Below are 113,977 nucleotides of genomic sequence, written 5' to 3'. Positions count from 1 at the left end.
ACCACACTGGCCCCGAACAGCAAACGTTGTTGACCACGGCCGAACAGGCCATAGACATAGGCGCTAGCAACTGCCTGCCCGTTCCTACCGACTACAATCGCGTGATTGCTGGTACGCATCCATAAGAGGGCTGAGGCGTCGGCGGCCAGCAAACGGCGCCAATCGGCGATGCCCCTGCCTTCGCCATGCTGACTGCTTTTCAGCATGGCGGTCTTGGCCAGCACTGGGGTGAGCGTGTGCCACTCTCCGTCCGACCAAGCGGCGAAAAAATCATCCATCACAGAGGTCAACGCCGAACGTGCCTCTGCTTCAATGAGGGGAAAGGACATGACAGCTCCAAATCAGTAGAGCCATCACTTTAATGATGTTCGAATGAAAGATAATCTAGGATCAATTCCAAACATTTTAGCTTCGCAGGATGAAATATCACTGCCGCTCGTGTTTGAATGTGTCGATCGATGCCGTCGGTGTGAAGGATGTATCTGACACAGCGAAATGGTTGCTTAAACTTAGGACAACCCAATAAATGTATTTTTCATCCCTATTGAGACTCATGAGCACATCTCACTAACCTTTGCCGATTTACCCGTCTAGTCCATATTCGTAAGCTCGCTTACTGTTCCCCCCACGCTAAACGTCGGGAGATCGAAATGCACAAGCGCACGCTCGGAAACAGTTCACTTGAAGTGTCAGCTTTGGGTTTAGGCTGCATGGGCTTGAGCCATGGCTACGGCCCCGCCACGGATACCCAGCAAGCCATCTCGTTGATTCGCTCGGCAGTTGATCTAGGTGTCACGTTCTTCGATACCGCCGAGTTTTACGGCCCCTATCTCAATGAGCAAGTTGTCGGCGAGGCGCTGGCGCCAGTTCGCGATCAGATCGTGATCGCCACAAAATTCGGCTTCGCCGTCGGCGCCGACAATACAAAGCAGACTCTGGACAGTCGGCCTGAGCGTATTCGACTCGCCGTCGAGGGATCGTTGCGTCGATTGAAGACCGATTACATCGATTTGCTGTATCAGCACCGGGTTGATCCAAACGTGCCCATCGAGGACGTCGCCGGTGTGGTAAAGGATCTAATTGGTGAAGGCAAGGTCAAGCACTTCGGTCTGTCGGAGGCTAGTGCGCAAACCATCCGCCGCGCCCATGCGGTACGACAGGTCACAGCGCTGCAAAGCGAATACTCGCTGTGGTGGCGCGAGCCTGAGAAGGAGATCTTGCCGACGCTTTGGGAGCTGGGTATTGGCTTCGTGCCGTTCAGCCCGCTAGGTAAGGGTTTTCTCACCGGCACCGTTTCGGCAGAGGCCACTTACGGCAGTGACGATTTCCGCAGCATCGTCCCGCGTTTCAGCCAGTCGGCGCTGCAAGCCAATCAAGGTCTGGTGGTGTTGATCCGACAGATCGCCGCGCAGAAACAAGCCACCCCGGCGCAGATCGCGCTGGCCTGGCTACTGGCGCAGGCACCGTGGATTGTGCCGATTCCGGGAACGACCAAACTGCATCGTCTGGAAGAAAACCTCGGCGGCGCGGACATCACGCTCGATGCGGACGACCTCAAAGCGATTGATGTTGCGCTGGCGCAGATCCGCATCGAAGGCGAGCGTTATCCCGAGGCACTCAAGGCACGCGTCGGGCGATGAGCAACGATCACAACCCGCTGCGGCGTACGGTCATCGCCGCACTTGCGAGCGCGCCGCTACTATCGCTTGCTGACACGCAAACCACCAGTGAAACACCGCGTTCAGGCTCCCGAATTCTGGTGGCGTACTTTTCTCGCTCCGGCAATACACGCGTGGTCGCCGGGCTGATTCAACGTGGCCTCGGTGCCGACCTCTTCGAGATTCGCCCGGCCCACGCCTACCCCGAGGACTATCTGCAAACCGTGGAACAGGCGCGACAGGAGCGTGACAACGGGTTCGAGCCCGATCTGCAAAGCAAGGTTCACGCACTCAACGAGTACGACACGATTTATCTCGGCTTTCCGATCTGGGGTGAAACTGCTCCACCAATCATCCGTGCATTTTTGAGTGCTCACGACCTGACCGGCAAGACCCTCATCCCCTTCAACACCCACGGTGGTTATGGCTTGGGCAACAGCCGCAGCGTTCTCCTAAAACATGCGCCGAAAGCAAAAGTGCTGGAGGGCTTTGTGATGGAGGGGGAGCAGGAGCGCAAGACCATGGAGCGCGTGAACGGTTGGCTGAGCGATCACCCCATCACGCGTTAATCGAATTCTGTACGGAGTGACATCATGAAAATCCGCACGCTGGGCAACGGCCTTGAAGTTTCCGCACTGGGCCTGGGCTGCATGAGCATGACCTCGGCCTACGGGCCTGCCGCCGACAAAGCCACCATGATCAAGTTGATTCATTCGGCCCATGAGCAAGGCGTCACCCTATTCGACACCGCCGAGGCGTATGGCCCTTTCGCCAATGAAGAGCTGCTGGGTGAAGCCTTACAGCCGATCCGCGAAAAAGTGGTGATCGCCACAAAGTTCGGCTTCGATATTGACTTGATCACTGGCGCACGTGGCGGCGGCACCAATAGCCGCCCGGAACACATACGCGCTGTGGCAGAGGCATCGTTGAAGCGTTTACGTACTGACTGCATCGACCTGTTTTATCAGCATCGCGTTGATCCACAGGTGCCGATTGAAGACGTGGCCGGCGCCGTTAAGGATTTGATCGCCGAGGGAAAGGTCAAGCATTTCGGTCTGTCCGAGGTGGGCGTGCATACTATTCGCCGGGCACATGCGGTGCAGCCAGTGACGGCGGTGCAGAGCGAATATTCGCTGTTCTGGCGTGGCCCGGAACAGGAACTCCTTGGGGCACTGGAGGAACTGGGTATTGGCTTCGTTCCGTTCAGTCCACTTGGCGCAGGTTTCCTCACGGGGCAGATCGATCAGAACACCCAGTTTGACGCCAGCGACTTCCGCAATTTTGTCCCCCGTTTTTCTCCTGAGGTGCGTAAGGCCAACCTGGCGTTGGTCGAGGTGATCAAAGTCGTCGCGCAACGCAAAAACGCCACGCCAGCGCAAGTGGCACTAGCATGGTTGTTGGCACAGAAGCCCTGGATTGTGCCAATCCCTGGAACGACAAAACAGCATCGACTGGAAGAGAATCTGGGTGCGGCTGAACTGCAACTGACGGGTGACGATCTGCGCGTAATCAACGAGCAGATGGCGCAGATTCAAGTCCTCGGTGAACGCCTGCCTGAGTCGGCGCTGAAGATGACCGGACTCTGAGTCTGCCCAACGCGGCTCCGCGTGCGGAGCCGATTCATTGCCTGACCGGAGTTGATCCAATGAACCGATTGATCGCACCACTGGTTGCTTTTTCACTTATGACTGCCGAGTCGCAGGCCGGCAGCGAAATCCGCATAACCCCGAACGGCTCGCAGCCTTCGATTAAGGGCGCGGCGGAAACCTTTACGGGCACGGTGCGCATTGATGGCCTGTTCAAGGGAGAACTGCCAGCACGCATCGGCGGCGGCACGGTAACCTTCGAACCCGGCGCACGAACTGCGTGGCACACCCATCCACTCGGGCAAACGCTGATCGTCACAGCTGGTGTCGGCTACGTGCAGCAAGAGGGTGGCCCGCGTCAGGAAATTCGTCCAGGAGACATTGTCTGGATTCCGCCAAATACTCGCCACTGGCATGGCGCCACGGTCAGCAACGGCATGACGCACATAGCGATTGCTGAAGCCGAGCAAGGCAAGACTGTCACTTGGGCGGAAAAAGTCTCTGAGGCGCAATACGCTGGTAAATGAAGTTACGAAATGTGTCGGACGCTCTTGTCTGACACCTTCGCAGAGATCCATTACATCACCTTCAAGGCCCGCTTCTGCGGGGTGCGAAGGGTATTCAACTAGCATCTCTCAGCCGACTCATGAGTTCTGCTCAGGAGTCCTTGCGCAATATCGGGGTTAATCGCCCCAACCATCCTCCGTACGATCCAGCGACACCGCAACGACTCGCAATGGATAGAGCCTCATGATGACCAGTGACGCAAGCAAGACCACTGCCCTCTCCGCACTGTTGATGCTCTGTTTGAGCGCTGGTGCGATGTTCAGCATGACCACTCAAGCAGCCGAGGCATCGCAAACCGTGACGAACACGCCCGCCAGCTCAGAAACACTGTCGACCCGACAGCAAGCGATTCCCCTGATGGCCGCGTTTATGGCGACTAGCGACATGCCTAGCCTGAACGCAGCCCTCAACCAAGGATTCGATGCGGGCCTGAGCGTCAGCGAAGCTCGGGAAATTCTGGTGCAGCTCTACGCCTACGTCGGTTTCCCACGCAGCCTCAACGCCTTGAACGAGCTGATGACGGTGGTGCAGGCGCGCAAACAGCGCGGCATTGCAGATGCGCCGGGGCGTGAGCCGAGCCGGGCGATTCCGGTCGGGGCTGAGTTGTTGGTGGCGGGTACGGCGAATCAAACCAAGATCTCCGGCGCCCCGGTCAAAGGCCCGGTGTTCGAGTTCGCCCCAGTGATCAACCAGTTTCTGCAAACCCACCTGTTCGGCGACATCTTCGAGCGCGACAACCTCGACTGGCAAAGCCGCGAACTGGCCACCGTCGGGGCGCTGGCAGCGACGCCGGGCGTGGAATCGCAACTCCGCTCGCACATGCTGGCGAGCCTTCGTGTCGGACTCAGCGCGGCGCAGTTGCGTCAAGTGACCGATTTATTGAAAAAGCACGGTGATGCCCAGACCGCCGAGCGTGCGAGTACAGCGCTGGCTCAAGCCCTCGCAGCTTCGGGGAAATAAAATGACCGCTAAAAAATTGTTGGGTATCACCCTCCTTAGCCTTTTGGCAGCTTGCGCAAACCAACCCGATAGTTCCGGCCCACTGATAATTGAAAAGCAAGGCAGCTTCGCCGCTGGCGGAACGATGACGACTGCACCAGGTACGTTCAACCCGCGCAAACCAATGACGCCCGACGGCCAAACCTATCACGGTGACCACGCCTACGCTTTCTACCAAATCCCGGTCGATGCGCGAAAACTGCCCATCGTCATGTGGCATGGCGCGGGTCAGTTCTCCAAAACCTGGGAAACCACCGCCGATGGCCGCGAGGGTTTTCAGAACATTTTTCTGCGCCGTCACTACGGCGTTTATCTGATCGATCAGCCACGGCGTGGTGATGCCGGGCGCAGCATGGTCGAGACCACAATCAAGCCGACGCCGGACGAACAACTGTGGTTCAACCAGTTCCGCATTGGCCTGTGGCCCAACTACTTCAACGGCGTGCAAGTGGCACAGGATGCCCAGACCCGCGAGCAGTTTTTCCGGGCAATGACGCCGAACACCGGGCCGTTTGATATGGGCGTGGTCTCTGATGGCGTATCGGCGATTTTTGACAAGATTGGCCCCGGCATCCTTTTTACACACTCACAGGGTGGCGGGCCGGGCTGGTTGACGGCGATCAAGAACGACAAGGTCAAAGCCATCGTGGCGTTCGAACCGGGCAGCAGTTTCGTGTTTGCTCAAGGTGAAGTGCCGGCGCCGATCCCCAGCGCGTTCGACACGGTGCAAGGCGCAGCGGTGCCGATGGAGCAGTTCATGGCTCTTACGCGCATTCCGATTCTGATCCTCTACGGCGACAACATCCCGGAACAGGCCGTCGACCTGCCTGCTCAGGACAGTTGGCGCGCTCGCCTGAAGATGGCCCGGCTATGGCGTGACGCGGTCAATCGGCACGGTGGCGATGTACGACTGATCCACTTGCCCGAGACCGGCATCAACGGCAATACCCACTTCCCCATGTCGGATCTGAACAACGTGCAGATCGCTGATCTGGTGTCGCAATTCCTCAAAGAAAAACAGCTGGACTGATCCGCCCCTTCTTTCGACTGCCTCCCTTTTGATTGCTCAGGAGTTTCACGTGAAAAACACTCTCAAAGCCACGCTCATGTCGGCATTGGTCGGTCTATCTACCGGTGAAGCCTTGGCCGCCGACTACAAAAAAAACCCGTTCACGCTGGCCTTGACGACGCGATCACTAGGAACGAACCGGGCAAGGTCAACATCCACCCGGTCAGCTACAAGCTCAATGGTCTGGACATCGCCGCCAACGTTTACACCCCGGCCAATTACGATGCGAAGAAGACCTACCCGACAGTGGTCGTCGCGCACCCCAATGGTGGTGTGAAAGAACAAGTCGCCGGCCTGTACGCCCAACGTCTGGCCGAACAGGGCTACATCACCATAACCGCCGACGCGGCGTACCAGGGCGCCAGCGGTGGTCAACCGCGCAGCATCGATAAACCCTCGTATCGCATTGAAGACATCCACGGCATGGCTGATTTCATCAGCCAGTTTGCAGGCGTCGACGACAAACGCCTGGGCCTGCTCGGTATTTGTGGTGGTGGCGGTTACTCATTAGCTGCGGCGCAAACCGACAAACGCTTCAAATCGCTGGCGACAGTGAGCATGTTCAACTCGGGCCTGGTGCGTCGCAACGGCTATAACGACTCGCAAAAGGACAGCATTCAACAACGTTTGCAGCAGGCGTCGGCGGCACGTGCGCAAGAAGCAGCCGGTGGTGCGGTGCTGTATTCCGGTGATGCCAACCTCACCGATGAACAGATTGCCAAGCTGCCCTTCGAGCTGTATCGCCAAGGCTACGAATACTACTGGAAGACCCACGCACACCCGAACTCGACCTTCAAATACACCACCAGCAGCCTGCTGGATCTGATGCGTTTCGACGCCACCGACCATATCGAACTGATCAACCAACCGTTGCTGATGATCGCCGGCAGCAAGGCCGACAGCCTGTACATGACCCAGGATACGTTCCCCAAAGCCACCGGCACCAAGGACAAGGAAATGTTCATCCTCGACGGCGCCACGCATATTGAAACCTATTGGGTGCCACGCTATGTCGACGCCGCAATTGGTAAACTGACGACGTTTTACGCTCGCACCCTGTAATGAGGTCTCTGAGGGTCGCGCATCTGTGCGCAACCTGCTTTCATGGAATGATCACGCGTCCCTCATGAGAGGCTCTCATCAATGTCCCGCGCTAATCTCAATGATCTGCAAGCCTTCGTGGCCATCACCCGCGAGGGCAGCTTCACCCGTGCCGCTGCACAGTTGGGCGTCTCTCAGTCGGCGTTGAGTCATACCATGCGTGCGCTGGAAAGCCGGCTCGGGGTACGCCTTTTGACGCGCACCACCCGCAGCGTTTCGCCAACCGAAGCAGGTCAGCGGCTTTATCAATCGATGGCGCCGCGCTTTGACGAGATCGAATTGGAACTGGCCGCCGTCAGCGAGTTTCGCGTCACTCCCGCCGGCAATGTTCGCATCCAGGCGTCCGAGCATGCTGCGAACAATATTCTCTGGCCAAAGCTGTTGAGGGTGCTGCCTGACTACCCGGACATCAAGGTCGAAATCACCGTCGATTACGCCCTTTCCGACATCGTCGCGCAGCGGTATGACGCGGGGGTGCGCCTGGGCGAACAGGTAGCCAAGGACATGATTGCCGTACCGATTGGGCCATCGCTGCGAATCGCAGTGGTGGGCTCGCCCGAATATTTCAAAGGGCGACAAATCCCCAAGGAGCCAGCGGATCTGTCCGCGCACAACTGCATTAATCTACGTCTCCCGACTCATGGGAGCCTCTTGCAGTGGGATTTCGAAAAGGACGGGCACGAGCTCAAGGCACGCGTAGAGGGGCAGTGGACATTCAACAGCAGCGTGCCAATTTTGCGTGCGGCTGTGGCGGGATGTGGCTTGGCGTTTCTGCCAGAAGACATGGTAGCCAACGAACTAGCGGGGGGCAGTCTCGTGCGGGTTCTGGAAGATTGGTGCCAGCCTTTCGCGGGCTACCATCTTTACTATCCGAATCGACGTGAGCATTCATCCGCATTTGGCGTTGTGGTTGACGCATTAGTTTATAAACAATGAGCGATGGGCAGAGGTTGCCTAATTATGGCGTGCCCCTACAGCGCAAGCGGAGCGCGCCGGCCCACGATGGGCCAAAGGCTTGAGAATGAAAGCCCGTAGGGCCAAAACTTGACGTAGTCAGGGTTTGGTTTCACGCCAGCCGCACCCCGAAGGGGGCAAGCCCAAAGCAGAAGTAATGTGAAACGTCCACGAACTACGAGGCAGGAAGGTCACCGAAGGCCTCGAGAAACATTCTCTCCATGACGACCGAGGCAGCGCCTTCGAGAAAGTGCTCCTGATTGCTGATATCGAACCGCACAGGATTGATATGAATGACCGTCGCACCGTGACCCAAAGCACGTATCGGAAGCTCCGCAGCCGGGTAAACAATCCCGGACGTACCAATCGAAAGGAAAACATCGCAACCCTTTGCAGCTGCGAGACCTACGCTCCATGCGTCCTCAGGCAGCATCTCCCCGAACCAAACTACACCAGGTCGAACATACCCGTTGCAGGCACTACATCGCGGCGGCTCCATCCGACGTCCATCCTCCGGCAGCGCGTCAGGTGGGAGGGGTAACGTATGCGCCAGCCCGCACTCGATGCACCGAGGCGAATGCAGGCTGCCATGTGGATGAACCACATCCTAGCTGCCGGCTCGTGCATGGAGATCATCAACAATCATCGGGCCTGGCGGTAACTTCTCATCCTTACCCTCCTAACCGCCGGTAGCCGAGTTAAGATCGTCAGCAGGCAAACCTTTGCTCACTCTAAAAAACCCCCGCAACCGGGATGCGGTGCGAGGTAAAAATTGGCTGGTTGCGGCCAACCAATGGAGCTCTATAAAAAACGCCTACGGGCCAGGTTCAGATGCATTTCTGTATGGCGCGTTTAAAACTCGAAAGCAGGAGGTTCGAGGCCAGCAAATACAGCTCGTCGATGAACACCTTGCCGCTGTTCTCATAGACTTCCAGCACGTTGCCCGCCGAAACTTTGCCCGGCAATACGACCCCTGGCTTCGCTGGGTCTGCGAAACGGTCGGGTTCAACGCGCAGCCCTGCAATGTCGGTGCATTGAGCATAGGGTTTATTGCGCCATTCAGTGCCGATACTTGCCTGGTTTAAATTGCCCCACAAGGGCACTCAACGAAGTCAGAATTGGTAACAGACTCTCAGCAATTGAGTCTGCCTTCGTAGTGGGTCGCATGCCTCCATCACGACGAACAAACAGCTGATCGCAAAAACAGATCCGCATTTCAGCCAATGCATTGCTAATTGCTGGCTGCTTTACTCCCAAGATGCAAGCGGCAGTGCTGACGCTGGCCTCACGATAAACTGTCATAAATATAATGAGCTTGTTTACATCAATTGCCCGAAGCCCTGCCAAATCAAGCAGCATAAATACTCCAACCATACTTCGGCTTGCGATATTGACCGAATCGTTTGTAATGAAAAAAGTCACTATTTAGACCAACCACCCTCCCCCCTTTAGGGAGCAATAGCTGTCGGTTCTACTTTCGAACAATGCCTCCCAACCTTTGCCTTGCTAGAAGCGGCATCGACTGACTTTGCGCAATTGCTTAATCTTTCAATGTGTCGGGAAGAGTGGCAGGACATCGGCAGCTAACTCATCCATCACCTCGATATAGGGGCGTCGGCTGACCTTGGGGTTGAGGGCAACGTGATTGATACCCACCGACTTAACCGCTTCAAGAAATCCAATCAACGAACGCCGACCAGCACGGAAGCCTCCAGGCATGCGACGTAAAGGCGCATCGGCATCATCGGCCAAGTCCAGGAATGCCCCAACACCTAGCGGTTTGAAATAACCTTTCCCTAGGCTTCGCTCAACGGCGATTCGCCACTGCTCCGCGACCGTCGATAAGTAGTCTGGATCAGGCGCCGCACGAATGAGTCCGTCGAGGTTCTCTGCAATCCATTCAAGACTTTGTTGTGCTTGGCCGATGGCGATTGTGGGAGAGCGGTCGACAACAGGTTTGGGGATAAGCTCGAACTGCCCATTCAAGCGACCGAAGCGAGGCGAGTCGTATACCGGAAAGCGTTCTTCCGTAACTGTTCGGAATACTGTGTAGGCCTCACGAAATCGATCTCCGCGGGAATCATAATCCACACCGAATAAGGGATACTCAGCAGGTCGGTCACCCGATGAAATTCCCAGCATCATTCTTCCGGCCGAAAGATGGTCGAGCGAAGCAATTTGTTTGGCAAGTATCAGTGGCTCCCGTAACGGCAAAACAACGCCCGCTGTACCGAGAGTGATGTTATGCGTTACGGCCGCAAGGTAACCAATGTAAGCGATTGGATCGAAGACTTGAGCGACATCACCGTACGTGGGGTCGTAAAAAGGAACATCTCGTAACCAGAGCGCTGCAAAGCCGAGCTTGTCAGCTCTAATTGCCATTGACGTATGATCTTCCATGGTCGGCGCCGGCCTGCCTGGATGGGTTTCCAGAGGCATGATCAGGCCGATGGTCAACTCCTGGGGTGCGAACAACCGACGGTAACCGGGGTGTTGATTCAGACGGTAGATGGGCTTCTGAATCTCGTCAGGCAATAGTGCAGAACTCATTCGTCCACTCCTACTTTAGGGAACGAAGATATTCTATTCCTGTATGATTTGATGATTAAGCCGATTAAATTCCACACATTGAAGCCCTGGATTCTAAAATGACTGAAATCACCTTTGACGGCATTCGGGAATTCGTTGCCGCCGCACAGTCACTCAGCTTTACAGCCGCAGGGCTAGAGCTTGGGCTGACCAGCTCCGCCGTGGGGAAAAGCGTGACCCGTCTGGAAGCGCGATTAGGCGTCAAGCTTCTACATCGTACAACCCGCCGTTTGATCCTCACTCAAGAAGGGGAAGCTTACTTGGCGAGCTGCTTGCGGGTGTTAGACGAGTTGGCCGAAACGCAAGGACTCCTTACAACGGGACAGCAAGAACCAATCGGCCGACTCCGCGTTGATCTGCCAGCTACTTTCGGCCGACGTCACATCCTGCCTACCCTGATCGATATGTCTGTTCGATACCAAAAGCTCGATCTGTCAGTCAGCTTCAGCGAGCGTCTGGTAGATATAGTCAACGATGGTATCGATCTCGTCGTCAGGATCGGAACCTTGAAAGATGATGCTGACATAGTCGCCCGAAAGCTGGGCAGCCAGAGCTTGTTGATCTGTGCAACACCAGACTACTTGGCTAGGCACGCCCCACCCCAAACTCGAGACGACCTCTTACAACATGACTGCATCGTAGGCTGGCGCAATGGCACCCGGAAAACCTGGATGCTGATTGATGAGAACGGCCAAACCTTTGAACAAGAGGTGCGTGTCAAACACGAAATGGGTGATGGTGAGATGTTGCTGAAAATGACGCTCGCCGGGGGAGGACTCGCACAGCTGCCCACCTGGCTGGTTCAGGACTATATCGAACAGGGCGAGTTGGTTCCCGTACTTGAAAGCTACGCCGGAGCCGAGATGCCGATTCACGTCATCTGGCCCCGAACGCGATACATTCAACCCAAGATCAGAATGATCGTGGACGAGCTGTTAGCACTCGCCCAGCGCGATTCGAAAATTTTCAGGCCTGGGTAAAGGTACCCAATCAAGGCAGGCCAGATTCACATCTTGGCCCCTTCGATCAGGTTAGGCAGGAACTATTCGGCTGGCGCATAGACGGGATAATCGACATAGCCCTTTTGACCGCTGTTCCCGTAAAAGGTGGCTCGATCAGGAATCGCAAGAGGCCAACCGTTCTTCATTCGCTCAACCAGGTCGGGATTCGCAATGAAAGGTCGACCAAAAGCGATTAGATCCAGCTCCCCAGATAACAGCGCACCCTCTGCTGACTCTCGATCAAAGCCACCCGCTGCAATCAATGTGCCTCGGTAGGTTTCACGGAAACTCGTTGCAAATCCCTCGGGCATGCCCTCGGCCCCAATGGTCAACTGATCGCTCAAGTGAACGTAGGCAATATCCCGCTTTTGAATCTCGCGCGCTACTTCAACCCATGTTTGTGCCTCATCGTCGAAGGGAGCCATGTCGAAGAGACGACCAAATGGAGAAATGCGAACACCAACCTTGGCACGGCCGATCTCCTGGGCAACAGCATCGATTGTTTCCAGCAGTAAACGAATTCTGTTCTGAATCGAACCACCATATTGGTCTGTACGATCGTTAACCGTTGGATTTATGAACTGTTCGAACAAGTATCCATTTGCGCCATGAATTTCCACGCCATCGAAGCCGGCTTCCATAGCTCTGCGAGCAGCCTGAACAAAATCATTCTTTACGCCTGGAATTTCCTCTGTAGAGAGAGCTCGCGGGGGACTGGCCTGGATCGGAGTGGGCTCATTCTTCTCGTTGTAGGCATACGCCATGGAGTTGGCAGCGAGTTTATTACTCGATGAAACAGGCGCGCCGCCATCTGGCTGCAACGTCGTATGAGATACACGGCCCACGTGCCAGAGTTGGGCGAAAATTTTCCCGCCCTCTTCGTGGACGGCATTTGTTACGAGCTTCCATCCCTCGACCTGCTCCTGGTTGTAAAGCCCAGGATTGAAGAGATAGCCGCGGCCCTGAATAGAAACCGGAACGCCTTCACTGATGATAAGGCCGGCGCTAGCCCGTTGGCGGTAGTAAAGCACTGTCAAGTCGTCGGGAATGTCATTCAACGCGCGAGCGCGAGTCATTGGAGCCATAACGACACGATTTCTCAACATAAGGCCGGAAAGCGTATAGGGAGAAAAAAGAATACTCATAGAGGCCTCTGAAGTGGAGCGCTTCGAAGCGCCGAAAAGAGCCAATATACCTAGTCTTTCTTGTTAGATAATCGCCATTGAATTCCAAACATTCTGGAATTCCAAGCCAGAATAATACCTGAGTGCGCCTCACATGGAGGCGCATTGTTAAGGGTTACCGTCCAGGCCAAGAAGCCATGAGCGGCTCAGGTTTTGGCTTCTTTCCAGCCGCCCCCCAACGCTTTATACAATTGGATTTGAGACGTTAGCTTAGCAAGATGGCCACTAAGCAGTTGCTGACGGGCCGATAGCAACTGACGTTGCGCATCGAGCAATGTCATATAGTTGTCGACCCCTTCTTCATAGCGTTGCAAAGCCATCTGTGTGTATTCATCGGTAGCACGCACAAGGTCTTGCTGACTTCTGAGCTGCTCACTCCAGGTTCCCATTGCTGCCAGGCCGTCGGACACTTCACGGAACGAGGCCTGAATGGTCTGTTCGTAGTTAGCGACACCAATGTCCTTCTGGATTTTGGCGTAGTCCAAACTGGCCTTGAGTCTGCCTCCGGTGAAGATCGGTAGATGGATCTGCGGAATGAAGCTCCAGGTTTCTGACCCGCCACTAAACAGCCCACTGAGTTGGCTACTGGCCGTACCAGCACCGGCAGTCAGAGTAATGCTGGGGAAAAAAGCCGCGCGAGCAGCGCCTATGTTTGCGTTGGCAGCGAGTAGTTGATGCTCAGCAGCGCGGATGTCTGGACGCTGTTGCAACAGGTTTGCCGGAAGTCCAGCAGGAATCTCCGTCATTAACTGGCCTTCCAGGTTTGATTCCGGTAAATCACTCGGAATAGTAGTCCCCAGAAGCAAGCGTAAGGCATTGACGTCCTGAGCCTCCTGACGGGTGTAGGCCTGAACCTGCCCGCGAGCGCTATCAACCAAAGTGCGGGCTTGGCGAACGTCCAAATCTGAGGCAGTACCGGCCTCACTGCTGGCCTGGATCAGTTCCAGGTTGTGCCGGTAGTTCTCCAGCGTGGAACGGGTTACTGCCAACAGTTGCCTATTGGTTTGCCAAGTGAGGTAAGCGACGGCGACATCTGCCACCAAACCGATTTGCACACTACGTTGAGTCTCTTCACTAGCCAGGTAAGTCTCAAGCGCATTGCGATCAAGGCTGCGGATTCGCCCCCAAACATCCAGCTCATAACTGGTCAACCCAACCTGCAAGCTGTTGTCTCCGCTGGTTTCCTGCTGGCCCGTCGAAGACAGATCGGCGGGAGTACGTGAGCGTCCCCCGCTGGCATCAACTCCTAACTCTGGAACCAAAGCAGATCCCTGAATACGGTACTGAGCGCGGTACGCAGCGACATTCAATGCCGCCTTGCGTAGGTCACGGTTGTTCTCAAGTGCCAAATCAACCAGTCGATGAAGAGCCGGATCTTTGAAGAATGTTTGCCAATCAATTTGCGCAGAATTGCCGGTCATCGGTGCCCCATAAGCAGCACCTTGCGGGAAGGCCTGCGGTATAGGAGCTTCCGGTTGCTGATATTCCGGAATCAGGTTACAGCCGGACAAGGTCATGGCTAGCACTAGCAGCAAAGGCTTATGCTTCATGGGTGACTCCTTCGCGAGTGGCCTGCACAGTCACTTCGCGCTTCTTGGATTTGAAAAACTTCATTACTGCCACATAGAAGAGAGGCACGAAGAAGATCGCAAGGAACGTCGCAGCCAACGTGCCGCCAACAACCGCCGTGCCAATGGAGTGCTGACTACCACTACCCGGCCCATAAGCACGAGCCAGTGGAAGCGTCCCCATCACAAAGGCAATCGACGTCATGATTATCGGTCGCAGACGAAGGCGCGCCGCCTCAGTGGCAGCCTGCACCAGACTACGGCCATGGTTTTCATTCAGGTCTTTTGCGAACTCCACGATAAGGATTGCGTTCTTCGCCGCTAGCCCCATTGTGGTGAGCATGCCTACCTGGAAAAACACATCATTGGACAAGCCTCGGCCGAGGGTCGCCGCCACCGCACCGAGAACACCGAGCGGAACGACCAGCATGACGGAGACGGGTACTGACCAACTCTCGTAGAGGGCGGCCAAGCAAAGGAACACGATGACTAGCGACAGCACATAAAGCAGAGTTGCCTGCGACCCAGCGGCCCGTTCCTCATATGACAACCCCGTCCAGGACACCCCGAATCCGTCAGGCAACTGAGCAGCAATGCGCTCAATAGCAGCCATGGCATCACCGGTGCTATAACCCTCAGCCGGCTGGCCCAAGAGTTCAACGGATGGAATACCGCCGTAGCGCTCCAGCTTCGGAGAACCGTAGACCCATGTACCAGTAGCGAAGGCAGAGAATGGCACCATTTGCCCGGCATCGTTGCGCACGTACCACTTATCAAAGTCTTCAGGCGAAATACGGGCATCCATCTCGCCCTGCACGTAAACTTTTTTCACGCGTCCCTTATCGATGAAATCGTTGACATAGGTCGACCCCCAAGCTACCGACATCGTATCGTCGATAGCCTCAATGGATACTTGGAGTGCACGTGCTTTTTCATCATCGATAGTGACTTGGTATTGCGCTTCATCATCCAGACCGTTGGCCCTAGTAATGGCCAGCGCGGGTTCTTGAGCAGCGAGTTTCATCAACTGATCCCGAGCCTCCAATAGTGCTGTGTGCCCGCGAGCCCCGTTGTCCTGAAGAAAAAAGTCAAATCCGGTCGCGTTACCCATCTCCATAATTGCTGGGGGGACGATTGAAACGACGTTGGCGTCCTTGATTGTGGCGGCAAAACTGGTGATGCGTTTAGAAATGGCGAACGCACTATTCTCGCTAGATTTACGTTCTTCGAAGGGTTTCAGTCGCACCCACACCACAGCTGAGTTCTGGCCTCTACCGGCAAAGTTATAACCGCTGATTGAGAACCCCGAGACGACACCGTCCTTTTCATTGTCCAGCAAGTAGCCGCGAACTTGGTTAAGCACCGCCTCGGTGCGCTCTGCACTGCTGTTGGGAGGCGTCTGAATCTGCACAATCAGAAGTCCCTGATCTTCGTCTGGAAGAAACGCCGTCGGCAGATTACGGAACATCATTGCCACACCAACCAGCAGAAGGATGTATACGACAAAGGTTCGCTTCGGGTTACGAAGGATTTTGGAGACAGAGTTTTCGTAACGAACCGAGCTGTTATCAAACATTCGGTTAAACCAGGCAAAAAAGCCCTTCTGTTTTTTCTCACCATGGCCAGCATGGGCTTTGAGCATCGTGGCACACAGCGCTGGTGTGAACACCAAAGCAACAAGAACGGACAGCCCCATCGCGGTGATAATCGTGATAGAGAACTGTCGATAGATGATGCCGGCTGAGCCACCAAAGAAGGCCATAGGCATAAACACGGCGCATATCACCAAGCCAATACCAACCAGAGCGCCCGAGATCTGCTTCATCGACTTGTAGGTCGCTTCGCGCGGCGTTAGGTTCTCCTCTGCCATCAAACGTTCAACGTTTTCCACCACTACGATTGCATCGTCCACCAGCAAGCCAATCGCTAGCACCATGGCGAACATAGTCATGACGTTGATGGTAAAACCACAGGCATACAGCACACCGAAGGTACCCAACAGAACTACGGGTACCGCGAGCGTGGGAATCAGGGTGGCGCGAATGTTCTGTAGGAACAGAAGCATCACCAGAAAGACGAGAACAATGGCTTCGAACAGGGTGTGAACAACCGAGTCAATCGACGCTTTTACCGAGGGGCTGGTGTCATACGGATAAACGACCTCTACTCCTGGAGGCAGAAAAGGTTTAAGGCTATCGACGGTTTGTTTTACACGCTCGACGGCCTCGAGCATGTTCGCCCCCGTAGCTAATCGTAAAGCAATACCGGCAGCAGGCTTTCCGTTGTAATTCACGTCGTATGAGTAGGTTTCGTTACCCAAAACAACTTCGCCCACATCCTTCAAACGGATTTGAGAGCCATCGGGCTGAACCTTGACCAGAATTTCCTTGAACTCATCAGCCGAGGTCAAGCGCGTTTTGCCGATGACCGTTGCACTGAGCTCAACCCCTTTGCGCGTCGGCAACCCGCCGACGGAGCCGGAAGACACCTGAACGTTTTGTGCAGAGATTGCACCGACGACGTCCTTGGGCATCAGTTGATAGCTATTGAGCTTGGCCGGATCCAACCAAATGCGCATGGCATTCTGGAAGCCGAATACAAAGAAGTCCCCTACGCCTTGGGTACGAGACAACGGATCCTGAAAGTTTGAGACGACGATATTACCCAGATCGCCATAATTCAGCTTCCCATCAGTCGAAACTAAGCCGACCAAAAGCATGAAGTTGGCTTGGTATTTAACGACCCGAATACCCTGACGTTGTACTTCCTGCGGAAGGTTCGGAGTAGCTAACTGAAGTTTGTTCTGCACCTGAACCTGGGCAATATCCGGGTTTGTCCCCTGATCAAAGGTGACGATAATCTCAACGCTACCATCGCTGTTTGCAGCAGAGCTGATGTAACGCAATCCGTCCAAACCATTGAGCTGCTGCTCGATGACCTGAAGAACGGTATCTTGGACAGTCTGGGCCGATGCACCCGGGTAGGTAACGGTAATCATGACCGCAGGTGCTGCGATATTCGGATACTGATTAACCGGCAAACTACGAATGGCCAACGCTCCACCTAGCATAATTGCCAGTGCAATCACCCACGCGAAGATAGGCCTATCAATAAAAAAGCGTGACATAACCAACCTCTCAATTCGCAGTGAAAGCTGCTTTTAGCTCAACACGGGTTGCTGGCTGAGCGTCCACCAGGGAATCAGCCTGCACATGCTGCAGACCTTCCGTGATCACCCGCTCGCCCGGCCGAACCCCGCTATCAACTAGCCAGGCATTGCCAACAGTGCGCACCGTTTCTAGGTCGCGTTGTTCTACGTGATTGTCGTCAGTCACTACCCATGCTGTGGCGACCCCGCGGCTATCACGACGAATCGCCTGCTGGGGCACCAACAATGCCCTCTCCCTTACCCCTTCTTTCACTTGGGCGTGGACGAACATGCCTGGTAGCAGCGCGCGGTCGGGATTCGGGAAGACCGCCCTCAAGGTTACTGATCCGGTACCTTGGTCGACGCTGACCTCAGAGAACTTCAAGGTGCCAGACAGCGGATAGGCACTCCCATCGTCGAGAGTTAGGCTCACCTCTGCTTGGTCGGATCCGGTGTTTTTCAAATCGCCCGACTTCAATGCGCGCTTAAGTTCCAAAATGCGGGTGATAGACTGCGTAACATCGACATAGATCGGGTCGAGTTGGTTAACAGTCGCCATTGCCCCGATCTGACCATTGGTTACCAGTGCGCCCTCGGTCATCGCCGAGCGGCCAATGCGTCCCGAAATAGGCGAAAGAACCTTGGTGTACTGAACGTTGATGTCTGCTACTTGTTTGTCGGCTGCAGCCTGCTTCCACGTGGCAACCGCATCGTCGTATTGCTGCTGGCTAACAGCGCGGGATTTCAGCAGCCGCTCGTAGCGCTCGGCCAAGTTGCGGGCACTGCGAAGATTAGCCTCGGCGCGGGCCTGCTGTGCGATATAGGTACGTGGGTCAATCTGGTATAGCGCCTGACCCTGTTTGACTTCACTACCCTCGGTGAATAGGCGGCGTTCCAGAATACCGGCAACCTGTGGGCGCACCTCAGCAACGCGATATGCCGAAGTGCGTCCTGGCAGATCGGTAGTAAGTGCAAGAGGGGCCTCAATAACCGTGTAATAACCAACCTTAACTGCTGCTGTTTGGTCTGCTACCTGCTCGGTCGGTTTGCACGCTGCTAAAATTAGCGCCGACAGGGGTAACAACCCCACAATAAGACGTGATGATTTAAACATGGGAACTCCAAAAACACTCCGGCATTAAGCAACAACACCAGGCGCGAAGATCAGGACAAGGCTAAGGCTTACATCACTCTGACTTGAGCACGCGCACGCGCCTCTTTCAGCAGTTATAACGCCTTATCTCAAATTAAGGACGGGATGGTTTTGTCTAGATAGCGCACAACAAATCAATTATAAGCTCAGCAACATGATCGTCTTAGGAGAGACTCAGAACTTAAAACTTTCAACCGGCGCAATTTAAACTTGCCGATGTGTGATCTTTGCCTCGATCCGGAGCTGAACCCTATTCATTGCATTTCTTGAGTTAACTCAATCCATCGAATTCGCCGCTCCCCCCAAACTAACCTCTGCTCTGAGAGCACAAGAGTCAGAGTGGGATTAAGCTCGCTGAGGCACATTATATTAGGTGAAATTGAGATGATTAAGCGGCAAATATTCCAATCATTTCATCCCTGTATTCCACAATCATACAGGCGTAGCTATCCCGTCGGCTTCCTGACTTAGGGTTGAGGCCCTAATCATGAAATCGAGTTCATAGTGGCGCGCTCAGGGAGGCGCATCGATGTCTTGAGGATAGCCGTGCCGTCGGTATGCACGGTGTAGGCACTATCACCGCTGAGATGAATCGCTAGATCTACGAATTTCGATGAGGGCCGAAAATGCGGTCTGACCTAGAGTTTGGCTCGTAGCCGACCTACCGGACGATGTGCACGAGGGGGTGGGAGGACAATTGGAGAGGGCAACAGAACCATCAAAGGTGGAGAAGCAATCCCACCCATGCGGGTCAGATTTTACCATCAAGGGAGATGACTCGAGTTTTGGGCAACCCTAGCGCTGCTAGGGTTGCTTCAATTGCGAAGATCCTTCTATGACTCGCTAATTCTTTTGGGGTAACGCATAAGCAATCAGGTAGTCGCCACGCTCAGGCGAGCTTCGCGCTCCCCCCGCACTCACCACCACAAACTGACGCTTGGACGATGGTGAGATGAACGTCATCGGCGTTGCTTGAGCACCAACCGGGAGTCTGCCCTTCCAAATTTCCTCACCCGTGTTCTGATCGAATGCGCGCAGGTAGAAGTCCTGTGTACCAGCAAAAAACACCAGCCCTGATCGGGTGGCTAGTGGGCCACCAAGAGTCGGCATACCGATCGGGAATGGCGCTCGTACCTTGACCCCACCCACAGCTGTATCTCTTAGAGTGCCAGCTGGCACTTGCCACATTATTTGGCGAGACTTCAGATCAATTCCGGTAACGGTTCCGTAAGGCGGTGCTTGGCACGGTACGTCGATGGCCGAGATGAAGGACGAGTTCTTCACTGCAAACGGAGTACCTCGCTGAGGCGCAAACTCAGAGTGCGGTTTTCCATCGCCCTTGATCTGGAGGTGCTCACTAGGGATCAGCTGTATTTTTAGCGGAATTCGGATGTCATTAACGATCATCGTTCCTGTGTCTTCATTGATCGAAACGCTTCCCCAGTTCATGCCGCCGAAATTCCCTGGATGCTGCAGACTTGCCGTCAACCCTGGTGGAGTGAAAGGCCCGTCATAGCGCAACGATTTGAATTGGATGCGACAAAGCATCTGATCGTAAATAGTTGCTCCCCACATGTCGGCTTCTGTCAGCTTTTCCTGCCCGATGTAGGGCATGCCAACAGAGAATGGCTGGGTAGGGGCTGTCTTGTCACCAGCAAGCTCTTGCTGAGGTACCGGCCGCTCTACTACATCGGCGATCGGTTCACCGGTTTCCCGGTTGAGCATGAAGATGTTTCCAGTCTTCGTAACCTGGATCAATGCCGGCAACATCCCCCCTTTACCATCCGGAACGTCATACAGTGCCGGTTGGGCTGGGATGTCGTAGTCCCAAATATCGTGATGGACGGTTTGGTATGCCCAACGTTCACGGCCCGTTTTGTAGTCCAACGCAACTATTGACGACGCGTAGTGATTAGCCGCCTCCGTGCGATGGCCTCCCCAGTAATCAGGTGTCGAGTTACCCAAGGGGATATAAATCAGGCCGAGCTTGTTATCGTAAGAAGCGGTCGACCACATGTTGGGCGTCCCACGAGTGTATGTCTGGCCTTCTGGGGGGTGCCGAGTAATTTCTGGATTACCAAGATCCCAAGCCCACACGAGCTCTCCAGATGTCGCATCAAATGCTCGAATGACGCCAGAAGGCTCATTGGTCTCAAGGTTGTCATATACCCAGCCACCGACAACCAGCAGATTGCCTGCAACTGTGACGGGGGAAGTCCCCATGTAATAGGTGGGTTTGATCTCACCCATCCCCTGCTGCAGATTTACCTGACCATCATTGCCGAAGCTGCGGCATTCCTTGCCTGTTTTGGCGTCCAAGGCAATCAGTCGAGAGTCGAGCGTCGACAAAATCACTCGCTGAGGGCAATCCTTGATCACAGCCGAAGTGTTTCGTACCGAGTCAGATACTTCCGTCGCATCGTAGTAGCTAACACCTCGGCAACGGTTCCATACCTTATGGTTCTGCACCTTGGCATCAAACCGCCAAATTTCCTTACCTGTATTAGCATTCACCGCGAAAACTTTGTTGAGCGGCGTACAGACGTACAAAGTATCCCCGACCTGCACTGGCGTATTCTGGTTTTCAGAGCCTGCATCAGCAATTTCGCCTGTTCTGAAAGTCCATGCCACCTTCAATTCAGAAACATTAGTTGGGGTGATCTGCTCCAACGGCGCAAAGCGGGTACCTGTGGGTGTGCGCCCGTAGTGTTGCCAGTTCCCGTTCACAGCCTTATCCGGAGTTCCACTAGCAACAGGCGGGCGGGACACACCTTTGATGACACCGTGCGGAAAGAACATCGCTGCAAAGCCCGCTATAAGCGTTACTGCGCAAATGCTCAAAATTCCTTGCCATACCCTTCTGCCTCTTGAGAAACCAACCTTTTGAGCCAAAAGGCAAACAGGAATAAGTAGAGCAACAATGCCAGCCAACCTCGGAACCAACGACCAAAATTGGAAGCCAACTTCATAGATCGACCAGAGAACCGTTGCAGCAGTAAGAACCAGATAAGCCCAGACACCCAGTTTTTTTCGTTGAAAAAACCCGTAAGCTGATAAGATCAAAAGTACGCCGGTGATCAAATAAAAAATTGAACCGCCCAGCCAGGCTAAGTAGAAGCCGCCCACCAGAAGTGGGGCCGCTAACAATAGGAGCAGCCCCCCGAACCAGAGAGGAAGATTAGACAACGTTAGGGATTTTAATTCATCAGTGACATCTTGCTGAAATTGCATTTGCGCACCTATTATTTTTTTAACGCGCTATAAATTCATACCGTGCTACAGGCTCTGTAACGGAGCATTTATAACAATGCTTCTGAAACCTACAACTTAGTAATGGCAGTTAAAAACCCTCGACCGGAGGCAGCGGTCAAGGGTTTACCAAGTCAGTTTTTAAGCAGCACAGCGATAGACTTAGTTTCCGTATAGTGTTCTAAGCCACTGAGCCCCATCTCGCGCCCGATGCCAGACTGCTTGAATCCGCCAAACGGCAAAGATGGATCAATTTGGTTGTGACTGTTCACCCAAATGATGCCTGCACGGATACGCGCAGCAAGTGCGTGCGCACGGCTCACGTTCTGAGTCCAGATGCTCGCGGCTAGACCGTACTCGGTGTTGTTCGCCTCCCGCGCCAGATCATCCAAGCTTTGATTAGAGATTTTCATTGCCGAGATTACAGGCCCGAAAATTTCCTCACGGTAAATCGTCATACCGGGCTTAACGTCTGATAAAAGAGTCGGGCGGTAAAAGAATCCATTACCACCTGCCTCGGTTGCTCCACATACAACCTTGGCGCCTTCATTTACCCCTGCACGAACGAGATCACTCACTCGGGTGAGCTGCCGCTGCGAAATCAGTGGGCCTAAGTCGGTGGCGCTATTGAGCCCATGACCAAGTGTCATGGTTGATATGAATTCGGCAACCCCATGGATGACGTCCTCATAGACGTCTTCATGGATATAGAGCCGAGAACCAGCGGTGCACGCTTGGCCACTATTCAACATAACTGCCTGAGCAACGCCAGGGATCGCGGTCTTTAGGTCAGCGTCCGGAAATACTATTACCGGGCTTTTACCACCGAGCTCAAGCGTCACTCGCTTGAGGCTAGATGCTGCCGCAGCGGCAATCATCTTGCCTGTGGCGGTACTTCCAGTGAAAGCGATCTTATCTACCAACGGGCTTTGAACAAGAGCTGAACCGCAACGTCCGTCACCTGTGATGACATTCAGCGTTCCTGGTGGGAGACCTGCTTCTTCGCAGATGGCGGCAAGACGGAGCGCGGTGAGAGGGGTATCCTCTGCGGGCTTAAGAACGATGGAACACCCCGCGGCCAATGCTGGAGCCAGCTTCCAGGCGGCCATTAGTAGCGGCACATTCCATGGGATGATTTGTCCTACCACTCCGACTGGCTCATGGGTCGTATAAGCGTGCCATTCACCAGGTAATCCAACTGGCACTGAAAGCCCATTGAGCTTTGTGCACCATCCGGAGTAGTAACGAAAATGCTCTGCAGAATTCCGTACATACGCATTTTTGACGATGCTATAAGGTGAGCCCTCATCAAGCACTTCAAGCTCTGCAAGCTCTTGAGAATACTTGTCGATTAACTCTCCAATACGCCACAACACTTTACTTTTTTCGGATCCGGACAGGTTGCGCCAAGCACCTGAGTCGAACGACTTTCGAGCAGCGATAACTGCTTTCTCTACATCTGCTTGGCTTCCGTCAGCCACCTCGGAAATCACCAACCCGGTGGCCGGATCGAAAACCTTTCTTCTTTCGCCACTCTGCGACTCAATCCACTCACCACCGATGTAAAGTCGATGAGGCTTACTTAGAAACGCCTGGGCTTCGGCAGAGATGGATGGGTGTGAGAGATCGATCAAGTTTTGCGCAGGCATAGCATTCTTGCTCCAGCTAGAGGTATCGACGAGACCTCATTTGTTGTCTTTGGTGGGCCTCCCTTGACCGTAATCAATCCTGCGATGCATGACTAATGGAAAATTCGTGAAGATCGATTCGGAATTCGGATCGCAGCACATGCATTCTGTGCAGGAGCTGTTAAGTCCTGATTCGTGCAAAGCAAAAGGCCGCGACTTGATGTAAGCCGCGGCCCAGAGAGGTTGGTTTGGAAACGGCCAGCCTAATGGTCAAATTCGTTTTTGCATCTCAATCGTCAAAGTGTGGATAGTCTATATATCCACGATCATCGCCACCGTAGAAGGTGGCACGATCGAATGGAGCCAAGGGAACGCCCTTTGCGAATCGCTCGACCAGGTCGGGGTTTGAAATAAACGGTCGACCGAATGCTGCCAAATCAATAATGCCTTCGGACAGCATGGCTTCTGCAACCTCCTTCGTCAGCGAACCCGCGAAAATCAAAGTGCCTTGATACGCATCTCTGAACTCTCTCAAGAATTCGCGATTAAGCAGATTGCCGCACAATGAGTCTTGATCACTCAAATGAACGTAGGCCAGCTTTCGGGAGCTGAGTGCCCTCGCCGCGGCCAGCCATGTTTCTTTCTCATCCGCGAAGGGTGGCATGGCCGACAAACGCCCAAAGGGTGCAATCCGCAAACCAATACGGTGGTTTCCAATGGCTTCTGCCATCAGGTCGACTGTTTCCAGAAGGAATCTCAAGCGGTTCTCAATACTGCCACCGTACTGGTCGGTACGAGTGTTCAATTCACCGTTGATGAACTGCTCAAAAATGTAACCATTCGCACCATGGATTTCGACGCCGTCGAACCCCGCCGAGATAGCATTTTTTGCAGCTGAGACAAAGTCTTGGGTGAGTCGCGAAATTTCCGCCGTTGATACCGCACGTGGTCGAGTTACCTGGACTTGCCCTGGCTGACCATCAGGGGTAAATCCATAGCAGGTAGTGTTTTCCGCCAAGGTATCAACTGATGACACCGGAGCCCTGCCCTCTGGTTGAATTGAGACGTGTGAGATCCTACCAACGTGCCAAAGTTGAATAAAAATCTTACCATTGTCACTGTGGACTTCCTCGGTAACCTGCTTCCAGCCTTCAATTTGTTCCGACGAGAAGATACCTGGCGTGAAGAGGTAGCCTTGCGCCTCCTGTGAAATCTGCGATCCCTCGGTAATGATCAGCCCTGCACCAGCCCGCTGACGATAATATTGAGCAGTGCTACTGTCTGGGATAGTGTCTTTCGCTCGCGAACGGGTCATTGGCGCCATCACGACACGCGAAGTCAACGTGAGTCCTGCCAGGTTATAAGGGGTCAATAATTTCATTTTTACACCTCTAATTTTTCAAAAACTCCAGAAGAGGAGTTGCCTCACCAGGACTCTTTCTTGAACGGCGAATTGACCCACCCTTGCGTCCAAGGAGAAGACTGTTCAATGACCCCGGTCATAGCCTTGAAAAACCATTTACCCCCAACCTTGACCAACTGATCCTCGTAGTGACCGGCAAGAATATAAGCCTCGCCAGATGAGCCATTGGCATCGGAGTTCATTGTCAGTAGACACACCAAATTAAATCGCGCCACGGCTTTATCACCCTCAGCATTGAGCTCAATACGTGGAGCAAAAATGTTGTGCTGACTCCAAGAGATATTGCTTTTGAGATTCTCGCAATGAAGCTTGATCGCAGCGCGACCACGAACCTCACCTCCAACACCTTTAATGATCCATTCACCATCCTCGGTAAATAGACCTGCTATCGACTCTGCCTCAAAACCATCATCAAGGTGGCGGGCATAGAGATACTTTATTTCCTTAATCTTTTCGACATCTTCCAGTCTCTCTAACCGTTGATCTTGGCTTGGGTTGTTCAGCGACATAGACGGTTTTCCTTTTGTTTTTATTGAACGTCCAACTTTGTACGTGTCGTGACTTTCCATCAGAGCTGGGGCCAATCGCCCCCCGAGGCTTGAAGATTCACCAGACCAACCCTAGACACCTTAGCGATGTTTGACTAATGGTGTTTCTTCCGTTATTGATACGGAAAACGAATCACTATAAGAAATGTAAAAACGCCCATGATCGCTATCCCTGCCAGCTTCAGTCCAAAAACCCAGTCTATTTTCAAGCGCTTACGCTACCGGCACCTCCACATGTTGGTGATACTGGGCAGCTACCAAAACCTCCACAGAGCAGCTGAGGCGTTGAACATGTCTCAGCCCACACTGACAAGAATGCTGCAGGATGTAGAAAGCGCCTTTGGCTGCAGCCTCTTCGAGCGCCAACCGCGCGGGATGACACCAACACCGGTGGGAGAGGAGTTACTAAAGTTCGCTCATGCTGCATTGAATAGCCTTGATCGCTGCGTCGAGGATTTAACAGCTCGAGCGGAAGGGGGCTACGGGCATTTGGCAGTTGGGGTAGTCATGGGAGGTGCCCTTGACCAAGTTGTTTCAACAATCGCCACCATGAAAAACTCATCACCACATCTTGGTATTCGGATGATGAGCGAAACAAGTGATGTTCTTATCGATATGCTCGTGCAGGAACGCCTTGACGTTGCTATTGCTCGTTTGGGCACGCCTAGCGACCGATCGAGATTTGAATTCGAGCCACTCGGCAACGACCGTTTAGCTTTCGCAGTGCGCACAGGACATCCGCTAACAGCGCAGGAATCGATTACTTTGGAGGATATGGTTCATCAGTGGCCATGGTTACTGCAGCCGCTTGCAAGCCCTGGCCGAAAGGCTTTGGAACGATGGTGGGCCGATAGGGATCTGTTACCTCCGAGCAAAACAATTGAGTGCTCATCTATATGGGCGATGCTCCAGTTGGTTCAACGAACAGATGCCGTCATGGCTCTGAGCGAAGTGGTCATCAATGACCATGTAAAGACGGGCCTGATTACGGTGCTTGATGACCATATAATCGAAGGCCTTCCTTCATATGGCATTATCCTGCGCAAAGGAGAGCCGAGGAGCAAAGAGCTACAGCAGTTTCTAAACCATCTGAGGGGCGCCTTGGCTACGGATGATTAATTTTTATTTGCTATGCATATAAAAAGCGGCCGTTTTTACTGCGGCCGCAATCTAAAATCATATTGTTTTCCGAATTAGGCCTTCCTGCATTACCGATGCGATCAGCTTACCGCTGCGATCATGTATAGATCCCCGAGATAGACCTCTGCCTGCCCCACTCCAAGGACTGTCCATGGAGTACAACAGCCACTCGTCAACAAAACAATCAGCATGAAACCACAGGGAATGGTCTAGGCTCGCAACTCGCATATCTGGCTGCATGTCGGAAACACCATGCGGCAGTAACGAAGTGATCAGCAAGGCAATATCGCTCGCATAGGCAAGGATACTGCGATGCACCTCATTATCCCTCGTAGAAATATCCCCCACCCTGAACCAAAAACTCTTGATGGGCTTGCGCTTGAGCGGATTACTGGGATCAATGCGATCAACTGGGCGAATCTCAATAGCTTCTGCCACTTCGTAACGAGATCGGATTGCCGCGACCAAATCTTCATCACCTGCTAGAAGCTCTAGCTCAGTAGGCAATGTTTCAGGAAAAGGAACGACTGGGGACGGAAGTTGATGGTGAAACCCACTCTCCACGATTTGAAACGAAGCATCCCCAATAAATATTACTTTTGAGTCCTGCCAAGCGGTAAGACGGCGCCGGCTGAACCCTCGGCCATCCTGAACCTGATCTACCTCATACATCACAGGGGCATTCGCACGGCCTGGTCGAACGAAGTATCCGTGAAGGGAATGAAGCCTTTTCTCTGTCGAAACGGTGCGCATCATGGCCATCGCAGCCTGACCGAGAACCTGACCGCCAAAGAGTTGTGGAAGCCTCAAATCTTGGCTTTGACCTTTAAAAACATTGGCCTCGACTTCCTCCAACACAAAGATGGAAGCTAATTGTTCTGCTGGGGTGCTCATTGAACTTGCCTCGTAAGCGCTTGCAGAACATGCGTGAGGGTTATCTGAAACCGCACTCGACGGCAAACTTCGCCGCGTGGTGCGACCAGATATGAATACCCTCATGAGGCCAACTTTCTAGGTAGCCTCACGAAAGCAAGTTCTGAAACGCAGATATTGTCACGAGAGGTCTTACTGCCCTTTATAGGCGGGTTCTCTCTTTTCCGTGAAAGCAGCAATACCTTCCTTGAAATCTTCACTCATAAGAATTCGACGGAAAGCTGTGCGCTCGAGCTCCAGTGCGGCATCCAGCCCACAGTCGGCACCGCGGCGGATTACCTGTAATGAGGCCCGAACCGCCAAAGGCCCGTTTCTCGTGATGCAGTCTGCGATCTCCATTGCCCTGGACAAGAGATTTTCGGAGGTGGTTAATTCGCTTACCAAGCCCTCTGCAAGCGCTCTCTCGGCGGAGATAGGCTCGCCTGTCAGCACCATTTGGGTCGCCAGAGCCGTCGGGAGCACGCGTGACAACCTGGTAACCCCGCCCGCACCTGCAATAACCCCCCACCGGGGTTCTGGGAGAGCAAACTTCGCGTAGTCGACCGCGATCCGCAGGTCGCATGCGAGTGCAATTTCCAGCCCGCCGGCATAAGCCAGACCGTTGATTGCCGCAATGATAGGTTTGGTGGTTGGTGACCCGCGGTTAATACCGCAGAAGTCGCCATCATCAACCTCTTTCAGGGCTCGCTCACGAAGATAAGGAAGGAAAGTACCTATATCCGCGCCGGAGCAGAATGCCTTGTTGCCGGCGCCTGTGAGGACGACGACATGAATTTCATCATCCTGATTGATCCGCGGCCAGATTTCCTGAAAAGCGAGATGCGTATTCAGATCGATAGCGTTCATGGATTGCGGGCGGTTGATGGTGACAACTGCAACTCGGCCTTGCTTCTCAAATTCAACAGACATGATGATCCTCAGTTCTGGGGCTCGAAACGTTTTCGAAGCTCGCGCTTAAGAATCTTCCCGTTGTGGTTGAACGGCATTTCTTCATAAGCGATAAATTCCACCCGTTTAGGGAGTTGGTAGCTGGCCAGATGCTCACGCGCATGACTGACAAGGACTTCACTGCTGCTATCGACGCCATCATGCAAAACGACGATGGCAGTGACCTCCTCCCCCCAACGCTCATTGCTCAAGCCAATGACCGCAACCTCTCGCACATGCTCATGCTTTGAAAAGACGGCTTCTACCTCTTGGGAGTAGACGTTCAACCCGCCAGTCTTGATCATGTCTTTGAGACGGTCGTAGAAATACACGAAACCGTTCGAGTCCATGTGAGCCAGGTCTCCAGTGTGCAGCCAACCTTTTTCGTCAATGGCATCACTGGTCGCATCTGGACGATTGTGGTAACCGAGCATGATGGTCGGCCCACGCAGGACGATTTCACCTATCTCACCCGCAGGCGCCATGTTGCCTTGATCATCCATGATGGCGACTTCGATGTTCTGGAATGCACGTCCAATCGAATCACGAGCGCGCTCGTAATCTTCTTCCTTGAGAACCGTAGCAATCGGGCCAGCTTCGGTTAGCCCATATTGGTAGAAAATCTTCACGCCAGGAATACAGGCTTTCATCGCGTTTCGGTCGTTTGCAGTCAGAATCCCACTGCCCACATACCATCGAGTCATGGAACTCACATCGAGCTCCTTTGCCAACGGATGAAGGACGAATTCGCGCGCAAGCGACGGCGGCATAAAGGTGTTGGTCACCCTCTCCTTCGCGATCACTCGGAGCACATCTTCGGTGGCGTACTTTTCAAGAAGGGTTGCTGTCGCACCGAGATACAAGTGTGGAAGCAACCAGCAGTTCAGTGCTGCGGAGTGATGCAAGGGTGTGGCAATGAGAGTGTTATCTCCCTCGCACATGTCGGTATCGATGATTTCGTTCAGGCTATTCCAGAACAGATTCGAGTGTGTCAGTAACACGCCCTTGGAACGCCCCGTCGTACCGCCGGTGTAAAGGATGACTGCAGGATCGTGTTCACTCAGTGCATCGTCGGAGTGCACCAGTCCGCTATTTGCCGCCTTGAACGAATGCAAAGATTCGAGCATTACCACAGGAAAGCCCAACCCTTCGAAGAGAGCACCAAATGCCTCTACATGATGGCTCGACACAAACAGCACTTTCGCCCCGCAGTCCTCAAGCATCATCGAGATCTGTTCAGGGGTCTCTCGATAATTCAGTGGAACGGCAACGGCACCGATTTTCACGGCACCATAGAACGCCTCAACCCACTGGCGACTGGAACAGGCCAGGAAAGCCACCTTGTCGCCGTGGCCGACACCTGCAGCAATAAGAGCATGGCCTATTTGATTCGCTCCAGCTTCGAATTCGGCGTAGGTCGTCCGACCAGCGTTATCGATCAAGGCCACCTTGTCAGGAAAGCGTTTGGCGTTATGGGTGATATGACCACCCAGCAGCATTCGGCTAGACATGAAAACTCCTCTTGTAATTATTTTGAAGCCCCAGGCACGCAGGTCTCCACAAACCATCCGGGCTCTCTGGACGATCAGAATAACTAACCTGCGTTAGTTTGCAAGAGGAAAAAATGAAGCATCTCATGCCAGATTCGCCTACAAATAGATCAGGTGCGCACGATAAAACCGCTGAAACCATCAGCAAAATCGCGATTACCCTTGAAATAATCACTAAAGGAGCTAAAAATAACGATTGTTAGTTTCCAATAGTAAAAACAAGAGGATCCTTCATGATTAACCTATCTCTGCGCCTCGACAATGCGATCGTGCTGATTACCGGTGGCGGACGAGGAAACGGCGCCTCCCTTGCACATGGTTTCGCGGCTGCCGGCGCGACGGTGGTTGTCACAGACATTGACCAGAAAACTGCCTCCGCAACCGCGAAAAGCATCATTGACGAAGGTGGAAAAGCGTTTGCCTTCTCTCTGGACATTTGCGACGAAGCGGCATGCCGCACACTCGCGGATCTCGTCAGAAGCGAAGTTGGAAACATTACAGCTTTGGTCAACAATGCCGGCTTGCTGTTCCGGGAACCTTTTTCTAGCGAGAAAAGCCCGGAGCAATGGCGTCGCACTCTAGCTGTGAACGTAACCGGCATGTTCAACACCACTCATGCCTTTTTACCTCATTTGAAAGAAACGAAAGGCTCAATTCTCAATATTGGATCGATCCATAGTTTCACCTCGGGCTTGGCGTCGCTCTCAAGCTACGTCACCTCAAAAGGTGCCGTACTGCAGTTTACCAAAGCTCTAGCGTCCGAGCTGGCCGCAGATGGCATTCGAGTAAACGGGCTCGCGCCTGGATCTTTTCCCACGGCAATGTCGGAGGCTACTCGCCAGGATTCCAGCAAGCTTGAAGCCTTTCTAAGCCACGTTCCAATGGGGCGCACAGGTGAGCCGCACGAACTGGTCGGGCCAGCAGTATTTCTGACCTCGCAGCTAGCAAGCTATATTACTGGCGTGATGGTTCCTGTGGATGGCGGCTTCCTGACCCGTTGAGCCATCCTCTCCCCCATATTGAGAAATTGAACTGATGCGACCTGTAGGCGCGAAACGAGAAGTCACCGAACTAGCCATTCATACCGCCGGGGTGGAGCTCATTGCCAAGTATGGCTATGAAGCGATGACACTGAGAGATCTTGCCGAGCAAGTGGGCATCAAAGCTGCCTCTCTCTACAATTACTTCAGCAACAAGCAGGAGTTTCTGGCCACTGTTCTCAAGGCCGTAATGCGCGACCTCCTGATGGAATTTACTGAAAAGGTGGATTTCCAGCCCACCACCTATCGGCGCTTTGAAGCCATGATCGGTGTTCATCTGCATTTCCATACCGAGCGCCGCAAAGAGGTTTTTATCGGTAATATGGAGCTTCGCAGTCTCGACGAGGACAACTACCGCATGGTGAGCCGGCTTCGCTCAGAATATGAGCGGCGGGTTCGCCAGATAATCGAAGACGGGGTGCAGGAAGGTATTTTCAATGTGTCCGACTGCAATCTCACGGCAAAGGCCCTGATCTCGATGTTGACCGGTATTTGTACCTGGTATCAGCCCACGGGCAGACTGGGGCTTGAGGAACTGGAAAAGCAACACATCGAGCTTTCGTTGCGCATGGTGGGATTCCAGCCCACCTGAAAACAAAAACCCCACCTGATCCGGTGGGGTTTTTCATTACAGCTCGGACATTACGACTTCTTGTATCTGGTCAGGCTCCCGCCATGCATAACCTTGCCGGGCAGCTGGCGCCCGAATACGTCCTCTGCCAGGTAGGCGACCTCAATAAGCTTATCGAGATCCACTCCTGTCTCAACACCCATCTCATGACACATGAAGACGAGATCCTCGGTACAGATGTTCCCCGCTGCACCGCGATGCCCTGCGAATGGGCAGCCCCCCAGACCAGCGCACGAGCTATCAAATTTAGCCACGCCAAGCTTGAGTGCCGCATAGACGTTCGCCAAGCCAGTACCTCGCGTGTCGTGCAAATGCAAACCGAGCGGCAGATCAGGCCAACGCTCACGCACAGCCCCAATTGTCCTCTCCATCATAAGCGGATTAGCCCAACCGACCGTATCTGCGAGGTAAACGCCTTTCAACTGAACATCGGCCTCAGCCGCGAGTTTCAGAACCTCTCCGACCATTCGGACTACTTGAGGAATGGGCATGTACCCTTCGTAGTTGCACCCAAATGCTGTCATCACATAACCCCATTCAACAGGTATGTTGTGCTCCGCATACGACTTGAGCCACGCCCTTTGTTCCTCAAGCGTCTGCTCAATATCCTTGTTTGTGTTGTTGACCGAGAACGCCTCTGAAGCCGTCACGCGAATAGCCCCGATGATGTCCAACTGCGACTTGTAGGCTCGCTCAAGCCCTTGTTGATTCAGCCACAAGCCGGTGTAACGTACACCATCCTTCTTCTTGATCGCGGCGGCTAACTCGTCAGCATCTGCCATACCTGGGACACGCTTGGGATTCACGAAAGACACGCAGTCGATTTGCTTCAGACCTGTCTCAGCCAGGGCCTCGATCAGTTGAGTCTTGCGCGAAAGAGCGATAGAGGTCGGCTCGATCTGGAAACCCTCTCGCGGCCCCTCTTCGTTGATCCAGATTTGCTTTGGTAGATCACTCATTTCATTACTCCAGATTCTGGCCTGCGTGTTCGCCTTCCAGGAACTTGTTCGGGCGAAGGAAGAAAGAAAGCACCAGCGCGCCATTGGGGGATCGAGCCAGGTGCTGGTTGCCACGGGGGCGCCATACGAAATCTCCAGCGACCACTTCGCCTTCGTCGTCCACGATGCTGCCTTCGAGCACATAGGTCTGCTCGACCTCTACATGCTCATGCAACGGCAAGCGGGTACCTGGAGCCCAGCGGAACAGCGCCGTGAGCAATCCACTCTCCTTGTCTTGCATGAGTATCTTCATGTCGATACCAGGGGTTGGAGTGGGCTTCCATGGAAGAGACTCAACACTGATATAGCGCGAAGCAAGCTCTGAAAGAGCGTCGATACCCGGTACGTTCGGAGTGGTGACAGCCATGGTTTAGTCTCCCTTAAACAGGCTGAGCGAGAGCAAAAAGACTTTCGCTGTGCTGGTCGATGAAGCGGGTATTTACGTTGGCATCCAGATAGGCTGGCTCCGCCAAGACGCGAAGCAAAAACTGTCGGTTCGTCTTAAGCCCGGAGATTTTCAACTCCGTCAGGGCTTTCTCAAGGCGAACGACAGCTTCGGCACGATCCTTACCGTGCGCGATGATTTTCATAATCATCGGGTCATAGAACGGCGTGATTCGATCGCCAGCGATGAAGCCTGTGTCGATACGAACGCCCTTAATCTGCGGAAGCACCAACTCTTCAATCAGACCGGGAGCAGGCATGAATTTCTTCTCGGGTGACTCGGCATAAAGACGTGCTTCGATAGCATGTCCATTACGCTGAATTGACTGCTGAGTTAGCTCACCCTCGACATTCTCACCAAGGGCATGACGAATTTGCGCTTCGACAAGGTCGACGCCAGTTATGGCTTCAGTCACAGGGTGTTCGACCTGAATGCGGGTATTCATTTCCAGGAAGAAATAAGACTGGGACTTGTCGTCATACAAAAATTCGACGGTGCCAGCGCCGTCATAACGGCAGAGCCTAGCAAGGTTAACCGCAGCGTTAGCCATATGAGCCAACACGTCCTGCGGAACGTTGGGAGCTGGCGACTCCTCTAGAACCTTTTGGTAGCGACGCTGTATGGAGCAGTCACGCTCGAACAGATGCACCGCTTCGCCATTCCCAAAACCAAAGACCTGCACTTCAATGTGGCGCGCGCTTTCGATCAACTTCTCTAGAAACACAGTGCCATCGCCGAAAGCACGCTCAGCCATACGCTGAGTACCCGCAACGGCCTCAACAAGCTCACTTGGCGAATAAACAGGTTTCAGACCGATCCCACCCCCGCCAGCGGACGCCTTCACCAGCAACGGATAGCCGACAGATTCGGCAGCCTTCAGCAGCACCTCAGGATCTTCGGCGGACACGTTTTCAGCGGCTGGTTGAACCGGAACACCCGCCTTAATAGCCAAATGGCGCGAGCGCTGCTTGTCACCCATTGCCTTGATTACCTCGGCTGTAGGGCCAATGAAGGTAATTCCAGCAGCCGCACAGGCATCGGAGAAATCGGTGTTCTCCGAAAGAAACCCATAGCCTGGATGCACCAACGTTACGCCGTTTTCCTTGGCTACCTTGAGCACCTTCCCTGCATCCAAATAGCTTTCAGCCGCCTTGGCCGGGCCAATCAGGAATGCTTCATCAGCGGCTTTGACATGCTGAGCCTCAGCATCCGCTTCGGAATAGACAGCAACGGTGGGAATGCCGAGAGCCTTGGCTGAGCGAATAACCCGGCACGCGATCTCGCCCCGATTCGCGATTAGTAGTTTTTGTTCTGTCACGATCATCTCCTAAAACTAACAGTTGTAAGTCATAAGCCCCGGCACTATGCCGTCAGCCACACCCCATATCTATAGGGATGCAACGGCAAAAGACGAAAAGCATCGTCCGGGCTTGTGCTGCAAACAAAGCCTAGCTATATTCTCGAAAACTAACAACGGTTAGTAAAACAAAAAAGGAGATTCCCTTGAGCACCACGCAGCTTCTTGTCCAGCGCCGAGGCCCTTGCGCAACAATCACCCTCAGCAACCCAGCCAAGCGGAACGCCATCGCCACCGTGACTGCAGGCGAACTCGTAGAAACCCTGCTGATGCTGGATCGTGAAGAAGATATTCGCGCGATCGTGATTACCGGTGAGGGGAACTGCTTCTCTTCTGGAGGCGACCTTGATGAGTTCCTCTCCACTGTAGATGCCGGCGGTACTCAATTGTGGGAAACCGGCGAACCGTGGCAGCGCCTATTCAGCGTAATTCCCACGCTCAGCAAACCTGTGATTGCACGCGTGGTAGGCCCAGCAATGGCCGGCGCCTGCGGTCTTGTCGCAGCTTGCGATTTCGCCTATTGCAGCGAAGACGCCAAATTCGGATCCCCCGAGATCAAGATCGGCCTCTTCCCTCTCTTCATCCTGCCCGCCCTGGTGAGTCGCTTGGGCGAACGTCACGCGCTCGATCTTGCCCTGACGGGTCGCACCATTGACGCCGATGAGGCTTCTCGCATGGGACTGGTAAACAGGGTCACCTCGACCGATGAGATAGATGGCCTGGTAGAGCAACTGGTCAAGAGCTTCGCAGCCTTGGAATCTGCCACCGTCCGTCGCGGTAAACACGCGTTCCACAAAATCTCATCCGTGGGTCTCACCGAAGGACTGGAGCTCGCGCGCGGCCTGCGCCCTGCCTTCATGTGCTCGGATGAACTTCGTCGCGGTATCGAGAAATTCTTTGCTAATAAGAAAGAGGTGAAAGCATGAGCGGTTACGAGAACGTAAAAGAGCTGCAACGTCGTGTCGAAATTGCACGTGCTGGTGGCTCGGAGAAGGCCAAAGAAAAGCACCAGTCCCAAGGTAAACTCTTGGTACGTGATCGCCTCGCTATCCTCTTTGACGACGGCAAATACCTTGAGGACGGACTTCTGGTAGGCGCATCGCGCGGGATGCCGGGTGACGCTGTGGTCACCGCAAGCGGCAAGATCAATGGCCAGGAAGTCGCCGTCATCGCCAACGATATGACGATCAAAGCAGGCACCTGGGGTTACCACACCTTCCGCAAAATAGTGCGCATGCAAGAGATTGCCGTCGAAGCCAAGATGCCGATCATCTACCTGGTCGACAGTGCAGGCGCTCGTATCGATAGCCAGTTCGACTGCTATTTGGGACGCATCGCGTGGGGGAACATCTTCTACACCCAAGTCCAGATTTCCGGAGTTGTACCGCAGGTCTGCGTCATGTTCGGCCCGTCACCGGCAGGCTCTGCCTATGTCCCTGCCCTGTGCGACTTGGTCATCATGGTAGACAAGAAAGCGACTGCCTACCTCGGCTCACCTAGACTCGCCGAAATGGCAATCGGTGAGAAAGTCACGGAAGAGCAAATGGGCGGTGCCCGCATGCATTGCGCCGTGAGCGGTCTGGGCGACTACTTGGCACAAACTGAAGAGGAAGCGCTGAAAGCTGCCGCCGACTATCTACGATTCTTCCCGAGCCACAACAGTCAGTTGCCTCCTCTTCGGGAGTCGAAGATGCCCGGCTCCAAGCGCTCCCTCACTGAGATTGTTCCTCCCGACCAGAACCGTCCGTTCGATGTAAAAGAGCTCGTCGAAGCTCTTGTCGATGAAGGGTCTATTTTCGAAGTGAAGGCGCTGTTCGCCAAAGAGGCTTACACCGCTTTCGCCTATCTCGGTGGTCGTCCAGTCGGGATCGTAGCTAACAACTCAAAGAACAAAGGTGGCGTGCTGTTCAACGACAGCGCCGACAAGGCAACCCGCTTTATCTGGGCTTGCAACGCCTTCAATATTCCATTGCTGTTCCTTCAGGACATCAGCGGCTACATGATCGGCAGCGCTGTAGAGAAAGCCGGGATTATTCGCCATGGCGCCAAGCTCCTGCATGCAGTCTGCGAAGCGAAGGTTCCACGTATCTCCGTGATGGTTCGCAAAGGCTATGGTGGCGGCTACCTGGGTATGTCGGGAGCTCCAACACAGCCAGATGCGCAACTTGCCCTACCAGGTGCAATGCCCGCCCTGATGGGCCCAGACGCCGCGATCAACGCTATCCACTTCAATGAAATTCAAACCCTCGAGGGTGAGGCCCGTGCCGCCTTCATCGACGAGAAGCAAAAAGAGTATTCCAAGGACATCAACGCTTTCGACCCAGCAGACCAGTTCTCTTTTGAGGCCGTGGTAGACCCCGACGAACTTCGCGAGGAGCTGATTCAACGCTTCACGCTCTACAGCCGTCGCGCGATTCCCCGTATCGATCGCCGCAACGGGATCTACCCGGTTTAACACCATAAAAAAGAAAGGAGCAACTGATGAGCGAAATCAAAGCGCCTATGGCCGGCAATATTTGGAAGATCAACGTCCAGGTCGGCCAAGAGATCAACTTCGGTGACGAGGTAATCATCATGGAGTCCATGAAAATGGAGATTCCTGTGGAAGCGGACGACGCTGGCATCGTCAAAGAAATCAAGGTGGCCGAGAACGACAATGTCGACGATGGCCATGTCCTGATCATCCTCGAGTGAGCCAGAGAGACTACAAATGAAGATTGCATCCTTCATCCATGATGGACGCCGTTCGTATGGTGTCGTTGATGGCGATACTGTAGTGGACGCCGGCGCAGTGTTGGGTCACAAATACGCCGATTTACGCTCCGTTCTAGCGTCCGATGACGGCTTGGCAGATCTCGCCAAGCTCGCCACCGCGCCGCGGCTGAACACTAAAGACGTCGAATGGCTGCCGGTCATACCCAATCCAGACAAAGTGCTGTGCGTGGGTCTCAACTACCTCAAGCACATTATTGAAACAGGCCGTGAAACGCCGAAACATCCTACGCTGTTCACCCGTTTCGCTAGTGCCCAGGTCGGCCATGAACGACCCATGATTTTGCCAAAAGCTTCGACCAACTTCGATTTCGAAGGTGAGCTGGCTGTGGTAATAGGCAGAGCTGGGCGACATATCTCCAAAGAGAATGCCATGGCCCATGTCGCGGGATACAGCCTGTTCAACGACGGCTCGATTCGTGACTGGCAACGCCACACCTTGCAATTCACCGCCGGGAAGAATTTTGTAGGCAGCGGAAGTTTTGGCCCCTGGATAGTCACCAAAGACGAAATCGCCAATGTCGATAAGCTCGTGCTCGAGACTCGACTGAATGGAGAAGTAGTTCAACGTGAGGGTATTGACGACCTGCTCTTCAAAATCCCGGATCTGATTGAGTACATCTCGACATTCACCGAGCTCCTCCCAGGAGATGTGATCGCTACTGGGACACCAGGCGGCGTTGGAGCATTTAGAACCCCTCCATTGTGGATGCAATCTGGGGATGTCATTGAAGTAGAAGTTGAGGGAATTGGAATACTGAGAAACTCTATTAAATCCGAGTAAGCCTAAATGGTGAAAGGCGTCCACGCGCGCCTTTCATTCGAAGTCCGCACAATAACAAAACTGGACTCACCATGAAATCGACGATAGATGCTTCCAACTGGAGCCTCGCAGACGCATCCAGCACTAACAGAATCCTGTTCAAGAAAATAGCATTGCGCGTTCTACCCTTGATATTTGTGGCGTATGTATTCGCCTTCCTCGATCGGGTCAACATCGGTTATGCGAAGCTTCAAATGCTACCGGATCTTGGTATCACTGAAAGCCAATACGGTTTTGCCGCCGGTGTGTTTTTTATTGGTTACGCCCTGTTTGAGATCCCCAGTAATTTGCTGCTGGACAAGATTGGCGCTCGTAAGACCATGACCCGAATCATGGTTCTTTGGGGTCTTGCTTCTGCTGCCACGATGTTGGTTTCAACAGCCCAACAGCTCTACCTGATACGACTGCTTCTTGGGATCTTCGAGGCTGGCTTCTTCCCTGGAGTCATCCTCTATCTCAGTTTTTGGTTTCCCAGCTATCTACGCGGTCGGGTAACCGGCACCCTGCTTCTTGCGACTCTCGTTGCGCCTATCCTGGGCGGCCCGATTTCAGGCCTGATCATGGAAGGAATGAACGGTGTCGCTGGCATGGCTGGTTGGCGCTGGCTATTTCTTCTGGAAGCACTACCGATCATTTTCATCGGTGTGGCCTGCTTCGTACTCTTGTGTGATCGGCCCGAGCAAGCAGCCTGGCTGAGTGAAGAGGAAAAAGCACTGCATCATGACCTCATGACTCGTGATAAGGCTACCCAAGATCCCGAAGCTGGCAATGCGCACAGTGGTGAAGCAATCTTCAGTGCCCTCGTAGATCCCCGTGTCTACGTGCTCGCATTTCTCTATTTCAGCTCCGCCCTCGGTACCTATGCGTTCAATTTTTGGCTACCGTCGATGATCCAAAAACTCGGTGTAGCCAGCATCACGCACATCTCCCTCTACGCCATGATTCCGTTCAGCTGTGCTGCACTTGGCATGATTCTGGTTGGACGTAGCTCTGACCTACGTCGGGAAAGACGCCTTCATTACTGCATCAGTGTCCTCTTTGGCGCTGCCATGCTTTCACTGTCGACACTCTCCGACTCTCTGGGCTTGTCATTAGCGCTACTCAGCGGGGCAGCATTTGGCTTCAGCGGGGCGATAATTGTTTGTTGGGCCATCCCAGCCACCTACCTGAAAGGAAAAAGCGCACCAGCAGGGATCGCATTGGTGAGCTCCTTAGGCTCTCTTTGCGGATTTGCTGCGCCATCAATCATCGGCTTGGCTCGCGAGGTAACCGGTAAAGATCACGCAGGTATGTACGCGATCAGTTTGATCATGGTTGTTGCAGCTGTCGCCATGCTAACGATGATGCCGAAACATGCGCTGACCGTCGGCAAGCCTGAATAAGCCACCACCTTACCTGCCGTCCCAGGTGTCATCGCCACTTGGGGCTACAAAACCTACAAAAAGAAAAGTCAGGAGATGAATAATGCTGTTACCCATGTCCGATGAAGAGCGACTTTATTGCGAAGCTGTCGAAGGAACCGTTAAACGTGTTTCTCCGGTAGACCATGTACAAAAAATGGATAACCAGAAGCAGTTTGATTTCGGCTTACATAAGGCCTTGGCAGAACTGGGGGTATGGGGAGTCGGGATTGAAGAGGAGTTTGGGGGCGCTGGTGGAACCCCAAAACTCCAGGTACTAACACTCGAGGCCTTGGGCCGGATGGCCACATCGATGGCCGTTTTTGGTGTCGTTCAGTTCATGGCGACAAGGCTACTTCGTCAGTACGGCACTCCCGCCCAACAGGACAAATACCTTTCAAAACTGTGCGCAGGCGCCATCAAGGCCTCGTTTTGCCTGACAGAGGAAAGTGGTGGCACAGACATTCTTCAAGCGATGCGCACCAATGCTCGTCGTGCCGATAATGGCTGGCGATTGACCGGCAGCAAATACTGGATCAGCGGTGCAATGCACGCCGATCTATTGATAGTGCTCGCTCGCACCAGTGAGCATCGTTCGCGGGGAGTGACGATGTTCCTCGTCGACAAGCCTACTCCTGGTGTATCGGCCTCTGAAATCAACACCTTCGCGATTAATAGTTATGACACCTGTTCCGTTGCATTCGACGACGTGGCTCTCTCCGATGACGCGGTGCTGGGAGAGGTCGACCAAGGCTTCATTCAAGTCTTGAGCACCCTTAATTCAGAGCGTCTGAACGCCGCAGCGGTAGCAACGGGCATCGGCCGCGGCGCTCAACAGCTCGCAGTTGAGTATGCTCGAGACCGACAGGCGTTTGGCCGTCCCATCGGTCAGTTCCAATCCCTTCAACATCGCTTGGTGCATGCAGGAGTGGCGCTGGAACAAGCTTGGCTCACCACCCAGATGGCGGCGGTCGCAGAGGAACAGGGTCAAGCCAACATTGAAGTCTCGAGCGCTATTGCCAAGCTCGCTGCGAGTAAGGCAGCAAATGAGGCTGTGCGAACAGGAATGGAAACCATGGGAGGAGCTGGGTTCGACCTCGAGTATCCAATGCAACGTTACTATCGCGACATTCGCCTGTATTCGTTCGCCCCATTGACCGACGATATGCTCGCGAACTTGCTCGGAGAGCGTTGGCTCGGCCTACCTCGATCATTTTAATCAGCTCCTTGTCTTGATGTCCTTGGTGGTAACTCTGCCAAGGACAAGGATGATTTTAATATAATTTAATCGATGTCCTGCGTGTAAAAACCACTCGATTGGCCGTCCTGCTTTATTAAATATATCAACTGCAAACCTAGTATGCGGGATTGAATTTAAACAACAGCTCAACTCACTATTACCGATGAAAAATCAACTGCGAATTAGCAATACATTTATCGACGTTAAACAAGCAACCTAGCTCTGTTCGATCAGAGCTATCACGAAGAAAATACATCTTAAGGTAGCGCAGGAAAAAATTATAACAACCCACGACACTCAATAAAAATACCACCCCAGCATTACCTTTCCACACAAAAACAATTAAGGAAGGTACACAATATGTATCGTCACGTTCTATTCTTGACGGGTGCATTTTGCCTGACCGCAGCGGAAATTTCTGAGGCGGATCAACAGCTCAGCAACCCCCTCATTGATAGCGGAAAGCTCACACTCACAAATAAAAACTTCTTCTTTTATAGGGATTTCCGCCACGGCAATTCGAACTCAGCGGGCACAAATGCAACGAAACCGCCTGCTGACAGAAACGGGTATGCCGAAGAATGGGCCCAAGGTTTCATGTTGGACTATCAGTCTGGTTTCACACCCGGCTTACTGGGGTTCGGCATAGATGCGCAAGGCGCTCTAGGCCTTAAGCTGAATAGCGGAGGTGGAACAACAGGTTTGCGTCTACTGCCAGATGGTAGCGATGGAAAACCTGATGACTCCTACTCTCGAGCTGGTGGAGCTTTAAAGGCACGCTTATCCAAAAGCACGTTAAAATACGGCCAGCAGATGCCTATGACGCCAGTGCTAGCCGTAAACACCGTGCGACTATTTCCTAGCTTAGCGACAGGCCTTCAACTCAACGTCAACGAATTTGATAATTTATCGTTAGAGTCTGGCCATTTCACCCGGCAAACAGGTGTTGATTCAAGCAATGACAATGATCGGTTCACTACCGACTACGCACTGAAACGGAACGGAAAAGCTATTACATATGACTCTGCAAGCTTCATAGGTGGAAGATACCAAGATAGCGGCATATCTTTAAGCCTATACGCGGGGCAACTTGAGGATGCCTGGCATCAATACTATGGAAATGCTAAATATTCCTACTCTATTGACCAAGGAAGGACGCTAAACTTCGACCTTAACGTTTACAGAACTCTAAATTATGGTAAGAGTCTAGCCGGCCCGATAAACAATACCTCTTGGTCGCTCTCCAGCGCCTACACTTCCGGCGCCCATACCGTTTCCCTAATTCACCAGCAGATCAACGGCGACGAACCCTTGGATTGGATCGGTTTCGGCACCATGGGTGGAACAGTTACGATCGGAAACGCAGTGCAGTATGCTACGTTCAGTGAAGCTAACGAGCGATCCTGGCAGCTACGTTATGATTTAAATTTCGCCGCATTCGGCATTCCTGGCCTGACAGTGATGGCTAGGTATGTAAGGGGCGACAACATGGATAACTCTCACAGTAACAACCCGTTTTACACTGCTCGCTTTGTTTACGACCCGGACAAAGACAACAAGCACTGGGAACGGGATTTTGACATACGGTACGTAATTCAGTCTGGCCCTGCTAACGGGTTATCGTTCCGACTTAGACAGGCGACCCATCGTGCAACGACTGGTTACAGGTACGTCGATATTGACGAGATACGGCTGATTACTGAGCTTCCTATTGATATCTTCTAATTGAGTGAGGCGCATTGCGCCCATTAACACTTGCAAAAAAAGGGCCCTCGAAGGGCCCTCGTTTGTACTCAAACCAAAATCACTTGGTCAACCAGGACTCTCTGTGGCGGAGCCGTGCCCGCCGTACAGACCTTTGCTACGCTGTCCACTTCCAGGGAGGAATCACACTGTCGAACGCAGACTTACTCCCTTCCCTACTCTTCAAGATCCATCAGAACCAACTCGCCCTCGAAGCCGCGATTATGGAGCTGACGTTGTGGGTTGAACAGCGAGGCGCAGGTGAGGTTGGAGACAACGTACGCGGAGCCCTGGCAACTATCAGCAAGAACGAAGAATTCGTCAACATGACATTGGCGGTGTTGATGGCACCGGAATGACCAAGCATCAGAGCAAGGGGCGAACAGCTGAAAATACCCGTCGAAAAATGCTAGTGCAGAATAAGCAGGGTGCTACAAAAAAGCTGGCAATAGTGAAAGCGGCCATAGACCTGCGTGGTCTTGACCGCTAGAAGCCCCTCATCAAAACCGTGAGCTTAAGACGTCAGCTCATCCAGTTTCCCCCATCGACATTGTAAGTCTGAGCTACAACGTAATCGCTCTCAGATGACGCGAGAAAAATAGCCATTCCGCTCAGATCATCTGCTGTGCCCATACGCCCAAAAGGCACCTCCTGCCCCACAAGTCTTTTCTTTTCACCCAATGGCCGATTCTCATATTTGGCAAACATTGCGTCGACGCCATCCCAGTGCTCGCCGTCCACGACCCCTGGCGCAATGGCATTCACATTGACCCCATGCTTGATTAGATTGAGACCTGCAGACTGAGTAAGGCTGATTACTGACGCCTTGGTCGCGCAATACACACCGACAAGCGCCTCCCCTCTGCGACCGGCCTGACTGGCCATATTGATTATCTTCCCGCCATGTCCCTGACTGATCATCTGGCGAGCCGCCGCCTGCAAGGTGAATAGGGTTCCCGATACGTTGATCGAAAATAGGCGTTCATAACTCTCGCGAGTGATTTCGGTAATGGGAGCAAGATCGAATAACGCGGCATTGTTTACCAAGATATCCAACTTACCCGTCTGCGCGATCACGGCAGCAATTGCTCCATCAATAGAGGCCTGGTTGGTCACGTCCAATTCGACTGCATAAGCGTTAGGCCCTAACTCGTCAGCAGTAGCTTGAGCGCGCTCCAAATCGATATCAGCAATAGCGACCATTGCCCCTTCACGAATGTAAGCCTGCGCAAAAGTACGTCCAATGCCTCGGGCGGAGCCAGTCACCAGCGCGCTTTTACCTTCTAGTCGTTTCATTGATTCTTCATCCGTTTTCTGAAAATTGAGTACGCCCAACCGAGGGCATTGGAGTGGCGAAAAAATCAGGCAGCGAGACGTTTTAACGGCCCTACAGCTTTTCCGTGCTCATCGAACAAATGGCAATGCAAAACATCCAGCGCAATCCACCGATGTTCTCCATAAGCAACATCACAGTCGCCATTTACTCGCACGGTAAGTGCTTCGCCGGACTTGGCGACGACGTGACAGAAGGTGTCGCTACCTAGGCGTTCAGTTACATCAGTGATGATGGGCAGTTGGCCTTGATCATTTAGGCTTAGGTGCTCGGGACGTATGCCTACCGTCACTTCACTGCCCACGGACAGAGAGCTTCCGTCGCGAGGTATGAGCAGGCTCCGCCCAGATGCCAGCTCGACCTCCACCCCTAGATGATTGTTGGAAACCACCTTGGCTTTGAGGAAGCCCATTTTTGGGGTGCCCAAAAATCCTGCTACAAACAGATTCGCGGGCTGGTGATAAAGCTCAAGTGGTGAGCCAATCTGCTCAATGCGACCCCCATTAAGAACCACTACCTTCGTGGCGAGCGTCATGGCTTCGACCTGGTCATGAGTCACATAAATCATGGTCGCCTGCAGCTCCTTGTGCAGCCGGGATAGCTCCAAACGCATCTGCACACGAAGGGCCGCGTCGAGGTTAGACAACGGCTCGTCGAACAAGAAAATCTTGGGATTGCGAACAATTGCGCGACCGATAGCGACTCGTTGGCGCTGACCTCCAGAAAGCTGTTTTGGCTTACGCTCAAGTAGGCGCTCCAGCTCTAGGATTCGTGCCGCTTCAGTGATCTTGCGCTCGACGTCCTGCTTGTTGTCCCCCGCGAGATCCAGTGCGAAGGACATGTTCTTGCGCACCGTCATGTGCGGGTACAACGCATAAGTTTGAAATACCATTGCCAGATCGCGTTTGGCCGGACTGACCTCTGTGATGTCTCGACCATCCAATTCAATAGTGCCGCTGGTGACCTCCTCCAAGCCGGCGATCAACCGTAGCAATGTAGATTTGCCGCAGCCCGATGGGCCAACGAACACAACGAATTCTTTATCGCGAACAACGAGATCAATGCCCTTAATGATGGACAGACCTTCGAAGCCTTTCTTCAGGTTTTTTATTTTCAGAGTGGCCATGAAATGAATCCCCGCTGTGTTTGTATCAATGCGCACGAACCTTGAATTCGCGCTTGCAAAAGACCATTGGTTACTTGACGGCGCCGAACGACAGTCCACGCACCAGTTGTTTCTGACTGATCCAGCCGAAGATCAGGATCGGCGCACAGGCCAGGGTCGACACTGCTGACAACTTGGCCCAGAACAACCCTTCGGGACTCGAATACGAGGCGATCAATGCGGTCAGTGGCGCAGCTTTGGATGAGGTCAGGTTCAGCGACCAGAACGCTTCGTTCCAGCACAGGATCAGCGATAGCAAGACGGTCGACGCCAGGCCGCCCTTGGCTATCGGCAGTAGTACTCGAACCATTTCCTGCCACAGGGTGGCGCCATCCAGGCGGGCGGCTTCGAGGATGTCCTTGGGGATGTCCTTGAAGTAGGTGTAAATCATCCAGACGACGATCGGCAGGTTGATCAGGGTGTAGATCACGATCAGGGCGATACGCGTATCGAGCAGACCGAAACTCTTAGCCAGCAGATAGATCGGCATCAGCACGCCCACCGGCGGTAGCATCTTGGTCGAGAGCATCCACAGCAGCGTGCCTTTGGTGCGCTGGGTTTCGTAGAACGCCATCGAGTAGGCTGCCGGCACCGCGATCAGCAGGCACAGAGCCGTGGCGCTGAAGGAAATCACCACCGAGTTCCAGGCGAAACTGAAGTAGTCACTGCGCTCGTTGATGTGCAGGTAGTTTTCCAGCGTCGGGGTGAAGATGAACTGCGGCGGTGTGGCGAACGCATCGATTTCAGTCTTGAAACTGGTCAGCACCATCCAGAAGATCGGGAAGAAGATCAGGATCGCGATGGCCCAGGCCAAGGTGCCCAGCAGCAGGCTTTGCAAACGACGGGATTGTTGAAGGGTCATGGCGCGGGCCTCAGGCTTTGTCAGTCAGGTTTTTGCCGATCATGCGCACCAGCACGATGGCCGCGACGTTGGCAATCACCACCGCGATCAAGCCGCCCGCCGACGCCATGCCGACGTCGAACTGCACCAGCGCCTGGTTGTAGATCAGGTAGGCGAGGTTGGTCGAGGCGTAGCCGGGGCCGCCGTTGGTGGTGGTGAAGATTTCGGCGAACACCGAGAGCAGGAAGATGGTTTCGATCATCACCACCACCGCAATCGGTCGCGCCAGGTGCGGCAGCGTCAGGTGCCAGAAAATCGCGACCGGCCCGGCGCCATCGAGGCGTGCGGCCTCTTTCTGCTCCTGATCGAGGGACTGCATTGCCGTCATCAGGATTAGGATCGCGAAGGGCAGCCATTGCCAGGAGACAATGATGATGATCGACAGCAGCGGGTAGTGCGCAAGCCAGTCCACCGGTTGCGCGCCGAACAGTGTCCAGACATAGGCGAGAATTCCCGATACCGGGTGGAAAATCAGGTTCTTCCAGATCAGCGCACCGACGGTGGGCATGATGAAGAACGGCGAGATCAGCAGCACCCGCACGATGCCACGGCCGAAAAATTCGCTGGCCTCCAGCAGGGCGCTGATCAGTACGCCGAGCACCACGCTGATCAGCAGCACGCTGCCCACTAGCAACAGGGTGTTGGTGGCGCCAGGCAGGAACCCGGAATCAGTCAGGAAATACGTGAAATTTTCTAGGCCGACGAACTCGTTTTCACCCGGATTGAGCAGGTTGTAGCGAATCAGCGAAAAGTACAGGGTCATGCCCAGCGGCACGATCATCCACAGCAACAACAGAGCGACCGAGGGGCTGACCAAAAACCAGCCAGGGTTGGCCACGCGGCTTTTGCACTGGGGGTGGAGAACGTCCGTATGAGCTTTGGCGGTTGTAATATTCATAGCGTTCAGAACCGATTGGGTGCGGGTGTGCCCGAGGCCGATGCCCCGAGCCATTAAGGCGTTCGATTACTTCGGGTAACCGGCGCGCTTCATCTCACGTTCGGTGGAGGTCTGTGCTGCTGCGAGTGCTTGATCGACTGACATCTGCCCCGTGAGAGCGGCCGAAAACAATTTCCCCACGGAAGTGCCTATCGCCTGGAACTCGGGAATGGTGACGTACTGGATTCCAACGTAAGGAACAGGCTTGATCGAAGGGTGCGCAGGATCGGCGTTCTGCATCATCTGCAAGGTCACCTGCGCGAAAGGCGCAGCCCTCAAGTAGGCCTCGTTATAAGTAGATTGCCGAGTACCAGGCGGGACATTGGTGACACCATCTTTTTCAGCAACCAACTGGATGTATTCTTTCGACGTTGCCCAGGTGATAAAGGCTTTTGCGGTGTCTCTGTGTTTGGAGGTGGCCGGTATCGCCAGCGACCACGCATACAGCCACGACGAACCTTTGTCGGTCACCTCGATAGGTGCAGGAGCAAAGCCCACACTGTCGACCACCTTGCTCTGCTCTTTATCGGTAGTAAATGAGCCCGCGACACTGGCATCCACCCAGATTGCGCACTTACCACTGTTGAACAGCGCGAGGGTTTCATTGAAGCCATTGCTCGACACACCTGGCGGCCCATAATTCTTCATGGTATCGACGTAAAAGTGCGCCGTTGCCGTCCACTCCGGACTGGAAAGCTCAGGCTGCCACTTTTCATCGAACCAGCGGGCACCAAAGGCGTTTGCCATAGTACTTAACAATGTGATGTTCTCGCCCCACCCCGCCTTGCCACGCAGGCACATCCCGTACAGCCCTTTATCAGGTTGGTGAAGCTTGGCGGCAAACTCGCCGAGCTGCGTCCAGGTCGGATGCTCCGGCATGCTCAACCCTGCGTCCCTGAAAAGATCAGTGCGGTAATAGGTGATCGTGCTTTCGCCATAGAATGGCAATGCATAGAGCGTATTGTTGATCGACAGCCCCTGACGGACTGAAGGAAAGATGTCTTGTAGGTCGTACTCCGGTGGCAACGCCGTGAACGGTTCAAGCCAACCCTTGGCCCCCCACAAAGGCGTTTCATATGTGCCAATAGTCAGCACATCGAATTGGCCGCCCTGTGTGGCGATATCGGTGGTAAGGCGCTGACGTAAGACGTTTTCCTCCAGCACCACCCAATTTAGCTTCACATCAGGATGCTGCTGTTCAAAAATTTTGGAGAGCCGCTGCATGCGGATCATGTCGCCATTATTCACAGTGGCAATAGTCACTGTTTCGGCGGCTTGACTAAGAAAGGCGAAGGACAGACCAGCGGAAAGGAAAAGCGCTTTCGGGATTTTCATCGTAGTGCTCTCCGCTCCGCGCCTTGGACGACGGGAGCTATTATTTTTGTTGTTAACCACCGCTGGTCAAATGCATCTGACCCACAATGATTGGACGACCTGATTACAGCACCTAAAAAAACCCCAGACAAACGCATAACGGACGCCCAACTGATACTTTTTTAACCGAGAAATCGGATCAAGCTCGCGATCAAAAAAGTATTAGTCGTGCGCAATATGTGAGCTAGCACGTGCCCACCAAGAGAGCGTATGTTGGCCGTGTACGAAGAAAAACAACTATAAAAGGGGCATGACATGCCTGAGAACCGAACAGCCCTGTTTGAGCAGCGACCGGCCGAGTTGGAGGTAATTCTCCCCGAGCCTGATCATTTCTTTCGCTGGTATGAACACGACTACCCCTACTCCCTGGCTCGCTGGAACCATCATCCTGAATTTGAAGTTCATTTGATTCGCAAAGGAAGCGGCAAGCTGGTTGCAGGCGACTACATAGGTGCATTCGGTGCAGGTCATGTTGCGCTGATCGGCCCCGATCTACCCCACGACTGGATAGGTGATGTGGCACCTGGAGAGTTTCTGCCGGGACGCGATGTGGTACTGCAGTTTGATGGCGCGGCGATCCTTGCATTACGGGGTACGCTGCCTGAGCTGGGCGAACTTCAACACCTTTTTGAAAATGCTCGTCGTGGCCTTGAGTTCACAGGCGCAACAGCTGTACAGGCTGCGCGACTGTTAGAGGAGATCGGCCCGGCTCAAGGTCTCGAGCGTCTGATTCTGTTTTTACAATTGATCAATACGCTCATCAAAGCGCCTGGCCAAAACGTTCACATGCTCGCCAGCGCCTTTTACACGCCAAAGCTGGACGCCCGCAGCTCCGAAAGAATCAACAGGGCATTTGACTACCTGCTGACTGAATTAACAGGTGATGTCCGCCTTTCAGTTATCGCCCTCCAGTTGGAGATGAGCGAACCAGGTTTTTCGCGCTTCTTTAAAAGGGTTACCGGCCACGGCTTCATAGATCTCATGCGCAAGCTCAGGGTTCAGCGCGCCTGCAGACTGTTGCTGCAAACAGAAAGGTCAGTGGCCGACATCTGCTTTGATGTTGGCTATGAAAACCTATCTAACTTCAACAGGCACTTTCGCATCGAAATGGGACAGACACCGAGCGAGTACCGTCGTGGAACCGCGATGACGTTGTTTAATCGAGACGGTGCTCATCAATCTCTTCCTTTCACCAAGGCGCATTAAGCCAGTGATGACTCATCGAAGATGAATCGTCAGCCGCTGCCCAACAAAAACAAACTGAGGAAATGATGATGGCATTGCCGCGCGCAATTGTATTTGGTGAAGCACTGACCGACCTTGTCCAAGGCTTGCCCGGGGAATGGCAGGGCTATCCAGGCGGAGCTCCCTGGAATGTTGCACGTACGCTAAGCCGCCTGGGTATCAGCAGTGCCTTCGCAGGATCTATCAGCACCGAAACCCTAGGCGACGAAATCGTGCGGCAGTCTGGATTGGCAGGCCTGGACATGAGGTTTATACAACGCGTAAACCGAGATCCCCTGGTTGCCATCGTTCCTTCGAGTCATCCTCCAAGATATTTTTTCGCCGGTGAAGCCGACCTGTCCTTTGATCCAGTTCTGATGCCACAGGGATGGGAAGACCAGGTTGAAGTTTGTCACTTCAGCTGTATCAGCTTGACTCGTCAGCCGTTAGGAGACCGACTGGTAAAACTCGCTCAGCATACAAAAGCTACAGGTAAACGGATTAGCTATGACCCGAACTGGCGTAATTTGATGGACAGACATTACCGGGAACAAACCTTCCCAACGATGACCGTCTTAGCCGACATGATTAAGCTTTCTGACGAAGACATCAGGCAAATCTACCCAGGGCTCACCGAAAGTCAGGCGATAGACGAGATACGGGCCCTAAATCCCCTGGCCCACATCCTTTTTACTCGCGGTGAGCACGGAATGATTCTGCACACGCCGGACAGCCAACATGAGCAGCCAGCGATTCCTGTGGACGTCGCTGATACTGTCGGGGCAGGAGACGCCTGCATGGCTGGTTGGCTGGCTGCCGATCTGCTGGGTATAGCCGATTTGATGGATCGTTTACGGTTTTCGGCAGCCTGTGCATCCATATCCTGCCGCCATGCTGGAGCGCATGCTCCCGCGCTAGCTGAGGTGAAAGACTTGCTGAACGTATTAGGTTATTGATCGCTGGATGCTGCTCTATCGAAGAATGCGTAATCCGGTGCGCAGAATCGACACGAACCAGTAGGCAATGGATGTTTTGGCTACGCAGTTGCCATTTACCAACGAGCGATAGCGGTGTTGTGCGTGGCAACACCGCTTCGCTAGACGCTACTCCGCATCACAAAAAAGCGGCCAGAGAATACTCTAACTCTCCTATAACATGACGTCCGTCTTAATCATCAGATTTAGTCGATTTTGAAGCCCTTGAGTCCAATTGTGATCGCTCCTGAGCATTGAAGCCTCAATCGATTTTCTCGTAAGGAAGCCCAACGTAGTTCTCTGCCATACTTTTTTTGCCGACCTCCGATGAAACGAAGTAGTCCAACTCTGTCTGCTGTATCCGCTGGCTAAAATCGTCCGTTCCCGGAAAATTATGGAGCATCGACGTCATCCACCAAGAAAAACGCTCTGCCTTCCAGACGCGCTTCAGGCAGATTTGAGAGTATCGCTCGACAAACTCTGTGCGCCCTTCCTTATAAACTTTTATAAGAATTCGATAGAGCGTACTAACATCGCTAGCCGCCAGGTTTAACCCTTTCGCGCCAGTTGGGGGGACGATATGTGCAGCATCGCCTAACAGAAATAACCGACCATACTGCATAGGCTCTACAACAAAGCTTCGCAGGGGAGCAATACTTTTTTCAATCGAAGGGCCAGTTTGCAAACGTGCTGCCACCTCTTCTGGCAGACGGCTTTTAAGCTCTGTCCAGAATCTCTCATCCGACCAATCCTCAACCTTTTCTTCCGCATCCACCTGAACGTAATAACGTGTCCGGGTGGGCGAGCGCATACTGCATAGAGCGAATCCACGTTCGTGTCGTGCATAGATGAGCTCATCATCAACCGGCGGGGTATCCGCAAGTACACCTAGCCAGCCAAATGGATAAACGCGCTCATAAATTTTTAAATTTTCTGCCGGAATTGACTGTCGAGATATACCGTGGAATCCATCACAACCAGCGATATAGTCACAATCAATTCTTACGACCTCTCCGTTCTTTATACAAGTGACATAGGGGCTGTCGGTTTTCATGTCATGCGGCGTTACTTCATCCGCGTCGTAAATTGTTATTCCACCGGCTTGACTACGAGCATCGATAAGGTCACGCGTGACTTCAGTTTGTCCATAGACCATTACGGTTTTCCCGCCGGTCAGCGACTTGAGATTGATGTGCTCACTACGACCATCGAACGCGATTTTAAAACCATCGTGGACTAACCCCTCCTTCTCCATGCGATCGCTCACTCCCGCCTCGCGCAGTAAATCCACGGTGCCTTGTTCCAACACCCCAGCGCGTATGCGGGACAGGATATATTCGGGGTTCTTGCGTTCGATAATGATGTTATCGATGCCGGCACGCTGGAGCAGCTGACCGAGAAGAAGGCCGGATGGCCCAGAGCCGATAATTGCGACTTGAGTTTTCATCGTGGTTTTCCGTCGTAAGCTCCCTGAAACCGCGCAGGGTCTGGGAGTGTGATTATTTTTGTCTCCTGTATTTTTAGTGACAAAGGAGTGGATAAGAAGGCAATATCCATTTCATTATTTGGATTTTTGAATGATCCACCGAGGCGATCCTGATGGTAAAGACACCTGATGTTGGGATACCAGCTTTCAAGCTTTACGGTGAGACAGCCTCCTGGCCCACCCCGGATTTGATGCATTGTGAATCCATACCAGAGCGGAGCAAACTTCATGATTGGGAAATCAAGGCTCATCGACATGTCGATTTGATGCAGTTGCTATATGTACAGGGAGGTAATGCAGTACTTAAGGTTGAGGATGCTGTCGTCCACGTAGATCGTCCTACGCTCCAGGTAGTCCCTGCGATGAGCATTCACTCCTTTAAGTTCTCCCAAGACATACAGGGGCATATCCTGACATTTGCACAACCGTTGTTGCAGGGATTGTCCTCGGCGCTTGAGGGAGCTGACATATATAAAAACGTGTGCCATGAAGTGGGTGAGGATGCTGCGCACCTCGACATGCTGTTCAACGCAATCAGTACCGAATACCGGCAAAAACACCGGGGCCGGCAACTTGCATTGCATTCATTGATCAATTTGCTGATGGTTTGGATTCTCCGAAAAAACTCCGAAGAAGCTGAGAGCCACCTGCATACGACTGAACGGGGCCTAGAACACCTCCAAAGTTTCGTATCAATGCTTGAGCATCGGTACCGGGAGCATTGGCCAATCTCGCGATATGCCTCGGCATTGGGAATTAGCGCTAACCACTTAAACTCCTTGTGTCGGCGCCTGGGCGGGCAATCGGCCTTACAGATGATCAACGAAAGGCTTTCGCTCGAAGCGAAACGATGTCTCATATACACCGAAATGACTATCAATCAAGTTTCTGACAGTCTTGGCTTTTCCGAGCCCGCCTATTTCTCTAGATTCTTCAAACGCTCTTGCGGTGTTTCACCCAAAGAATTTCGCTCCGCGCGATGAAATCATTCGTTTGATATTTATGACACAGAAAGCAGACGTGATTGCGCCCGCTCGCAAACTGAATTCCTAGCGGGCGAATTGGCTTATGTTAGGAAGAAAGATTTTCCGTTCGTACAATAAACATTGCCATGGCTTGTTTGGCAATGCTGTTTTTCAATCGAGCACTGAGTGTTGGCTTTCCACAAAATACAGCCGGTGCAACCATTGGCAAAGAAATCGCCGATATCAACATACCAAAGAATAGTTCGTCATTATGCGCGATGATTATTCCTGCTTCTCGCGCTTTTGAAATTAGAGGAAGGCTTGCGGCTTTAAAGGGCTCGATAAGCTCTTCATTCAATTTTTTAAGTCTTGGCCCAGGGTTGCTTGCCTCCAGCAGAAGAAAAGCAGGAAACTCTGGCATGTGGAAAGAAATATCAGCGAAGAGCTGAATAAATCGTTGCATGGCTTTTTCGGGGTTCTTCTCCGCTTCGTCATTAAGATTGCGTATCTGCGCCAAATGATCAACTTGTCGTACCGCAAAACTATCTACAATATAATCCCAGAGATCGGCCTTCGATCCGAAGATCCTAGCAACCAGTGCCATATCGACACCAGCGTCCGCGGCGATTGATCGCAGAGAAACACCTTCATAGCCGAACTTCGAAAATGCTTGTAAAGCTGACTCAAGTAGAACCTCTCGACCGCTTACCTCTCCACTACGTCTGCGACCACGTTGAGCCTTTTGAGGAGGGACGGCGCTTTCGGATTTCAAGCAAAATACCTCTGTATGCAAGATTGCTATGCCCCTGCTGCGGTTGCCGGCCTTGGCTTACAGCCAAGGCCGGCACTGATTAGTCAGAGGGTAATCACTGGGATTAACAAGTGGCTATCATACCTACCGCCGAGGTGGAACACATGAGTTCCCTTGTTACGGCTTGTGGGAGTTGGAACCTTCTGTTCGCGGATGGCGCTCGGTGATGTGTTAGCACCGCCCCCCATGCTCTTCAATGCCCCAGGGTTGCTCCGGTCATGTGTGAAATTCTGCTCAGATATTTCGATCTTAGCTGCGCCAAAACCCATGTCGAAGTCGGTGCTCATCGGGTGGTGAGCTGCAATCGTCAGATAGAGTTCTTCTCCAGCCTTATAGCGCATTGCCATAGGCCAAATACCAATCTCCACTGGCACAATTTCCCCGGGCTTCAGCAGCTCTTCTCGTTCATGCTTCAGATAAGGCTCGAAATCGGTTGAGAGCTGTTCATTCAATTCGCGCTGGGATACGCGCAGCAGCCCGGTCGAGGCCACCGGCCCGACCATGCCCTCACCCAACTCGCGATTGTAGGGATTTCCCGTAGCATCGCGTTTTTCGACGCTTACGGCTAGTTCCATATCGTTCGAGCCTTTCGCTTCTACCCAGAGGCGAAGCTTCATGTAGCCGATCAGTTCAACGTCCTTATCGAATTTGTAGGTCAGCGAGATCTTACCGTTTGGCCCGACTTCGTAAGATATCTTGGCCTCTTTAGGCGGTGCTGCAGTATCTAGGTTGCCCTTGTCCGCCAAGAACAATTTCGTCGATTTTACTCGAGCTGGTGGCCACTGTTTTTCAACTCGATCAACCTCGTCGGTGCCGCTCGGATCAAGCACACAAATCCTCACCTGAGGCGTTTCTTGCCAACCGTTCTTCTCCCCCTTGAGGTAGTGGTTGAAGAATTTCAACAACTCCTGCTCATACTGCGGGGTGTAGAAGTCGAGCCATTCGTTCGTGTTGTTCACTCGCAACCACTTCTCTTTCGAAGCAATTTTTCGGAAACCATCAAACGTGCCATGGGTATGCGCAGCGTTGGTGTAGCTCGCGACGACATAGGCGGGAACCTGAATGCGTTCCAACCGGGCTTTCTTGTCAGCCCAATAGGGACTCATCACCTGCTGTTTAACAATCATGCGAGGCTGATCTTCGATGTACCCTTTGCCTGCAAAGGTCTGGATGATTGCCTCGGGGAATGCCGGAGCTGGAATGCCGCCGCGGTTACCGGTGTCACGGAAATGGTCGCTGAAGCCTTCCCAGGGGGCGATCGCGGCTAGGTGTGGGGGTTGTTCCGCCGCTATGAACCATTGCGACACTGCTAGCCATGAATTACCAGCCATCCCAATCTTGCCAGAGCTCCAAGGCTGCTCAGCCGCCCACTCGATGAAGTCGTAGCCGTCTTCGGCTAACTGACGGCCCCAATAGCTGATATTGCCCTCTGAGTTATATGCGCCTCGAGGGTCAGGATTCAGCACCACATAGCCTTGTTCGACCCAAAATGCTGGATCCGGCCCTTCGAATTTCTGCAGCTCGGACACCCACTCTAAGGGCACACCAGCGCGACCATGAATGTCATCCAGCCATTGCCCCCCAATCTCCTTGCCGTAGGGGCTCCATGCGACCAGCGAAGGAAATTTACCGCTCTTGGCCGGACGGAAAACATCAACATAGATGGTAACCCCATCGCGCATCTTAACCGCAACATCTCGCTCGAGAATTATGTCAACAGGAAGGGGTTTCGCACCCGCACGGCGAATAGAACCTTTCGGCAAGGTTACCTGCTCGGGCTTAAATCCTGTGTAACGTGCTCGAGGAGCCTCAGGTGGCAGAGCTTTGCGGTAAGGAATTTCTGCCGCATCGTCACCATAGATACGGGTCGGAAAATCTCGGGTCATCACGTCATCTCCTAGAGTGGTGGCGCGCGCCACGCCACCGAAGGTCGACATCAGAGCAGCGCCTACCGCACTCGCAAGCACAGTTCGACGCGACATTACGAGCAGGCCGGGCATTTCTTTACGATCCAATTTAGACCTCAGAAAATCATCAAATGATGATTTATCATGGATGCAATGCTCTGTCCTGTCAAAGAAGAAATGCTTCGCTTAAACCGAATATTGGCGCTGAGGCTCAAGCACGGGCTTCTTGCTCGCATAGCTTTTGGAAGGGTGCAATGGTGAGGTATAGCCACCGGGATAGGCTTCAACACGAAGACGAACGTGCCTGGATTACCTGCGTCGCGAGGTCGAACAGAATTCGCGAGATCTCCTCCAGTCCGAAGCCGGAACCTAGCAGGCAGCCAGGTACGGAATTCAACAATTGAACGATGTCACCAGCTTTTTGAGTCGCGCAGCTCTTGAATTGTCCGTCTATGAGGGGATCAATCAACGTCAGGGTATACGCCTCATACTTGTCCGCGTGGGCTCTCAGCGCATCGCCATAGACGTCTGTTAAATTTACCTTTTCCCTTTGCAGTAACTGGAAATGCAAAGGCATCGAGCTATAGATATGTACATGATATTCAATGAATTTCTGCAAGCGCTCTACAGGACTAAGCGCATAGACGTTGTATGTTAGGAAACCTGGGACATTTAAAAAGTCATAAATTTCTTCTATAAATTCGAACAGTAGCTGTTCTTTACTCTCTATGTAGTAGTAAATCGATCCAGGTTTCAAGCCGATATGCAGAGCCAAATCTCGCATGCTTATCTGGCGAAATCCATGTTGCGCAAAGAGTTTGAGCGCAGTGTGCCGGTGCCCATCAAAGGCGCCACGGTCGTTTCCCTCCCTGGAGGTAGTCACCCTCAATGAGTTATTCATAACAGCAAAACCCAATTTATTAATGCGGTTAAAGCATTTTGGAGAGCAGAAGGTGCAAATGGGCCTTCTCATCATCACTAAGAGCTGAACAAACTACGTCGTCACTTCGTAAAGCGACGACCTTTAGCTTCTTAACCAGCTCTTGACCTTCTTCGCTCAAATGGAGGAAGTTTGCTCGCCTGTCCTGAAGTCCCCGCTGTCGGATTACAAGTGCTCGTCTCTCGAGCTTCGTAATCAGCTGGACAACCTGAGAAGGCTCCATGGCTAAGCTCCGAGCCAAATCCACTTGGGTGATTCCAGGAAACTGCTCCAATATGAGCATCGCGGAAAACTGTCCAGGTCTGAGTCTGAAGTCGGAAAACTGCTCAGTAAGATGCTGGCTCATTCGAATTTGTATTCGACGGAACGTATAGCCAAGCAGATCATCGAGACGTACATCGACATCTTGATCGGCACCTGGCGGAGCATTCACCATATTCATACGGCCTCCGAACTCAGCCCTAGTACCCGCATCGCGTTTTCTTTGAGGATGAGAGAGTGCACCTCCTCCTTAAATCCAGCTTCCTTAAAGTCCTTCATCCAGCGATCGGGCGTAATCAATGGAAAATCTGAACCGAAGAGCATTTTCTCTTTAAGCAAAGTATTCGCGTATTGAACGAGTTGCGGGGGAAAGTACTTTGGCGACCACCCTGAAAGGTCTATGTAAACGTTGGGTTTGTGAAGGCAGACGGACAACGCCTCATCCTGCCAAGGCCATGATGGGTGCGCGACGATGATTTTCATATCAGGAAAATCCGCGGCAACGTCGTCCAGGTGAATGGGATTAGAGTACTTTAGACGTAATCCGCCGCCGCCCGGCATGCCTGAGCCTACACCGGAATGACCACTATGGAAGATTGCTGGCAGGCCATGCTCAGCAATAACCTCGTACAGCTGATAAGCCATGCGGTCGTTCGGGAAGAACCCTTGGCAGGTAGGGTGAAACTTGAACCCCTTGATACCAAAATCGTTAATCAGCCGACGCATTTCACGAACACCCATCTTCCCTTTATGAGGATCGATACTTGCGAACGCCATCATCATGTCCGCGTTGTCTTGCGCCGCAAGCGCTACCTCTTCATTGGGGATGCGGCGCCGACCGATCTCAAATTCCCAATCGACCGTAAACATCACCAAACCGATTTTTCTTTCTCTGTAGTACGCGATGGTTTCCGCAATGGATGGCGGGGCTCCAGATTTGAAGTACTTGCGCTTAGCCTCTTCAAACTCAATCCTGTAGTCATCGTCTGGCGCATGACAGGAGACCTCTGCATGAGTATGAATGTCGATAGCAATCAGGTCGGCAGCATTCATTTCAACCCCTCCGTTTGAACGGCAGCACGGCTGCCTTGCGGATAATTTTGATTCTCAGATCGGCTTCCGGCAGGACGTAGTCAAAGTAAAACTGAGCCGTTTCAATTTTGGTTTGGTAGAAAGGCCCGGCTCGCTCTAATGAGATTCGCCATGTTCGCGCCCACGCGTAGCCAAGCAGCACTAGGCCCATCAAGCGCAAAAAATCAGTCGCTATTCGATAGGGTTGCTCGGGATCTTTACTATCGTGCAGTGAACTCACCACTTCACGTAACTCAGCGCAGAGAACCTCGAGCACAACGCCATACCCAGAAACGCTGTGAGCCTCCTGGTGAGCCTCATTCAGGATGAGCTCTATCAGATTGCCAAAGGCGTTATGTTTGTCGCCTAACACCTTTCGAAGAAGCAGATCATTGGCCTGAATTTCATTGGTGCCCTCGTAGAGCATGACTACCCTGCTGTCCCTTAGTGTCTGCTCGATGCTGTAATCCTGTACATAACCGTATCCACCATGTACCTGCAAAGCTTCGCTGGCCAGCCGGAAACCTTGCTCGCTGAAGAAGGCTTTGATTATTGGTGTCAATAAACTCGCTTGCTGCTCTAGGCGGTGCCGTTCAGCCTCTGAAGCGTCTTCTGCCATATCAAGTAAATGGGCAGCCCAATAGCCAATAGCACGCATGCCCTCTGTGTATGCTCGAAGCTCCAGAAGCTTGCGACGCATCGCCGGGTGGTACTCAATAGGATCAACAGGTGCAGCAGGCACGCCTTCTGGTCGACGAGGAGCGCGCATCTGCGTGCGCTCCGCGGCATAGCCAGTTGCTTCCTGCAATGCCATCTGTGCATGCCCAAGTCCCTGCAACCCGACATGGAGACGCGCAGAGTTCATCATGATGAACATGGCGTTCAATCCAGCATCTTCCTGACCGACCAGCCACCCCTTAGCGCCCTCGAATGCAATGCTGCATGTCGGACTGCCATGGATTCCCATCTTATGTTCGATTCCAACGCAGCGAATTCCGTTCTGCTCATCGCCCTGGGCGCCGCTGAAGTATTTAGGAACCAGAAAAAGCGAAATACCTCGGTTACCCGCCGGAGCTCCCGGTACACGAGCCAAGACCAAGTGCAGAATGTTCTGAGTGAAATCGTGTTCTGCACCAGAAATGAAAATCTTGTTGCCAGTCAGCGTGTAGGTACCGTCGTTTTGCCGATCAGCCCTGGTACGCACTAATCCGACATCGCTGCCTGCTTGGGGCTCGGTCAGGCACATGGTTGGAAGGCATTCACCGGAGACGATTTGTTCAAGATATCTCGCACGCAGCTCCTCTGATCCGTGCGCGCGTAGGCATTCGTAAGCACCGTGCGCAATGCCTGTGTACATCGCCCACGCGTGATTAGCGCTGAAGAGCATTTCATGTAGCGCTGCGTTCAATAATTGAGGCAGTCCTTGGCCCCCATCTTCAGTTGCACATGCCAACGCTGGCCAGCCACCTTCAACATATTGTGCGTACGCCGCGGCAAACCCAGTCGGAGTGCGAACCTCCCCGTCGATCCACCTGCACCCTTCACGATCACCTATCGCATTGAGAGGAGCCAATTCGCCAGTTGCAAATTTCGCGGCCTCTTCGAGCACCTGCGAGGCAAGCTCAATGTCTAGGTCAGTGAACAACTGAGACTGTTGCCAAGCATTGGGAGCCTGGAGCCATTCTTCAATCACGAAGTTCATATCGCGCAGGGGTGCAGAGTATTCAGACATCTCGAGCTCCAGATGTGAGAGCACACGATGGGGGCATCGACCGTCGACAATCCCATCCGTACCTTTTTATTTAGTCTTGACTGGCCAGCAACCGGCTAGGATCGGTACCGTCATAGAGACTTTCGATTTTCTCCGCCCGATGCGTCAGCACAGCGCGTTGATTTACGGATCCCTTGTCAGTGATCTCGCCTTTATCTAGCGCTGGGGGTTCTGTAAGCCAGGCGGCCCAATCGATGCGAGTGGCAACGCCTGTAGCTTTTTCATTCAGTCGATTGATTAGAGCTAACAACCACTCACGTGCTACAGGACTTTCCAAAATATCTTGGGCGCGCGCTGTAGCGTCTGCGCCAACGAGGCTTCGCATCTCTTCAATGTGAGGGAACACCAGTAATCCAATACGCTGGCGATTCGGCGCGGCTACGACCACATCCATGATGTACGGGCCACCAGTTGCAATCACTTGCGCGCGCAGGGGGCCAACACTGACAAATCCGCCTGAAGACAACTTGAAGTCCTCTGCAATTCGGCCGTCGAACATCAACCCCAACTCTGGGCATGCCGGGTCAGCAAAACGCACGGCGTCGCCTGAGCAATAAAAACCTTCTTCGTCGAAAGCGCTTGCGGTTTGCTCCGGAGACCGCCAGTAGCCAGGCATGACGTTTGGCCCACGGAAGCGAGCTTCGTACTTACCATCGACTGGCATCATCTTCACTTCGCAGCCTGGCGCTGGCAGGCCCACGTAGCCGGACACGGACAGAGGCCCGGTTGTAAAAGTACAGCTGGGAGCAGTCTCGGTCATGCCAAGCCCGGCCATGATCTGGATGCGCTCACCACAATGTTCAGTAGAGATTTTCTCCAGACGATCCCATACCGATTGTGAAAGGCCTGCACCGGCGAAGAAGAACAGTTTCATACGCGAGAAAAATCTTTCCCTGAGAACTGCATCCTTCTCCAGCGCGCAGACTAGCTCCTCCCAACCCTTTGGTACTGTTAGGTATGCGGTAGGGGAGATTTCGAGGAGATTACGCAGCGTCTCCGCGAAATGCAGAGGCGTCGGTTTTCCATCATCGATATACAGCGTCCCGCCGTTATACAAAACGATACCGACGTTATGGCTGCCGCCGAAGGTATGGTTCCAGGGCAACCAGTCCACCAAGACGGGTGGCTCCTCGATAAACTCCGGGAACGTCTGGCGCAGCATCTGCTGATTCGCGCACAACATCTGCTGCGTGGTAACCACCGCTTTGGGCAACTTGGTGGAACCGGACGTGAACAGGAATTTGGCTATGGTGGAGGGCTGAACCTGCTCGAACGCCGCAAGAGCGTCGCGCGTATCGATGGGCTGGCATAGATCTTCAAACGAAATATGACGTCGTTTCTGAAGCTCTCCGCAAGTCAGCACCACAGGCGTATCAATCGACACTACTGAATCTATCGCGCGCTCGTACATTGCCCCATTGGCCGCGAAAATTAGGCCAGGGTTTAGCGTGTCGATAATGTGTTTGAGCTTGCCGAAATCCTGCGCGACCGTTGAGTAGGCCGTAGAGACCGGACAGTAAGGTATGCCGACATAAAGGGCCGCAGTGGCTAACTGCAAATGCTCCAAATCGTTGCCCGACAAGATGACCAGTGGGCGCTCTTCACTTAAATTGAACGACAGCAGATGCTGACCAATGATCTGAGCTCGCTGCAGAATTTGCGAATAGCTAATTCGCACCCACTCCCCATCCGAATCTCGGCGTGCAACAAACGTATGGTCAGGTTTAGCTTGCGCCCAGTGCACGAGACGATCCATCAAGCGTTTTGGATAGGCTTCCAAATACTCGTTCGATCGAAGGTAGATAGCCCCACCACGCTGCTCGATCGTCACTCCAGGCCTACCAATGACAACCGGGCGTATGGGAGGCAGTGCATGCCCCCCTACCTCGGGCGACTCTTTCCACGTAGTTTCGCTATTCACGTATTGAACCTCTGCAGATTGCAACGCAAGGCGATCTCTAAGAGATCAAGCCTTCAGCGTGTTGAAGCACTGAAGAGTCAGCGCCTCGTGTTGTTTTTATTCGAAGCAGTAGAGAACCAATAAAGCGTGGGTACGCAGTTAAATTGGGTAGGCTCGATTACCATGCTGGATGGTCACCCATCGCAACTGGGTGAACTGGTCGATGGAAGCTTTGCCTCCAAAGCTACCGTAACCGCTGGCCTTGACGCCGCCGAAAGGCATCTGTGGTTCGTCGTGGACGGTTGGGCCATTGATGTGGCAAATACCCGACTCAATTTGTTGAGCCAACGCCAGGGCGCGCGAAGTGTCTCGACTGAAAATGGCTGCGGAAAGTCCGAACGCTGAATCATTGGCCAGACGAATCAACTCCTCGTCCCCGCTTCCGCGGATGACTACCGCGACAGGCCCGAACGACTCTTCGCGATATAGCTGCATGTCCGAAGTGACGCCATCGAGTAGCACAGGCTGCATGATGCTGCCCTCCACTTTGCCGCCACAAATGAGGTTTGCCCCCAACTCGATTGCCTGACCTACCATCCCTTGAATTCGTCGTGCGGCAGCACTATCCACGAGAGATCCCAATACAGAATTTTCATCTTCCGGATCACCTGCATGGAGCGTCTGAACTTTAACGGTCAGCATCTCAACAAAGCGGTCGGCGACGCTCTCGTCCACGATTAGCTTCTCGGTGGACATGCATATCTGGCCTTGATTGAAGTAGGCGCCAAATGCAGCGGCCTCTACTGCGGCTTCGAGGTCAGCATCGGCTAACACGACCAGAGGAGCCTTACCGCCTAGCTCAAGCAAGGCTGGCTTCAGATGACGCGCTGACAGCTCTCCGATAATCCGCCCGACATGTGTTGACCCTGTGAAGTTAACGCGTCGTACCGCAGGATTTGCGATCAATCGTTCAACAATCTTAGAGGCATCTTCCGGGGCATTACTGATGACGTTGACCACGCCATCTCCAAGACCTGAATCCTGGAGCACCTGTCCGATCAGATGATGAACGGCAGGACTAATTTCTGAAGATTTCAATACCACCGTGTTGCCACACGCTAACGGCATAGCGATTGCTCGAGTCGCGAGAATGACCGGCGCATTCCACGGTGCGATGCCCAGAATCACTCCGCAAGGTTGACGTATTGCCATGGCAAAGGAACCTGGTACGTCCGATGGAATCACGTTCCCCTGAATCTGGGTAACCATCGATGCAGCCTCACGCAATACGTTCGCCGCCAAGAACACGTTGTGGGCATACCAGTTCGCCATGGCGCCGGTCTCACCCTTAGTAGCGACGAACTCCGCAGCTCTTTCAGTCATGAGCTCAGCCGCCCGCAGCAGTCGCGCACGACGCTCACTTGGCGGTAAAGCAGCCCATGCAGGGAATGCATCCTTTGCTGCCGCGACAGCTGCATCTGCATCTTCCACAGTGGCAGCTGCTACCTGAGAAACGACAACACCGCTCACAGGATTGCATCGCTCGAAGGTTTTCCCATTTGAGGCGGGCCTGGCTTGACCGCCTATCAACAGAGGAACGTTGAACATTGATCTCTCCTAGTTACGCAAAGGCTGATTGACGATCGGGCGTGACGTAGCGACGCGAATCTGCAGCGCTACGTGGTTGACGACCTCAGCGCTTGTAGGCCTGCAGACCCGGCTTGATAGATTTATCATCCAAGAATTGCTTCATGCCCTGCTCACGGCCGCCCTCGGTGTCGAGCAGGCGTGACTGATCAAGCTTGGCGTACAGGTAATCTTCGTTCTGCTCCCAGGTGAGTTCACGGCAGCGCTTGAAACCAATTTTCGCTGCCCGCAGCACGACAGGGTTCTTGTCCAAGAGATCTTGAGCCAGCAATACAACTTCATCGCGAAGCTGGGCCAGCGGGACACTTTTGTTGACCAGACCCATTTCGGCGGCTTTCTGCCCATCGAAAGTCTTGCCAGTCATGATGTAGTAAAGCGATTGACGATGCCCGACGGTATCGGCCATTGCCTTGCTTACCAGGTTGCCTGGCGGAATACCCCAGTTGATTTCCGAGAGGCCGAAGGTGGCTTCATCTGCCGCGATTGCCAGATCACAAGCAACCAGAGGACTGAAACCGCCACCGAAGCACCACCCGTTCACCATCGCGATCGTTGGCTTGGTGTACATCCGCAGCAGTTTCCACTGCCACTCAGAAGCATCACGACGGATACGCTCTTGAAGAATTTCCGGGCCTGCATCGACTTCTCGGAAGTATTCCTTCAAATCCATGCCGGCAGTCCAGGCTGAACCAGCGCCAGTCAATACCAGCACGCGAGCTTCGGCGTCCTGCTCGAGGACTTCCAGCACATCGCGCATTTCGCGATTCAGGGTAGGACTCATCGCATTGCGTTTCTCGGGGCGATTCAGGATCACCCAAGCGATGCCCTCCTCCAGTTCGACTTTTACGGTGCTCCAACGGTTTTCGTACTTGCTCATATCTCACCCCGGGTTTGGCTCGATGGCCGTTCATGGTGAAACGACAATAATCCTCAGAATATAGTTATGTCAATTAATCATTTTGTTCGTGATCAAATTTAGTGAGACGTTGCCTGGCGCATTCCGCGGCCCTACAAAAGCTTAGGCGGCTAGCCGTTGGAGCCTTTGAATACGGTGCTTATACGATAATATTCGTTACAGTTACCGATTTCCGCTCCAAAAGGAATAAATCATCGTTCGTTGACTATCCTTGAAATTTGCATCTATGATCGCGAAAACTCGTTAACAAACCTAACGAATCACAATAACAATACCAACGAGAGCGCAATCATGGCCTTTGAATCATGCAAGCCACTCCACCATCGGGCAAAACCACCTGTCGTCCGCATCGATCTCACCACCACAGAACCAAGGAATTTCGGGGGTGACTTATGAAGCCTGCTCGTAACCACGCCGTAATCACCGTGGCCTTGTGTTTCATCGTCGCACTGCTCGAAGGCGTGGATATTCAATCGGCGGGAATCGCAGGGCCAGGAATTGCCGCTCACTTCCAACTGGATAAGGCGGAGATGGGCTGGGTATTCAGTTCGAGTATTTTGGGCCTGCTGCCTGGCGCATTTATTGGTGGGCTACTAGCTGACAGGATCGGACGAAAGACAGTGCTCATTGGCTCCGTCCTGCTGTTTGGTGCCTTTTCTATCGTCACCAGCATGGCTTGGGATTTGCCAAGTTTGCTGTCGGCAAGGTTCATGACTGGGCTGGGGCTTGGAGCTGCCCTACCCAACTTGATCGCGCTGTCATCCGAATCGGCTCGAGAGACTGGGCGCGCAACTGCAGTAAGCCTGATGTATTGCGGAGTACCTTTAGGAGGAGCGACCGCTTCGTTGGTAGCGATGCTTGGTGGGGCTGAGCAATGGCAGTTGGTTTTCCATGTCGGTGGGTGGGCTCCAATAATCGTCGCGCCGGTGCTCTACTTTTTCTTGCCTGAATCTTCTTCGTACCAAGCAACGACCAGATCACAGAACGCTCAATCCCGTACTGGTATTGCAGATGGTTTGTTTGGAAGGGGCCAGGCAATGCCGACCTTGCTTTTGTGGATCAGTTGTTTCTTCACTCTGACCGTTGTCTACATGTTGCTGAACTGGCTTCCCACATTGCTGGCGGGCCAAGGGTTCAGTCGATCAGAAGTCGGGACAGTTCAAACGCTACTGAATCTGGGAATGGCTTCCGGCTCCATTCTCGCCGGCGTACTCCTCGATCGCTGGAACGCCATCAAGCTCGTTGCCTTGATCTATGGCGGCATGCTGCTGGCACTGCTCGGCTTAGGAATATCAGCCAGCTTCGTAAATATGTTGATCGCCGGATTTATCGCAGGCTTTTTCGTACTCGCCGCGCAGTTGATCCTGTATGCCTTGGCTCCACAGTTCTATCCCTCCGCGATTCGGGCGACAGGAGTCGGCTCGGCAGTAGCAATAGGTCGTTTTGGCTCCATGAGCGGCCCTTTGATTGCCGGTCAAATGCTTGCGTCAGGTACCGGAGTGGCAGGACTGATGCTGGCGGCATCTCCAGGAATTTTGGCCGCGGCTGCAAGCGTCATTGTTCTACTTCGTAGAGAAGAACGGAAAATGGCGCTGAGAATTGCGTAACGCTTGAACGCTTCATAAGGCGACTGAGTAGTCGCCATGCTCTTTCGACTCATTTAAAAATAATAATAGAGAATTCAATCATGAAAGCGGCTCAGTACGTAACTGCGCTGCTGCTTTCGCACGCGACCTGCTCTATAGCGAGCGGCTTCGTCGAGGACAGCAGCGCCACACTCGCTCTTCGAAATTTCTACATGGATCGTGACTTTCGCGACGGTAGCGGACAATCGCAAGCTCAGGAATGGGCTCAAGGCTTCCAATTTAATTTCAGCTCGGGATTTACCCCAGGGACGCTTGGTTTCGGGGTGAATACTTTAGCTATGGCAGGGTTCAAGCTTGACTCTAGTCCTGACCGCACAGGCACAGGCTTACTCCCTTATGACACCAGCGACCGAGAGCCACGCCCCAATTACAGCAAGGCAGGCGTAGCAGGGAAGGCACGAATCTCGAAGACCGAACTTCAAATAGGGAGCGTCACGACGTTGGTGCCGGTCGCATTCCCTGTGACTGCTAGATTGTTTGCCCCTTACTATGAGGGCGCAACCCTCCAGTCAAAAGAGATCGACAATCTGACAATCAATGCAGCCTCATTTGATCGGCAGATTTATCGCGACTCAACCAACGGTGACAAGCTAAGGGTAAGTAGTCCTAATAACCGGTTTATCGGCAGTGCTGAGTCCGATTCGTTTTACTATGGTGGGGCCGAGTACCAGTGGAATCCTTCTTTGAAGACTAGCTACTACTTCGCGCAGCTTCAGGACATCTATACGCAGCATTTTGTAGGCGCTACCCACAAAGCGGCCATCGGCAGCGATTCGCTCACTACAGAAGCTTATTTGTTTCGGAGCTTGGGCGATGGTGCAGAACGTGCAGGCAACGTCGACAATTACAACTTCAACATTAACCTAAGCTATCGCCATAAGGCTCACACCTTCAGCTTGGGTCATATGCGCCTCTCGGGCGAAAGCGCGATGCCTTATCTTGCTGGCACCGATCCGTACCTTATCGTTGGTGGGAGCCTCGTTTCAGAGTACATAAATCCGGACGAGCGCGTTTGGCAAGCCAAGTATCAATACGACTTTGCTGCGATGGCGATTCCTGGATTAACCGGCATGATCCGAGTTGTTCGAGGTGATAACGTTCACCTCCCACAATATGACTGGTCAGGCTCCGAATGGGAACGAGACATCGAACTTGCCTACGTTATTCAGCAAGGCACTTTCTCAGGCGTCGCCTTCCGTGTTCGACAAGGCCACTACCAGAGCGATTTTGCTCGTAACGTTGACGAGACAAGGCTCAACATTGATTACACGTTTAAGCTATGGTGAGCTAGCAATGAACTGTCGACCCTAAGCAGCCATCCCTGCAGGCTGCTTAGGGTTTCCAATGTTACCAGGGCGTTCCAACAGACAGCTTGTCGCGGTTCTCACTAACGTACAACGAAGGGAGGAAGCGAGATAAAAACGTGAACTCGTTGTAACAATGCATAAGCAGCGCCTGACCAAATTCTTCGGGCACCATTTCTGTAATAGTTTCCGCTCCCAGGCCCTGGGACACCAGGTCTTGCCCTAGGTAGAAATGGCTTCTGAGCACAAGTCCCCAGCTTGTGTCCCTTCCTATGTGTAACAACCGCCCCCCTAGTAGGCGACCCTCGTTGTCTCGTTTGGAAAGCCCTTCCTCAGGCGCAATACGAGCGCAGATCGCCGCGGAAACCCGCTTATCACGCTTCGCTCGTTCGTATCCGTCCGGTTCAAAAAACTCATGAGGATGGCGAAATTGAATCGCCAGCTTCTGAGAAGGCAGGCCTGAAAAATATTCTTCAGCTAAATGGATTGAGCCAATATGGGTATCAGCCGTGCCCTCAATCCAATGACTCGCAACATGATCGACAGGGTGCCACCAAATGTAGCGTTGAGTATCGGGTCTCGACCGGAACCACCATTCAAACATTTCACCTGAGCAACCGTGCATGTCAGTCCGGCAAGCGACATGCAGCACTCCGCTTTCCAGGCGCTCGAATCCTGTTTCGAGTTTCATTGGAGTACTTTCAAGCAACGCGGAAACCTGGTTCAGCTCCATGAGCCGCTCCTTAAAATTATTTAAAGTCAGACACGTGCAGCATTCAGGGTTTCTTGAATCGCAGACTTACATTTACCCAACGCGAGGGTCAGCTCTTTAAAGTCGCGAGAGAAACGTGACGCCGGGACGGTGATGCTCAATGCATACTGAAGACCCGCCGAATCGTCGACCATGGTGCCTACTGCACTGACGTCCTCGGAGTGCTCTTCAAAATCGTATCCGTAGCCAGTAGCCCTCACCTCTTCCAACTGCCGGATCAGCTGATCGATATCGGTGATGGTATTAGCGGTATGCCGACGCATCTTGCCGAAAAGCAGATTTTTTACCTGTTCATCAGGCAACTGAGCGAGGTAAGCCTTGCCGTGAGCTGTGCAATACAGAGGGAACATCGCCCCTACTGATGACACGATCCGAAGCTTCCGATCTGACACAACTTGATCAATGAACAGAAATTGATCTTCAACGAGCATCGATAGATCGACGGTTTCGTTGACCTCCCTGGCCAGCGCCTGGAGATGAGGACGAGCAACGTTTTTCACGTCCATTCGGGCCAAGCTTCCTAAGCGTGCGATGGTAGGCCCAAGCTTCACACCCTGTTGAGTTGCAGACACCAAGCCCTCGCCCTCTAACGCATAAACTATGCGCTGTACCGTGGAGCGTGGGAGATTCACTCGCGCCGCGATCTGCCCCAGGCTCAAGCCATCGAGCTCCGCCCCTAAAGCATTGAGCACCGCCGCAGCGCGAGCGATAACCTGAATCCCATTTTCTCGAGAAACTTTGCTACCAAGTGGGGTAGGTTCATCTCCATAAATCGTGCTGGAGGCATGCACCAGATTTTTCAGGCTCTCGGTCATGCTATTGCTTCTCCGATATATAGCGATTTCAATCTGGGGTCGTGCTTCACGCTCCGCGCGTCCCCGGTCAACGCGATTTTTCCATGCTCAAGCACGTGAACCTCGTCCGCCAATTCCAGCGCCCTAGCGACATCCTGCTCTACGATCACCAAGGTGAGTCCGCTTTTCTTAAGCTCCATTAAGGCCATGTACAACCTATCCATCATTACCGGTGCGAGGCCGAGGCTAATTTCGTCAAATACAATCAGTCGCGGTCGTGCCATGAGGGCCCGACCAATTGCCAACATCTGCTGTTGACCACCGGACATCGCAGTCCCCCCATCATGACGTCGCTTATGGAGATCAGGGAACAAAGTGTAGATACCATCGAGGCGATCCAGGCGCTGATTCCTAGTGAGACCACGGGTACTGATCAGCAGATTTTCCTCCACTGTTAGGTTAGGAAAAATCTTCCGCCCTTCTTGGCATTGTGCGATGCCCAAGCGAGACCGTTCATAGGGCAGACTCAAGCCCGCATCTTTTCCATCGATCCTGAACTGTCCAGCGGTTGGTCTCAGTACACCGCTGATGACGTTGGCCAGGGTACTTTTGCCCGCGCCATTGGTGCCCAGTATGGCTACAGTGCTGCCCGGGAAGACTTTAAGACCCACCCCTTGCAGTACCTTCGCCTGACCGTAACCAGCGTGAACCTGGAGGAGCTCCAGCAAAGGCTCACTAGGTTTCAGACATTCTGCATCGTCCAAGACGGCTTGTGGCAGCACGCCGACAGGGGACGTAGTTTTCTGTTCCTGGGGGCTTTCAGTATCTGATTGAGAATGTCGATTGGCGGCATTCCCCAGGTAAATTTCGGCGACCTCCTTACTCGCTAGCACATCGCTGGTTGGGCCCTCGGCAATCTTTTTGCCAAAGTTTATAACCAGCGTCCGATTGCAACACTCTCGAACCACTCTTAGCACGTGCTCGATGATGATGATCGAATCGACCTTGTCTTTTAGAGAAAGAATTAGCTCAATTAGCTCACTGACTTCACTGTCGATCAGGCCTGCCCCCACTTCATCCAGAAGTAGGAGTCGCGGTCGGATGGCCAGCGCTCTGGCAATTTCCAATCGCTTGCGCCGTAGCAGCGGAAGGTCTTTTGCCAGCCAATCTTTTTGTTCAAGCAAACCGGTACGCTCGAGAATCTCCTCACAGAACGCTTTAGCCTCTACAGCGCCAATAAGGGGGTGAAGAGCGAATTGGGCCGTTAGCAGATTCTCCATAACCGACATATTTAAGAAAGGCCGAGGTACCTGATAGGTACGGCCAATACCAAGACTAGCCCGGTAAGGCGCCTGTAGCCGGGTTACATCATTGCCTTCGAAGTAGATCCGCCCGCCGCTCGGCGACAATGCTCCTCCCAGCAACCCGATGAACGTAGATTTGCCCGCTCCATTCGGGCCGATAACACCGCAGACATCCCCCTTGTGAAGCTCGAAGGAAATGCCTTGGATGGCATGTACGCCACCATATGATTTCTTAAGGTCTTCGGTACGAAGCAAAGAAGTAGATGCTGGGACGGTAGTATCCACCTCGCATTGATGTTTGATCACTTCACACCTCCCTGCGCCCGACGGTTGAAAGTTCGCTCAAGTAAACCGGCAAGCCCTTGGGGAGCGAAGCGGATGATCACAATCAAAGCGAAGCCCATCAGTAGAAGATGCACTGCGGGATAGTCGGCAAGCGCCTCGCTGAGTGCAACAACCAGTACGGCGCCAACGAGCGAGCCAAATCGCTTACCTTGACCACCAATGATCACGACCGTCAGCACATTTACCGTCCACTGAAGACCAAACATTCCATAGGGTTCGATGACACCCAGTTTTAGTGCCTGTAACCCTCCCGCAAGCCCTATCAGAAAGCTAGAGAGAGCAAAGACACCCAGTTTCACGCGAAACGCCCGGACACCTGCCTGTGCAGCAGCATCTTCATCATCTCGCACAGCACGAAGCAGCACTGAAAAGCGTCCCTGGGTACCAATCTGCATCAGCATCGTAGTTAAGACCAAGACGCCGAATGCCATCCAAAACAGTGCTTTAAGAGATGGCGAATCCTTGGCAAGAAAAATCCCAGTTGCGCCGCCAAAGTAGTCGGAGTTCACCATGAACATCCTGAGCGCCTCGGCTAGAGCCAACGTGCCTACGGTGAAATAAAGCCCTCGCATCCGGAAGACTGCTCTGGAAACCAAAAGAGCTAACACCATTGCCGCAATACCTGCGGCAAATACCGCTACTGACAGCGACGCGTCAAATCGATTCATCAAACCGACAAGTGTGTAGCCGCCAATCCCTACAAAGGATGCAGTACCCAGCGATACCAGTCCCGTATAGCCAGCCATTAGATTCCAGGCCTCGGCCATGATGAGCAGAAGCAAGAACTGGAACCCGACTTCTAACGCATAATTCCCAGCGGAAAGGCCAGACGCACCAATGACGATAAGCGCCATCAGCATCAAACCGCCGCTTTGGATTTTCAGCGTCTCAACCGACGGAACTTTCGTGGTTTTTGCGATGATCTGCCCCATTACGCAGCTCCTCGATTGAACATGCCAGCAGGACGAAAAGTCAGAACGACCAAGAAGAGAGTCAGGCCTACCAGGTCGCGATAACCGTCTCCCAGCGCCAAAGCACCAAAGCTCTGGAGAACTCCAAGGACAACCCCGCCAATCAACGTGCCGGGTATGCTCCCTAAACCACCTAAAACAACAATCGTGAAAGCAGTCAGGAGATATCCCGCACCAGTGGTTGGAGTGAACGCGAAGGCCGTACCGACCAACACTCCTCCCATTGCTGCGCAGCCAGCACCCAGGGCGAAAGCTAGCGAGTGAACCCGTTTCACGTTCACCCCATTGATAGAAGCGGCTATGGGGTCACTGGCGCTCGCCCGCAGCTCACGACCAAAGTGAGTTCGGGACGTTAGCCAGTACACGGCGCCGATTGCGACAATCGACACAGCAAATCCTATTAAATAACTGGTCGAGATGGTCAAACCGCCAACATGTATTGCTGTAGATGCGTAAGGAAGGTCAATAGCACGCGTGTCTGCACTGAACACGAGCAAATACAGGTTTTGCAGGATGATGGAGACGGCAAACATGGTCATCATCGATGCTTCCATGCCCTTCCCCGCCAATGGCGTTATTAATATTCGCTGCAAAGGGTAGGAAAGACACCCTATGGCACCTCCAATCAAAGGCAATGCCCATAGGGGATCAATTCCGAACCGGGTGAGGAGGAAGTATCCCAAGTACGCTCCGCCGACCAACAGTTCGCCATGAGCGAGATTTACTAACCTCATCACACCGAGCGCGATAGAGAGCCCGAGAGCGGTCAGTGCGAGGGTTCCACCCAGCAAAACACCTGAGGTAATGCTGTTTGCAATAACTTCAAAGGTTGGCATGTCAGCCTCCTACTGCGTGACAGCGAAAATTACGCCGGTGGTTCGCTCTTGGGGCCACACGACGATTGGTTTACCCGCTTGCCACTGCACGATCGCAGTCGGAATCTTGGAAGTATGATCAGCTGCGAACTTTACAGGCCCCACTACATAGCTTTTATCGGTGGCGGCTATCGCGGTGTTGATCGCATCCCGATCAACACTGCCGGCGGCCTCAATGGCGTCCAACAGCACCTGTGCCGCAGCATATGAATCTGCAATATGCTGGCTGAAGCTGGAGCCTGACTCGCGTTCAAAACGATCGCCCAGCGCTTTCGATCCTGGATACGGAAAGCTCGGATCCCAATAGCTACCGACCATCACCCCATCTGCTAATTTGCCGAGGGCTGTTGCGAATTGCTCTGGCTCTGCGCCTTTTTCCATGAAGAGCACTTTTGGACGCAACCCTGCGGTTTCCATCTGCTTGCGAATGGCAACTGCCTGCGGCGTAATTGCGTTGACCAATACGATGTCGGCTCCAGAGTCTTTCGCCTTCATGAGCATTGAGCCGAATTGGGTGTTGTCGATCGGGAAAGATTCCTTCACCACAATCTCGTAACCTGCTTCGGCCGCAGCTTTTGGCCAGTACTCACCGCCAACAGCAGTGCCGTCGGGCCCGTTGTCATGAAGAATTGCGATCTTCCGATTAGTCGGTATCGCGAGTTCTTGCAGCATCTTAAAAGGAGCTTGAGCGACGTCTGGTTCATCGAAGAAAATCGACCAAACATATTTCCATTGCCGAACGGAGCGAAAGCTCGCAAGCGGACTACACCCCGTGACCATTGGTATTTGACTGCGTTCGGCCATTAGACCTCCGGCATTAACCAGCGCGGGTGTACACGACCCTAGTAATGCCACCGCGTTATCTCGATTGATAAGCGTCTGAACATTTCGGGATGTGGTGACCGGATCGGTTTTGTCGTCCCGAACAACCAATTGCACCAGGCGCTTCTCACCCTTGATCGACACCCCGCCTTTCTCGTTGACGTCCGCAACAGCAGCTTCATAACCCCAACGCTGATAACCCCCAAAACCTGCGAGCGGCCCGGACAATGGTAACGATGCGCCAATCACGATTTTGTCCGACGCAAAAGCAGCGTGATGACACACCAGAACCAACGCCATCACTAAAAAAAGCTTGAAACGAAAGCTGTCAATCGAGTTAATTTCACGAGCCATTTCGATCACCTAACCTGTGTGGTAGTCAATGCAGTGCGATTGAGGGGGTTAGAAGTAAATCAACGCGTCTATCGAGAAAGTGGTTTGGTGTTCAGCGCGGCCGGCACCGTAAGCGCGCACACCATCGTTGTCTGACTGCCAGTCATATCGAACTTCCGGACGCACCACTAAATGGGGATGGAGATTCAGGTTGGCGCCAACGGTCACGGCGTTATATGACCCCGCGACTGTTGTCGTAGGCAGCAGTGCAAATCCGTCTGGATCTTCGAATCGTTCGACTCGTACGCCGTACTCAACCAACTTGCTGCTTTTGTATCGCAGCGTGGCATTTGCGCCGCGGTAATGTGCACCCGAGAAGGGCTGGCCAGTGATCAAGTCGATCGAATGATCGGCGTTACCTCGCTGCTTGCCACTAAGGCCCTCCACCGCCAACATCCAACGCTCATCGAAGTGGTGACGAACCAGCAACGAATGGTGATCTCGCCGCAGCCCTGTGTCAGATAGGATCCTTGAGACCGGCATTTGAATGTCGTGATCCAAATCGTTTTGTTCGTCCCCGCTCATGAAGCTGTAATCAACCCAGGTTCGCATGTCAGGACTTCTCCAGCGGAGAGCTCCCAAAGCGCTTTTCTGAGCATTGTTGTCTTGCCAGTTCTGACGTCCATTCACGACGCCCAACTCTGCTGCGAGCAAACCGTAGTTGTTACGGAACACATTCGTGGAGACCAGTACGCCAGCAACTTGATCGGGCTGCGACACAAGCGCGTAAGTGTGGGTGTAAAAGAAGTTAGGACTAGGACGCGTTGCCGGAGGAATCTCGTACCCAACCCCAGAGCCGAATCGGCCGACAGTCACTGCAAGCCCATCCAATACAGGCATATAAAACTGCAGATATGCCTGAGGCGCCGCCAGATAGTTCTGATGGCTAGTAGCAGCCTTTACTGAGTCCTCATTGCCAGGTCGGTTGATCGCCCATTGCTGATCAAAACCATACATTCCCGCCATCAAGCCATTGCGGCCGTAAATTAATTCGGCTGTGAAACCCCAAGAGAACTCTTCGGGCTTAGGCCCAGGGAGCGGAGTGATTCGAGGAAGGATGTTGGATTTTAGGGATTTCTCAGCAGTCAGCTGGATTCCATTGAGCTGAAACCCCTCATCATTTGCACCAACCACCGGATAGTTGGTATGGCCATCATTTGGCGACCACCCGGCATCGGAAGCGTCATTGTGAGACCAGCCAATCTGAGCCACGCCTTTGATTCGAACACCCGAAGACTGTTCGAAGTCATCTCCAAACATGGATCGAGCTAAAGCGCCGTCTCCCCATGCTTCTTCTTCGGCTCCTTGCGCCCACACACCGACCGAGCTTCCTAAAAAGCTCGCCGCGACACACGACATGAAGACACATCGATACTTAGACATTTCAACACCTTTCTTATTTTTATCGTGGAATTACACGCAATTCAAAGCCACGGCTTAGAGTATTCCTCTAGCGTGAGCCTAATTATTTCGCGGATGTAAACATAGGAACTGGCTAATAATAACCAGATTAAGAGACAGCCTGCCCCCAAGAGAAGGACAGTCGATTTAAAGCGTTTAGTTTTGAACATGTGAGGCCTCTTATTTTTATGTTGACCGCATTGCGGTACACACCATCCACATGACTAAAAGACTATTTCTCACCCCTTTGGTTGTCAACACGAATCGATGACAGGTCATCGCCACAACACTCAACGAGCATGAAAATAATCGTCGTGATGATGATTTATTACCATTATTTTCAATAGTTTAGGTGAATTTAATGACAAAGAAATTAATCTAGTTCAGTTACATTCTTATGTACCTGCAGGACTTAGTACCGGCGTACTCAAACATAAAACGATTAGGTTACTATCTAAACTTACATTATAAAAATATGACGAAAACCCACAATGCGGTACAGCAACAAAACCGAAGCCAATTTTCTTAAAAAAAATCTTCTACGTAAAAATTCTTTTAAATCAAGAAGTAGAACGCAAAACAAGAAGTCTTAGTCCGTAATTCCGTCAGATGGACATTGCACTTGTATTGACAGCAAACAAAGTTGCGATCAAAACTTTAACCACATTGCGGCGTTGATAACCGTAATGCGGTACACACCAAAAACAACATAAAAGGTGATACGAGATGAGTTCTTACCCTAAAGCCGCTCCAAGCAGCACAGACTCCGTCGAATTTTTCGAACTCAGCCATCCTTGGGGTCTCGGCGTTCCGAACTGGCCGTATTTCGAAGACGTCAAAATCGAACGTATTCACTACCACGCCAAATCTGGTGTCCTCACTCAGCGCATCACCACGGTGATGCATAGCGGTACCCATATCGATGCTCCTGCCCACGTGGTAGAGGGGACTCCCTTCCTCGATGAGATCCCTCTGGAGCGTTTCTTCGGCACCGGCGTAGTTGTGTCGATTCCGAAGAAGAAGTGGGAGGTAATCACTGCCCAGGACTTGGAGAATGCACGCCCTCGCATCCGTCCTGGCGACATCGTGATCATCAACACTGGCTGGCACCATCACTATGGTGACAACAGCATGTACTACGCATACTCGCCTGGCCTCTACAAAGACGCTGGGGAGTGGCTGGCCGCAAAAGGCGTGAAGATGGTAGGCGTTGATCAGCAGGCGTTAGATCACCCTCTCGCAACGGCCATTGGCCCACACGGTGTTGGCCCATTACTGCCGCGCGTTATGGAGGAATACAAAGAAGAAACTGGCCGAGAGGTCATCGAGGATTTCCCTCTGTGGGAGCCTGCGCACCGCGCCCTGCTTACTGCCGGTATTCCAGGCATTGAGAACGTGGGTGGTGATCTCGATAAGGTTACCGGCAAGCGCGTTACGTTTGCCGCCTTTCCATGGCGCTGGACGAAGGGCGACGGCTGCATCGTCCGCCTGGTTGCCATGGTCGATCCCGAGCAGAAATTCCGCATCGAAGCTGGCGCTGAGGAGTAAGGGCTATGTTCGTCACTCGCATTGAGGACGCACATCCCTACCAGCCTCCTGGGCATCACGACATCTACTGCTTGCGGCTGCAGGGGGCTGATGCAACCCCTGCTCGCGAGACAGTAGTGGGCCTTTCCCATCTGCTCCCCCAAGGTGGAGCGGTATGGGACGCATCTGGCCAAGAGAAGGTGTACTTCGTCTGCAGTGGCGAAGTCACCGTCTGCACTGATGACGAGGAAGTAGTCCTCAAACCATTTGATTCTTGTTGCATCCAGGCCGGTGAACGCCGTGCCGTGGTCAATCGAAGCAATCTTCCCGCAAGCATGCTGGTTGTGATGCTGCCCATTCCAGCGAAGGAGGTCTGAATGTCAAACAATACATCTGGACGATTTTCCGTGGCCGGTAAGGTCATCGTCATCACTGGTGCGACCGGAGCATTGGGAGCTGCCGCAGCGAAAGCTCTGGCGTCGGAGGGGGCCAAGCTCGTCTTGGTCGCAGGCACAAAAGACAAGCTCTCCACTCTCAGTGAAGAGCTTTCCGGCCAAGGCGCTCATATCCTCGCTATCTCAGCTCGTCCTGAATCAGACGAGATCACTCGCTCAATCATTGAGCAGACCATCCAACATTTTGGGCGTTTGGATGGAGTCTTAATTGCTTCCGGTGTTAACGACGTTCGACTGGCCTCTGATTTTCCTGTCGACGCATGGCAGGCAGTCATGGATGCGAACGTGAAGAGCTCATGGTTGATGGCTCGAGCAGCTGCCGATCAATTCATGCAACAAGAGGGCGGTGGAAAAATCGTCTTCGTCTCGTCTACTCGAGGAAAGCTGGGGCACTCTGCTGGCTATAGCGCGTACTGCCCTTCGAAACATGCCGTGGATGGGCTTACCCGCTCCTTGGCGTGTGAATGGGGACGCCAAGGTATCCAGGTAAACGCCATCGCTCCCACAGTGTTTCGATCTCCTCTTACGGCATGGATGTTCGAAGACACAGAAAGGGGAATCAATGCCCGTACGGGTATGTTGGCCCGTATCCCGCTCGGTCGACTCGGCGAACCCGAAGATTTGGTTGGTGCTACGCAGTTCCTGCTCTCAGGGGCATCGGATTTCTGCACCGGTCAGATTTTCTATATCGATGGCGGCTATACCGCCGGCTAGGGATTAAACATATGACTACCCAAATCGCTGTTATAGGCTCCGGCCTAATGGGGGCCGGCATCGCTCAGGTTTTTGCCGCCAATGGATATACCGTACGGGTATATGACTCGTCTGAGGCCAGCCTTCAATCGCTTACGACTAAGGTTCGCAACGGGCTGCAAAACCTTGGACTTGATGATGGCCTGGCCGTGAACGTTAAGCCTTGCACTGAACTCAGCGAGGCAGTTGCGCAAGCTGATGTAGTGTTCGAGGCTGGCCCGGAAAAACTGGAAATAAAAAAGGAGATCTTTTCTGAGCTGGCAAGGTTGGCACCGCGAGAGGCAATCTTTGCAAGTAACACTTCTGTAATCCCGATCAGGTACATCGGCGAGCATCTTGATTCACAGGTTCGCGCCCGAATCGTAGGCGCGCATTGGTGGAACCCAGCACCGTTGATTCCTTTGGTCGAGGTCATTCGTACGGAAGATTCAGCTGACTGGGCGATCGACCGTGTTTATGACCTATTGCTTTCATGCGGAAAGCTGCCTGTTCGCGTAAACAAAGATGTGCCCGGTTTCGTTGGCAATCGCCTTCAACATGCACTCTGGCGCGAAGCCCACGCGATCATCAGCAATGGTGTCTGTGACGCTAATACCGTCGACCTTGTCGTCAAAAACAGCTTCGGCTTACGGCTGCCAGTATTCGGGCCTATAGAGAACGCGGACATGGTAGGGCTTGATTTAACCCTGGACATTCATTCGGTGATTCTTTCCGACCTGGACAAGTCCAGCCAACCTTTGCCAAGCCTCACTGAGCGGGTCAATCGCGGCGAGTTGGGAGCGAAGACAGGGCGCGGCTTTCTTGAGTGGCCTGCAGGGCGTCAAGCCGAAGTGACTGAACGGCTGAATAAGCACCTGACCCGGATGCTCAAGCCACAGACGGAGCGTCAGAAATGAGCAATCAAAAAATCATCGTGACATGCGCGATTACTGGCGGGATACACACCCCAACGCTGTCACCTCACCTGCCCTACACTCCTGATCAAATCGCAGAGCAAGCGATCGATGCCGCTAACGCCGGCGCCGCTATCCTTCATTTGCATGCACGCGATCCGGAAAACGGACGGCCGACAGGTGATCCGCAAGTATTTGGAAAATTCTTACCACGCATCAAGGAAGCGACTGACGCGGTGATAAACCTCACCACAGGCGGCAGTCCGGAAATGACGCCTGAAGACCGACTCGCCGCCGCGTTGAAATTCAGTCCTGAAATGTGCTCGCTCAACATGGGGTCGATCAACTTCAGCTTTCATCCGCTCGCGGGCAAAATCAAGGAGTGGAAGTTCGACTGGGAAAAAGATTACATCGCCACCAGCGACGCATTCATTTTCCGTAATACATTCCGCGATATTGAGCGCACGCTTGAGTTGATGCGTGACCATGGCACCCGTTACGAGCACGAGTGCTATGACGTTGGGCATCTCTACAACCTCGCGTTCCTCGTAGACAAAGGCTTACTGAAGCCGCCGTTCTTCATCCAGGGGGTCTTCGGCATTCTGGGAGGCATTGGATCGGATCCGGAAAACTTGGTCTTCATGAAGCGCACCGCGGACAAGCTGTTCGGTAAGGACTACGTGTGGTCAACACTCGCCGCCGGTAGAGCACAAATGGGGATGGTCACGCAGTCTGCGATGCTAGGAGGACACGTACGGGTCGGCTTGGAAGACAGCCTGTTCATCAGTAAGGGCCAGCTTGCTGTAAGTAACGCCGAGCAGGTTACCAAGATAAAGGCGATTCTCACTGAGCTAGGTTTGGAGATTGCAACGCCCGCTGAGGCTCGAGCGATCCTCGGGTTGAAAGGGAAAGATAACGTCAATTTCTGAGTTGCCTTTCAGCGCTCCCACTAAGCCCCTGCCCCGCCAGGGGCTTTTCAATGAGTGCCAAAATTCATCAGGTGCCGCATGCAACATCACATCATTCGTAGCCCTGGAGATCTAGCAAGCCCAACACTTGATCAGCTACGTCAGGAAACACCTATCACCGATTCAATCTCTGCTTTGCATTGCAAAAGAGCCGCTTTCAGTTCGTCGAAGTTTTCTTCAAAACGCAGCATCGGAACCGCAAGCGCGAGCGCATATTGGTCGACAAATCCCGTGTGCAGGTGGATACCAATTCCGCAAACCCCGCGAGCGTGCTCCTCTCGATCCACGGCGTAACCGGCGCGTGAGATATTCACTAATTCTTTCCGGAGTGCCTTCACGTCTTTCAAGGTGTTCGCCGTGCGCGTGTCGAACGAATCAATTGTGGAAAACATCGTCTCCAAAACCTGTTCCTTGAGCACAGCCAGCAACGCCTTGCCGTGGGCGGTGCAATGGATTGGGAAGGCGGTGCCGATTGGAGAAACAACACGCAACTCTTGATTAGATACGTATTGATCTACCAAGACGGAATGGGTGCCCCGATAAATACAGAGATCGACGGTTTCTCCTGTTCTACGCCCCAACGCCTCGATGTATGGGCGAGAAATGCCAATGACATCTTTATGCGCTGAAGCCGCCAGTCGAACCAAAGCCGGCCCAAGACGCACGCCGTTTGTATCAGTGATTACCAACTGCTGAGCTTCGAGGGATCCCACCATGCGATGCACCGTCGTACGCGGCAGTCCGCAGGCTTCACTAAGTTGACTGAGGCTTGCACCAAATGGGAATTTTTCGAGTGCCGATAGCATAGCTGCCGCACGAGCGATCACCTGTTTACTGGAAGCTTCCTTGTCTTGGCTCATTTGGGATCTCTAGGCGTTACCAGAAAGCGAGAATCATACCCTATCAACCCAATCATCTTTCTCTCCTGGTGACAGTACTTAAGAGAGGACAGCGCTCCATTTTCTTAAATCCATCGCCTGCCCTGCTGTCTCCAATCACTTAAATCCGTCCCTATCCTCAACCTGTGTCACCCCCTCGCAATCAGCCATTAGGCGGACACGCCTTGACACCCGAGGGGAAAAAACCGAGCATCTGTTCCGCACAACGGATTGTAATCCCATAGAACGGACAGTGTTTTCTCGGAGTGAGTATGCCCACATCACCATCCCCCCCTTCAGGCTTTGCGGCGTTTACGCTTCTCGCAGTCGCTTGTCTCACCATCATGGTGGGATGTGTCATCGTCCCAGGATTGCCACGCATCGCAGCGGAGTTAGGCATTGATCATGGCGTTGGGTTACTGGTTACCTTGCCGGCATTAGGAGTCGTGCTATTCGGGCCGCTTGCTGCCAGGCTGGTGCAACGTTACGGCTTGTATAACTCACTGCTTATTGGACTGGTGGCCTATGGCGCCCTAGGCATCGTTGGCGCAGTACTGCACGGCCCTTGGGCAGTCTTCGCTGATCGACTCTTGCTTGGAGCTGCGACTGCATTGGTGATGTCCAGCGGCACGGGAATGATCTCTGCGCTGTACGATGGCTCAGCCCGCCTGACGATGATTGCCAGACAAGGCATGGCCATCGAACTCGGTGGCGTGATTTTCCTGTTCATCGGTGGACTGCTGGCCACGATCGGATGGGCTTGGCCATTCACGCTGTATCTCGTTGCATGGGTGTTTGCTGGAATGTTGTTGTTATTCGTACCCCGCACGCAGTCGAGCGTTCAGCCGGTTAGCAACGCCATGACCCACACCGCGATACCAAAGGCCCTGAAGATTGTCTACGTTGCAGCAGTGCTATCAATGCTCAGCTTTTTTACCGGCATAATTGTGCTGCCGATCTCGCTGAATGAAATGGGGATGAATGAGGCAAAGACAGGCTATTTCCTCTCCTTTGTGTCGCTGATCGCAGTAGCCGCCGCGGCCATTATGCCTCGCGTCGTGAAGCGCGTTGGCGAGCATGCAACGCTCGCGATCTCCTTCATCTGTTACGCCATTGCCCACATGTTCTTTGCGGTAGGCGAAGGCGTCTCGACCTACCTGATCGGCGCTGTTGCATTGGGCTCAGGTTTTGGACTATCCGTGCCGCTGGTGAACCATATGACAATTGAGCAAAGTCACAACCAACTTCTAGGGCGCAACTTAGCCTACCTTTCCATGGCTATTTTCTTCGGGCAATTTGTCTCTGCGGGAATGGAGCTGATCCCTGGAAGACCCAGTGCAATATTTGCCTGCGCGGCGGGCTTGGCAGTCATTAGCGCAGTGGGTTTACGCACCAGCCATCAGCGACTCCGCACCTCCACTTCTTGAAGACGCGTAGCAACTAAGGATTCGAGGAAGGCTGACCCGACTGGCAACCTTCCTTGTATCATTTTCAGGACAAGCGTAAAGGCGACCGGCGGGCCTGCCTATCGATGATCGATCGCGATTTTCCCGAAATGCTTACCGCTCTCCATTTGACGCAGTGCATCACGCAAGTTTGAGAGCGAATACGTCGCATCGATTATCGGCCGGATTTTATTGACCTCCATTGCCGAAATCATCTCCTGCAAATCATTGCGCGAAGCCACCGTCAAACCTTGCAAGCGGATTTGTTTGCCCATCATGGCTGCTAAAGGCACATAACCTCCAATACCTGTAAGCACGCCGATCAACGCTATTCGCCCTCCCACTCGGCAGGCCTCAATGGATTGAGGGAGCGTACCTTGTCCCCCTATTTCAATGACATGGTCAACACCCTGTCCATCGGTTAACTCCCTGACGCGCTGCCCCCACTCAGGCACCTCGATGTAATTGACGAGATCATCTGCTCCAAGCGAACTGATTCGCTGCAGTTTCTCATTACTAGAGGACGTAGCGATGACCCGCGCGCCGAGCATTTTGCTGAACTGCAAAGCAAAAATCGACACGCCCCCGGTACCAAGAATCAAAACTGAATCACCAGGTTTAACATTATTCTCAACCACCAATGCCCTCCACGCGGTAAGGGCAGCGGTTGCCAGGGTTGAAGACTCGAGCACATTAAGATGGCAAGGAGCCCTGACAAACCAGCTCGCTGGCCGGATGATGTGTTCGCGAGCGTATCCATCCACACCATCCCCCGGAACAGTGGAGAACCCTGGAATGCCTTGCCGCCCGTCAATCCATTGCGGGAAGAAACAGGATATGACTTGGTCGCCTTCGCAAAACTCAGTTACTCCAGCGCCTACAGCTTCGACGGTTCCTGCGGCATCTGACAAAAGGATACGACCGGGTTCGGCAGGAAGGCGTCCTAAAATGACATTGTAATCATGCTGATTCAGCGAGCTCGCTTGTACCCTCACGGATATTTCACCGGGCCCCGGATCTCGTTGGGATAAGTCGTTTTCTGCCTGGATCGAAATATTTTCAATACCTGGCGTTGAGCCTAATCGTGCTACTAGCATCTGACCTTTCCTTGTTATGAAAATGGCGGATGTGCATTCCATTGACTCAGTGCAGCCATGGCAAATAATCATCAATGGATGATTTATAATGAGCGCTAGGGAGTTTGTCGTCAAACGGTGTTCAACGCCGGCTTCTCAGGGTGCAAGCTTGAAAGACAAGAGGCTGATCACGGTTAAGAAATGGAGGGGATTGGAGCGTTAATACATGGGAAGGCTGCACATGTCGACCATCGCTTGGTAGAAGGACGAATGTGCAGCAGGTTTCGCAGCTTGCTAGATATCGAGCACCAGCCGTTCGGACAGTGAGCTTGAACAACATATGGCCAGATGAGTGTTGAGCGCTTTCTCCGCACTGTTCTGGAAACTATCGCGGTGATCACCCATCCCTTCAATGATCCGCGTCAAGCAGGTGCCACAGACGCCTTGCTCGCAGGACAGTTGCACATCCACGCCCGCCGCTTCGAGCACATCCGCAATCTTCTCTCCAGGACTAACCTTGAATGTTGCACCGCTACGAGCGGCGACGACGGTGAAAGTTTTTTCTACGCCGTCAAACGGTAGCGCCTGAAAGTGCTCCTTGTGAACTCGACCCTGATCCCACCGGCACAGATCTGCCGCTCGGATCACCGCCTCCATGAATCCTTCTGGCCCGCACAGATAGAGATGCCCGCGATCGTAAGAATTGAGAAGACTCTCCAAGTCTATCCGGACGTCATCATCCGCGTGCATATGAACGCTTTGCGAGAACGGCCCCTCAAGAATTTCTTTGGCGAATGCGGCGCGCGCTCTAGAACGGACGAAATAATGCAAAACGAACGGACGGTCATGCACATGGAGGTGCCAGGCCATCGCTAGTAAAGGAGTGATCCCAATACCACCTGCAAGCAGAAGACTCGGTTCACCGTCTTTCAATAACGGAAACAGATTTCTCGGAGCACCAATCTGCAAGCGATCACCCTCCCTAATCGTACTGTGCATGCTCGCCGATCCACCCCTAGAGTTTGGATTCAGGAGAATTCCCAGTCGATAACCGGGGGTTTCCGGGTTATTGCATAAAGAATATTGGCGGATAACCCCACCCGGTGTCAGGACGTCGATATGAGCTCCCGGCTCGAAGGAAGGCAGCTTGCCACCTTCGATCGGAACAAGATCAAGCACCATTACGCCCACTGCACTATCTGTTCGCTTTAGCACGGTGACTTCATAGGGCAGGCGCTCGCTTTTCATGACGGCGCCCTCCCCACCTCAGTGGCAGCAAGCTCGCGTTCGCGAAGTTGCTTTAAGACTCGGCGCGCCCTCAGAGCTCCCGTATCGACACCCAAAAGAACTGGACGCAACGCATCGAAATCCTGCCCGTCCATCATTACCTGGACTCGCTCGATGATGGGCACATCCTCCATGACAAACGCGACCTTCACCGTGGAGTCGATAGCCTGATCGACTTCAGTATCAAGCAGTTTGAATGGACGGCTAACAGACCAAAAGTAATGCGTAGAGTTTTCTGTTTCGGGTGTCAGGAAGTGGTTGAAGTATGCCCAAACCCCCTGTTCTCGCCCAAGCCCTGCTGGCGACACTCCAACATCCAGCCGCATGATACCCGGTGGATCCCATCGCATATTCAACCAGTGATCGACGGGTTTGCCGTAGTTGTCGAATAACGCATCCCATACCGGAGGAGCAAGGTCATTTGGGCACCAGCGGTTGGAAAACACAGTGTCACCCTCTTGGATAACCTCGTGTTTACCATGCTTGATTGCGTCACTACCTAATCCACCCGCATGCAGATACTCGACATGAGAGAGATCCATCAGGTTGTCGGCGATCAATTGATAGTTTGCGTTGACTGGAATCAGCCCTGCCAATGTTCGCATCCCTTCATCACTGACAAACGAGAAATCAGGGATACGATTAGTGTCGGCCACGGTGTGTTCACCCATCCAAATCCACAATGCGCCGTGTCGGATGGATACAGGGTACGTCAACAAGCGAGCCGCCCTGGGAATCAGTCCGTCACCATGAGGATTGTGTACGCAAGCCCCCGTCTTAACATCAAAATGAAGGCCATGATAAGGACACTGGATAACACCGTCCCCCACGATTCTCCCTTGATCCAAGGGCGCAAATCTATGAGGGCACCGGTTGCTAGATGCACTGGGAGTGCCATCACCCAACCTTGTCAAAAGGATGGGTTCACCGCAAATCTTGCGGGCCAGCGGGCCCGCATCCAGCTCGTGTTCTAGGGCCGCGACATACCACACGTTCTTCAAGAAGCTCATAGGGCCTCCTCGCTGCACTAGCGGAAAAGAGTATCGACAAGGTCAGCGCCGAGCCCAACCTTTTCGTAGTGCTCACGACACATTGCGATGTAGTCATGCACATCGAAATGCCCAATGGAGTTGCCTGCTTCATCAAGCCATATCAACGGCCCTTGAACGATAAAGAAAACACGCATTGGCTCCTCATGCTCAAAGGCAACCAATGTGTGTCCTTCTCCGGGAGTCTCATAGACGAAGTCACCGCGCGTGGCAGTCCAATCATGCTCGAGATAACCCCACTTGCCGGAGATCGTATAGGCGAAAACTTCATGAGGGTGGTAGTGGCGATTGACCAAGCCGGCTTCACGAGCGAGCAGGATGTCGCACCAACGATTTTGCTGTGGGGAAATCCATAACGGGCGGGATGCAACTGTTTCAGTAAAAGGCACGTAATACCGCTCATCCTCAGTGGCGGCATTGGGTATGTAGGCTTCGGGCAAGGCATCAGGCTTGAACGGGGACTCGATTGGGCGGATGTCGCGCCAGAACTCTGAGATTGCGTTGGCTACCATGGTTGTTGTCTCCAGTGCGTTGTTGTTATGTTCTGGTGACGACTGTAACCACTCACTGTCTAGGGCATTTGCCTCGCCGGGACGCGGTGCTTGACTCGCTGGGACATTGGGATAATCACAACAACAAGAAGGCGGTTGCTCAATGGCCTCTCAAATTCGTACCTATGCCGATACTCTGAGCGTTCCGCCTCTTCAAAGGGTGGACTACTGGAACGCTTATAACCGCACTGCACTCGTGGGATTGCGATCGTCCTCCTTATCCCACCAAGGACTGATGGCTCGCCAAGCGAATCACAGGGTTGGAGAGATAGGGTTAGCTGACATCTCGGGCAATGATCATTTTGTGGAGCGCGATGCGCTGCTGGTCGAGCAGAGCCCCAAAAACTCAGTTTTCGTCTGCCAGATCCAGCAAGGTTCTGGTTTCTTCGTACAGGATGGACGTCATTTGCTGCTAACGCAGGGTGACCTGGTTATATACGACACTCGCACACCGTTCCTCTTGGGCTTTCTCACTGAGATGCATGAAAGCTTGGTGGATGTACCAGAAGCCGCCTTTACTCGATGCACCGGTATTGCTGCGGATCAGCTCCCAATTAAGATCACCCCGGATAGCCAAGCCTCGAGAATGTCGGCCAGTCTTCTCGGGCGCACCGTCACCGAATGTATGACTCAGGAGCACTCGGGTGAACAAGATCATCTCGCGGGTGTTATCTATGACACCTTGAGCATGCTGCTAAGGACTCAGCTTGATGACCAACGAACGAGTGCTACCAGTGAGCTATCCAAGTTATTGGCCAAGCGCTACATTCTCAAGCACCTGGTAAATCCTGAGTTATCGCCCGCCGAGGTTGCTCAGGCAATCCGCCTTTCGCTGCGCCAATTGAACCGACTTTTTCACCAGGAAGGTACAAGTCCGGCCCGCTATATCTGGGAACAGAGAGCGTTGCGCGCTTTCGAGGACTTGCACAATCCAATGAAGCGAGTTTTAACGGTTGGGGAGATTGGTTTCGCTTGTGGTTATTCCACCCAGGCCCATTTCAGTCGAGCGATGAAGGAACGGTTTGGTATGACTCCCTCCGAAATCCGCAACCAAACCGAGAAGGATTAAACGCTTTCGTTATCAATTAATCTTTTGAGCTGATGAGACTGGTGAGTCACAGTCTTTGGATGTGACGGGATCCCCCTTGACCAGACGTGCATAGACCAACGCACTGTTCTTGGGAGTTCGCTTTTGCGTATCGAAATCCACGTAGATCAGACCAAACCGGCTACCGTAGCCGCTCAACCATTCGAGATTGTCGTGGCTTGACCAGACATGGTAACCGCGTACATCCGCACCGGCTTTCATCGCCTCCACCATAGCGGCGACGTGATCCACAATATATCTGCATCTGTTTTCATCTCGGACTTCGCCGTTAACGAGCACGTCCTCTCCGGGAAAGCCCGCCCCATTTTCAGTGATAAAGACAGGAGGATTACCGTATTCGACGCGGATACGATCAAGCAATGCCTTGAACTGGTCAGGTCGAACTGCGCCGTTGAACGCGGCTAAGGCCCCTTCTGGCAACCACATTTTTGGCGCGTAACCCTCTGCACCAGTTTTATGGCTAATGAACAGCGGTGAGTAGTAGTTGACACCCAGGTAATCGAATTCAGCTGCACCTACCCTCTTTGCATCACCGGCTTGAACATCAATATCAAGGTGCATGGTATCGGCAAGCTTCAGAACATCAGCTGGATAGGTTCCTTTGTAAATGGCATCAAGAAACCAACGATTCAACACGCCATCAGCAGACTTGGCGTCCTGCTCGTCGGACGACGAGGCATTTTCTGCAGTCAAAATCGGGAACAAGGGCAAAGCGAGGCCCAACCGACCTTTGTAGCCATGGGCAGTAAAGCTTTCTTTGGCGGCAGCAGACGCCAAGAGGATGTGATTGAAGACCTTCAACGCCTCCCCTAAATGAGCAGCGCTCGGAACGATAGCTAAATCACCAGGTTGACCATTGAGTCGCTCTTCGGCCATGACCTGAGTGGCCCTCTCCACAGAAGGCTCGTTAACCAGGACGAACAGGTCTACCTGATCTGCAAAGTTGGCAAATACTACTTCAGCGTAGCGTTGGAACCAGGCAACAGACTTTCGGTTAGCCCAGCCACCATCGCGCGCTAGGCTCGCTGGCATGTCCCAATGGTAGAGAGTCAGCATCGGTTGGATACCGGCAGCTTTCAAATCATTAATGAATTGTCGGTAATGGTTAACAGCAAGAGGATTCACTGGGCCCAGACCGTCTGGCAGCAAACGCGTCCAAGAAATGGAAAAACGATAGCTCGTGAATCCGAGGCTCTTCATCAACGCGATGTCTTTCAGATATTGCCTGCGATCATAGAAATTTATCGCAGTTGCCCCTGAGACACCTGGCCCCGCTAGGCTGTGGTCGTCTAGGTAGACATCCCATACAGATGGGCCTCGGTTGTCCACTTGAGTCGCACCTTCAATTTGATAAGCAGCGGAAGCGGCTCCCCAGCGAAATGGTTCCGAGGCCTTGGTGGGCACGGTAGCTTGGGCACTGAGGGATATGGCTAACGATATGCAGGCAATGAGACCTGTTTTCATGACAGTTTCCTTTGATCGGGCGACGCGAAATATGTACAGCACAGCTCGTTGACGAACCGCGAACGATGACCGCGAGGGATTTAATCATCAGATGATGACTAAATACAGTTGATCGCCGTCTTGTGCTGCGTCGCCTGCCCAATGCTCTGCACCAGAAGGTCTCTGGTTGTGCCCCTTCGTACGGCTTAGCCTCAGATAAAAGGCGAATCCCCTATGCTGCCCGCTCAAAGTCACCATCGAAAGCCGTCCATTCAGTTATACTAATTAACTGATTTTTCCAAGGCGCCTCCAAATATGAGAACCTCTACAGTCAAATCCGGCGCTCATGCGGACAGCGACGCACTGGACGCCGAAGCCAATTCTACAGGCCTCGAGAACCTCATCGGTTATGCGCTGCGCAGAGCACAGATCAAGGTATTTCAGCATTTCGTAGAGCAATTGGCGGAATACGATCTACGCCCCGCGCAGTTTTCAGCCCTGTCCATCATAGCCCAGAACCCTGGCCCCACTCAGACTGAACTGGCGAAGGCGCTCGCAATCGAACCACCCCAAGTAGTTCAGATGGTTAACAAATTAGAGAAAGCTGGTTTAGCGTTACGGATCCGTAGCAAGGCAGACAAGCGATCCTACGGTCTGTATCTCAGTAAGGCGGGTGAGAAGCTTCTAGCGCGTTTACAAGAAGTCGCTGCTAGTAGTGACGAGGCGTCTACCGCCAGCTTGGACAATGCCGAGAGGGCTGAGTTGTTGAGATTACTGCAGAAGGTTTACCGGTAGTTGGCTGGTAGCAGACTGCCGGAAAGGACATCGCTCCTTGATAAAGATGAATAAGTCGCGAAGAAGAATTTCTCGAATCCTGCACGATTGAAAAAGGCCCTTTAAGGGCCCTTTTGTACTCAAAGCAAACTCACTTGGTCAGCCACGACTCCACGGTGTCAGAACCGTATTTCGCTTTCCATTCCTTCAGCGTCCGGTGGTTGCCGCCTTTGGTTTCTACGACTTCGCCGGTGTGCGGATTTTTGTAGACCTTAACCTGTCGTGGCTTACGGCTGCCGGCTTTGGACTCGGTGGCTGGAGCGCGACGGCCAGACTTCGGATCAAGCAGGTTAATCACGTTCGGCAGGCTGTAGCCGTACTCGGCAAGCAGAGCACGAAGCTTGGTTTCAAATTCGATTTCTTGCTTCAGGCCAGCATCACCCTTTAGAGCTTCGAGAGCCTGGAGTTGCTCGGCCAGGTGTTTTTCGAGCTGACGGAATTCTGCGAGTTTGGACATGGTCGTTCTCTAGGTAGTTAGTCGCCTAACAATACACCAAATACTAATTTGAATTTAGGGCCAGGGAGCTCTGGGTATGCGAGTCGAGGGTTCGCTGCCCTGATTTATTCGTCCTCCGCCAAGAGCGGCGTATTCAGGTCAACATCAGCCTGACCGACTAACGAAATGATGCGGGTGACCAGACGCGTATCTACCGGTTGAATGCGCTCCGGGTACACATACATGTCAGCCGCCAACAGTTCGAGAGTTTTGGATGCGGAGGGATGAGCCTTCATCGCTTCAGCAAGCGCCGGCGAGACGTTGCTTTGAACGCGGTTCGCAGAGGTGATGATAGGGATAAGAGGTTCGTTCATGTTCCAACCTTATCTACTGTTCGACGTCGCAGCAACAGCAGGAATTTCCACCTGCTTGATGACGACGCGTTGCTCCGATTCAAAACAGGAGCTTTTTGAAGAGAAAATTATGGCTCAGCAATAATTATGGCTGAGCCATAATTTGGAATAATCCAGTTTTTCCACTTCCTCACCATTGGTGAAACTCGAATCATCTGCAGCACACCGTCCAAATTGACCGGCCTACGTCGTAAGCAGCGGTCGCAGCCCCTTCGCACCGTTGCCGCTGAGAAGTCATGAATCCCGCTGTATTGCGAATCTAAAATATCGTTGGAAAAAATCTCGAACTCTATCTACGCCGCTATCTCCAATGTTAAAGCCAATGGAGGTAAGCGAAATGAATAGCGATGACCGCGAAAATGACGTCGAATCGGAATCGACATCGAACGCTCCGCCCACAGATACATCAGGAAAACCTGTGAATGTGGTCGAAAGGGATTTACAGGATGCAGACAGGAACACCCAAGGCGTCGATGAAACCATTACGCCTTCTTCGACCCGTACCAAAGAACAGGACGTAGAGGAACTCAATCGAAAAACAGCAGAAATAGAGCGCAAGGTAGCGGATGGCAACTAGCTGGAAGACCACGTCTGATCGATAGAAAATCGGGAGGTCTGTAACAGACCTCCCTTCTTCCTTTTAACGCTCTACGAAGTCCATACTCCGGCACTCACCGGCAGTACACAGTCCAAAGCTGGTCAACTCGAGTCGTAAAGCTCTGACTCATCATTTCCCGGCGCATCCCCCAATCAGGATTGGTCGGCACGCTCGCCAAGCGCAGTGTTCCCCTACCCCATCGCTCATTGATGGAATCCAGCACGCCCATGACTTTCTCAGTCGCGACGGGCTGTGAGATTGAAAACAGGTCTTCGGTGTACTCGCCTTTCTGGCAGAGGCTGAGCAAGAGCACCTCTGCTTTGCTGTACTTGAACCCTGGCCGGAACACACGATCAACAGCCTCCACCGCTGCCTTCGTCATCAATCGTACATCGTCCGTTGGGTATGGCAATTCAACCAACACTCCGTTGGCATACTTCGCCTCTTCTGGATTGAACATGCCGGTACGAATACTGACCCTGATCTTTTTGCACAGCGACTGCTGCGCACGAAGCTTCTCTGTGGCTCGCATCATGTACGTAGCGATGGCTTCCTTGATCGGCGCGATCTCGGTAAGGCGCTTGCCAAACATCCGACTGCAGCAGATCTCCTGCTTGGGAGGATCAGGCTCATCAAGCTCAAGGCATGGATTACCGGCGAGCTCGCGCGCTGTCTTCTCAATCACTACGCTGAATTTTTTGCGCAATGTCCAGGCATCGGTTTTGGAGAGATCCCAAGCCGTTTTGATGCCCATGCCCTCCAAATGAAGAGTCATCTTCCGACCTACACCCCAGACGTCTGATACTGAACATTTTTTTAGCACCCAGTCGCGCTTAACCTGGTCACGTAGATCAACGACACCGCCACTCTGCGCCTGCCATTTTTTGGCTGCGTGATTTGCGAGTTTGCTCAAGGTTTTAGTACCGGCAATACCGACCCCGACCGGAATGCCAGTGCTTCGATACACCTGTGCCCGAATCCGACGACCGAGTGCCTCGAGATCACCTGGCACACCCGCCAAATCTGCAATGCTTCATCGATGCTGTAGACCTCAACCGCCGGCACTAACGACTCGATGACGCTCATCACCCGCTCGCTCATGTCACCGTACAACGCGTAGTTTGAAGAGAAGGCGACGATGCCGTGCTGCTTGAGCTTGTGCTTGATTTGAAAGTACGGCGCACCCATTTTCACAAACGGTTTGCTGTCCGCACTTCGAGCGATTACGCAGCCATCGTTGTTCGACAACACCACGATGGGAATCTTGGCCAAGTCAGGACGGAACACGCGCTCACAGCTCGCGTAGAAGCTGTTGCAGTCGATCAGCGCGAAGACAGGATCAGGCTTTTGGATCATGTGCACGCACGCTGAATGTCACCACCCCCCAAATAATCAGCTCATCGCCTTCGAGGATGTATCGCGGCGGATAACCCACGTTTTCGGACATCAAGATGATGTCGGCCCCACGCTTGCACAGGCGCTTACACACCGGCTCGCAGTTCACAGCCGCAATCACGATATGTCCATGCTCGGCGGTGATCGAGCGATCAACCACAGCCATATCACCATCGAATATTCCGGCTCCCTCCATGCTATGACCTTCAATGCGAACGAGGTAGATATGCGGTGCTCGGATGTCCAGGAGTTCGTCGATTGAGATGTGTTGTTCAAGGTGATCCGCAGCCGGGGATGGGAAGCCTGCCGGGACTTTGAACGAGTAAAAAGGAAGCTGAACTCCCCCTGCTGCCAACGGGCCGAGGATGGTGACGCTCATGAGACATGCCTTAATCGAAACTGTATATACATACAGTTAACGTCGAAGCGTGCTTGCGGTCAATCTCAAGCGAGGAAAATTACGACCGAAGGATTCACCGGGAGCATAATCCGCAGGTTGGCCAGAATGTCATGCGGTTTGAAACTCGACCGCTTTTCGCTGTGCAGCCGGTATTGCTGCAAGTCGCTTCTTCGCACAAGCGGCTAGCCCTGCGGGCTGGAACTCCAATCTGGAAAGATTTTTTGCAATTCACCTACTAGTAACAGGCGATTTAGTAAGCGCGTGATAGCCTCGGTCAGTCCCGGATAGTCGTTGTAGAATTCATCAGGCAAGAAAGTGACGCAGGATAAATCCAATCTGCCGTGATGTTTAGCATGCATAAAGCTCCAGAAGACGCAGGTGGAAATTGATGAATGAATTAGAAGCCCGCGAACGCAAACGGCGTTACACGCTGTGGGATTTGGCAAGGCTGCATCCTGGATCTGATCAAGCTAAACCGCATCTGGCGATTCTTGATGACATTGAGCGCCGAGATCGAGAGGAACCGATTGGAGAGGCCTGGGCAATGTCGATTGACGAGTTGCGAGTACATGTCCCAGAAACCGAGATATTGGGGCGTGACGGACACCATTTTGTTATCGTGCTTGACGAGCACATACCAGAACCCTGGAAGAATCGATTCGAAGAAGCAAGTACCGGGTCTACCCGTTTGCGGCAGGGCTGCTATGCGAGTGACTGGCACCACTTTTTGCGGCAGTGGGCACGTGAGATGAAGCACGTCGAAGCGCACAGAACGACTACCTTGGATATTTCATGAGTACCGTCATCAAGCTCGACAGTGCCCTGGTTGAAAGTGCTCGTATTTACGCTTCAGCCGCACATCGCACAACCACCAAACAGATTGAATACTGGGCCACCATAGGCCGCATTGCAGAGCAAAACCCTGAGCTGTCATATGACTTTATCGTGGGCCTTTTGCAGGCCAGAGCCCAATTGAAGGCGGGCGACGCGAGCGAGTACACATTCCGATGAAGGTCATGCAAGACAACAATTCTGGCTCACCCATCCTTGAAAATATTTGGGCCGACTTGTGATTGCTGGCACCCGGAACCAAGCTCTATGAACTCGTCCGCGACGGACTGCCTTTTGTGTTTCTCGACCGGATAGGAAGTTATGAGAGTTGAACCCTGACCGCTTTCCGTTGTGCCGCGGGCATTGCTGCAGTCGCTTGTTCGCGTAAGCGGCTAACCTTTACTGTGTAATACGCTAAATCGTGAAATGGGTAGCGGTATATTCACCAACAACAAACGATTAAGTGTGCGCATGATAGCCTCGGCTCAGACATCATTGTTCTGAGTACCCACCTTGAGCACTGCCACCGTACCCAACGATTTCAACACATTGATCAATGCACCAAAATTTTCGGACGACCCAGTTGGTCGGCGTCAAATGAAGCGCTGGCAGCTCATCGCTGATGACATCTTCAAAAGCACATCCAGAGAGGCATTGCTCGAAGCCAGGGGCAAAGCCGAAGGCTACATCGATGGCCTGGTGGACGCAGGGCATTTGTCGACGAGAGACACAGACCGCGACTATCTCATTTTGAGTATCGTCCAACGACGGCGTGAGTTTTTGCAAAAACTGCTGAACGAGTACGGTTATTGAGCCTAGGCGAGCTGTCAGCCGTCCGATGGTAAACCAGCATCATAGGATAGAGTCAGTTTGAAGCGCTCCGCAGGGGTAACTCGGAGCGCTGCTGATCGAAACCGTAAGGGCTAGCAAGCGAATGCTCAAAGGTCTGACGGAGCTCGAGCAATGAGCTTGTCCTGAATCGACAGCCATTCCTCCATTGAAATGAACACCGCAGTCCTGCGTTCTCCATCAACGAAAACTGGTTTGCGAGTCGTGATCACCTGGTCGAGCAACTCGTCAAAATGGGCTATTGCCCTAACGACTGACCATCGTTCATCTGCCATATGCCACGGCCCTACCAGGTGATCAAATGATGGCTTTCATACTACCGATTAGAATCTATCGGCGGACTGGAGAAGCTTCAAAAAGCTAGCTCTGCCGAGGTCTCGCCTGAAGCTAGCGATGACGTAATTACCATCTTGGGTCTCAAGCAACCAAAACCGGCCTTCTTTTCTCGCTGACCGAATTTTACCTGTGAGGAGAATGGAACCGTCCGCTCTGTGGTAAGCATCGTCATTCTTCGAATGGTCGAAGGACACCCCGAAGCATGTGTCATCTGCGATCATCGCGTCGCTGATAAAGGCTGTGATGGGTACGCTGTATTTTCGAAGACTGGCTCGCACCAAGCGACTCATTTGAAAGTCGCTCACATCCTTACTATGAAATTCGACTTCGATGATTTCCGGCATCCGGCCAAAGCTCCAAAAATGACTCAATATGTATTTGCGGCGGTCATTGCTTAACCAGCTTTCATTGAAAAAGCGGCGCCAATGCTAGCCTCTTTTCTCAGTCCTGGCCCAAGCAGGAGATAGACAGTATTTTTGGTTTCAAACATGCAGCCTTCAGTGAAAGACACGCCGAAATTACTGCGCACCCACATGCTAGGTTGGAAGCGACCTTTACTGTCCAGTACGATTTCGTGTGCGAAAAGCGTCGCCGGAAGTAGACCGAGCCGGGAGAGCTTTTCTTTCTCAGCAGGGTTAACCGTGAGGTCGATCAGGATCCACTGCTTAACAACACAGAAGGCTTTGCCAGGGAATGACTTTGCTGCCAAAGAGATCAGGTCTTCCTGAGATACCAGCCAACCAGGCATCTCTTCTCCAGCGCCGTAAAGGAGCTGAGAAATTTCATTAAGAGTCACCATGCGCACCTCATGGTTTTGAGTGATCGCGAACACTCGTGTAGGTCTGCCCCCCTTCAGTGACGAATTCATAGATCGGTGGTTCATTGTCAGAACTTTTCAATCTGATGTCGGAAAGCGGTTCCATCAAACGTTCATGCTGCCGGTTCATCCAAGGCGGCGAGATGAGGTATACCCTGGTGACAGCAAGAAACTCTGAATCGCCCGAAGTGAAAATATTTTGAACCCATTTTGCGTCACAGACGAGCCGCGCGCTTGGCCCAGGTACCCCATCGAAGAATCCAACTCCTTCCACAAAAAAGGAATATTGATTAGGGGTCAGATCAACGGATTTCCATAAAAGAAGATTTTCATCAGGCATTTTGTACATGCCTTGTAGCTGACTCTCGTTTGTTCTGAACACTACATACTCCTGGATAACAGACTCTATTGGGGGCGCCGTTGAATTTTAAATCGTGAGCACTAGATCAGATACAAATCCCGTATCTTCAACCGGGTAGCCACGCGGGTTGGATGCATGTGGGATACCGTCAATAGATTTTGTATACCCGACATGCGTGTGACCGTGAACCCACAGGTCAATATCGAACAGAGCAAATTCCTTCCAATCGTTGACATAAGCAGCGGCCAGATGCCCCATCTCGTACTTAATCCCTGGGGCACACTCAGGTGATGGCGCATGGTGCGTTACGACAACCGTCCTGCCTTGATACTTTATGGACAGTTCGGCGAGTAACCACTGTTTCGCAAATTCCGACCTTTCCAAGATTTCGATTGGCTTCACTCGCCGATACTGACCTCCAGTTCTGATCTGCCGATAGTCATTCATGGATCCTCGGGCGCTCTGAAGCGCAGCAGTCACGTCTCCAGTTGAACTGAAATCAGTCCAGCCGGTTGTACCCAGAAATCTCACGCCATCGATGACTGCTTGATCGTTCTCTAAAACGTGAACATGAGGGAGCGCCTTCTCACGCATTTTCTGGAGTGTGCGATCAAGGTGACCTTTGTAGTACTCGTGGTTTCCGGCGACGTAGATCACCGGGCAGCAAAAGTTTTTGTTTGCCCATTCCACTCCCCTGGCCAGTAGATCGATGTCCCCTGCCAACACCACAACATCTGCAACATGCGTAGCAGGCGAGAAATCCCGGAAATCGAGGTGAAGGTCTGACAGCAAGTGAATTTTCATACCCTCACCTCCTTGGTTTCGGTGTCAATTTATGGCTAATGTTTTATCGGAGTCGAAAAATAGACGAGCGTGAGCCATGCAAAATCGAAAATTCGCCTCCCTAATCGCCATAAATTTCATAAGACCAATATATACGGTCGATGAAATCGAAGCAACATGGCTTTATCCCTTCCTTTTGGGGATACAAGATGTCAATGAGGCGCGCCTTCGCTGTCACGCTGCGAGCTCTGCGTAAAGCAAAAGGCATGAGCCAGGATGAATTTTCAGAGGCTATGGGCCGTCATTACACGAGCTGGCTTGAGAACGGAAACTCGAGCGTTACGCTGGATAAGCTCGTTGCCATTGCTGCTGTTCTGAAAGTTGAACCACTCGTGATGATCGCTTTGTGTGAATCCGTTCGGGCTGGACAGCCCGTTCAGGAGACGATGAAAGGCGTGCTGACCGCGACTACCCTTCTCAGCCAGAACGGGTTGCTGGAAGCGTTCCAGAAGGAAGTCGATCGAGCTCAGAGTACAGAAGGCCTCTCCAATGAATCGCGTCAAAAACTGACTGAAGAAAAGATCGAAGCCCTTCTACAGGCGGGCTTGGATCAGAAGAATATTGCTAAAAATCTTGAGCTCAGCGCGGCCACGGTCTCCAGATATTGCAAAAGAATAAGAGAAAAGCGGTAATCCTCTGTACCCCAGACGTCCGACCGCATCCTTTTGGGAGCGATTGTGCGGTTGTGCCTTGTCCGTTGGTCGGAGAAAAATAACCCTATCGCAGCGACTGAAATGACAAAGGCAACGATACTGAAAGTAGAAACTATAAAATTGTCAATGTTGACAAAGGAATCAGTCCTGAAACGTATAGCTCGAGCCTTCCTAACCTACTGATTTTCCAGTCTGTCGGTCTGAAACACTCTTGGAGTCAACAAACGACACCATTCGATAACGTTGTCAATGGTGACCGCAGCAATTTCAGTTTCGGCTGGCTGCCGGAACAATCGGGCCAATACGGCTCGTGCCTGACCCAGGTCGACTTCAAGGCGAAAAAAGTCATGCCCCGCCCTTCCATCCGCGGCATGATCGCCCGGACCTATTTCTACATGAGCAAGCAATATGGATTGCGCCTGTCGAAACAGGACCAGCAGTTGTACCAGGCCTGGGACAAGACCTATCCGGTGCAAGCCTGGGAACGCCAACGCAACCAGAGCGTGGCGTGCGTCATGGGGCGCGGCAACGAGTTTGTCGGCCCCGTCGACATGAAAGCCTGCGGCTGAACGCTCGCTAAAAACAAAGGCCCGGAGCTATACACACCAGGCCTTTGTCTGTTTTCAGTTACCCGCTTCAGTCTTCACTGAACCGTGGGGCGCTCCAGCACCAGCACTTCAATGTTCTGTTTCTTCGCCTTGATCAGCGCGGCGCTCACCTGCGCCTGCCTGGCCTCGGCTTCTTCCCTGGAGCTGTACGGCCCCATCAGGATCCGGGTCTTGCCATTTTCCCTGATCACATTGGACATGAAGCTGTGCTCGATTAGCCAGCCACTGAGATCGCTGACGGCCTGAGGGGTTTCACCCCGTACTTCGAGATCCCACTGGGGCCCCGATACCTGCGCCGAGGTTGCCGTCGCTGCAGGCTGCGGCTTTTGCGCCTCTTCACGCTTGCCCTCACCGCATCCCGCCAGCGCCAATACCGCGATTGCCAAGACCATTTTGCGCACAGCGTTTCCCTCTGAATGCTTAAAGCGAGGGATTTTAGCATTCATGAATACTTAGCGAGCGCCGCAAAATGGGCTCAAAACAACGAGAATGATAGTGGCGGCCTCTGTATAGTTACACCTTGGGAATTAATGCTGTATCTGCGCGTCAGAAAGAGGCACCCAAACCGTGAGACTTCGCACTAATCTATACATAACACCGACCTCTGCACTGTCCGAATCAGGTGCCCCACAAAGCAATCAAGGAGAAGACCATGCTGATACTCACCCGCAAAGTCGGTGAAAGCATAAACATTGGTGATGACATTACGATCACCATCCTGGGCGTAAGCGGCCAGCAAGTCCGGATTGGCATCAACGCGCCAAAAGACGTCGCAGTGCACCGCGAAGAAATTTATCAGCGCATTCAGGCCGGCCTCACCGCCCCGGAAAAGCCACAAACCTGAATCCTGTTGCAGTCAGTAGCCAGCCCGTTCGCCCCGCAACGACGGCTGGCTAAAGATTCAAGCACAACATCGCCCGCGCTTTCCCCGAACAACCTCGATCAGCCGAATGCGATACCGCGCGCCATACCAGTGGCCGCCACCATCATCAGCAACACCAGCACGGCCTCGATATGACTGATTCGCGCAAACAGCGTCGCCCGCCAGGTATCGATAGCTGCGCCACGCGACCGTGCAACCCGCCATTTGATCAATGTCACCATCGGCGCAACTTCCAGTAGCAGGATGAGGACGAATAACGTCATCTTCAGATGGAACAGCGGCTGGTGCAGGTAGTAATCCGTACCTTTTTCAAAACCGGCAAAGGCCCGCATGCCGCCGGTGACCAGCAGGACAACCGCGGAAATGCCCCATATGTTGTCTGCCATCAACACACTGCGAGCCTCTCCCGTGCCGATCGCCAGGCGCCGAAAGGCCGTGCCACGCGTCAGGACAGCCCAGAATCCTAGCGCAAACGCCAACAGATGAACCGCCGCAAGCAACCAGTGAGTCAGCATCGGGAAACTCCTGTAAGAACGAAGTCGAATCGGCCTGTCAGTAGTAGCTCATCAATCAATGGATTGCACCCGCCGGGCAACCTGCATTTTGTATCAACACCTCACCCGCACATTCGCTGCAAGCCCCGTACAACGTAATGTTACACACCGACTAGACTCCAACATTCCAGTGTTGAACTCCCGCAGGTACGCTCCCCACCGGCAGTCATTCCCACCAAATTGACCTGAGTGCACAACATCATGTGTGAATCATGTGATTCAAACTCCGCAGCAAAAACCAATGAGCGTCGTCGTTTTCTTCGCCTTGCCGGATTAGGCGCAGGTGCCCTGTTATTGGCCGGCGCCCTGCCGAGCCGAATAATTGAAGCAGCCGAGAAAAGCGCCTTGGCGCCAAAGCCCAAAAACGTCATCAGCCCGGATGAGGCACTGAAAAGGCTGATGGAGGGCAACGAACGGTATGTCAGCGGGAACTCGCAAACCCACGACTTCAAGGACGAACGAGAAGCGCTGGTTTCCGGCCAGAACCCGTTTGTGGCAGTGCTGAGCTGCTCTGACTCGCGCATCGCACCGGAATACGCGTTCGATACCGCCCGGGGCGATCTTTTCGCCGTACGCCTGGCGGGCAACTTCGTCACGGACGAAGGCCTGGCAAGCCTTGAATACGGCGTTGCCGTGCTCGGCGCCCCGCTCATCCTGGTATTGGGTCATGAACGCTGCGGAGCCATCGAGGCCGGCGTGAAGGCTGTCAAGGATCACACGGTATTTCCCGGGAAGATCCCTTCCCTGACGGATGCACTCAAATCCGCTATCGAGCAGGTAGGCAGTCATCCAGGTGACCTGGTGGAAAACGCAACCGTGCAAAACATCAAGAACTCGATCGAGCGCCTCAAGCAAGCCACGCCCTTGCTGAGTGACGCGCTCGGCAAAGGCCAGTTGAAAATAGTGGGCGGCATTTATCGACTGGCCACAGGCAAGGTCGAGCTTGTTGCCTGAATCGAGCAGCTAACGTGGCCAAGCCGCCGATGTGAAGAGCCCAGCGCGAAGGCTGGGCTCTGGTCATTTCCTGCAGTCCATCATCTTGTCCGCGAGCGCCTTGGCCCTTTCGATCAACAGATTCTGCCGGTCTTCATGGGTGGCCCCGCCGACGACGGGCGCCGTCAGATTGCTTTCGGCAATCAATGCGGCGCAGAAATATTGATCCCACACGGCCTTGTGATCGGATGCCTGCCTGTTCACTTGATCGGAGGTCATAATCGACTCCTTCAGATGAGGTTACAGTGCTTATCTTACGCCTGAGGCCCCTGTAGCGTTACAGGATCCAGCGCAGCAGCACATGGCTGGCAATCCAGGGCGACGCCTCGACCACCGTCCATTGAAGCAAAAGGCAGATGGCCAGGTAAGCCGCAAAGAACTTGATCATTGTCCGCCTCCCCATCAATACACTCCCACCTCAATGCACACGAAACGCCCGGTCGCCTGTCCTGCTTTGATGCGAATGGCTGCTGGCAGTTCAACTCGGGACGAATTGATTTCATTCGGCCACAGCATACGCACTAACCAAATGATAATATTTCTCATGTGAGAGTGAATGGCGGGGATGCCGAAGTCAATGAGGGAACGTTACGAGGTCCAAGTTGTGACCAGTGCGTGGAGCGAGCGCGCCAAACTGGACGGGAATGTGGTGGGATTAAAACGCATTCAATAATGCGGGCAGTGCAAGGCGTCGAATGGGCGTTTCGAGCGAGGGCTTTGCAAGGCTTCTCAAATCACAGACAACAAAAAAGGGCCCACCTTTCGGTGAGCCCTTCCAGACCGCCCAGCAGAGCGGATTTTGTTTGGTAGGCGCGATTGGACTCGAACCAACGACCCCCACCATGTCAAGGTGGTGCTCTAACCAACTGAGCTACGTGCCTGCTGTGAGGCGGCATTCTACGGAATTCCGGAAGGGTGTCAACACCTTTTTTCGCGCTAACCCTATGAATATGCAAAATATTTAAATTTGCTGCGGCAAGGAAGATTTTTCGGTGGCTGGCGGCGGTTTTGCAACTCGGGTAGGATCGGCACTATCGTTAAATTTATTAAACAGAGGCTGCAGGATGGCGAACACCCCTTACCCAGAGTCGTATTACGCTGCATCGGCCAATGCGGTGCCGCCGCGTCCGTCGTTGCAGGGTGAGGTCGAGACGGACGTCTGCGTGATCGGCGCCGGTTATACCGGGCTGTCCTCGGCCCTGTTTCTGCTGGAGCACGGCTTTCGGGTGACGGTGCTGGAAGCGGCCAGGGTGGGTTTTGGTGCGTCGGGGCGCAATGGAGGTCAGATCGTCAACAGCTACAGCCGTGATATCGATGTCATCGAGCGCAGTGTTGGTCCGCGGCAGGCTCAGTTGCTGGGGCAGATGGCGTTCGAGGGCGGGCGGATCATCCGTGATCGGGTGGCCAGGTACGACATTCAGTGCGACTTGAAGGACGGCGGCGTGTTTGCCGCCATCACTGACAAACAGATGGGACATCTGGAAGCCCAGAAGCGTTTGTGGGAGCGATTCGGGCATACGCAGCTGGAGCTGCTGGATCAGCGCCGCATCCGCGAGGTCGTGGCTTGCGATCAATATATCGGTGGCATGCTCGACATGAGTGGCGGGCATATCCATCCGCTCAACCTGGCGCTGGGTGAAGCGGCGGCCGTGGAGTCGCTGGGTGGCACCATTTATGAGCAATCACCGGCGGTGCGCATCGAGCGCGGTACCAGCCCGGTCGTGCAAACGCCTCAGGGCAAGGTCAGGGCCAAGTTCATCATCGTGGCGGGCAACGCCTACCTGGGCAACCTGGTGCCGGAGCTGGCGGCCAAATCGATGCCTTGCGGCACCCAGGTGATCACTACGGAGCCCTTGGGCGATGAGTTGGCGAAAAGCCTGCTGCCCCAGGACTACTGCGTCGAAGACTGCAACTACCTGCTCGACTACTACCGCCTGAGCGGCGACAAGCGTCTGATTTTCGGCGGCGGCGTGGTGTATGGCGCAAGGGATCCGGCGAACATCGAAGCGATCATTCGGCCGAAGATGCTCAAGGCGTTCCCGCAGCTCAAGGATGTGAAGATCGACTACGCCTGGACCGGAAATTTCCTGCTGACCCTGTCGCGCCTTCCTCAGGTCGGGCGACTGGGCGACAACATCTATTACTCCCAGGGTTGCAGCGGCCACGGCGTCACCTACACGCACCTGGCGGGCAAGGTCCTGGCCGAGGCACTGCGCGGTCAGGCTGAACGTTTCGACGCCTTTGCCGACCTGCCCCACTACCCGTTCCCGGGTGGACAGCTGCTGCGTACACCCTTTGCCGCACTGGGAGCCTGGTACTACGGATTACGCGACCGACTCGGGTTCTGATGCACCCAACAAAAAATGCCCGTGATACGGGCATTTTTTTGTCTGCTTGAAAAACAGTCAGCCGGCGATGGCGCGGTCCGCCGACAGCTTGCCGGCCCCTTCGATCAGTACCGCGATGCTGCCACCGAGCAATGCCAGGGCGAATTCATAGCCGTTGTTGGCCATGAACAGGCCATTGCTGATATGCACGGTAAAAATTGCCACCAGCGAAAGGAAGGTCAAGCCCAGCGCCGCCGGACGTACCAGCAAGCCGATGATCAGTGCCAGGCCGCCGAAGAACTCGGTGCCGCCCGCCAGCGTCGCCATCAGGTAACCCGGTGCCAGGCCTATGCTTTCCATGTACTGCGCAGTGCCCGCTAGGCCATAACCACCGAATGCGCCGAAGAGTTTCTGCGAACCGTGGGCAGCGAAGATGATGCCGACGAAAATCCGCAAAACGGTCAGGCCGAAGCCGGCGCGGGTAAACAATACCTTGTTGATCAGTGAGCTCATGCTGTGACATCCCTTGATGTGTGTGTTGGTCGGCCGCTATATTAATCAGTAAATCTCATGTTAAAAGCGCAAATAATCCGCCATAACAATCAGTTTATTCGATCATTTACGCAAGGCAACTGTTTGCCCCTGGGGCTCCAACGACTCCCGCTCCCGATCGAACGCCAAGTAATACTTGTTCACGCTATTAACATAGCTGACAGGTCCCATTCCCACCTGCTCCATGGCGATGCGTTCAACCTGAAAGAACCACTGATTCGGATTCAAGCCCCGTCGCCTAGCCTCGGCACGCATCCCCTGCACCCGCTCCGGACCGATGTTGTAGGCCGCCAGCACAAAGGCCATGCGCTCGCGCTCGTTGAGCTTGGGGCTGGCGAAGAACTTGCGGCGAATCATCGCCAGGTACTTGGCCCCGGCCTGTACATTTGCATCCAACTCTTGAATGTTGTTCACACCGACGCGCTGCGCCGCTGACGGCGTGATCTGCATCAGCCCGGTCGGTGCACCGCCACTGCGCGCCGCGGGCTGCAGGCCGGACTCCTTGAACGCCAGCGCCGCCAGGTTCAGCCAGTCCATGTCCTGGGCGGTTGCATGCTTTTGCAGTACCGGCCGCAGCTTTTCCAGGCGCTGGCGATCAGCCTTGGCCAGCGGATAGTGGACCTGGTACTGGCGTCGATAGATGCGCAAGAACGCCGCATCCTGGTCCGACGGCTTTTTATAGCCTGCCAGGAAACGATCGATGCTGGCCCGCAGCATCGACGCGTCGCGGCGCACGAACCAGAACTCTTCGCCCGGCTCGCTGATGAGCACCTGGCGATCGACCCGCAACTTCGGCAGGATCTTGCCCCAGCGTTCGGCAATCGGTAGTTCGACGATGGTCAGATGGAAGATCCCGCCCTGAACCATCTCCAGCACGTCCTCGACCGCCAGGCTCGGGTCGACCCACTCGATCTTGACGGGCGGCAGTTTATGTAACGCCAGCTTTTGATTGATCTGGCTGATGGCATCACCGGCGGCGCTGCCGTTGGGCAACGCCAGGGTTTTGCCCGACAGTTGTTCGAGACGGGTGTAGCGACGTTCGCCCTTGATCCCCACCAGCACCAGCGGGATGTCACTGGCAACCGGCTCACTGCTGCTGACGGCGAAGCCCGGCTGCAGGTCGAGCAATTCGCCGGGGGCTACCAGGTCGCCCTCCCCCCGCTGCAACGCACCGAGCAATTGATCCTTGGCTTTGGGAATGATCTTGAGGGTGATTTCCTGGCCGTCGCGGGCGTGGCCGTTGAGGTATTGCTCGAAAGCGCGCAGGCGATGATATTCGACACCGATGGCCTGGCCCTGGACTTCGCCGGAGCTGTTGCGGCTCTGATTGACCAGCACGCGCAGCACACGGCTGCTGCGGATGTCCGTGAGGTCACGAACCTTGGATGCCGGCACGGCTTGCAGCGGCCCGGGCAGACGCGCAACCGCCGACATCGGCAGCAGCAGCGAGCAACACAGCAGTAGCAAGACCGAGGGACGGATCATCCACTCTCCGCAAAGAATTCAGGTCGACCACATGAATGCATGCAATCAAGCGACAGAAACAGAGCGCCTGAAGCGCTGGCAACGCGCGAAAGACCGGCACAATGATGGCATCGCCACCACCCAGACTCGTTCGCGACATTAAGAGACCGCTATAACTCGTTGTAGTTCTTGGCTTTTCTAATAAATCTAGAGCTCTGGTATGCTTTGCGGCCCCGGGCCCGAGGTAGCACCATGCAACTCATCGATATCGGCGTCAACCTGACCAACCCCAGTTTTGCCGACAAGCACCAGGCAGTACTGGACCGCGCCTATGCCGCCGGGGTCTGCCAATTGGTACTCACCGGCACCAATGTCGAGGGCAGCGAACAGGCGCTGGAGTTGTGCCGGCAACTGGATGAAACAGGGCAACGGCTGTTTGCCACTGCCGGTATTCATCCCCACGCCGCCAGCGACTGGAATGCCGACAGCGCCCGGCGCCTGCGCAGTTTGCTGAAGGAACCTGACATCGTGGCGGTCGGTGAATGCGGCCTGGATTTCAATCGCGATTTTTCACCGCGCCCACAGCAGGAGAAAGTCCTCGAGGAACACCTGGCGCTAGCGGTCGAACTGCAAATGCCGGTGTTCCTGCACGAACGCGATGCCAGCCAGCGCCTGCTGGAAATCCTGCGGGACTATCGCGATCAATTGCCGGCCGCGGTGGTGCACTGCTTCACCGGCGAAAAGAAAGCGCTGTTCAGTTACCTGGACATGGATTTGCACATCGGCATCACCGGCTGGATTTGCGATGAGCGCCGAGGCACGCATTTGCACCCCTTGGTCAAGGAGATCCCACGCGGACGGTTAATGCTGGAGAGCGATGCGCCGTACCTGTTACCGCGCAGCCTTCGCCCCAAACCGAAAAACGGTCGCAACGAGCCGGCGTACCTGACGCAAGTGTTGCGCGAGGTGGCCTTGCACCGCGGCGAAAGCCAGGAAGACCTGGCCGCCCACAGTACGGCTTGCGCGCGGGTGTTCTACGGACTGCCCAGCGTGGATTGAACGCGCTGAGTGAGCGCGGACCCTGATTGGGCCCGCGCTGACGTCTTAATGACTGCTACGCAACATCTCTTCAGGCACGTACTTGCCGATCTCGAACTTGCCAATGGCCGCGCGGTGCACTTCATCCGGACCGTCCGCCAGGCGCAGGGTGCGCTGCATGGCATACATGTAGGCCAGTGGGAAATCGTTGGAAACCCCTGCCCCGCCATGGATCTGGATCGCCCGGTCGATCACGCGCAAGGCCACGTTCGGTGCCACCACCTTGATCTGCGCGATTTCACTCTTCGCCACTTTGTTGCCGACGGTATCCATCATGTACGCCGCCTTGAGCGTCAGCAGGCGGGCCATGTCGATCTCCATCCGCGAATCGGCGATCTTGTCAATGTTGCCGCCCAGGCGCGCCAGGGGTTTACCGAACGCCGTGCGGTTCACCGAGCGTTTACACATCAGTTCCAGCGCACGCTCTGCCATGCCGATCGAACGCATGCAGTGGTGAATGCGACCCGGGCCAAGACGACCTTGGGCGATTTCGAAGCCGCGTCCTTCACCCAAGAGGACGTTTTCGTACGGCACCCGAACATTTTCAAACAGCACTTCGGCGTGGCCGTGGGGGGCATCGTCATAGCCAAACACGGGCAACGGCCGCAGGATTTTCACGCCGGGGGTGTCTACCGGTACCAGGATCATCGAGTGCTGCGCATGGCGCGGTGCGTCGGGGTTGCTCAGCCCCATGAAGATCAGGATCTTGCAACGAGGATCGCAAGCACCGGAGGTCCACCATTTCTTGCCGTTGATCACCCACTCGTCACCGTCGCGCACGGCACGGGCGGCCATGTTGGTGGCGTCGGAAGACGCGACGTCCGGCTCGGTCATGGCGAACGCCGAGCGGATCTCGCCGCGCAGCAAGGGTTCGAGCCAGCGTTGTTTCTGTTCTTCGTTGGCGTAGCGCACCAGCACTTCCATGTTGCCCGTATCCGGGGCCGAGCAGTTGAACGGCTCGGGTCCCAGCAGCGAACGCCCCATGATTTCAGCCAGCGGCGCGTATTGGAGGTTGGTCAGGCCGGCGCCGAGTTCGGACTCAGGCAGAAACAAATTCCACAAGCCTTCAGCCTTGGCCTTGAGCTTGAGTTCTTCCATGATCGCGGTCGGCTGCCAACGGTCGCCCTCGGCGACCTGGCGCTCGAATACCGCTTCGGCGGGATAGACGTAGGTGTCCATGAACGCGGTCACGCGCTCACGCAGTTCTTGCACCTTGGGCGAATAAGCGAAATCCATGGCCAGCTCTACCTTTTCAACGGGGTTTTGAGGTGTTGTTCAGTCATGCAATCGATGCTAGAACAGCCATGAAAATTTACCTAGCCTATTCTCGGCGTGTATAAACATTCATCACCGATATATGATCGACTGATCGAGCCCACCTAAAACAAGAGTGCAGCGCAATGAATCTGAGCAAGGTCGACCTCAACCTTTTCATCGTCTTCGACGCGATCTACACCGAGGCCAACCTGACCCGCGCCGGACAGATTGTCGGGATTACCCAACCTGCGGTATCCAACGCGCTGGCCCGGTTGCGCGAGACGTTCAACGACCCTTTGTTCGTGCGCACCGCCCAGGGCATGGTGCCTACGCCCATGGCGCAAAACATTATCGGCCCGGTACGCAACGCACTTTCGTTGCTGCGCGTTTCGGTGCAGGAAAGCCGCATCTTCAATCCCTTGCAGGCGGTCAAGACCTACCGCATCAGCATGACCGACCTCACCGAAGCGGTGATCCTGCCGCCGCTGTTCCAGCGCCTGCGCCGCCTGGCGCCGACCGTGATCATCGAAAGCTTCTTGTCCAAGCGTCGCGAGACCACCAAGGAACTGGCCGCGGGCCGGCTCGACTTCGCCGTCGATGCACCGCTCAATACCGACCCGCAGGTGCGCCACGTCAAGCTGATGGAAGACCGCTATGTGTGCGCCATGCGCAAGGGGCACCCGCTGGCGGGCAAGGAAAAATTCACCCTTGATGATTACCTGGGCCTGACCCACATCCACATTTCCAGCCGGCGCAGCGGCCTGGGCTATGTCGACCTGGCCCTGGGCAAAATGGGCATCCAGCGCAAGATCGCCCTGCGCTCACAGCATTACCTGATGGCCTCGCAGGTGTTGCAGCAGACCGACATGGTCATGACCGTGCCGGAACGCTTCGCGCGCCGTAATGACTTGCACGCCTTTTATCTGCCGGTCAACGATGTGCCGCCGGTGGAAACCCACCTGTACTGGCACGAAAGCACTGACCAGGACCCGGCGAACCGCTGGATGCGCGAGCAGATGATCGAGTTGTGCCAGCAGGTGACGGCGCAGGAGAAGAAACTGGACACGGTGTGAGGCGTTACACCGCGTTATCGTGTTTCGCGAGCAAGCCCGCTCCCACACTTAATCTTTGCTGAACACAGTATTTGTGTTCGACGCAAATCAAAGGTGGGAGCGGGCTTGCTCGCGAAGAGATCAGCAAGAACACCCAAAACTCACGCCCCTTGACGTAAACGTCAACCTGCCATTAGCTTAGCGCATGACCTTTTGCGAGCGCGCCCATGAGCAGCCAGACATACAGCATTTCCGACCTCGCACGCGAGCTCGACATCACCACCCGGGCCATTCGTTTCTATGAAGAACAAGGCCTGCTCAGCCCCGAGCGGCGCGGCCAGGAACGCATTTACTCACCTCGCGACAAGGTCAGCCTCAAGCTGATCCTGCGGGGCAAGCGCATCGGCTTTTCCCTGGCCGAATGCCGGGAGCTGATCGAGCTCTACGATCCGTCCAGCGGTAACACCAAGCAACTGCACAGCATGCTGGCAAAAATCAGCGAGCGCCGTGAACAGCTGGAACAGCAACTGCTGGACATCGAACAGATGAAACTGGAGCTCGATACCGCTGAAGAGCGTTGCGTCCTGGCCCTGGAACAAACGCTCAAGAGTCAACAAGTCGTGTAGGAGCGAGCTTGCTCGCGAATGGACGTCAGGGCACCGCGTGCATTCAGACTGTCCTCGTCATCGTTAACGCCCTTCGCGAGCAAGCTCGCTCCTACAGGGTTTCCGAAAAATCAGCAGAGGTCGAATCCCATGTCTCTTCCCACCCACGTACGCCTGGTCGAAGTCGGCCCCCGCGACGGTCTGCAAAACGAAGCCCAACCCATCAGCGTTGCCGACAAGGTCCGACTGGTCGATGCGCTGACGGCTGCGGGCCTTGGCTATATAGAAGTCGGCAGTTTCGTTTCGCCCAAGTGGGTGCCGCAGATGGCGGGATCCGCCGATGTCTTCGCGCAGATCCAGCGCAAACCAGGCGTCACCTACGGCGCCCTCGCCCCCAACCTGCGCGGCTTTGAAGATGCCCTCGCCTGCGGGGTCAAGGAAGTCGCAGTGTTCGCCGCGGCGTCCGAAGCGTTTTCCCAGCGCAACATCAATTGCTCGATCAGCGAAAGCCTGGAGCGCTTCGTGCCCATCATGGAGGCCGCGAAGCAGCATGGCGTCAGCGTGCGCGGTTACGTGTCCTGCGTGCTGGGCTGCCCCTATGAAGGTCACGTTGCACCGGAACAGGTAGCGCATGTGGCCCGTGAGCTCTACGCCATGGGCTGTTACGAGGTTTCGCTGGGCGACACCATCGGCACCGGCACCGCAGGCGCCACGCGCAAGATGTTCGAGGTGGTGTCGGCCCAGGTGCCGCGGGACAAACTGGCCGGGCACTTCCACGACACTTATGGCCAGGCAATGGCCAACATCTATGCCAGTCTGCTGGAAGGCATCTCGGTGTTCGACAGCTCCATCGCCGGTCTTGGCGGCTGCCCTTATGCCAAGGGTGCCAGCGGTAACGTGGCCACCGAGGACGTGGTTTACCTGCTCAATGGCCTCGGGATCGAGACCGGAATTGACCTGGATGCGCTGATCCTGGCCGGCCAGCAAATCTGCAACGTACTGGGTCGACCTACCGGTTCGCGCGTGGCCAAGGCGCGTAGCGCACAGTGAGTGTGCGGGTGTGTCGGGGTGTTACCGCTACCTCCTGAATGTGGGCGAAAGCGAGTAACACGGAAACAGAATCCAGGGTTTTCCCTGAAGCCGAAAACCTTACGAAAATCTAAGTTATTGTTTTTAAAGGATTTTTAAAAGTTGGCACGGCTCCTGCTATATCTATCGCATAACAAGAATAAAAAAATTGGCGACACCCCTAATAAAAACAAGACGTAACGACTCTGACATAACAAAAACAACACGGCAGAGACGCAGCTAACAGATTTTTTTGGAGAGGATGTGCTTTTCAGGGTGCTTTTCGGAGATACCCGCAACCGGGCAGAGAATAATAAAACTACCTTCAGGTAGCTCCCGAACTGGTTGGATCGCTCAGCGAGAAAGTAGATCAGCGCTCAAAAAAATACGTTTGCTCTTGATCCCGGATGGGGATCGACAAAAACAGCGGTAAAGGGTCAACGGTCACCAAAAACAAAAACAGACCGCCCCTCAATAATAAAAAAAGAGCACGCAACGAAAATTAAAGGGGAGCTTCGGCTCCCCTTTGTGCTGTCTGGTATTTGAGATTTCCACGTCCCTGTGTAGGAGCGAGCTTGCTCGCGAAGGTCGTCAACGATAACGCGCTCATTCTGGATCAACGCGACACTCTTGAGTTCTTCGCGAGCAAGCTCGCTCCTACAAGGGAATGAGTCAGGCCTTATTGATGCGCAACTCCTCGATGCTGATCTCGCGCATCCGGAATTTCTGGATCTTGCCCGTCACCGTCATCGGAAACTCTTCCACGAACTTGAAATGACGCGGCGTCTTGAAGTGCGCGATGCGCTCCTTACACCAGGCTTGCAGCTCCTGCTCGGTGGCACTGTGGCCGGGGTGGAACTTGATCCAGGCGACGATCTCCTCGCCATAACGCGAGCAAGGAATGCCGATCACCTGCACATCGGCCACTGCCGGGTGGGTGAAGAAGAACTCTTCCAACTCGCGCGGGTAAATGTTCTCGCCGCCGCGGATGATCATGTCCTTGTTGCGCCCCGCAATGCACACGTAGCCCTCGTCATTCATGCTCGCCAAGTCACCGGTGTGCATCCAGCCGGCCTGGTCGATGGCTTCCGCCGTGCCTTGCGGGTTGTTCCAGTAACCGAGCATCACACTGTAACCGCGGGTACACAGCTCACCGATGGTGCCACGGGGCACCAGGTTGCCCGCTTCGTCGATGATCTTGCTTTCCAGCTGTGGCTGGGTACGGCCGACCGTGGTCACGCGCAATTCCAGGTCGTCCGACGGACCGGTCTGCAACGACACCGGACTGGTTTCGGTCATGCCATAGGCAATCTGCACTTCGCTCATGTGCATTTCGCTGATGACCCGGCGCATGACCTCGATCGGACAGGTGGCACCGGCCATGATCCCGGTGCGCAGGCTGGACAGGTCGAAATCGCCGCGTTGGGGTTGATCGAGCATGGCGATGAACATGGTCGGCACGCCATACAGCGCGGTGGCCTGTTCTTCGGCGACGGTGCTGAGGGTCAGCAGCGGATCGAACGCGTCGTTGGGGTAGATCATGGTGCTGCCGTGGGTGATGCAGCCGAGGTTGCCCATGACCATGCCAAAGCAGTGGTACAACGGCACCGGGATCACCAACCGGTCGACGGCGGTAAGGCCCAGGCTTTCACCGACCATGTAGCCATTATTGAGAATGTTGTAGTGGCTGAGGGTCGCGCCCTTGGGGAAGCCGGTGGTGCCGGAGGTGTACTGGATGTTCACCGCCTGATCGAAGTGCAGGCTGTTTTGGCGTTCATGCAATTGCTCTACCGATACGCTGCCCGCCCGTTCGGTCAGTTGCGACCATGGCAGGAAACCGGCCGGCGGCTGCGCATCCAGGCTGATGACCCCGCGTAGATCCGGCAGGCGCTCGCTGTGCAATTGGCCGATGGATTGCTCCGCCAGTTCCGGCACCAGACCCTGCAACATCTCGTGATAGTTGGAAGACTTGAAAGCCCCGGCGCTGACCAGCCACTGGCAGCCGGACTGCTTCAACACGTATTCGAGTTCGGAACTGCGGTAGGCCGGGTTGATGTTGACCAGGATCACGCCGATTTTCGCCGTGGCAATCTGCGTGATGCACCACTGGGCGCAGTTTGGGGCCCAGATGCCGAGACGGTCGCCGGCTTGCAGGCCCAGCGCCAGCAGCGCCCTGGCATGCAGGTCTGCCGCGTCCGCCAGTTGTCGCCAGGTGTAACGCAGCTGTTGATGGCGCACCACCAGCGCCTCCCCGTCCGGGTACTGGGCAACTGTGTTGTCGAACGCCTGGCCGATGGTCATCGCCAGCAAGGCTTTGTCCTGGGAACCACGGGTGTAACTGCGTTGCGGGCTTGCACTGGGTTGATCCATGACGACCCCTATTGTCTTTATTAATGGGTTGCTAATGGTCCCTGTAGGAGCTGGCTTGCCAGCGAAGAGGCCGGCACGCTCAACACTGATGTCGACAGGTCCGACGCCTTCGCGGGCAAGCCCGCTCCTACAGGATTCAATGCCCCTACTCTCGCTCAAGTTGACGTTAACGTAAAGGGCGATTGACAGCCATTCGTCACAGGTTTACGTTAACGTAAAGGTGAGAGCTGAATCACTGCCCTCCCCACCCTACAAAAAAAGCCAAAGGTGACCCATGAGCTACCCATCCCTGAACTTTGCCCTCGGTGAAACCATCGACATGCTGCGCGATCAGGTTCAGTCCTTCGTCGCCAAGGAGATCGCCCCGCGCGCCGCTCAGATCGACATCGACAACCTGTTCCCCGCCGACCTGTGGCGCAAATTCGGCGACATGGGCCTGCTGGGCATTACCGTGCCGGAAGAATACGGCGGTGCAGGCCTGGGTTACCTGGCGCACGTGGTCGCGATGGAAGAAATCAGCCGCGGCTCGGCCTCTGTCGCCCTGTCCTATGGCGCGCACTCCAACCTCTGCGTCAACCAGATCAACCGCAACGGCAACCACGAACAGAAAGCCAAATACCTGCCGAAGCTGATCAGCGGCGAACACATCGGCGCCCTCGCGATGAGCGAACCTAACGCCGGCTCAGACGTGGTCTCGATGAAACTGCGCGCCGACAAGCGTGGCGACAAGTACGTGCTCAACGGCAGCAAGACCTGGATCACCAATGGTCCGGACGCCAACACCTACGTGATCTACGCCAAGACCGACCTGGAAAAGGGCCCCCACGGCATCACCGCTTTCATCGTCGAGCGTGACTGGAAGGGCTTCAGCCGCAGCAACAAGTTCGACAAGCTCGGCATGCGCGGCTCGAACACTTGTGAGCTGTTCTTCGATGACGTGGAAGTACCGGAGGAGAACATCCTCGGCGTGCTCAACGGCGGCGTGAAGGTGCTGATGAGCGGCCTCGATTACGAGCGCGTCGTGCTGTCCGGCGGCCCGACCGGGATCATGCAGGCCTGCATGGACCTGATCGTACCGTACATCCACGACCGCAAGCAGTTCGGCCAGAGCATCGGCGAGTTCCAGCTGATCCAGGGCAAGGTCGCCGACATGTATACCCAGCTCAACGCCAGCCGCGCCTACCTCTATGCGGTAGCCCAGGCCTGCGAGCGCGGCGAAACCACCCGCAAGGACGCTGCCGGCGTGATCCTCTACAGCGCCGAGCGCGCCACGCAGATGGCCCTGGACGCGATCCAGATTCTCGGCGGCAACGGCTACATCAACGAATTCCCGGCCGGTCGCCTGCTGCGTGACGCCAAACTGTACGAAATCGGCGCCGGCACCAGTGAGATCCGTCGCATGCTGATCGGGCGTGAGCTGTTCAACGAAACCCGCTAAACGGAGCTGTCCATGGCTATTCTGCATACCCAGCTCAACCCCCGCTCGGCGGAGTTCGCGACCAACAGCGCAGCGATGCTCAAACAGGTCGACGCCCTGCACACCCTGCTTGCCCAAGTGGCACAAGGTGGCGGCCCGAAAGCGCAAGAACGCCACACCTCCCGTGGCAAACTGCTGCCCCGCGAGCGCATCAACCGCCTGCTCGACCCAGGCTCGCCGTTTCTGGAAATCAGCCAGCTGGCGGCCTACGAGGTGTACGGCGAAGACGTGCCCGCCGCCGGTGTGATTGCCGGGATCGGCCGCGTGGAAGGCGTCGAATGCATGATCGTCGCCAACGATGCCACGGTAAAAGGTGGCTCGTACTACCCGCTGACCGTGAAAAAGCACCTGCGCGCCCAGACAATTGCCCAGCAAAACCGCTTGCCGTGCATCTATCTGGTGGACTCTGGCGGCGCCAACCTGCCGCGCCAGGACGAAGTGTTTCCGGACCGTGAACACTTCGGCCGGATCTTCTTCAACCAGGCCAACATGAGCGCAATGGGCATCCCGCAGATTGCCGTGGTCATGGGCTCCTGCACCGCGGGCGGCGCCTACGTACCGGCCATGGCCGACGAGGCCATCATGGTGCGCGAGCAGGCGACAATCTTCCTCGCCGGCCCACCGCTGGTGAAAGCCGCGACGGGCGAAGTGGTCAGCGCCGAAGATCTTGGCGGGGCCGATGTACACTGCAAGATCTCCGGTGTGGCCGACCATTACGCCGAAAGCGATGAGCACGCCCTGGCCCTGGCCCGGCGCAGCGTCGCCAATCTCAACTGGCGCAAACAGGGCGAAGTGCAGCAACGCACCCCGATCGCCCCGCTCTATGCCAGCGACGA

Annotated in this window: 107 protein-coding genes, 1 tRNA gene and 4 pseudogenes (2 of these 112 only partly in view); 48 read left to right on the top strand and 64 right to left on the bottom strand. The window is 53.9% G+C overall.

Features of this window, described 5'->3' with window-relative positions; genetic code table 11:
• A protein-coding gene (locus tag ACYP2Q_RS08090; protein ID WP_459729995.1) for a nuclear transport factor 2 family protein crosses the window boundary here: on the bottom strand, positions 1–329 show its 5' end (the start). 649 nt of this gene lie to the left of the window's left edge; 329 of the gene's 978 nt are visible here — the first part of the coding sequence; its start codon is at positions 327–329; the stop codon falls past the left edge of the window.
• Positions 330–650: 321 nt separating this feature from the next.
• Between ACYP2Q_RS08090 and ACYP2Q_RS08085 the strand changes: the two genes are divergently transcribed.
• From ACYP2Q_RS08085 to ACYP2Q_RS08050, 8 genes and pseudogenes are all read left to right on the top strand, one after another.
• On the top strand, positions 651–1,640 hold the full coding sequence (locus tag ACYP2Q_RS08085) for an aldo/keto reductase (protein ID WP_459729994.1): 990 nt from the start codon (positions 651–653) through the stop codon (positions 1,638–1,640).
• Complete coding sequence (locus ACYP2Q_RS08080; protein ID WP_459729993.1) at positions 1,637–2,227, top strand: flavodoxin; 591 nt, start codon at positions 1,637–1,639, stop codon at positions 2,225–2,227. The genes ACYP2Q_RS08085 and ACYP2Q_RS08080 overlap by 4 nt, the downstream gene beginning before the upstream one ends.
• Positions 2,228–2,251: 24 nt before the next feature.
• Positions 2,252–3,244, top strand: a complete 993-nt coding sequence (locus ACYP2Q_RS08075) for an aldo/keto reductase (protein WP_459729992.1) — start codon at positions 2,252–2,254, stop codon at positions 3,242–3,244.
• 59 nt (positions 3,245–3,303) lie between these two features.
• The gene (locus ACYP2Q_RS08070) at positions 3,304–3,771 is read left to right on the top strand and encodes a (R)-mandelonitrile lyase (protein WP_459729991.1); all 468 of its coding nucleotides are present in this window, start codon (positions 3,304–3,306) and stop codon (positions 3,769–3,771) included.
• A gap of 223 nt (positions 3,772–3,994) precedes the next feature.
• Positions 3,995–4,771 (top strand): carboxymuconolactone decarboxylase family protein, encoded by a 777-nt coding sequence (locus ACYP2Q_RS08065; RefSeq protein WP_459729990.1) that lies wholly within the window; start codon positions 3,995–3,997, stop codon positions 4,769–4,771.
• A 124-nt stretch (positions 4,772–4,895) separates the two neighbouring features.
• A complete protein-coding gene (locus tag ACYP2Q_RS08060; RefSeq protein ID WP_459729989.1) occupies positions 4,896–5,840 on the top strand; it encodes an alpha/beta hydrolase in 945 nt (314 codons plus the stop codon).
• A gap of 49 nt (positions 5,841–5,889) precedes the next feature.
• A pseudogene (locus ACYP2Q_RS08055) lies at positions 5,890–6,941 on the top strand (alpha/beta hydrolase).
• An 81-nt stretch (positions 6,942–7,022) separates the two neighbouring features.
• Entirely contained in the window at positions 7,023–7,916 is an 894-nt protein-coding gene (locus tag ACYP2Q_RS08050; protein WP_459729988.1) for a LysR family transcriptional regulator, read from the top strand.
• Positions 7,917–8,109: 193 nt separating this feature from the next.
• Here ACYP2Q_RS08050 and ACYP2Q_RS08045 read toward each other — a convergent pair whose 3' ends face one another.
• The 4 genes and pseudogenes from ACYP2Q_RS08045 to ACYP2Q_RS08030 form a co-directional block, all read right to left on the bottom strand.
• On the bottom strand, positions 8,110–8,538 hold the full coding sequence (locus ACYP2Q_RS08045) for a Sir2 family NAD-dependent protein deacetylase (RefSeq protein WP_459729987.1): 429 nt from the start codon (positions 8,536–8,538) through the stop codon (positions 8,110–8,112).
• A gap of 223 nt (positions 8,539–8,761) precedes the next feature.
• Positions 8,762–8,964, bottom strand: a pseudogene (locus ACYP2Q_RS08040) (hypothetical protein); the annotation flags it as partial.
• A gap of 29 nt (positions 8,965–8,993) precedes the next feature.
• Positions 8,994–9,293 carry a LysR family transcriptional regulator gene (locus ACYP2Q_RS08035; protein ID WP_459729986.1) on the bottom strand — a complete coding sequence of 100 codons (300 nt, stop codon included), beginning with the start codon at positions 9,291–9,293 and terminating at the stop codon, positions 8,994–8,996.
• A gap of 189 nt (positions 9,294–9,482) precedes the next feature.
• Positions 9,483–10,484: an LLM class oxidoreductase gene (locus tag ACYP2Q_RS08030; protein WP_459729985.1), complete on the bottom strand. Its 1,002-nt coding sequence runs from the start codon at positions 10,482–10,484 to the stop codon at positions 9,483–9,485.
• A 98-nt stretch (positions 10,485–10,582) separates the two neighbouring features.
• On the opposite strand from ACYP2Q_RS08030, the gene ACYP2Q_RS08025 reads away from it, so the two are divergent.
• The gene (locus ACYP2Q_RS08025) at positions 10,583–11,503 is read left to right on the top strand and encodes a LysR family transcriptional regulator (protein ID WP_459729984.1); all 921 of its coding nucleotides are present in this window, start codon (positions 10,583–10,585) and stop codon (positions 11,501–11,503) included.
• A 62-nt stretch (positions 11,504–11,565) separates the two neighbouring features.
• Here the strand turns inward: ACYP2Q_RS08025 and ACYP2Q_RS08020 are convergent, their stop codons facing one another.
• From ACYP2Q_RS08020 to ACYP2Q_RS07985, 8 genes are all read right to left on the bottom strand, one after another.
• Positions 11,566–12,669 (bottom strand): alkene reductase, encoded by a 1,104-nt coding sequence (locus tag ACYP2Q_RS08020; RefSeq protein WP_459729983.1) that lies wholly within the window; start codon positions 12,667–12,669, stop codon positions 11,566–11,568.
• 185 nt (positions 12,670–12,854) lie between these two features.
• A complete protein-coding gene (locus ACYP2Q_RS08015; RefSeq protein ID WP_459729982.1) occupies positions 12,855–14,258 on the bottom strand; it encodes an efflux transporter outer membrane subunit in 1,404 nt (467 codons plus the stop codon).
• Entirely contained in the window at positions 14,248–17,403 is a 3,156-nt protein-coding gene (locus ACYP2Q_RS08010; protein WP_459729981.1) for an efflux RND transporter permease subunit, read from the bottom strand. The genes ACYP2Q_RS08015 and ACYP2Q_RS08010 overlap by 11 nt, the downstream gene beginning before the upstream one ends.
• A 10-nt stretch (positions 17,404–17,413) precedes the next feature.
• A complete protein-coding gene (locus ACYP2Q_RS08005) occupies positions 17,414–18,538 on the bottom strand; it encodes an efflux RND transporter periplasmic adaptor subunit (RefSeq protein WP_459729980.1) in 1,125 nt (374 codons plus the stop codon).
• A gap of 882 nt (positions 18,539–19,420) precedes the next feature.
• Positions 19,421–21,808 carry a membrane-bound PQQ-dependent dehydrogenase, glucose/quinate/shikimate family gene (locus ACYP2Q_RS08000; RefSeq protein WP_459729979.1) on the bottom strand — a complete coding sequence of 796 codons (2,388 nt, stop codon included), beginning with the start codon at positions 21,806–21,808 and terminating at the stop codon, positions 19,421–19,423.
• Positions 21,809–21,960: 152 nt separating this feature from the next.
• Positions 21,961–23,475, bottom strand: a complete 1,515-nt coding sequence (locus ACYP2Q_RS07995) for an aldehyde dehydrogenase family protein (RefSeq protein WP_459729978.1) — start codon at positions 23,473–23,475, stop codon at positions 21,961–21,963.
• A gap of 268 nt (positions 23,476–23,743) precedes the next feature.
• The gene (locus ACYP2Q_RS07990) at positions 23,744–24,835 is read right to left on the bottom strand and encodes an alkene reductase (protein ID WP_459729977.1); all 1,092 of its coding nucleotides are present in this window, start codon (positions 24,833–24,835) and stop codon (positions 23,744–23,746) included.
• A 44-nt stretch (positions 24,836–24,879) separates the two neighbouring features.
• Positions 24,880–25,386: a nuclear transport factor 2 family protein gene (locus ACYP2Q_RS07985; protein ID WP_459729976.1), complete on the bottom strand. Its 507-nt coding sequence runs from the start codon at positions 25,384–25,386 to the stop codon at positions 24,880–24,882.
• Between the two features lie 198 nt (positions 25,387–25,584).
• On the opposite strand from ACYP2Q_RS07985, the gene ACYP2Q_RS07980 reads away from it, so the two are divergent.
• Positions 25,585–26,544 (top strand): LysR substrate-binding domain-containing protein, encoded by a 960-nt coding sequence (locus ACYP2Q_RS07980; RefSeq protein WP_459729975.1) that lies wholly within the window; start codon positions 25,585–25,587, stop codon positions 26,542–26,544.
• 57 nt (positions 26,545–26,601) lie between these two features.
• Here the strand turns inward: ACYP2Q_RS07980 and ACYP2Q_RS07975 are convergent, their stop codons facing one another.
• From ACYP2Q_RS07975 to ACYP2Q_RS07965, 3 genes are all read right to left on the bottom strand, one after another.
• On the bottom strand, positions 26,602–27,459 hold the full coding sequence (locus ACYP2Q_RS07975) for an acyl-CoA thioesterase (RefSeq protein WP_459729974.1): 858 nt from the start codon (positions 27,457–27,459) through the stop codon (positions 26,602–26,604).
• 171 nt (positions 27,460–27,630) lie between these two features.
• On the bottom strand, positions 27,631–28,407 hold the full coding sequence (locus ACYP2Q_RS07970; protein WP_459729973.1) for an enoyl-CoA hydratase/isomerase family protein: 777 nt from the start codon (positions 28,405–28,407) through the stop codon (positions 27,631–27,633).
• A gap of 8 nt (positions 28,408–28,415) precedes the next feature.
• The gene (locus ACYP2Q_RS07965; protein ID WP_459729972.1) at positions 28,416–29,936 is read right to left on the bottom strand and encodes a class I adenylate-forming enzyme family protein; all 1,521 of its coding nucleotides are present in this window, start codon (positions 29,934–29,936) and stop codon (positions 28,416–28,418) included.
• 272 nt (positions 29,937–30,208) lie between these two features.
• Here ACYP2Q_RS07965 and ACYP2Q_RS07960 point away from each other — a divergent pair, with 272 nt between their 5' ends.
• Both ACYP2Q_RS07960 and ACYP2Q_RS07955 read left to right on the top strand, forming a co-directional pair.
• A complete protein-coding gene (locus ACYP2Q_RS07960) occupies positions 30,209–30,976 on the top strand; it encodes an SDR family NAD(P)-dependent oxidoreductase (RefSeq protein ID WP_459729971.1) in 768 nt (255 codons plus the stop codon).
• A 34-nt stretch (positions 30,977–31,010) separates the two neighbouring features.
• Entirely contained in the window at positions 31,011–31,607 is a 597-nt protein-coding gene (locus tag ACYP2Q_RS07955; protein ID WP_122854841.1) for a TetR/AcrR family transcriptional regulator, read from the top strand.
• 50 nt (positions 31,608–31,657) lie between these two features.
• Here ACYP2Q_RS07955 and ACYP2Q_RS07950 read toward each other — a convergent pair whose 3' ends face one another.
• The 3 genes from ACYP2Q_RS07950 to ACYP2Q_RS07940 are packed head-to-tail and all read right to left on the bottom strand — an operon-like array spanning position 31,658 to position 34,407.
• The gene (locus ACYP2Q_RS07950; protein WP_459729970.1) at positions 31,658–32,605 is read right to left on the bottom strand and encodes a hydroxymethylglutaryl-CoA lyase; all 948 of its coding nucleotides are present in this window, start codon (positions 32,603–32,605) and stop codon (positions 31,658–31,660) included.
• Positions 32,606–32,609: 4 nt separating this feature from the next.
• Positions 32,610–33,011, bottom strand: coding sequence for a cupin domain-containing protein (locus tag ACYP2Q_RS07945; RefSeq protein WP_122854839.1), 402 nt, complete (start codon positions 33,009–33,011; stop codon positions 32,610–32,612).
• A 13-nt stretch (positions 33,012–33,024) separates the two neighbouring features.
• Positions 33,025–34,407 carry an acetyl-CoA carboxylase biotin carboxylase subunit gene (locus ACYP2Q_RS07940; protein WP_459729969.1) on the bottom strand — a complete coding sequence of 461 codons (1,383 nt, stop codon included), beginning with the start codon at positions 34,405–34,407 and terminating at the stop codon, positions 33,025–33,027.
• A gap of 185 nt (positions 34,408–34,592) precedes the next feature.
• Here ACYP2Q_RS07940 and ACYP2Q_RS07935 point away from each other — a divergent pair, with 185 nt between their 5' ends.
• From ACYP2Q_RS07935 to ACYP2Q_RS07900, 8 genes are all read left to right on the top strand, one after another.
• Complete coding sequence (locus ACYP2Q_RS07935) at positions 34,593–35,372, top strand: enoyl-CoA hydratase/isomerase family protein (protein WP_459729968.1); 780 nt, start codon at positions 34,593–34,595, stop codon at positions 35,370–35,372.
• Positions 35,369–36,901 carry an acyl-CoA carboxylase subunit beta gene (locus ACYP2Q_RS07930; RefSeq protein WP_459729967.1) on the top strand — a complete coding sequence of 511 codons (1,533 nt, stop codon included), beginning with the start codon at positions 35,369–35,371 and terminating at the stop codon, positions 36,899–36,901. Before ACYP2Q_RS07935 ends, ACYP2Q_RS07930 begins: the two co-directional genes overlap by 4 nt.
• 26 nt (positions 36,902–36,927) lie before the next feature.
• Positions 36,928–37,140: an acyl-CoA carboxylase biotin carboxyl carrier protein subunit gene (locus tag ACYP2Q_RS07925; RefSeq protein ID WP_122854836.1), complete on the top strand. Its 213-nt coding sequence runs from the start codon at positions 36,928–36,930 to the stop codon at positions 37,138–37,140.
• A gap of 16 nt (positions 37,141–37,156) precedes the next feature.
• The gene (locus ACYP2Q_RS07920) at positions 37,157–38,002 is read left to right on the top strand and encodes a fumarylacetoacetate hydrolase family protein (protein ID WP_459729966.1); all 846 of its coding nucleotides are present in this window, start codon (positions 37,157–37,159) and stop codon (positions 38,000–38,002) included.
• A gap of 71 nt (positions 38,003–38,073) precedes the next feature.
• Positions 38,074–39,423: an MFS transporter gene (locus tag ACYP2Q_RS07915; RefSeq protein WP_459729965.1), complete on the top strand. Its 1,350-nt coding sequence runs from the start codon at positions 38,074–38,076 to the stop codon at positions 39,421–39,423.
• Positions 39,424–39,505: 82 nt separating this feature from the next.
• Positions 39,506–40,660, top strand: a complete 1,155-nt coding sequence (locus ACYP2Q_RS07910; RefSeq protein ID WP_459729964.1) for an acyl-CoA dehydrogenase family protein — start codon at positions 39,506–39,508, stop codon at positions 40,658–40,660.
• Positions 40,661–41,041: 381 nt separating this feature from the next.
• Positions 41,042–42,406, top strand: a complete 1,365-nt coding sequence (locus ACYP2Q_RS07905) for an OprD family porin (RefSeq protein ID WP_459729963.1) — start codon at positions 41,042–41,044, stop codon at positions 42,404–42,406.
• Between the two features lie 167 nt (positions 42,407–42,573).
• A complete protein-coding gene (locus tag ACYP2Q_RS07900) occupies positions 42,574–42,783 on the top strand; it encodes a hypothetical protein (RefSeq protein ID WP_459730096.1) in 210 nt (69 codons plus the stop codon).
• Positions 42,784–42,946: 163 nt separating this feature from the next.
• Here ACYP2Q_RS07900 and ACYP2Q_RS07895 read toward each other — a convergent pair whose 3' ends face one another.
• From ACYP2Q_RS07895 to ACYP2Q_RS07875, 5 genes are all read right to left on the bottom strand, one after another.
• Positions 42,947–43,720 carry an L-iditol 2-dehydrogenase gene (locus tag ACYP2Q_RS07895; RefSeq protein ID WP_459729962.1) on the bottom strand — a complete coding sequence of 258 codons (774 nt, stop codon included), beginning with the start codon at positions 43,718–43,720 and terminating at the stop codon, positions 42,947–42,949.
• 65 nt (positions 43,721–43,785) lie between these two features.
• Positions 43,786–44,883, bottom strand: a complete 1,098-nt coding sequence (locus tag ACYP2Q_RS07890; protein WP_459729961.1) for an ABC transporter ATP-binding protein — start codon at positions 44,881–44,883, stop codon at positions 43,786–43,788.
• 70 nt (positions 44,884–44,953) lie between these two features.
• On the bottom strand, positions 44,954–45,784 hold the full coding sequence (locus ACYP2Q_RS07885; RefSeq protein WP_007936731.1) for a carbohydrate ABC transporter permease: 831 nt from the start codon (positions 45,782–45,784) through the stop codon (positions 44,954–44,956).
• A 10-nt stretch (positions 45,785–45,794) separates the two neighbouring features.
• The gene (locus tag ACYP2Q_RS07880; RefSeq protein ID WP_400749160.1) at positions 45,795–46,721 is read right to left on the bottom strand and encodes a carbohydrate ABC transporter permease; all 927 of its coding nucleotides are present in this window, start codon (positions 46,719–46,721) and stop codon (positions 45,795–45,797) included.
• Between the two features lie 66 nt (positions 46,722–46,787).
• Positions 46,788–48,095, bottom strand: coding sequence for an ABC transporter substrate-binding protein (locus ACYP2Q_RS07875; protein WP_459729960.1), 1,308 nt, complete (start codon positions 48,093–48,095; stop codon positions 46,788–46,790).
• A 294-nt stretch (positions 48,096–48,389) separates the two neighbouring features.
• On the opposite strand from ACYP2Q_RS07875, the gene ACYP2Q_RS07870 reads away from it, so the two are divergent.
• Entirely contained in the window at positions 48,390–49,340 is a 951-nt protein-coding gene (locus ACYP2Q_RS07870; RefSeq protein WP_400749154.1) for an AraC family transcriptional regulator, read from the top strand.
• A 68-nt stretch (positions 49,341–49,408) separates the two neighbouring features.
• Complete coding sequence (locus ACYP2Q_RS07865; protein WP_400749151.1) at positions 49,409–50,314, top strand: carbohydrate kinase family protein; 906 nt, start codon at positions 49,409–49,411, stop codon at positions 50,312–50,314.
• Between the two features lie 280 nt (positions 50,315–50,594).
• On the opposite strand, the gene pobA is transcribed toward ACYP2Q_RS07865, so the two are convergent.
• Positions 50,595–51,779 carry a 4-hydroxybenzoate 3-monooxygenase gene (pobA, locus tag ACYP2Q_RS07860; RefSeq protein ID WP_400749149.1) on the bottom strand — a complete coding sequence of 395 codons (1,185 nt, stop codon included), beginning with the start codon at positions 51,777–51,779 and terminating at the stop codon, positions 50,595–50,597.
• Positions 51,780–51,931: 152 nt separating this feature from the next.
• On the opposite strand from pobA, the gene ACYP2Q_RS07855 reads away from it, so the two are divergent.
• On the top strand, positions 51,932–52,801 hold the full coding sequence (locus ACYP2Q_RS07855; RefSeq protein ID WP_400749147.1) for a helix-turn-helix domain-containing protein: 870 nt from the start codon (positions 51,932–51,934) through the stop codon (positions 52,799–52,801).
• Between the two features lie 88 nt (positions 52,802–52,889).
• On the opposite strand, the gene ACYP2Q_RS07850 is transcribed toward ACYP2Q_RS07855, so the two are convergent.
• From ACYP2Q_RS07850 to ACYP2Q_RS07810, 9 genes are all read right to left on the bottom strand, one after another.
• Positions 52,890–53,555 carry a TetR/AcrR family transcriptional regulator gene (locus ACYP2Q_RS07850; RefSeq protein WP_400749145.1) on the bottom strand — a complete coding sequence of 222 codons (666 nt, stop codon included), beginning with the start codon at positions 53,553–53,555 and terminating at the stop codon, positions 52,890–52,892.
• Positions 53,556–53,638: 83 nt separating this feature from the next.
• On the bottom strand, positions 53,639–55,609 hold the full coding sequence (locus ACYP2Q_RS07845; protein WP_400749142.1) for a CocE/NonD family hydrolase: 1,971 nt from the start codon (positions 55,607–55,609) through the stop codon (positions 53,639–53,641).
• Between the two features lie 175 nt (positions 55,610–55,784).
• Complete coding sequence (locus ACYP2Q_RS07840; protein ID WP_400749139.1) at positions 55,785–56,402, bottom strand: TetR/AcrR family transcriptional regulator; 618 nt, start codon at positions 56,400–56,402, stop codon at positions 55,785–55,787.
• Positions 56,403–56,430: 28 nt separating this feature from the next.
• The gene (locus tag ACYP2Q_RS07835; RefSeq protein WP_259197915.1) at positions 56,431–56,883 is read right to left on the bottom strand and encodes a MarR family winged helix-turn-helix transcriptional regulator; all 453 of its coding nucleotides are present in this window, start codon (positions 56,881–56,883) and stop codon (positions 56,431–56,433) included.
• Positions 56,880–57,755, bottom strand: coding sequence for an amidohydrolase family protein (locus ACYP2Q_RS07830; RefSeq protein ID WP_400749137.1), 876 nt, complete (start codon positions 57,753–57,755; stop codon positions 56,880–56,882). The genes ACYP2Q_RS07835 and ACYP2Q_RS07830 overlap by 4 nt, the downstream gene beginning before the upstream one ends.
• Position 57,756: 1 nt before the next feature.
• Positions 57,757–59,505, bottom strand: a complete 1,749-nt coding sequence (locus tag ACYP2Q_RS07825; protein WP_400749135.1) for an acyl-CoA dehydrogenase family protein — start codon at positions 59,503–59,505, stop codon at positions 57,757–57,759.
• 70 nt (positions 59,506–59,575) lie between these two features.
• Entirely contained in the window at positions 59,576–61,465 is a 1,890-nt protein-coding gene (locus tag ACYP2Q_RS07820; RefSeq protein WP_459729959.1) for a feruloyl-CoA synthase, read from the bottom strand.
• 138 nt (positions 61,466–61,603) lie between these two features.
• Positions 61,604–63,052, bottom strand: coding sequence for an aldehyde dehydrogenase (locus ACYP2Q_RS07815; protein ID WP_400749130.1), 1,449 nt, complete (start codon positions 63,050–63,052; stop codon positions 61,604–61,606).
• Positions 63,053–63,137: 85 nt separating this feature from the next.
• Positions 63,138–63,968 (bottom strand): p-hydroxycinnamoyl CoA hydratase/lyase, encoded by an 831-nt coding sequence (locus tag ACYP2Q_RS07810; RefSeq protein ID WP_259197924.1) that lies wholly within the window; start codon positions 63,966–63,968, stop codon positions 63,138–63,140.
• A 431-nt stretch (positions 63,969–64,399) separates the two neighbouring features.
• Between ACYP2Q_RS07810 and mhpT the strand changes: the two genes are divergently transcribed.
• Positions 64,400–65,614: a 3-(3-hydroxy-phenyl)propionate transporter MhpT gene (gene mhpT, locus ACYP2Q_RS07805; RefSeq protein WP_459729958.1), complete on the top strand. Its 1,215-nt coding sequence runs from the start codon at positions 64,400–64,402 to the stop codon at positions 65,612–65,614.
• Between the two features lie 80 nt (positions 65,615–65,694).
• Complete coding sequence (locus ACYP2Q_RS07800) at positions 65,695–66,939, top strand: OprD family porin (protein WP_459729957.1); 1,245 nt, start codon at positions 65,695–65,697, stop codon at positions 66,937–66,939.
• Between the two features lie 61 nt (positions 66,940–67,000).
• Here ACYP2Q_RS07800 and ACYP2Q_RS07795 read toward each other — a convergent pair whose 3' ends face one another.
• From ACYP2Q_RS07795 to ACYP2Q_RS07765, 7 genes are read right to left on the bottom strand one after another with little or no spacing between them, the layout of a single operon-like run.
• Complete coding sequence (locus ACYP2Q_RS07795) at positions 67,001–67,690, bottom strand: DAPG hydrolase family protein (protein WP_459729956.1); 690 nt, start codon at positions 67,688–67,690, stop codon at positions 67,001–67,003.
• Between the two features lie 26 nt (positions 67,691–67,716).
• The gene (locus tag ACYP2Q_RS07790; RefSeq protein ID WP_459729955.1) at positions 67,717–68,544 is read right to left on the bottom strand and encodes an IclR family transcriptional regulator; all 828 of its coding nucleotides are present in this window, start codon (positions 68,542–68,544) and stop codon (positions 67,717–67,719) included.
• Complete coding sequence (locus ACYP2Q_RS07785) at positions 68,541–70,133, bottom strand: ATP-binding cassette domain-containing protein (RefSeq protein ID WP_459729954.1); 1,593 nt, start codon at positions 70,131–70,133, stop codon at positions 68,541–68,543. The genes ACYP2Q_RS07790 and ACYP2Q_RS07785 overlap by 4 nt, the downstream gene beginning before the upstream one ends.
• Positions 70,130–71,104 (bottom strand): branched-chain amino acid ABC transporter permease, encoded by a 975-nt coding sequence (locus ACYP2Q_RS07780; protein WP_400749110.1) that lies wholly within the window; start codon positions 71,102–71,104, stop codon positions 70,130–70,132. The genes ACYP2Q_RS07785 and ACYP2Q_RS07780 overlap by 4 nt, the downstream gene beginning before the upstream one ends.
• Positions 71,104–71,979: a branched-chain amino acid ABC transporter permease gene (locus tag ACYP2Q_RS07775; protein WP_259197938.1), complete on the bottom strand. Its 876-nt coding sequence runs from the start codon at positions 71,977–71,979 to the stop codon at positions 71,104–71,106. Before ACYP2Q_RS07775 ends, ACYP2Q_RS07780 begins: the two co-directional genes overlap by 1 nt.
• Before the next feature lie 9 nt (positions 71,980–71,988).
• Entirely contained in the window at positions 71,989–73,194 is a 1,206-nt protein-coding gene (locus tag ACYP2Q_RS07770) for an amino acid ABC transporter substrate-binding protein (protein WP_459729953.1), read from the bottom strand.
• A gap of 48 nt (positions 73,195–73,242) precedes the next feature.
• Complete coding sequence (locus ACYP2Q_RS07765) at positions 73,243–74,616, bottom strand: porin (RefSeq protein ID WP_259197943.1); 1,374 nt, start codon at positions 74,614–74,616, stop codon at positions 73,243–73,245.
• 744 nt (positions 74,617–75,360) lie between these two features.
• On the opposite strand from ACYP2Q_RS07765, the gene ACYP2Q_RS07760 reads away from it, so the two are divergent.
• The 5 genes from ACYP2Q_RS07760 to ACYP2Q_RS07740 are packed head-to-tail and all read left to right on the top strand — an operon-like array spanning position 75,361 to position 79,191.
• Complete coding sequence (locus ACYP2Q_RS07760) at positions 75,361–76,182, top strand: cyclase family protein (protein WP_259197944.1); 822 nt, start codon at positions 75,361–75,363, stop codon at positions 76,180–76,182.
• 5 nt (positions 76,183–76,187) lie between these two features.
• The gene (locus tag ACYP2Q_RS07755) at positions 76,188–76,538 is read left to right on the top strand and encodes a cupin domain-containing protein (protein ID WP_259197947.1); all 351 of its coding nucleotides are present in this window, start codon (positions 76,188–76,190) and stop codon (positions 76,536–76,538) included.
• Complete coding sequence (locus tag ACYP2Q_RS07750; protein WP_259197949.1) at positions 76,539–77,330, top strand: SDR family NAD(P)-dependent oxidoreductase; 792 nt, start codon at positions 76,539–76,541, stop codon at positions 77,328–77,330. It begins immediately after the preceding gene.
• Between the two features lie 11 nt (positions 77,331–77,341).
• Positions 77,342–78,265, top strand: a complete 924-nt coding sequence (locus ACYP2Q_RS07745; RefSeq protein WP_259197950.1) for a 3-hydroxyacyl-CoA dehydrogenase family protein — start codon at positions 77,342–77,344, stop codon at positions 78,263–78,265.
• Positions 78,262–79,191 (top strand): beta-keto acid cleavage family enzyme, encoded by a 930-nt coding sequence (locus ACYP2Q_RS07740; RefSeq protein ID WP_259197952.1) that lies wholly within the window; start codon positions 78,262–78,264, stop codon positions 79,189–79,191. The genes ACYP2Q_RS07745 and ACYP2Q_RS07740 overlap by 4 nt, the downstream gene beginning before the upstream one ends.
• Before the next feature lie 140 nt (positions 79,192–79,331).
• Here ACYP2Q_RS07740 and ACYP2Q_RS07735 read toward each other — a convergent pair whose 3' ends face one another.
• On the bottom strand, positions 79,332–80,090 hold the full coding sequence (locus ACYP2Q_RS07735; protein ID WP_459729952.1) for an IclR family transcriptional regulator: 759 nt from the start codon (positions 80,088–80,090) through the stop codon (positions 79,332–79,334).
• Between the two features lie 290 nt (positions 80,091–80,380).
• Here ACYP2Q_RS07735 and ACYP2Q_RS07730 point away from each other — a divergent pair, with 290 nt between their 5' ends.
• The gene (locus tag ACYP2Q_RS07730) at positions 80,381–81,535 is read left to right on the top strand and encodes an MFS transporter (protein WP_459729951.1); all 1,155 of its coding nucleotides are present in this window, start codon (positions 80,381–80,383) and stop codon (positions 81,533–81,535) included.
• A 98-nt stretch (positions 81,536–81,633) separates the two neighbouring features.
• On the opposite strand, the gene ACYP2Q_RS07725 is transcribed toward ACYP2Q_RS07730, so the two are convergent.
• The 5 genes and pseudogenes from ACYP2Q_RS07725 to ACYP2Q_RS07705 form a co-directional block, all read right to left on the bottom strand.
• Positions 81,634–82,650 (bottom strand): zinc-dependent alcohol dehydrogenase family protein, encoded by a 1,017-nt coding sequence (locus tag ACYP2Q_RS07725; RefSeq protein ID WP_459729950.1) that lies wholly within the window; start codon positions 82,648–82,650, stop codon positions 81,634–81,636.
• 273 nt (positions 82,651–82,923) lie between these two features.
• A complete protein-coding gene (locus ACYP2Q_RS07720; protein ID WP_259197960.1) occupies positions 82,924–83,877 on the bottom strand; it encodes a PDR/VanB family oxidoreductase in 954 nt (317 codons plus the stop codon).
• Positions 83,874–84,587, bottom strand: a complete 714-nt coding sequence (locus ACYP2Q_RS07715) for a hypothetical protein (protein WP_459730095.1) — start codon at positions 84,585–84,587, stop codon at positions 83,874–83,876. Before ACYP2Q_RS07715 ends, ACYP2Q_RS07720 begins: the two co-directional genes overlap by 4 nt.
• 15 nt (positions 84,588–84,602) lie before the next feature.
• Positions 84,603–84,926, bottom strand: a pseudogene (locus tag ACYP2Q_RS07710) (Rieske 2Fe-2S domain-containing protein); the annotation flags it as partial.
• 17 nt (positions 84,927–84,943) lie between these two features.
• Positions 84,944–85,477 (bottom strand): 2,4'-dihydroxyacetophenone dioxygenase family protein, encoded by a 534-nt coding sequence (locus ACYP2Q_RS07705; protein ID WP_259197963.1) that lies wholly within the window; start codon positions 85,475–85,477, stop codon positions 84,944–84,946.
• A 142-nt stretch (positions 85,478–85,619) separates the two neighbouring features.
• Here ACYP2Q_RS07705 and ACYP2Q_RS07700 point away from each other — a divergent pair, with 142 nt between their 5' ends.
• Positions 85,620–86,585, top strand: a complete 966-nt coding sequence (locus tag ACYP2Q_RS07700) for a helix-turn-helix domain-containing protein (RefSeq protein WP_459729949.1) — start codon at positions 85,620–85,622, stop codon at positions 86,583–86,585.
• A gap of 12 nt (positions 86,586–86,597) precedes the next feature.
• On the opposite strand, the gene ACYP2Q_RS07695 is transcribed toward ACYP2Q_RS07700, so the two are convergent.
• Positions 86,598–88,088, bottom strand: coding sequence for a glycoside hydrolase family 1 protein (locus tag ACYP2Q_RS07695; RefSeq protein ID WP_459729948.1), 1,491 nt, complete (start codon positions 88,086–88,088; stop codon positions 86,598–86,600).
• 294 nt (positions 88,089–88,382) lie between these two features.
• Here ACYP2Q_RS07695 and ACYP2Q_RS07690 point away from each other — a divergent pair, with 294 nt between their 5' ends.
• Positions 88,383–88,862, top strand: a complete 480-nt coding sequence (locus ACYP2Q_RS07690) for a MarR family winged helix-turn-helix transcriptional regulator (protein ID WP_259197969.1) — start codon at positions 88,383–88,385, stop codon at positions 88,860–88,862.
• Between the two features lie 130 nt (positions 88,863–88,992).
• Here the strand turns inward: ACYP2Q_RS07690 and ACYP2Q_RS07685 are convergent, their stop codons facing one another.
• Both ACYP2Q_RS07685 and ACYP2Q_RS07680 read right to left on the bottom strand, forming a co-directional pair.
• Complete coding sequence (locus ACYP2Q_RS07685; RefSeq protein WP_259197971.1) at positions 88,993–89,358, bottom strand: histone-like nucleoid-structuring protein, MvaT/MvaU family; 366 nt, start codon at positions 89,356–89,358, stop codon at positions 88,993–88,995.
• A gap of 104 nt (positions 89,359–89,462) precedes the next feature.
• Positions 89,463–89,711, bottom strand: a complete 249-nt coding sequence (locus tag ACYP2Q_RS07680) for a type II toxin-antitoxin system PrlF family antitoxin (protein WP_259197975.1) — start codon at positions 89,709–89,711, stop codon at positions 89,463–89,465.
• 376 nt (positions 89,712–90,087) lie between these two features.
• On the opposite strand from ACYP2Q_RS07680, the gene ACYP2Q_RS07675 reads away from it, so the two are divergent.
• On the top strand, positions 90,088–90,327 hold the full coding sequence (locus ACYP2Q_RS07675) for a hypothetical protein (RefSeq protein WP_459729947.1): 240 nt from the start codon (positions 90,088–90,090) through the stop codon (positions 90,325–90,327).
• Positions 90,328–90,421: 94 nt separating this feature from the next.
• On the opposite strand, the pseudogene umuC reads toward ACYP2Q_RS07675, so the two are convergent.
• Together umuC and ACYP2Q_RS07665 are read right to left on the bottom strand one after the other, a co-directional pair.
• Positions 90,422–91,701, bottom strand: a pseudogene (umuC, locus tag ACYP2Q_RS07670) (translesion error-prone DNA polymerase V subunit UmuC).
• Entirely contained in the window at positions 91,688–92,122 is a 435-nt protein-coding gene (locus ACYP2Q_RS07665; protein WP_150783468.1) for a LexA family protein, read from the bottom strand. The pseudogene umuC and the gene ACYP2Q_RS07665 overlap by 14 nt, the downstream one beginning before the upstream one ends.
• A 409-nt stretch (positions 92,123–92,531) precedes the next feature.
• Here ACYP2Q_RS07665 and ACYP2Q_RS07660 point away from each other — a divergent pair, with 409 nt between their 5' ends.
• The 3 genes from ACYP2Q_RS07660 to ACYP2Q_RS07650 all read left to right on the top strand — a co-directional run bounded on the left by ACYP2Q_RS07660 (position 92,532) and on the right by ACYP2Q_RS07650 (position 93,787).
• Positions 92,532–92,939: a hypothetical protein gene (locus ACYP2Q_RS07660; RefSeq protein WP_150779205.1), complete on the top strand. Its 408-nt coding sequence runs from the start codon at positions 92,532–92,534 to the stop codon at positions 92,937–92,939.
• A complete protein-coding gene (locus tag ACYP2Q_RS07655; protein ID WP_150779206.1) occupies positions 92,936–93,154 on the top strand; it encodes a TA system antitoxin ParD family protein in 219 nt (72 codons plus the stop codon). Before ACYP2Q_RS07660 ends, ACYP2Q_RS07655 begins: the two co-directional genes overlap by 4 nt.
• A 333-nt stretch (positions 93,155–93,487) precedes the next feature.
• Positions 93,488–93,787 (top strand): hypothetical protein, encoded by a 300-nt coding sequence (locus ACYP2Q_RS07650; RefSeq protein WP_150779207.1) that lies wholly within the window; start codon positions 93,488–93,490, stop codon positions 93,785–93,787.
• Positions 93,788–94,146: 359 nt separating this feature from the next.
• On the opposite strand, the gene ACYP2Q_RS07645 is transcribed toward ACYP2Q_RS07650, so the two are convergent.
• From ACYP2Q_RS07645 to ACYP2Q_RS07630, 4 genes are read right to left on the bottom strand one after another with little or no spacing between them, the layout of a single operon-like run.
• Positions 94,147–94,503: a hypothetical protein gene (locus ACYP2Q_RS07645; protein WP_459729946.1), complete on the bottom strand. Its 357-nt coding sequence runs from the start codon at positions 94,501–94,503 to the stop codon at positions 94,147–94,149.
• A 50-nt stretch (positions 94,504–94,553) separates the two neighbouring features.
• Complete coding sequence (locus ACYP2Q_RS07640) at positions 94,554–94,958, bottom strand: DUF6957 family protein (protein ID WP_459729945.1); 405 nt, start codon at positions 94,956–94,958, stop codon at positions 94,554–94,556.
• Positions 94,959–94,965: 7 nt separating this feature from the next.
• A complete protein-coding gene (locus ACYP2Q_RS07635) occupies positions 94,966–95,358 on the bottom strand; it encodes a hypothetical protein (protein WP_459729944.1) in 393 nt (130 codons plus the stop codon).
• 45 nt (positions 95,359–95,403) lie between these two features.
• Positions 95,404–96,141: a metallophosphoesterase gene (locus tag ACYP2Q_RS07630; protein WP_459729943.1), complete on the bottom strand. Its 738-nt coding sequence runs from the start codon at positions 96,139–96,141 to the stop codon at positions 95,404–95,406.
• Positions 96,142–96,281: 140 nt separating this feature from the next.
• Between ACYP2Q_RS07630 and ACYP2Q_RS07625 the strand changes: the two genes are divergently transcribed.
• The gene (locus ACYP2Q_RS07625; protein WP_150783473.1) at positions 96,282–96,812 is read left to right on the top strand and encodes a transcriptional regulator; all 531 of its coding nucleotides are present in this window, start codon (positions 96,282–96,284) and stop codon (positions 96,810–96,812) included.
• 221 nt (positions 96,813–97,033) lie between these two features.
• Positions 97,034–97,402, top strand: a complete 369-nt coding sequence (locus ACYP2Q_RS07620; RefSeq protein ID WP_459730094.1) for an endonuclease — start codon at positions 97,034–97,036, stop codon at positions 97,400–97,402.
• 74 nt (positions 97,403–97,476) lie between these two features.
• Here the strand turns inward: ACYP2Q_RS07620 and ACYP2Q_RS07615 are convergent, their stop codons facing one another.
• A complete protein-coding gene (locus tag ACYP2Q_RS07615) occupies positions 97,477–97,842 on the bottom strand; it encodes an SPOR domain-containing protein (RefSeq protein WP_459730093.1) in 366 nt (121 codons plus the stop codon).
• Positions 97,843–98,093: 251 nt separating this feature from the next.
• On the opposite strand from ACYP2Q_RS07615, the gene csrA reads away from it, so the two are divergent.
• Positions 98,094–98,285: a carbon storage regulator CsrA gene (gene csrA / locus ACYP2Q_RS07610; protein WP_008057174.1), complete on the top strand. Its 192-nt coding sequence runs from the start codon at positions 98,094–98,096 to the stop codon at positions 98,283–98,285.
• A 98-nt stretch (positions 98,286–98,383) separates the two neighbouring features.
• Here csrA and ACYP2Q_RS07605 read toward each other — a convergent pair whose 3' ends face one another.
• The gene (locus ACYP2Q_RS07605; protein WP_459729942.1) at positions 98,384–98,839 is read right to left on the bottom strand and encodes a DUF2214 family protein; all 456 of its coding nucleotides are present in this window, start codon (positions 98,837–98,839) and stop codon (positions 98,384–98,386) included.
• 240 nt (positions 98,840–99,079) lie between these two features.
• Here ACYP2Q_RS07605 and ACYP2Q_RS07600 point away from each other — a divergent pair, with 240 nt between their 5' ends.
• Entirely contained in the window at positions 99,080–99,832 is a 753-nt protein-coding gene (locus ACYP2Q_RS07600) for a carbonic anhydrase (protein ID WP_459730092.1), read from the top strand.
• A gap of 63 nt (positions 99,833–99,895) precedes the next feature.
• Here ACYP2Q_RS07600 and ACYP2Q_RS07595 read toward each other — a convergent pair whose 3' ends face one another.
• A complete protein-coding gene (locus ACYP2Q_RS07595) occupies positions 99,896–100,090 on the bottom strand; it encodes a hypothetical protein (RefSeq protein WP_459729941.1) in 195 nt (64 codons plus the stop codon).
• A gap of 585 nt (positions 100,091–100,675) precedes the next feature.
• Positions 100,676–100,752 (bottom strand) — tRNA-Val (locus ACYP2Q_RS07590).
• Between the two features lie 183 nt (positions 100,753–100,935).
• On the opposite strand from ACYP2Q_RS07590, the gene ACYP2Q_RS07585 reads away from it, so the two are divergent.
• Positions 100,936–102,219, top strand: coding sequence for an NAD(P)/FAD-dependent oxidoreductase (locus ACYP2Q_RS07585; protein WP_459729940.1), 1,284 nt, complete (start codon positions 100,936–100,938; stop codon positions 102,217–102,219).
• A 57-nt stretch (positions 102,220–102,276) separates the two neighbouring features.
• On the opposite strand, the gene ACYP2Q_RS07580 is transcribed toward ACYP2Q_RS07585, so the two are convergent.
• Both ACYP2Q_RS07580 and ACYP2Q_RS07575 read right to left on the bottom strand, forming a co-directional pair.
• Positions 102,277–102,711, bottom strand: a complete 435-nt coding sequence (locus ACYP2Q_RS07580) for a DoxX family protein (protein ID WP_459729939.1) — start codon at positions 102,709–102,711, stop codon at positions 102,277–102,279.
• A gap of 102 nt (positions 102,712–102,813) precedes the next feature.
• The gene (locus ACYP2Q_RS07575; RefSeq protein WP_459729938.1) at positions 102,814–104,235 is read right to left on the bottom strand and encodes an MltF family protein; all 1,422 of its coding nucleotides are present in this window, start codon (positions 104,233–104,235) and stop codon (positions 102,814–102,816) included.
• 231 nt (positions 104,236–104,466) lie between these two features.
• Between ACYP2Q_RS07575 and ACYP2Q_RS07570 the strand changes: the two genes are divergently transcribed.
• Positions 104,467–105,273: a TatD family hydrolase gene (locus ACYP2Q_RS07570; RefSeq protein WP_459729937.1), complete on the top strand. Its 807-nt coding sequence runs from the start codon at positions 104,467–104,469 to the stop codon at positions 105,271–105,273.
• A 45-nt stretch (positions 105,274–105,318) separates the two neighbouring features.
• On the opposite strand, the gene ACYP2Q_RS07565 is transcribed toward ACYP2Q_RS07570, so the two are convergent.
• A complete protein-coding gene (locus ACYP2Q_RS07565; RefSeq protein WP_459729936.1) occupies positions 105,319–106,548 on the bottom strand; it encodes an acyl-CoA dehydrogenase in 1,230 nt (409 codons plus the stop codon).
• A 164-nt stretch (positions 106,549–106,712) separates the two neighbouring features.
• Between ACYP2Q_RS07565 and ACYP2Q_RS07560 the strand changes: the two genes are divergently transcribed.
• The 3 genes from ACYP2Q_RS07560 (at position 106,713) to ACYP2Q_RS07550 (ending at position 109,276) form a co-directional block, all read left to right on the top strand.
• Positions 106,713–107,642 carry a LysR family transcriptional regulator gene (locus tag ACYP2Q_RS07560; protein ID WP_459729935.1) on the top strand — a complete coding sequence of 310 codons (930 nt, stop codon included), beginning with the start codon at positions 106,713–106,715 and terminating at the stop codon, positions 107,640–107,642.
• A gap of 206 nt (positions 107,643–107,848) precedes the next feature.
• Entirely contained in the window at positions 107,849–108,247 is a 399-nt protein-coding gene (locus ACYP2Q_RS07555; RefSeq protein ID WP_459729934.1) for a MerR family transcriptional regulator, read from the top strand.
• Positions 108,248–108,376: 129 nt separating this feature from the next.
• Positions 108,377–109,276: a hydroxymethylglutaryl-CoA lyase gene (locus ACYP2Q_RS07550; RefSeq protein ID WP_459729933.1), complete on the top strand. Its 900-nt coding sequence runs from the start codon at positions 108,377–108,379 to the stop codon at positions 109,274–109,276.
• A gap of 690 nt (positions 109,277–109,966) precedes the next feature.
• On the opposite strand, the gene ACYP2Q_RS07545 is transcribed toward ACYP2Q_RS07550, so the two are convergent.
• A complete protein-coding gene (locus ACYP2Q_RS07545) occupies positions 109,967–111,664 on the bottom strand; it encodes an AMP-binding protein (protein WP_459729932.1) in 1,698 nt (565 codons plus the stop codon).
• A 274-nt stretch (positions 111,665–111,938) separates the two neighbouring features.
• On the opposite strand from ACYP2Q_RS07545, the gene ACYP2Q_RS07540 reads away from it, so the two are divergent.
• Both ACYP2Q_RS07540 and ACYP2Q_RS07535 read left to right on the top strand, forming a co-directional pair.
• Positions 111,939–113,102, top strand: a complete 1,164-nt coding sequence (locus ACYP2Q_RS07540) for an isovaleryl-CoA dehydrogenase (protein WP_056724068.1) — start codon at positions 111,939–111,941, stop codon at positions 113,100–113,102.
• 12 nt (positions 113,103–113,114) lie between these two features.
• Positions 113,115–113,977: the 5' portion of a carboxyl transferase domain-containing protein gene (locus ACYP2Q_RS07535; RefSeq protein WP_459729931.1), read on the top strand. The gene runs 745 nt beyond the window's last position; the window shows 863 of its 1,608 coding nt (coding positions 1–863); its start codon is at positions 113,115–113,117; the stop codon falls past the right edge of the window.

This window comes from Pseudomonas sp. MHK4 (assembly GCF_054600775.1).
This window is presented reverse-complemented; position numbering and strand designations above follow the sequence as displayed.

Bases quoted from the DNA above. Each gene is read 5' to 3' on its own strand.
- ACYP2Q_RS08085 (WP_459729994.1), top strand. From the start codon at position 651: ATGCACAAGCGCACGCTCGGAAACAGTTCACTTGAAGTGTCAGCTTTG.
- ACYP2Q_RS08080 (WP_459729993.1), top strand. From the start codon at position 1,637: ATGAGCAACGATCACAACCCGCTGCGGCGTACGGTCATCGCCGCACTT.
- ACYP2Q_RS08075 (WP_459729992.1), top strand. From the start codon at position 2,252: ATGAAAATCCGCACGCTGGGCAACGGCCTTGAAGTTTCCGCACTGGGC.
- ACYP2Q_RS08070 (WP_459729991.1), top strand. From the start codon at position 3,304: ATGAACCGATTGATCGCACCACTGGTTGCTTTTTCACTTATGACTGCC.
- ACYP2Q_RS08065 (WP_459729990.1), top strand. From the start codon at position 3,995: ATGATGACCAGTGACGCAAGCAAGACCACTGCCCTCTCCGCACTGTTG.
- ACYP2Q_RS08060 (WP_459729989.1), top strand. From the start codon at position 4,896: ATGACGACTGCACCAGGTACGTTCAACCCGCGCAAACCAATGACGCCC.
- ACYP2Q_RS08050 (WP_459729988.1), top strand. From the start codon at position 7,023: ATGTCCCGCGCTAATCTCAATGATCTGCAAGCCTTCGTGGCCATCACC.
- ACYP2Q_RS08035 (WP_459729986.1), bottom strand. From the start codon at position 9,293: ATGCTGCTTGATTTGGCAGGGCTTCGGGCAATTGATGTAAACAAGCTC.
- ACYP2Q_RS08030 (WP_459729985.1), bottom strand. From the start codon at position 10,484: ATGAGTTCTGCACTATTGCCTGACGAGATTCAGAAGCCCATCTACCGT.
- ACYP2Q_RS08025 (WP_459729984.1), top strand. From the start codon at position 10,583: ATGACTGAAATCACCTTTGACGGCATTCGGGAATTCGTTGCCGCCGCA.
- ACYP2Q_RS08020 (WP_459729983.1), bottom strand. From the start codon at position 12,669: ATGAGTATTCTTTTTTCTCCCTATACGCTTTCCGGCCTTATGTTGAGA.
- ACYP2Q_RS08015 (WP_459729982.1), bottom strand. From the start codon at position 14,258: ATGAAGCATAAGCCTTTGCTGCTAGTGCTAGCCATGACCTTGTCCGGC.
- ACYP2Q_RS08010 (WP_459729981.1), bottom strand. From the start codon at position 17,403: ATGTCACGCTTTTTTATTGATAGGCCTATCTTCGCGTGGGTGATTGCA.
- ACYP2Q_RS08005 (WP_459729980.1), bottom strand. From the start codon at position 18,538: ATGTTTAAATCATCACGTCTTATTGTGGGGTTGTTACCCCTGTCGGCG.
- ACYP2Q_RS08000 (WP_459729979.1), bottom strand. From the start codon at position 21,808: ATGCAATTTCAGCAAGATGTCACTGATGAATTAAAATCCCTAACGTTG.
- ACYP2Q_RS07995 (WP_459729978.1), bottom strand. From the start codon at position 23,475: ATGCCTGCGCAAAACTTGATCGATCTCTCACACCCATCCATCTCTGCC.
- ACYP2Q_RS07990 (WP_459729977.1), bottom strand. From the start codon at position 24,835: ATGAAATTATTGACCCCTTATAACCTGGCAGGACTCACGTTGACTTCG.
- ACYP2Q_RS07985 (WP_459729976.1), bottom strand. From the start codon at position 25,386: ATGTCGCTGAACAACCCAAGCCAAGATCAACGGTTAGAGAGACTGGAA.
- ACYP2Q_RS07980 (WP_459729975.1), top strand. From the start codon at position 25,585: ATGATCGCTATCCCTGCCAGCTTCAGTCCAAAAACCCAGTCTATTTTC.
- ACYP2Q_RS07975 (WP_459729974.1), bottom strand. From the start codon at position 27,459: ATGAGCACCCCAGCAGAACAATTAGCTTCCATCTTTGTGTTGGAGGAA.
- ACYP2Q_RS07970 (WP_459729973.1), bottom strand. From the start codon at position 28,407: ATGTCTGTTGAATTTGAGAAGCAAGGCCGAGTTGCAGTTGTCACCATC.
- ACYP2Q_RS07965 (WP_459729972.1), bottom strand. From the start codon at position 29,936: ATGTCTAGCCGAATGCTGCTGGGTGGTCATATCACCCATAACGCCAAA.
- ACYP2Q_RS07960 (WP_459729971.1), top strand. From the start codon at position 30,209: ATGATTAACCTATCTCTGCGCCTCGACAATGCGATCGTGCTGATTACC.
- ACYP2Q_RS07955 (WP_122854841.1), top strand. From the start codon at position 31,011: ATGCGACCTGTAGGCGCGAAACGAGAAGTCACCGAACTAGCCATTCAT.
- ACYP2Q_RS07950 (WP_459729970.1), bottom strand. From the start codon at position 32,605: ATGAGTGATCTACCAAAGCAAATCTGGATCAACGAAGAGGGGCCGCGA.
- ACYP2Q_RS07945 (WP_122854839.1), bottom strand. From the start codon at position 33,011: ATGGCTGTCACCACTCCGAACGTACCGGGTATCGACGCTCTTTCAGAG.
- ACYP2Q_RS07930 (WP_459729967.1), top strand. From the start codon at position 35,369: ATGAGCGGTTACGAGAACGTAAAAGAGCTGCAACGTCGTGTCGAAATT.
- ACYP2Q_RS07925 (WP_122854836.1), top strand. From the start codon at position 36,928: ATGAGCGAAATCAAAGCGCCTATGGCCGGCAATATTTGGAAGATCAAC.
- ACYP2Q_RS07920 (WP_459729966.1), top strand. From the start codon at position 37,157: ATGAAGATTGCATCCTTCATCCATGATGGACGCCGTTCGTATGGTGTC.
- ACYP2Q_RS07915 (WP_459729965.1), top strand. From the start codon at position 38,074: ATGAAATCGACGATAGATGCTTCCAACTGGAGCCTCGCAGACGCATCC.
- ACYP2Q_RS07910 (WP_459729964.1), top strand. From the start codon at position 39,506: ATGCTGTTACCCATGTCCGATGAAGAGCGACTTTATTGCGAAGCTGTC.
- ACYP2Q_RS07905 (WP_459729963.1), top strand. From the start codon at position 41,042: ATGTATCGTCACGTTCTATTCTTGACGGGTGCATTTTGCCTGACCGCA.
- ACYP2Q_RS07895 (WP_459729962.1), bottom strand. From the start codon at position 43,720: ATGAAACGACTAGAAGGTAAAAGCGCGCTGGTGACTGGCTCCGCCCGA.
- ACYP2Q_RS07890 (WP_459729961.1), bottom strand. From the start codon at position 44,883: ATGGCCACTCTGAAAATAAAAAACCTGAAGAAAGGCTTCGAAGGTCTG.
- ACYP2Q_RS07885 (WP_007936731.1), bottom strand. From the start codon at position 45,784: ATGACCCTTCAACAATCCCGTCGTTTGCAAAGCCTGCTGCTGGGCACC.
- ACYP2Q_RS07880 (WP_400749160.1), bottom strand. From the start codon at position 46,721: ATGAATATTACAACCGCCAAAGCTCATACGGACGTTCTCCACCCCCAG.
- ACYP2Q_RS07875 (WP_459729960.1), bottom strand. From the start codon at position 48,095: ATGAAAATCCCGAAAGCGCTTTTCCTTTCCGCTGGTCTGTCCTTCGCC.
- ACYP2Q_RS07870 (WP_400749154.1), top strand. From the start codon at position 48,390: ATGCCTGAGAACCGAACAGCCCTGTTTGAGCAGCGACCGGCCGAGTTG.
- ACYP2Q_RS07865 (WP_400749151.1), top strand. From the start codon at position 49,409: ATGGCATTGCCGCGCGCAATTGTATTTGGTGAAGCACTGACCGACCTT.
- pobA (WP_400749149.1), bottom strand. From the start codon at position 51,779: ATGAAAACTCAAGTCGCAATTATCGGCTCTGGGCCATCCGGCCTTCTT.
- ACYP2Q_RS07855 (WP_400749147.1), top strand. From the start codon at position 51,932: ATGGTAAAGACACCTGATGTTGGGATACCAGCTTTCAAGCTTTACGGT.
- ACYP2Q_RS07840 (WP_400749139.1), bottom strand. From the start codon at position 56,402: ATGAATAACTCATTGAGGGTGACTACCTCCAGGGAGGGAAACGACCGT.
- ACYP2Q_RS07835 (WP_259197915.1), bottom strand. From the start codon at position 56,883: ATGAATATGGTGAATGCTCCGCCAGGTGCCGATCAAGATGTCGATGTA.
- ACYP2Q_RS07830 (WP_400749137.1), bottom strand. From the start codon at position 57,755: ATGAATGCTGCCGACCTGATTGCTATCGACATTCATACTCATGCAGAG.
- ACYP2Q_RS07825 (WP_400749135.1), bottom strand. From the start codon at position 59,505: ATGTCTGAATACTCTGCACCCCTGCGCGATATGAACTTCGTGATTGAA.
- ACYP2Q_RS07815 (WP_400749130.1), bottom strand. From the start codon at position 63,052: ATGTTCAACGTTCCTCTGTTGATAGGCGGTCAAGCCAGGCCCGCCTCA.
- ACYP2Q_RS07810 (WP_259197924.1), bottom strand. From the start codon at position 63,968: ATGAGCAAGTACGAAAACCGTTGGAGCACCGTAAAAGTCGAACTGGAG.
- mhpT (WP_459729958.1), top strand. From the start codon at position 64,400: ATGAAGCCTGCTCGTAACCACGCCGTAATCACCGTGGCCTTGTGTTTC.
- ACYP2Q_RS07800 (WP_459729957.1), top strand. From the start codon at position 65,695: ATGAAAGCGGCTCAGTACGTAACTGCGCTGCTGCTTTCGCACGCGACC.
- ACYP2Q_RS07795 (WP_459729956.1), bottom strand. From the start codon at position 67,690: ATGGAGCTGAACCAGGTTTCCGCGTTGCTTGAAAGTACTCCAATGAAA.
- ACYP2Q_RS07790 (WP_459729955.1), bottom strand. From the start codon at position 68,544: ATGACCGAGAGCCTGAAAAATCTGGTGCATGCCTCCAGCACGATTTAT.
- ACYP2Q_RS07780 (WP_400749110.1), bottom strand. From the start codon at position 71,104: ATGGGGCAGATCATCGCAAAAACCACGAAAGTTCCGTCGGTTGAGACG.
- ACYP2Q_RS07775 (WP_259197938.1), bottom strand. From the start codon at position 71,979: ATGCCAACCTTTGAAGTTATTGCAAACAGCATTACCTCAGGTGTTTTG.
- ACYP2Q_RS07770 (WP_459729953.1), bottom strand. From the start codon at position 73,194: ATGGCTCGTGAAATTAACTCGATTGACAGCTTTCGTTTCAAGCTTTTT.
- ACYP2Q_RS07765 (WP_259197943.1), bottom strand. From the start codon at position 74,616: ATGTCTAAGTATCGATGTGTCTTCATGTCGTGTGTCGCGGCGAGCTTT.
- ACYP2Q_RS07760 (WP_259197944.1), top strand. From the start codon at position 75,361: ATGAGTTCTTACCCTAAAGCCGCTCCAAGCAGCACAGACTCCGTCGAA.
- ACYP2Q_RS07755 (WP_259197947.1), top strand. From the start codon at position 76,188: ATGTTCGTCACTCGCATTGAGGACGCACATCCCTACCAGCCTCCTGGG.
- ACYP2Q_RS07750 (WP_259197949.1), top strand. From the start codon at position 76,539: ATGTCAAACAATACATCTGGACGATTTTCCGTGGCCGGTAAGGTCATC.
- ACYP2Q_RS07745 (WP_259197950.1), top strand. From the start codon at position 77,342: ATGACTACCCAAATCGCTGTTATAGGCTCCGGCCTAATGGGGGCCGGC.
- ACYP2Q_RS07740 (WP_259197952.1), top strand. From the start codon at position 78,262: ATGAGCAATCAAAAAATCATCGTGACATGCGCGATTACTGGCGGGATA.
- ACYP2Q_RS07735 (WP_459729952.1), bottom strand. From the start codon at position 80,090: ATGAGCCAAGACAAGGAAGCTTCCAGTAAACAGGTGATCGCTCGTGCG.
- ACYP2Q_RS07730 (WP_459729951.1), top strand. From the start codon at position 80,381: ATGCCCACATCACCATCCCCCCCTTCAGGCTTTGCGGCGTTTACGCTT.
- ACYP2Q_RS07725 (WP_459729950.1), bottom strand. From the start codon at position 82,650: ATGCTAGTAGCACGATTAGGCTCAACGCCAGGTATTGAAAATATTTCG.
- ACYP2Q_RS07720 (WP_259197960.1), bottom strand. From the start codon at position 83,877: ATGAAAAGCGAGCGCCTGCCCTATGAAGTCACCGTGCTAAAGCGAACA.
- ACYP2Q_RS07715 (WP_459730095.1), bottom strand. From the start codon at position 84,587: ATGGGTGAACACACCGTGGCCGACACTAATCGTATCCCTGATTTCTCG.
- ACYP2Q_RS07705 (WP_259197963.1), bottom strand. From the start codon at position 85,477: ATGGTAGCCAACGCAATCTCAGAGTTCTGGCGCGACATCCGCCCAATC.
- ACYP2Q_RS07700 (WP_459729949.1), top strand. From the start codon at position 85,620: ATGGCCTCTCAAATTCGTACCTATGCCGATACTCTGAGCGTTCCGCCT.
- ACYP2Q_RS07695 (WP_459729948.1), bottom strand. From the start codon at position 88,088: ATGAAAACAGGTCTCATTGCCTGCATATCGTTAGCCATATCCCTCAGT.
- ACYP2Q_RS07690 (WP_259197969.1), top strand. From the start codon at position 88,383: ATGAGAACCTCTACAGTCAAATCCGGCGCTCATGCGGACAGCGACGCA.
- ACYP2Q_RS07685 (WP_259197971.1), bottom strand. From the start codon at position 89,358: ATGTCCAAACTCGCAGAATTCCGTCAGCTCGAAAAACACCTGGCCGAG.
- ACYP2Q_RS07680 (WP_259197975.1), bottom strand. From the start codon at position 89,711: ATGAACGAACCTCTTATCCCTATCATCACCTCTGCGAACCGCGTTCAA.
- ACYP2Q_RS07675 (WP_459729947.1), top strand. From the start codon at position 90,088: ATGAATAGCGATGACCGCGAAAATGACGTCGAATCGGAATCGACATCG.
- ACYP2Q_RS07665 (WP_150783468.1), bottom strand. From the start codon at position 92,122: ATGAGCGTCACCATCCTCGGCCCGTTGGCAGCAGGGGGAGTTCAGCTT.
- ACYP2Q_RS07660 (WP_150779205.1), top strand. From the start codon at position 92,532: ATGAATGAATTAGAAGCCCGCGAACGCAAACGGCGTTACACGCTGTGG.
- ACYP2Q_RS07655 (WP_150779206.1), top strand. From the start codon at position 92,936: ATGAGTACCGTCATCAAGCTCGACAGTGCCCTGGTTGAAAGTGCTCGT.
- ACYP2Q_RS07645 (WP_459729946.1), bottom strand. From the start codon at position 94,503: ATGCCGGAAATCATCGAAGTCGAATTTCATAGTAAGGATGTGAGCGAC.
- ACYP2Q_RS07640 (WP_459729945.1), bottom strand. From the start codon at position 94,958: ATGGTGACTCTTAATGAAATTTCTCAGCTCCTTTACGGCGCTGGAGAA.
- ACYP2Q_RS07630 (WP_459729943.1), bottom strand. From the start codon at position 96,141: ATGAAAATTCACTTGCTGTCAGACCTTCACCTCGATTTCCGGGATTTC.
- ACYP2Q_RS07625 (WP_150783473.1), top strand. From the start codon at position 96,282: ATGAAATCGAAGCAACATGGCTTTATCCCTTCCTTTTGGGGATACAAG.
- csrA (WP_008057174.1), top strand. From the start codon at position 98,094: ATGCTGATACTCACCCGCAAAGTCGGTGAAAGCATAAACATTGGTGAT.
- ACYP2Q_RS07605 (WP_459729942.1), bottom strand. From the start codon at position 98,839: ATGCTGACTCACTGGTTGCTTGCGGCGGTTCATCTGTTGGCGTTTGCG.
- ACYP2Q_RS07600 (WP_459730092.1), top strand. From the start codon at position 99,080: ATGTGTGAATCATGTGATTCAAACTCCGCAGCAAAAACCAATGAGCGT.
- ACYP2Q_RS07595 (WP_459729941.1), bottom strand. From the start codon at position 100,090: ATGACCTCCGATCAAGTGAACAGGCAGGCATCCGATCACAAGGCCGTG.
- ACYP2Q_RS07585 (WP_459729940.1), top strand. From the start codon at position 100,936: ATGGCGAACACCCCTTACCCAGAGTCGTATTACGCTGCATCGGCCAAT.
- ACYP2Q_RS07580 (WP_459729939.1), bottom strand. From the start codon at position 102,711: ATGAGCTCACTGATCAACAAGGTATTGTTTACCCGCGCCGGCTTCGGC.
- ACYP2Q_RS07575 (WP_459729938.1), bottom strand. From the start codon at position 104,235: ATGATCCGTCCCTCGGTCTTGCTACTGCTGTGTTGCTCGCTGCTGCTG.
- ACYP2Q_RS07570 (WP_459729937.1), top strand. From the start codon at position 104,467: ATGCAACTCATCGATATCGGCGTCAACCTGACCAACCCCAGTTTTGCC.
- ACYP2Q_RS07565 (WP_459729936.1), bottom strand. From the start codon at position 106,548: ATGGATTTCGCTTATTCGCCCAAGGTGCAAGAACTGCGTGAGCGCGTG.
- ACYP2Q_RS07560 (WP_459729935.1), top strand. From the start codon at position 106,713: ATGAATCTGAGCAAGGTCGACCTCAACCTTTTCATCGTCTTCGACGCG.
- ACYP2Q_RS07555 (WP_459729934.1), top strand. From the start codon at position 107,849: ATGAGCAGCCAGACATACAGCATTTCCGACCTCGCACGCGAGCTCGAC.
- ACYP2Q_RS07550 (WP_459729933.1), top strand. From the start codon at position 108,377: ATGTCTCTTCCCACCCACGTACGCCTGGTCGAAGTCGGCCCCCGCGAC.
- ACYP2Q_RS07545 (WP_459729932.1), bottom strand. From the start codon at position 111,664: ATGGATCAACCCAGTGCAAGCCCGCAACGCAGTTACACCCGTGGTTCC.
- ACYP2Q_RS07540 (WP_056724068.1), top strand. From the start codon at position 111,939: ATGAGCTACCCATCCCTGAACTTTGCCCTCGGTGAAACCATCGACATG.